This window comes from Sphingomonas sp. NPDC079357 (assembly GCF_044901155.1).
Lineage (GTDB): Bacteria > Pseudomonadota > Alphaproteobacteria > Sphingomonadales > Sphingomonadaceae > Sphingomonas.
Genome location: NZ_JBJDOM010000004.1, coordinates 115,344 through 228,769, shown reverse-complemented (window position 1 = coordinate 228,769; position 113,426 = coordinate 115,344). Strand labels below are relative to the sequence as shown.

107 protein-coding genes and 1 pseudogene (2 of these 108 cut by a window edge) are annotated in these 113,426 nt (G+C 63.7%); 73 read left to right on the top strand and 35 right to left on the bottom strand.

Going from position 1 to position 113,426, the window contains the following annotated elements; translation table 11 throughout:
• The 5 genes from ACI2JO_RS14155 to ACI2JO_RS14135 form a co-directional block, all read left to right on the top strand.
• Window positions 1-35, top strand: the final stretch of a protein-coding gene (locus tag ACI2JO_RS14155; RefSeq protein ID WP_404721291.1) for a periplasmic heavy metal sensor. It extends 403 nt beyond the left edge of the window; only the last 35 of its 438 coding nucleotides appear in the window; its start codon lies beyond the left edge, outside the window; the stop codon is at window positions 33-35.
• Entirely contained in the window at window positions 32-601 is a 570-nt protein-coding gene (locus ACI2JO_RS14150; RefSeq protein WP_404721290.1) for an RNA polymerase sigma factor, read from the top strand. Before ACI2JO_RS14155 ends, ACI2JO_RS14150 begins: the two co-directional genes overlap by 4 nt.
• Before the next feature lie 95 nt (window positions 602-696).
• Window positions 697-2,649, top strand: a complete 1,953-nt coding sequence (locus ACI2JO_RS14145) for a copper resistance system multicopper oxidase (RefSeq protein ID WP_404721289.1) — start codon at window positions 697-699, stop codon at window positions 2,647-2,649.
• On the top strand, window positions 2,646-3,869 hold the full coding sequence (locus tag ACI2JO_RS14140; RefSeq protein WP_404721288.1) for a copper resistance protein B: 1,224 nt from the start codon (window positions 2,646-2,648) through the stop codon (window positions 3,867-3,869). Before ACI2JO_RS14145 ends, ACI2JO_RS14140 begins: the two co-directional genes overlap by 4 nt.
• 366 nt (window positions 3,870-4,235) lie before the next feature.
• Window positions 4,236-4,679 carry a DUF411 domain-containing protein gene (locus ACI2JO_RS14135; RefSeq protein ID WP_404721287.1) on the top strand — a complete coding sequence of 148 codons (444 nt, stop codon included), beginning with the start codon at window positions 4,236-4,238 and terminating at the stop codon, window positions 4,677-4,679.
• A gap of 73 nt (window positions 4,680-4,752) precedes the next feature.
• Here the strand turns inward: ACI2JO_RS14135 and ACI2JO_RS14130 are convergent, their stop codons facing one another.
• A complete protein-coding gene (locus ACI2JO_RS14130; protein WP_024018175.1) occupies window positions 4,753-5,412 on the bottom strand; it encodes a class I SAM-dependent methyltransferase in 660 nt (219 codons plus the stop codon).
• Between the two features lie 93 nt (window positions 5,413-5,505).
• Here ACI2JO_RS14130 and ACI2JO_RS14125 point away from each other — a divergent pair, with 93 nt between their 5' ends.
• The 26 genes from ACI2JO_RS14125 (at window position 5,506) to ACI2JO_RS14000 (ending at window position 33,489) form a co-directional block, all read left to right on the top strand.
• Window positions 5,506-6,228, top strand: a complete 723-nt coding sequence (locus ACI2JO_RS14125) for a helix-turn-helix domain-containing protein (RefSeq protein WP_404721286.1) — start codon at window positions 5,506-5,508, stop codon at window positions 6,226-6,228.
• A 98-nt stretch (window positions 6,229-6,326) separates the two neighbouring features.
• Window positions 6,327-6,593, top strand: a complete 267-nt coding sequence (locus ACI2JO_RS14120) for a hypothetical protein (protein WP_024018177.1) — start codon at window positions 6,327-6,329, stop codon at window positions 6,591-6,593.
• Window positions 6,594-6,656: 63 nt separating this feature from the next.
• A complete protein-coding gene (locus ACI2JO_RS14115) occupies window positions 6,657-6,923 on the top strand; it encodes a DUF2933 domain-containing protein (protein WP_404721285.1) in 267 nt (88 codons plus the stop codon).
• Entirely contained in the window at window positions 6,920-7,594 is a 675-nt protein-coding gene (locus ACI2JO_RS14110; protein ID WP_404721284.1) for a methyltransferase family protein, read from the top strand. The genes ACI2JO_RS14115 and ACI2JO_RS14110 overlap by 4 nt, the downstream gene beginning before the upstream one ends.
• Before the next feature lie 162 nt (window positions 7,595-7,756).
• Complete coding sequence (locus ACI2JO_RS14105) at window positions 7,757-8,506, top strand: Bax inhibitor-1/YccA family protein (protein WP_404721283.1); 750 nt, start codon at window positions 7,757-7,759, stop codon at window positions 8,504-8,506.
• A gap of 102 nt (window positions 8,507-8,608) precedes the next feature.
• Complete coding sequence (locus ACI2JO_RS14100; protein WP_404721282.1) at window positions 8,609-11,017, top strand: heavy metal translocating P-type ATPase; 2,409 nt, start codon at window positions 8,609-8,611, stop codon at window positions 11,015-11,017.
• 81 nt (window positions 11,018-11,098) lie between these two features.
• Window positions 11,099-11,863 (top strand): polyphosphate kinase 2, encoded by a 765-nt coding sequence (ppk2, locus tag ACI2JO_RS14095; protein ID WP_404721281.1) that lies wholly within the window; start codon window positions 11,099-11,101, stop codon window positions 11,861-11,863.
• A 197-nt stretch (window positions 11,864-12,060) separates the two neighbouring features.
• Window positions 12,061-13,314 carry a hypothetical protein gene (locus ACI2JO_RS14090; protein ID WP_404721280.1) on the top strand — a complete coding sequence of 418 codons (1,254 nt, stop codon included), beginning with the start codon at window positions 12,061-12,063 and terminating at the stop codon, window positions 13,312-13,314.
• Between the two features lie 171 nt (window positions 13,315-13,485).
• Window positions 13,486-14,904, top strand: coding sequence for a F0F1 ATP synthase subunit beta (gene atpD, locus ACI2JO_RS14085; RefSeq protein WP_404721279.1), 1,419 nt, complete (start codon window positions 13,486-13,488; stop codon window positions 14,902-14,904).
• Entirely contained in the window at window positions 14,901-15,311 is a 411-nt protein-coding gene (locus ACI2JO_RS14080; protein ID WP_404721278.1) for a F0F1 ATP synthase subunit epsilon, read from the top strand. Before atpD ends, ACI2JO_RS14080 begins: the two co-directional genes overlap by 4 nt.
• A complete protein-coding gene (locus tag ACI2JO_RS14075) occupies window positions 15,308-15,589 on the top strand; it encodes an AtpZ/AtpI family protein (protein ID WP_404721277.1) in 282 nt (93 codons plus the stop codon). The genes ACI2JO_RS14080 and ACI2JO_RS14075 overlap by 4 nt, the downstream gene beginning before the upstream one ends.
• Complete coding sequence (locus ACI2JO_RS14070) at window positions 15,586-15,852, top strand: ATP synthase subunit I (RefSeq protein WP_404721276.1); 267 nt, start codon at window positions 15,586-15,588, stop codon at window positions 15,850-15,852. The genes ACI2JO_RS14075 and ACI2JO_RS14070 overlap by 4 nt, the downstream gene beginning before the upstream one ends.
• Window positions 15,849-16,553, top strand: coding sequence for a F0F1 ATP synthase subunit A (locus ACI2JO_RS14065; RefSeq protein WP_404721275.1), 705 nt, complete (start codon window positions 15,849-15,851; stop codon window positions 16,551-16,553). Before ACI2JO_RS14070 ends, ACI2JO_RS14065 begins: the two co-directional genes overlap by 4 nt.
• Entirely contained in the window at window positions 16,550-16,792 is a 243-nt protein-coding gene (locus tag ACI2JO_RS14060) for a F0F1 ATP synthase subunit C (protein ID WP_010405656.1), read from the top strand. The genes ACI2JO_RS14065 and ACI2JO_RS14060 overlap by 4 nt, the downstream gene beginning before the upstream one ends.
• A gap of 1 nt (window position 16,793) precedes the next feature.
• Window positions 16,794-17,546 carry a hypothetical protein gene (locus ACI2JO_RS14055; protein ID WP_404721274.1) on the top strand — a complete coding sequence of 251 codons (753 nt, stop codon included), beginning with the start codon at window positions 16,794-16,796 and terminating at the stop codon, window positions 17,544-17,546.
• A complete protein-coding gene (locus ACI2JO_RS14050; RefSeq protein ID WP_404721273.1) occupies window positions 17,527-19,047 on the top strand; it encodes a F0F1 ATP synthase subunit alpha in 1,521 nt (506 codons plus the stop codon). Before ACI2JO_RS14055 ends, ACI2JO_RS14050 begins: the two co-directional genes overlap by 20 nt.
• On the top strand, window positions 19,044-19,910 hold the full coding sequence (locus ACI2JO_RS14045; RefSeq protein ID WP_404721272.1) for a F0F1 ATP synthase subunit gamma: 867 nt from the start codon (window positions 19,044-19,046) through the stop codon (window positions 19,908-19,910). The genes ACI2JO_RS14050 and ACI2JO_RS14045 overlap by 4 nt, the downstream gene beginning before the upstream one ends.
• A gap of 213 nt (window positions 19,911-20,123) precedes the next feature.
• The gene (locus ACI2JO_RS14040) at window positions 20,124-22,505 is read left to right on the top strand and encodes a phosphoketolase (RefSeq protein WP_404721271.1); all 2,382 of its coding nucleotides are present in this window, start codon (window positions 20,124-20,126) and stop codon (window positions 22,503-22,505) included.
• 159 nt (window positions 22,506-22,664) lie between these two features.
• Window positions 22,665-24,425 carry a PHA/PHB synthase family protein gene (locus tag ACI2JO_RS14035; protein WP_404721270.1) on the top strand — a complete coding sequence of 587 codons (1,761 nt, stop codon included), beginning with the start codon at window positions 22,665-22,667 and terminating at the stop codon, window positions 24,423-24,425.
• A gap of 3 nt (window positions 24,426-24,428) precedes the next feature.
• Complete coding sequence (locus tag ACI2JO_RS14030; RefSeq protein WP_066608841.1) at window positions 24,429-25,850, top strand: bifunctional enoyl-CoA hydratase/phosphate acetyltransferase; 1,422 nt, start codon at window positions 24,429-24,431, stop codon at window positions 25,848-25,850.
• On the top strand, window positions 25,847-27,043 hold the full coding sequence (locus ACI2JO_RS14025) for an acetate/propionate family kinase (protein ID WP_031308703.1): 1,197 nt from the start codon (window positions 25,847-25,849) through the stop codon (window positions 27,041-27,043). Before ACI2JO_RS14030 ends, ACI2JO_RS14025 begins: the two co-directional genes overlap by 4 nt.
• 447 nt (window positions 27,044-27,490) lie before the next feature.
• A complete protein-coding gene (locus ACI2JO_RS14020; protein WP_031308704.1) occupies window positions 27,491-28,969 on the top strand; it encodes a multicopper oxidase family protein in 1,479 nt (492 codons plus the stop codon).
• Window positions 28,970-29,436: 467 nt separating this feature from the next.
• Window positions 29,437-30,969, top strand: a complete 1,533-nt coding sequence (locus ACI2JO_RS14015; RefSeq protein ID WP_066609063.1) for a PAS domain S-box protein — start codon at window positions 29,437-29,439, stop codon at window positions 30,967-30,969.
• Window positions 30,959-31,585 carry a response regulator transcription factor gene (locus ACI2JO_RS14010; protein WP_031308706.1) on the top strand — a complete coding sequence of 209 codons (627 nt, stop codon included), beginning with the start codon at window positions 30,959-30,961 and terminating at the stop codon, window positions 31,583-31,585. The genes ACI2JO_RS14015 and ACI2JO_RS14010 overlap by 11 nt, the downstream gene beginning before the upstream one ends.
• A gap of 94 nt (window positions 31,586-31,679) precedes the next feature.
• Window positions 31,680-32,099: a response regulator transcription factor gene (locus tag ACI2JO_RS14005; RefSeq protein ID WP_024018482.1), complete on the top strand. Its 420-nt coding sequence runs from the start codon at window positions 31,680-31,682 to the stop codon at window positions 32,097-32,099.
• A gap of 226 nt (window positions 32,100-32,325) precedes the next feature.
• On the top strand, window positions 32,326-33,489 hold the full coding sequence (locus ACI2JO_RS14000; RefSeq protein WP_161633892.1) for an MFS transporter: 1,164 nt from the start codon (window positions 32,326-32,328) through the stop codon (window positions 33,487-33,489).
• Between the two features lie 52 nt (window positions 33,490-33,541).
• Here the strand turns inward: ACI2JO_RS14000 and ACI2JO_RS13995 are convergent, their stop codons facing one another.
• The 7 genes from ACI2JO_RS13995 to ACI2JO_RS13965 all read right to left on the bottom strand — a co-directional run bounded on the left by ACI2JO_RS13995 (window position 33,542) and on the right by ACI2JO_RS13965 (window position 39,232).
• On the bottom strand, window positions 33,542-33,967 hold the full coding sequence (locus ACI2JO_RS13995) for a DUF6691 family protein (RefSeq protein WP_031308708.1): 426 nt from the start codon (window positions 33,965-33,967) through the stop codon (window positions 33,542-33,544).
• Window positions 33,964-34,401, bottom strand: a complete 438-nt coding sequence (locus ACI2JO_RS13990) for a YeeE/YedE family protein (RefSeq protein WP_024018485.1) — start codon at window positions 34,399-34,401, stop codon at window positions 33,964-33,966. Before ACI2JO_RS13990 ends, ACI2JO_RS13995 begins: the two co-directional genes overlap by 4 nt.
• Window positions 34,402-34,436: 35 nt before the next feature.
• Window positions 34,437-34,931 (bottom strand): hypothetical protein, encoded by a 495-nt coding sequence (locus tag ACI2JO_RS13985; protein ID WP_130752805.1) that lies wholly within the window; start codon window positions 34,929-34,931, stop codon window positions 34,437-34,439.
• Window positions 34,932-35,243: 312 nt separating this feature from the next.
• The gene (locus ACI2JO_RS13980; RefSeq protein ID WP_024018487.1) at window positions 35,244-35,693 is read right to left on the bottom strand and encodes a four-helix bundle copper-binding protein; all 450 of its coding nucleotides are present in this window, start codon (window positions 35,691-35,693) and stop codon (window positions 35,244-35,246) included.
• A gap of 48 nt (window positions 35,694-35,741) precedes the next feature.
• The gene (locus ACI2JO_RS13975) at window positions 35,742-36,632 is read right to left on the bottom strand and encodes a copper resistance protein B (protein WP_404721269.1); all 891 of its coding nucleotides are present in this window, start codon (window positions 36,630-36,632) and stop codon (window positions 35,742-35,744) included.
• A 44-nt stretch (window positions 36,633-36,676) separates the two neighbouring features.
• The gene (locus tag ACI2JO_RS13970; RefSeq protein WP_031308709.1) at window positions 36,677-38,395 is read right to left on the bottom strand and encodes a copper resistance system multicopper oxidase; all 1,719 of its coding nucleotides are present in this window, start codon (window positions 38,393-38,395) and stop codon (window positions 36,677-36,679) included.
• A 225-nt stretch (window positions 38,396-38,620) separates the two neighbouring features.
• On the bottom strand, window positions 38,621-39,232 hold the full coding sequence (locus ACI2JO_RS13965; RefSeq protein WP_404721268.1) for a hypothetical protein: 612 nt from the start codon (window positions 39,230-39,232) through the stop codon (window positions 38,621-38,623).
• A 135-nt stretch (window positions 39,233-39,367) separates the two neighbouring features.
• On the opposite strand from ACI2JO_RS13965, the gene ACI2JO_RS13960 reads away from it, so the two are divergent.
• The 4 genes from ACI2JO_RS13960 (at window position 39,368) to ACI2JO_RS13945 (ending at window position 44,733) form a co-directional block, all read left to right on the top strand.
• Entirely contained in the window at window positions 39,368-40,420 is a 1,053-nt protein-coding gene (locus ACI2JO_RS13960; RefSeq protein ID WP_082679250.1) for a retropepsin-like aspartic protease, read from the top strand.
• 226 nt (window positions 40,421-40,646) lie between these two features.
• Window positions 40,647-42,167, top strand: a complete 1,521-nt coding sequence (locus tag ACI2JO_RS13955) for an aldehyde dehydrogenase family protein (RefSeq protein ID WP_404721267.1) — start codon at window positions 40,647-40,649, stop codon at window positions 42,165-42,167.
• Window positions 42,168-42,224: 57 nt separating this feature from the next.
• Window positions 42,225-43,262: an alcohol dehydrogenase AdhP gene (adhP, locus tag ACI2JO_RS13950; protein ID WP_024018493.1), complete on the top strand. Its 1,038-nt coding sequence runs from the start codon at window positions 42,225-42,227 to the stop codon at window positions 43,260-43,262.
• A 181-nt stretch (window positions 43,263-43,443) separates the two neighbouring features.
• Window positions 43,444-44,733 (top strand): glycoside hydrolase family 130 protein, encoded by a 1,290-nt coding sequence (locus ACI2JO_RS13945; protein ID WP_024018494.1) that lies wholly within the window; start codon window positions 43,444-43,446, stop codon window positions 44,731-44,733.
• Between the two features lie 100 nt (window positions 44,734-44,833).
• Here ACI2JO_RS13945 and ACI2JO_RS13940 read toward each other — a convergent pair whose 3' ends face one another.
• The 18 genes from ACI2JO_RS13940 to ACI2JO_RS13855 all read right to left on the bottom strand — a co-directional run bounded on the left by ACI2JO_RS13940 (window position 44,834) and on the right by ACI2JO_RS13855 (window position 61,016).
• Window positions 44,834-45,601 carry an HAD-IIB family hydrolase gene (locus tag ACI2JO_RS13940; protein ID WP_024018495.1) on the bottom strand — a complete coding sequence of 256 codons (768 nt, stop codon included), beginning with the start codon at window positions 45,599-45,601 and terminating at the stop codon, window positions 44,834-44,836.
• A 202-nt stretch (window positions 45,602-45,803) separates the two neighbouring features.
• Complete coding sequence (locus ACI2JO_RS13935) at window positions 45,804-46,619, bottom strand: Cof-type HAD-IIB family hydrolase (RefSeq protein WP_024018496.1); 816 nt, start codon at window positions 46,617-46,619, stop codon at window positions 45,804-45,806.
• Entirely contained in the window at window positions 46,616-48,046 is a 1,431-nt protein-coding gene (zwf, locus tag ACI2JO_RS13930; protein WP_024018497.1) for a glucose-6-phosphate dehydrogenase, read from the bottom strand. The genes ACI2JO_RS13935 and zwf overlap by 4 nt, the downstream gene beginning before the upstream one ends.
• Window positions 48,043-49,056 (bottom strand): phosphogluconate dehydrogenase (NAD(+)-dependent, decarboxylating), encoded by a 1,014-nt coding sequence (gene gnd / locus ACI2JO_RS13925; RefSeq protein WP_119750000.1) that lies wholly within the window; start codon window positions 49,054-49,056, stop codon window positions 48,043-48,045. Before gnd ends, zwf begins: the two co-directional genes overlap by 4 nt.
• Window positions 49,057-49,137: 81 nt before the next feature.
• The gene (locus ACI2JO_RS13920; protein ID WP_024018499.1) at window positions 49,138-51,543 is read right to left on the bottom strand and encodes a glycosyltransferase family 4 protein; all 2,406 of its coding nucleotides are present in this window, start codon (window positions 51,541-51,543) and stop codon (window positions 49,138-49,140) included.
• 465 nt (window positions 51,544-52,008) lie between these two features.
• Window positions 52,009-53,334, bottom strand: coding sequence for an NRAMP family divalent metal transporter (locus ACI2JO_RS13915; RefSeq protein ID WP_226949255.1), 1,326 nt, complete (start codon window positions 53,332-53,334; stop codon window positions 52,009-52,011).
• Between the two features lie 238 nt (window positions 53,335-53,572).
• Entirely contained in the window at window positions 53,573-54,268 is a 696-nt protein-coding gene (locus ACI2JO_RS13910; protein ID WP_024018501.1) for a cytochrome c3 family protein, read from the bottom strand.
• The gene (locus ACI2JO_RS13905) at window positions 54,265-54,948 is read right to left on the bottom strand and encodes an iron reductase (RefSeq protein ID WP_024018502.1); all 684 of its coding nucleotides are present in this window, start codon (window positions 54,946-54,948) and stop codon (window positions 54,265-54,267) included. Before ACI2JO_RS13905 ends, ACI2JO_RS13910 begins: the two co-directional genes overlap by 4 nt.
• A 1-nt stretch (window position 54,949) precedes the next feature.
• Entirely contained in the window at window positions 54,950-56,929 is a 1,980-nt protein-coding gene (locus tag ACI2JO_RS13900) for an FAD-binding oxidoreductase (RefSeq protein ID WP_024018503.1), read from the bottom strand.
• Window positions 56,930-56,941: 12 nt separating this feature from the next.
• On the bottom strand, window positions 56,942-57,322 hold the full coding sequence (locus tag ACI2JO_RS13895; RefSeq protein WP_024018504.1) for a hypothetical protein: 381 nt from the start codon (window positions 57,320-57,322) through the stop codon (window positions 56,942-56,944).
• 140 nt (window positions 57,323-57,462) lie between these two features.
• Window positions 57,463-57,834 (bottom strand): DUF1622 domain-containing protein, encoded by a 372-nt coding sequence (locus tag ACI2JO_RS13890; protein WP_024018505.1) that lies wholly within the window; start codon window positions 57,832-57,834, stop codon window positions 57,463-57,465.
• Window positions 57,834-58,298 (bottom strand): hypothetical protein, encoded by a 465-nt coding sequence (locus ACI2JO_RS13885; RefSeq protein ID WP_031308715.1) that lies wholly within the window; start codon window positions 58,296-58,298, stop codon window positions 57,834-57,836. Before ACI2JO_RS13885 ends, ACI2JO_RS13890 begins: the two co-directional genes overlap by 1 nt.
• The gene (locus ACI2JO_RS13880; protein WP_024018507.1) at window positions 58,295-58,759 is read right to left on the bottom strand and encodes a heavy metal-responsive transcriptional regulator; all 465 of its coding nucleotides are present in this window, start codon (window positions 58,757-58,759) and stop codon (window positions 58,295-58,297) included. The genes ACI2JO_RS13885 and ACI2JO_RS13880 overlap by 4 nt, the downstream gene beginning before the upstream one ends.
• Window positions 58,760-58,861: 102 nt before the next feature.
• Window positions 58,862-59,200: a hypothetical protein gene (locus ACI2JO_RS13875; RefSeq protein WP_024018508.1), complete on the bottom strand. Its 339-nt coding sequence runs from the start codon at window positions 59,198-59,200 to the stop codon at window positions 58,862-58,864.
• 86 nt (window positions 59,201-59,286) lie between these two features.
• Window positions 59,287-59,502, bottom strand: coding sequence for a hypothetical protein (locus tag ACI2JO_RS13870; RefSeq protein WP_024018509.1), 216 nt, complete (start codon window positions 59,500-59,502; stop codon window positions 59,287-59,289).
• Window positions 59,503-59,504: 2 nt separating this feature from the next.
• Window positions 59,505-59,984, bottom strand: a complete 480-nt coding sequence (locus ACI2JO_RS13865) for a MerR family transcriptional regulator (RefSeq protein ID WP_082679233.1) — start codon at window positions 59,982-59,984, stop codon at window positions 59,505-59,507.
• Window positions 59,985-60,158: 174 nt separating this feature from the next.
• On the bottom strand, window positions 60,159-60,521 hold the full coding sequence (locus tag ACI2JO_RS13860) for a hypothetical protein (RefSeq protein ID WP_024018511.1): 363 nt from the start codon (window positions 60,519-60,521) through the stop codon (window positions 60,159-60,161).
• A gap of 135 nt (window positions 60,522-60,656) precedes the next feature.
• Window positions 60,657-61,016 carry a hypothetical protein gene (locus tag ACI2JO_RS13855; RefSeq protein WP_024018512.1) on the bottom strand — a complete coding sequence of 120 codons (360 nt, stop codon included), beginning with the start codon at window positions 61,014-61,016 and terminating at the stop codon, window positions 60,657-60,659.
• 612 nt (window positions 61,017-61,628) lie between these two features.
• Here ACI2JO_RS13855 and ACI2JO_RS13850 point away from each other — a divergent pair.
• The 10 genes from ACI2JO_RS13850 to ACI2JO_RS13805 all read left to right on the top strand — a co-directional run bounded on the left by ACI2JO_RS13850 (window position 61,629) and on the right by ACI2JO_RS13805 (window position 73,648).
• A complete protein-coding gene (locus ACI2JO_RS13850) occupies window positions 61,629-62,219 on the top strand; it encodes a DUF305 domain-containing protein (RefSeq protein WP_024018513.1) in 591 nt (196 codons plus the stop codon).
• 127 nt (window positions 62,220-62,346) lie between these two features.
• Window positions 62,347-65,031: a vitamin K epoxide reductase family protein gene (locus ACI2JO_RS13845; RefSeq protein ID WP_404721266.1), complete on the top strand. Its 2,685-nt coding sequence runs from the start codon at window positions 62,347-62,349 to the stop codon at window positions 65,029-65,031.
• A gap of 328 nt (window positions 65,032-65,359) precedes the next feature.
• Window positions 65,360-65,806 carry a DUF411 domain-containing protein gene (locus ACI2JO_RS13840; RefSeq protein WP_031308719.1) on the top strand — a complete coding sequence of 149 codons (447 nt, stop codon included), beginning with the start codon at window positions 65,360-65,362 and terminating at the stop codon, window positions 65,804-65,806.
• Between the two features lie 43 nt (window positions 65,807-65,849).
• The gene (locus ACI2JO_RS13835; protein ID WP_024018516.1) at window positions 65,850-66,209 is read left to right on the top strand and encodes a hypothetical protein; all 360 of its coding nucleotides are present in this window, start codon (window positions 65,850-65,852) and stop codon (window positions 66,207-66,209) included.
• A gap of 103 nt (window positions 66,210-66,312) precedes the next feature.
• Window positions 66,313-66,594 (top strand): hypothetical protein, encoded by a 282-nt coding sequence (locus ACI2JO_RS13830; protein WP_024018517.1) that lies wholly within the window; start codon window positions 66,313-66,315, stop codon window positions 66,592-66,594.
• 128 nt (window positions 66,595-66,722) lie between these two features.
• Window positions 66,723-67,952 (top strand): TolC family protein, encoded by a 1,230-nt coding sequence (locus tag ACI2JO_RS13825; protein WP_066608845.1) that lies wholly within the window; start codon window positions 66,723-66,725, stop codon window positions 67,950-67,952.
• Window positions 67,949-69,436 (top strand): efflux RND transporter periplasmic adaptor subunit, encoded by a 1,488-nt coding sequence (locus ACI2JO_RS13820; RefSeq protein WP_404721265.1) that lies wholly within the window; start codon window positions 67,949-67,951, stop codon window positions 69,434-69,436. The genes ACI2JO_RS13825 and ACI2JO_RS13820 overlap by 4 nt, the downstream gene beginning before the upstream one ends.
• On the top strand, window positions 69,433-72,576 hold the full coding sequence (locus tag ACI2JO_RS13815; RefSeq protein ID WP_066608849.1) for an efflux RND transporter permease subunit: 3,144 nt from the start codon (window positions 69,433-69,435) through the stop codon (window positions 72,574-72,576). Before ACI2JO_RS13820 ends, ACI2JO_RS13815 begins: the two co-directional genes overlap by 4 nt.
• 11 nt (window positions 72,577-72,587) lie before the next feature.
• On the top strand, window positions 72,588-72,980 hold the full coding sequence (locus ACI2JO_RS13810) for a copper-binding protein (RefSeq protein WP_182914071.1): 393 nt from the start codon (window positions 72,588-72,590) through the stop codon (window positions 72,978-72,980).
• Window positions 72,981-73,096: 116 nt separating this feature from the next.
• On the top strand, window positions 73,097-73,648 hold the full coding sequence (locus tag ACI2JO_RS13805) for a YgjV family protein (protein ID WP_232016452.1): 552 nt from the start codon (window positions 73,097-73,099) through the stop codon (window positions 73,646-73,648).
• A gap of 324 nt (window positions 73,649-73,972) precedes the next feature.
• Here the strand turns inward: ACI2JO_RS13805 and ACI2JO_RS13800 are convergent, their stop codons facing one another.
• On the bottom strand, window positions 73,973-74,242 hold the full coding sequence (locus ACI2JO_RS13800) for a metal-sensing transcriptional repressor (protein WP_082679252.1): 270 nt from the start codon (window positions 74,240-74,242) through the stop codon (window positions 73,973-73,975).
• A gap of 120 nt (window positions 74,243-74,362) precedes the next feature.
• Between ACI2JO_RS13800 and ACI2JO_RS13795 the strand changes: the two genes are divergently transcribed.
• From ACI2JO_RS13795 to ACI2JO_RS13775, 5 genes are read left to right on the top strand one after another with little or no spacing between them, the layout of a single operon-like run.
• The gene (locus ACI2JO_RS13795; RefSeq protein ID WP_066608855.1) at window positions 74,363-75,700 is read left to right on the top strand and encodes an MFS transporter; all 1,338 of its coding nucleotides are present in this window, start codon (window positions 74,363-74,365) and stop codon (window positions 75,698-75,700) included.
• On the top strand, window positions 75,654-76,154 hold the full coding sequence (locus ACI2JO_RS13790; protein ID WP_404721264.1) for a hypothetical protein: 501 nt from the start codon (window positions 75,654-75,656) through the stop codon (window positions 76,152-76,154). The genes ACI2JO_RS13795 and ACI2JO_RS13790 overlap by 47 nt, the downstream gene beginning before the upstream one ends.
• A gap of 52 nt (window positions 76,155-76,206) precedes the next feature.
• Window positions 76,207-77,475 carry a TolC family protein gene (locus tag ACI2JO_RS13785; RefSeq protein WP_066608858.1) on the top strand — a complete coding sequence of 423 codons (1,269 nt, stop codon included), beginning with the start codon at window positions 76,207-76,209 and terminating at the stop codon, window positions 77,473-77,475.
• Window positions 77,472-78,626, top strand: coding sequence for an efflux RND transporter periplasmic adaptor subunit (locus tag ACI2JO_RS13780; RefSeq protein WP_066608865.1), 1,155 nt, complete (start codon window positions 77,472-77,474; stop codon window positions 78,624-78,626). Before ACI2JO_RS13785 ends, ACI2JO_RS13780 begins: the two co-directional genes overlap by 4 nt.
• Complete coding sequence (locus tag ACI2JO_RS13775) at window positions 78,623-81,859, top strand: CusA/CzcA family heavy metal efflux RND transporter (RefSeq protein ID WP_275488663.1); 3,237 nt, start codon at window positions 78,623-78,625, stop codon at window positions 81,857-81,859. The genes ACI2JO_RS13780 and ACI2JO_RS13775 overlap by 4 nt, the downstream gene beginning before the upstream one ends.
• 497 nt (window positions 81,860-82,356) lie before the next feature.
• Here ACI2JO_RS13775 and ACI2JO_RS13770 read toward each other — a convergent pair whose 3' ends face one another.
• Window positions 82,357-82,689, bottom strand: a complete 333-nt coding sequence (locus ACI2JO_RS13770; RefSeq protein WP_404721263.1) for a YnfA family protein — start codon at window positions 82,687-82,689, stop codon at window positions 82,357-82,359.
• Window positions 82,690-82,749: 60 nt separating this feature from the next.
• A complete protein-coding gene (locus tag ACI2JO_RS13765; protein ID WP_404721262.1) occupies window positions 82,750-83,163 on the bottom strand; it encodes a helix-turn-helix domain-containing protein in 414 nt (137 codons plus the stop codon).
• 300 nt (window positions 83,164-83,463) lie between these two features.
• Here ACI2JO_RS13765 and ACI2JO_RS13760 point away from each other — a divergent pair, with 300 nt between their 5' ends.
• From ACI2JO_RS13760 to ACI2JO_RS13675, 18 genes are all read left to right on the top strand, one after another.
• The gene (locus tag ACI2JO_RS13760) at window positions 83,464-85,374 is read left to right on the top strand and encodes an FTR1 family protein (protein WP_404721354.1); all 1,911 of its coding nucleotides are present in this window, start codon (window positions 83,464-83,466) and stop codon (window positions 85,372-85,374) included.
• A 92-nt stretch (window positions 85,375-85,466) separates the two neighbouring features.
• Entirely contained in the window at window positions 85,467-86,126 is a 660-nt protein-coding gene (locus tag ACI2JO_RS13755; protein WP_404721353.1) for a cation transporter, read from the top strand.
• A 241-nt stretch (window positions 86,127-86,367) separates the two neighbouring features.
• On the top strand, window positions 86,368-86,718 hold the full coding sequence (locus ACI2JO_RS13750; RefSeq protein WP_404721261.1) for a hypothetical protein: 351 nt from the start codon (window positions 86,368-86,370) through the stop codon (window positions 86,716-86,718).
• A 65-nt stretch (window positions 86,719-86,783) separates the two neighbouring features.
• A complete protein-coding gene (locus ACI2JO_RS13745) occupies window positions 86,784-88,142 on the top strand; it encodes a TolC family protein (protein ID WP_404721260.1) in 1,359 nt (452 codons plus the stop codon).
• Entirely contained in the window at window positions 88,139-89,305 is a 1,167-nt protein-coding gene (locus ACI2JO_RS13740; protein ID WP_404721259.1) for an efflux RND transporter periplasmic adaptor subunit, read from the top strand. The genes ACI2JO_RS13745 and ACI2JO_RS13740 overlap by 4 nt, the downstream gene beginning before the upstream one ends.
• 3 nt (window positions 89,306-89,308) lie before the next feature.
• On the top strand, window positions 89,309-92,563 hold the full coding sequence (locus tag ACI2JO_RS13735; protein ID WP_404721258.1) for an efflux RND transporter permease subunit: 3,255 nt from the start codon (window positions 89,309-89,311) through the stop codon (window positions 92,561-92,563).
• Complete coding sequence (locus ACI2JO_RS13730) at window positions 92,563-92,910, top strand: DUF190 domain-containing protein (protein ID WP_404721257.1); 348 nt, start codon at window positions 92,563-92,565, stop codon at window positions 92,908-92,910. The genes ACI2JO_RS13735 and ACI2JO_RS13730 overlap by 1 nt, the downstream gene beginning before the upstream one ends.
• A gap of 147 nt (window positions 92,911-93,057) precedes the next feature.
• Complete coding sequence (locus ACI2JO_RS13725) at window positions 93,058-93,561, top strand: SRPBCC family protein (RefSeq protein ID WP_404721256.1); 504 nt, start codon at window positions 93,058-93,060, stop codon at window positions 93,559-93,561.
• 31 nt (window positions 93,562-93,592) lie between these two features.
• Window positions 93,593-93,895: a zf-TFIIB domain-containing protein gene (locus ACI2JO_RS13720; RefSeq protein ID WP_404721255.1), complete on the top strand. Its 303-nt coding sequence runs from the start codon at window positions 93,593-93,595 to the stop codon at window positions 93,893-93,895.
• A gap of 5 nt (window positions 93,896-93,900) precedes the next feature.
• A complete protein-coding gene (locus ACI2JO_RS13715) occupies window positions 93,901-94,452 on the top strand; it encodes a hypothetical protein (RefSeq protein WP_404721254.1) in 552 nt (183 codons plus the stop codon).
• Window positions 94,452-94,907, top strand: coding sequence for an MgtC/SapB family protein (locus tag ACI2JO_RS13710; protein WP_404721352.1), 456 nt, complete (start codon window positions 94,452-94,454; stop codon window positions 94,905-94,907). The genes ACI2JO_RS13715 and ACI2JO_RS13710 overlap by 1 nt, the downstream gene beginning before the upstream one ends.
• Window positions 94,908-95,011: 104 nt before the next feature.
• Window positions 95,012-95,389: a hypothetical protein gene (locus ACI2JO_RS13705; RefSeq protein WP_404721253.1), complete on the top strand. Its 378-nt coding sequence runs from the start codon at window positions 95,012-95,014 to the stop codon at window positions 95,387-95,389.
• A 23-nt stretch (window positions 95,390-95,412) separates the two neighbouring features.
• Window positions 95,413-95,784, top strand: a complete 372-nt coding sequence (locus tag ACI2JO_RS13700) for a hypothetical protein (RefSeq protein WP_404721252.1) — start codon at window positions 95,413-95,415, stop codon at window positions 95,782-95,784.
• Between the two features lie 31 nt (window positions 95,785-95,815).
• Window positions 95,816-96,499: a ZIP family metal transporter gene (locus tag ACI2JO_RS13695; RefSeq protein ID WP_404721251.1), complete on the top strand. Its 684-nt coding sequence runs from the start codon at window positions 95,816-95,818 to the stop codon at window positions 96,497-96,499.
• A complete protein-coding gene (locus ACI2JO_RS13690; protein WP_404721250.1) occupies window positions 96,496-97,101 on the top strand; it encodes a cation transporter in 606 nt (201 codons plus the stop codon). The genes ACI2JO_RS13695 and ACI2JO_RS13690 overlap by 4 nt, the downstream gene beginning before the upstream one ends.
• Window positions 97,101-99,611, top strand: a complete 2,511-nt coding sequence (locus ACI2JO_RS13685) for a heavy metal translocating P-type ATPase (RefSeq protein WP_404721249.1) — start codon at window positions 97,101-97,103, stop codon at window positions 99,609-99,611. The genes ACI2JO_RS13690 and ACI2JO_RS13685 overlap by 1 nt, the downstream gene beginning before the upstream one ends.
• Window positions 99,608-100,531 (top strand): NAD(P)/FAD-dependent oxidoreductase, encoded by a 924-nt coding sequence (locus ACI2JO_RS13680; protein WP_404721248.1) that lies wholly within the window; start codon window positions 99,608-99,610, stop codon window positions 100,529-100,531. Before ACI2JO_RS13685 ends, ACI2JO_RS13680 begins: the two co-directional genes overlap by 4 nt.
• Window positions 100,528-101,277 carry an HAD-IIB family hydrolase gene (locus ACI2JO_RS13675; protein WP_404721247.1) on the top strand — a complete coding sequence of 250 codons (750 nt, stop codon included), beginning with the start codon at window positions 100,528-100,530 and terminating at the stop codon, window positions 101,275-101,277. The genes ACI2JO_RS13680 and ACI2JO_RS13675 overlap by 4 nt, the downstream gene beginning before the upstream one ends.
• A 179-nt stretch (window positions 101,278-101,456) precedes the next feature.
• Here ACI2JO_RS13675 and ACI2JO_RS13670 read toward each other — a convergent pair whose 3' ends face one another.
• The gene (locus tag ACI2JO_RS13670) at window positions 101,457-102,461 is read right to left on the bottom strand and encodes an IS30 family transposase (protein WP_404721246.1); all 1,005 of its coding nucleotides are present in this window, start codon (window positions 102,459-102,461) and stop codon (window positions 101,457-101,459) included.
• 504 nt (window positions 102,462-102,965) lie between these two features.
• Between ACI2JO_RS13670 and ACI2JO_RS13665 the strand changes: the two genes are divergently transcribed.
• Complete coding sequence (locus ACI2JO_RS13665) at window positions 102,966-103,547, top strand: hypothetical protein (RefSeq protein WP_404721245.1); 582 nt, start codon at window positions 102,966-102,968, stop codon at window positions 103,545-103,547.
• Window positions 103,548-103,724: 177 nt separating this feature from the next.
• On the opposite strand, the gene ACI2JO_RS13660 is transcribed toward ACI2JO_RS13665, so the two are convergent.
• Entirely contained in the window at window positions 103,725-103,949 is a 225-nt protein-coding gene (locus ACI2JO_RS13660) for a hypothetical protein (RefSeq protein ID WP_404721244.1), read from the bottom strand.
• 489 nt (window positions 103,950-104,438) lie between these two features.
• Here ACI2JO_RS13660 and ACI2JO_RS13655 point away from each other — a divergent pair, with 489 nt between their 5' ends.
• The 3 genes and pseudogenes from ACI2JO_RS13655 to ACI2JO_RS13645 form a co-directional block, all read left to right on the top strand.
• Entirely contained in the window at window positions 104,439-104,771 is a 333-nt protein-coding gene (locus ACI2JO_RS13655) for a CopG family ribbon-helix-helix protein (protein WP_404721243.1), read from the top strand.
• Window positions 104,758-104,991 carry a hypothetical protein gene (locus ACI2JO_RS13650; protein ID WP_404721242.1) on the top strand — a complete coding sequence of 78 codons (234 nt, stop codon included), beginning with the start codon at window positions 104,758-104,760 and terminating at the stop codon, window positions 104,989-104,991. Before ACI2JO_RS13655 ends, ACI2JO_RS13650 begins: the two co-directional genes overlap by 14 nt.
• 58 nt (window positions 104,992-105,049) lie before the next feature.
• Window positions 105,050-105,593: pseudogene (locus ACI2JO_RS13645) on the top strand (IS5 family transposase); the annotation flags it as partial.
• 53 nt (window positions 105,594-105,646) lie between these two features.
• Here ACI2JO_RS13645 and ACI2JO_RS13640 read toward each other — a convergent pair.
• The 4 genes from ACI2JO_RS13640 to ACI2JO_RS13625 all read right to left on the bottom strand — a co-directional run bounded on the left by ACI2JO_RS13640 (window position 105,647) and on the right by ACI2JO_RS13625 (window position 111,943).
• Entirely contained in the window at window positions 105,647-106,003 is a 357-nt protein-coding gene (locus ACI2JO_RS13640) for a hypothetical protein (RefSeq protein WP_404721361.1), read from the bottom strand.
• A gap of 51 nt (window positions 106,004-106,054) precedes the next feature.
• On the bottom strand, window positions 106,055-107,530 hold the full coding sequence (locus ACI2JO_RS13635) for a glucoamylase family protein (protein WP_404721241.1): 1,476 nt from the start codon (window positions 107,528-107,530) through the stop codon (window positions 106,055-106,057).
• 232 nt (window positions 107,531-107,762) lie between these two features.
• Window positions 107,763-110,870 carry a TonB-dependent receptor domain-containing protein gene (locus ACI2JO_RS13630; RefSeq protein WP_404721240.1) on the bottom strand — a complete coding sequence of 1,036 codons (3,108 nt, stop codon included), beginning with the start codon at window positions 110,868-110,870 and terminating at the stop codon, window positions 107,763-107,765.
• Window positions 110,867-111,943 carry a LacI family DNA-binding transcriptional regulator gene (locus ACI2JO_RS13625; protein ID WP_404721239.1) on the bottom strand — a complete coding sequence of 359 codons (1,077 nt, stop codon included), beginning with the start codon at window positions 111,941-111,943 and terminating at the stop codon, window positions 110,867-110,869. Before ACI2JO_RS13625 ends, ACI2JO_RS13630 begins: the two co-directional genes overlap by 4 nt.
• 304 nt (window positions 111,944-112,247) lie before the next feature.
• Here ACI2JO_RS13625 and ACI2JO_RS13620 point away from each other — a divergent pair, with 304 nt between their 5' ends.
• A protein-coding gene (locus ACI2JO_RS13620; protein ID WP_404721238.1) for a glycoside hydrolase family 3 N-terminal domain-containing protein crosses the window boundary here: on the top strand, window positions 112,248-113,426 show its 5' portion. 1,077 nt of this gene lie beyond the right edge of the window; the window shows 1,179 of its 2,256 coding nt (coding positions 1-1,179); it begins with the start codon at window positions 112,248-112,250; its stop codon lies beyond the right edge, outside the window.

The following is a 113,426-nucleotide window of genomic DNA, read 5'->3' as shown; positions in this document are numbered from 1 at the left end:
CGGTGGTTCATGCGCTCACCGACGATGTGCGGTGAGTCTGGATCTCAAGGCGTGTTCGGACGGTGAACTCGCGGCGTTGACCTTGGGTGGTCGCCAGGCGGCGTTCGCCGAGATTATGCATCGCCATCAGACACCGATTTTCCGTCTGGTTCGCGGTCTTGTGGTCAACGCGGACGAGGCGCTTGATCTCACGCAGGATTGCTTTGTCTCCGCCTTCGGCCATTTGCAGAAATATGATGGTGATCGTCCGCTGCGCGCCTGGCTGTCGCGCATCGCGATCAACAAATGCCGAGATTGGCGTCGCCGGCAGAAAGTGCGGCGATTGTTCACTATCGGAGCGGGTCCAACAGAGCAGGAGCGCGAAGCGGTCCCGGACGATAGCCCCTCTGCCCATGAAACGGTCTCGGGAAGGATAGAGCTCGCACGCCTCAATGCGGCGATCGCACAGCTTTCGGCTCCGTTGCGCGAGGTACTCTTGCTGAGGACGGTAGAGGGAATGACCCAGGCGGAAACTGCGGCCGCGCTTGCGATCAGTGGCAAGGCTGTCGAGACGCGCCTGTACAGGGCTCGAAGCCGGCTCGCGGAAATATTGGCGGATTGATGAGGGGTCCGCCCAGGTCGTGCGTAAGCCTCAGAGAGTATGGTGCATAAGGCGTTCGCTGAGCCCTGCGCCTGATTTGGAACAAGGGAGACGACATGAGCCCGGTATTGACCCGCCGCGATTTAATCCGCGGAGCCTCGCTTGCTGGCGGTGGCTTGGCGTTGTCCGCGTGGATGCCGGCATGGGCGCAGCCCGTATCAACCGGCATCGCGACGCCGCTCCCGACGGTTTCCGGCAATGACATCGAGCTTAAAATTGCTCAGCAGATGATGACGATCGACGGTCGGAAAATGCGGGCCATTGGCGTCAACGGCACAGTTCCGGCGCCGTTGATCCGGCTGCGCGAGGGACAGACTGTTCGCCTACATGTGACCAACGATCTCGATGAGGATAGCTCGATACACTGGCACGGCGTGCTGGTGCCGCCGCAATTCGATGGCGTGCCAGGTATATCCTTCCCGGGCATTCGGCCCAAATCCACTTTTGTCTATGAATTCCCGATCATCCAGAACGGCACCTATTGGTATCATAGCCATTCGGGCCTTCAGGAGCAGCTCGGGCACTATGGTCCGATCGTGATCGACCCTGCCGGTGTTGACCCGGTGAAATATGACCGCGAGCATGTCATCGTGCTGGCCGATCACAGCGCCATTTCGCCAGAAGCGATCTTTCGGGCGATGAAAGTGGACCCCGGGCATTTCAACTTTCAGCGCCAGACGCTTGCCGGTCTGCTGTCCAAGCGCGACCAGGCTCCGAAGGATCGCCTCGATTGGGGCAAGATGCGGATGGATCCAACCGATATCTCCGACGCGACGGGTTCGGCTTATACCTACATCGTCAATGGCTACGGGCCTCGAGACAATTGGACCGCTCTGTTCACTCCGGGCGAACGCGTCCGGCTGCGCTTCATCAACGCCTCGGCGATGACGACCTTCAATGTGCGGATACCGGGCCTCCCGCTGACGGTGGTGCAGGCTGACGGCCAGAATGTGCGGCCCGTGATGGTCGAAGAATTCCAGATCGGAGTGGCTGAAACCTACGACGTGATCGTTACTCCGCCCGATGATCGTGCCTACACGCTGGTCGGTGAGGCCATCGACCGTTCAGGCATGGCGCGGGCCACGCTCGCGCCGCGTGCTGGGATGACGGCCGAAGTGCCGCCGCTGCGTGAACGGCCGCTCGCCACGATGAAAGACATGGGCATGGACATGTCATCGATGCCGGGCATGGAAGGGATGGACATGTCCGGAGGCGGCATGTCACCGATGCGGGGCGTCGACCCGACTGCAGAGAAAAATGCCTCGGCGAAGCTGACGGTGGCTGGTGCCGGGGCCATGGCCATGGGCGCGGCTCCTGGCGGGACCGCCATGGCGGGCATGGATCATTCCAATATGGCGGGCATGGCGGCAGGCGGGGGTGCGATGGCCGGCATGGATCACAGCGCCATGGCGGGGCAGCCGGGCATGGATATGGGCTCCATGGAAATGGGGCCGATGAACATGCGTGACTTTTCAAAAGCGCCGCAGGTCAAAAAGTCACCGGGCGTGCAGACGATCTCGCCTATGCCGATGGACCGCACCGGAGAGCCCGGTCAGGGTCTCGAGAATGTCGGCCACAAGGTTCTCGTCTACAAGGATCTCATGGCGCTGGAGCGCAATCCTGACGTGCGTGCTCCGGACCGCAGCCTGGATATCCATCTCACCGGCAACATGGAGCGGTTCATGTGGTCGTTCGACGGCGAGAAGATGTCGGATGTGCATGACCCGATCCCCTTCATCGAGGGTGAGAGGGTTCGGATCAATCTGATCAACGACAGCATGATGGGTCATCCGATCCATATCCATGGCCACTTTTTTGAACTGGTCACGGGTCATGGCGATCATGCGCCGCGCAAGCACACGGTCATCGTGCAGCCGGGCGGGAAGGTCACATGGGATTTTACCGCTGATGCGGTCGGCGACTGGGCGTTCCACTGCCATCTTCTCTACCACATGCACGCCGGGATGATGCGCGTCGTCAGTGTGCGGCCGAAGGGAGAGGCGGCATGAAGCGCGTTTTGACGACACTGCTCGGCGGGGCGGCGATGTTGCTCGCCATTCCGGTAACCGCGCAAGCCCAGTCGATGCCGGGCATGGATCATTCCAGCATGCCCGGTATGGCGATGCCCGCGAAAAAATCGGCTTCCCCCAAGCCTGCCAAAAAGCCTGCGGCAAAGAAGCCGGCTCCTAAAAGGGCCGCGCCGGTCAGAGTGGCCCCGGCAAAGCCCGCGGCTCGCCAGGATATGGAAGGCATGGATCATTCGACCATGCCTGGAATGGCGATGCCTCAGCCCGGACCAGCAGCCGCGGCAACGGCGCCGACTATGGACCATGGCGCGATGCCGGGCATGGATATGGGCAACAGCGGTTCTACACCGATGGCTGGCAGCATGCCCGGCATGAATATGTCCGGGGATCATAGTGGCCACGATATGGCTGCCATGCCGGGCATGGAAATGACCGGAACCGCACTCCCGGCCGGAAATGCCCCTGCGCCAAAGCCTCCCATGGACCACTACGCCGATCGGCAGTTCCCGCCCGCTGCGATGACACAGTCACGAATGGCTATGATGCACGAGCAGGGGGGGCAAGCCTTCTATCAAATCATGTTCAATATCGCGGAGTATCAGGTTCGCAATGGGCGTGACGGCTACCGCTGGGATGGAGAGGCTTGGTATGGCGGGGACGTCAATCGGTTGACGCTGAAGAGCGAGGGCGAGGGTGTCCTTGGCGGTCCTGGCGGATCGTTCATGGAGACCGCCGAGGTCCAGGCGCTCTACAGCCGGGCGATCGATCCGTATTGGAACCTCCAAGCTGGCGTTCGATACGATTTCAAGCCCAATCCGTCCCGAACATACGCTACTGTCGGGTTGGAGGGCCTCGCACCCTATTGGTTTGAAACCGAAGCGGCTCTATTCCTTTCCAACAAGGGTGAAGTTCTCGGTCGTGTTGAGGGTTATTATGACCAGCGCATCACGCAGCGAATCATTCTGCAGCCCCGAATTGAACTGAATCTCTCCGCGCAGGACGTGCCTGAGACACGGATTGGGTCTGGAATCTCCAACGCCGAGTTCGGATTGCGCCTGCGCTATGAGATCCGACGGCAGTTTGCGCCTTACATTGGCGTATCCTACGATCGAAAACTGGGCAAAACTGCCGACTATGCAAGGGCTGATGGTGAACGCATTAAGGCGACCAGCTTCGTCATTGGTGTGAGGACCTGGTTTTGAGCGTTGTCAGTGGAGTCAACGAAGGGGACGTAACATGATGAAAACGTGGATGCGAGCCTCGCGGTGCAGACGATAGTCGGCAGCACGGCCATGTATCTTGTCATGTTCTTCGTGGACGACAGGCTCGGCAGCTCTACAACAATCTGAACATGTTCTGCATGTCCCAGAGATGGTTGCGCTGAGAAAGGTCGCCAGGCGCCGTCTGTTGGCCCAGAGGGATAAAGCTGCGCTGTGCAATGAGTTTATTCGGTCCCAGAGACAGGAAATTGACCAGGTGAAGGCGCTTCTCGCCCGCAATATAGTGTCGCAAGAGTGGTGCTATCGGCTCGACCGGCAACGCGCCTGCATGAAATCGAAGGAGCTACCATGATCAGCATCCGTACCCTCGCCGCCGCTTTGGCGCTTGCCGTTCCGGTCGCAGCGATGGCGGCGAACCCGATTGTGGTTCACCGCGATCCTGGCTGCGGTTGCTGTGAGAAATGGGCGGCGCAGGTACGCGCGCAGTTCGGCCGGCAGGTGCAGATCATCGACGATGCCGGCCGCGCCGGCTTGAGCAGGCGAGCCGGCGTGCCCTCAGACCTGGCTTCTTGTCATACCGCCACCATCGACGGAATGACCTTTGAGGGCCATGTTCCGATCTCCGACATGAAGCGCGTGCTGGCCCAGCATCCCAAAGGCGTCACCGGGCTCGCCGTTGCGGGGATGCCGATGGGATCGCCGGGCATGGAGATGGCAGGCATGAAGGGCCAGCCTTACGATGTCATCGCCTTTGGCCCCGGAGGGCGTCGCGTCTTTGCGCACCACAGTTGATCGCAGGCATCGACGCTTCGCTGATTCCGAAGCCATCGCCGGGTGGGTGTTGGTCTCGTCTTGCCGCCCGGTGTCAGAACGGCTTGCGCCCGGTATAGAGCGAGATCGAGCCGGTCGGCGTCTGGACGACGCGAACTTCGGCGACATTTTCGAAGCCGGCGTCGGCGATGAGCTCCGGCAGGATGCCCTTTGCGTTGAGCCCGGTGCGCTCCCAGCCGTCGAGCGCCTGCACCTGACGAAACAGCGTTCGCATCAACAAGGTACGCTGAAGTCCGTAATCGGCAATCGCCACGAGGCCACCTGGGCAAAGCGTTCGTGCCATGGCCCGAAGGATGGCCGATTTCACCGGCAGGTCGCATTGATGCAGCACGAGGCTCGACACGATCTTGTTGGCGATCGTGCCGACCAGGACGTCGACCTGGTCGCCGAAACCTCGAACCCACTCGCTTTCTACGCCGGCCGTTTGTGCCTTTTGCCGCGCCAGCGCGAGAGCGGCAGGATCCGGATCGACCCCGATCACGCGTGCCGTGGGGACAGCCTGTTTGATCGCGATCAGCTGCGAGCCCGTGCCGGCGCCCACATCGACGATGACATCGCCCGCCTCGGGTGCAATCGACTCGAGCAATGCGCTGCGCCATCGACGCTCGCGGGTCATGACCGCAATCACCCGGTCATAGTCGCCCGTCAGGCCAGACAGCCCGAGTGCGGGGACGAAGGTTGGACTGTCATTCACCGTTATGCCTCCATGTGCTTCATGGCGATCGCAGCACCCCGAGTCTTGAACCTTTCGCTTGCATCTTCAGTTTCGCGACGGGAGTAAGCTCCGATGCCAAGCTATGGCGATTTGTGGACCGGCCATGTCCGCCTGGGCGACGGATGGGCGTGGTTCGAGGGTCGTTGCGGCGACACCCGACCCCATCGCCATCTCGCCGCGCAGATGATCGTCGGACTGTCCGAGCCGATCCATGTCGAGACGATCGCAGGTTCGTTGACGGGACCTGCCGTGCTGGTGCGCGCAGGCGCGCTTCACGCGGTTCGTCCCACCGCGACGCATGCGAGGGTGATCTATGCGCGATCCTTCAGCCCGCTGGGTATTGCCTGGTCCAGGCTTGGGGACGGTAAGGACGCGGCGTCGCCACCGGCAGCGCTATCCGAGCAGTTGCGCAGCTCCGATGACCTCGCTGGAACGCTTTACGAGCTTGCAGCGGCCTGCCCGACACCGCCGATCGACGCGCGCCTTTGCGAGGCATTGCGGCGCCTGAAGGACGCACGAGTGGACATAGCCGATCTAGGTGAAATCGCGTGCGCTGTCGGACTCTCTGAACCGCGGTTGCGTGCGCTTGCCGCGGAGCAGTTGGGCGCACCGCTCTCACACTGGCGGCTATGGTTCATGCTCGAGCAGGGCCTGCGATCACTTGGCGCGGGCGCGCCCCTTGTGGCAGCCGCAGCGGATGCGGGGTTCAGCGACCAGGCGCATCTCTCTCGTACGATGCGGCGGTTAATGGGCGTCACACCAAGGACCGCGGCATTGGCGATGGCCTCCCGCTGACGGCAGCATCGACCAGGGTCGAGCGACCGAGCCTTGGGTGGAATACGTATAGTGGCTGTCTTCGATCCGGCCCAAATTTGGGGGGAAAGGAAGCCGTCATGACCGATGCAAGCAAGCTCAGTGTGATACGATGTGCCGCGAGCAGCGCTGCCGCTCTTTCCACTGTCTTCGTGCTTTGCTGGCTCGCGGCGACTTTGTTCGGTCCGATCGGGTCACACATGTTCGTGACGATGTTCACGACAGCTCCGCCGGGATCGTTCGTCGCGCTTGGGGCGGGGTTGTGCTGGTCGATCGTCTTCGGCGCAGCCGTGGGAGGTCTCTTCGCCGCATTCCACAATTGGATCGGTCATTGGCAGCGTCCCTAGGACGGCGCAGCGCAATCGAGCGATCGGCGATCTTTTTGTGAGCTCTTTATTCAAGGAAACGCGATGATGGAACGGCAACGACCAGCACATACTGGGAAACAGAATTTCCTGACGTCGCGCGCGGGCATCGTCATGATGGGCTTTCTGGCGCTCGGTTTCGTGCTGCTGTTCACCGAGCATCGCGCGCATGTACTTGGCGCGCTGCCCTTTCTGCTGCTGCTGTCGTGTCCCCTGATGCACCTCTTCATGCATCACGGACATGGGCATGGTCACGATGGAACGCCGCAGCCGGGGGCCGATCGTTCGCCCCAGGAGGGTCAGGGCCAGTGACGGGCCATGCGCAAGCCTACGGCCTGTGGGGCCTCGTCGTCGTCAATGCAGCGGTCTTCATCCTGTTCGCCTACAGTTTCTTCAAGCCGCGAACGACGCGGGACTGGCGATCGTTCAGCGCGTTCAGCGCTTTCCTCGTGGCGCTGTTCGTCGAAATGTACGGCTTTCCCCTGACCCTCTATATCCTGTCCGGGTGGCTGCAGAGCCATTATCCCAATGTCGATTGGTTCTCCCATGATGCCGGGCATCTGTTCGAGATGCTCTTCGGCTGGCGGGCCAATCCGCATGCCGGGCCATTCCATATCATGAGTTTTTTCCTGATCGGCGGCGGTTTCATTCTGATCTCGACGGGTTGGAAGGCGCTGTACGACGCACAGAGGCTCCACCGGCTCGCGACGCAGGGGATCTATTCCTATGTACGGCACCCGCAATATGTCGGGTTCATCCTGGTGATGTTCGGGTTCCTGCTGCAATGGCCGACGATCCTGACGCTCGCGATGTTCCCGGTGCTCGTCGTGATGTATTTGCGGCTGGCGCGGACCGAGGAGCGTGAGGCGCTCGCCGAATTTGGCGATGCCTATCTTCGCTATAAAAAGACCGTACCACCGTTTGTGCCCCACCTCGCGCGCCTGTTCGGGGCGAAGCGTGACGCAGGAGCGGATCAGCGATGAATTCCCTGCCAGCCGGACCGGCGCAAATCCCAGGGGAACCGCCCAGCCGTCCGCCCGGCATCGGGACGCGGCGCACAGACCGGCGCGGCTGCATGTACTTGCCGGTCGCCTCGCCGAAGTGACTGAAACTTGAAACCGCGACACCGAGAAGGAGCACTGGCCATGGCAGATCCGCTGAAACCGACCACATCGCCGCTTACCGCTGGCAGGAATCCGGCAATCCCCGCGGTCGCCTTTGATGTGGGACTGCGAACATATATGCTCGCAGTCTACAACTACATGGCCAGCGGTCTGTTGTTGACCGGGATCGTCGCAATGTTGGTTGCGAACAGCGCCGCCATACGCGCCGTGTTTTTCGCCGCGAGCGGCACTCCGACGCTGCTCGGATGGATAGCGGTCTTCACACCGCTCGCCCTGGTCTTTACGCTAAGCTTCGGTATCAATCGGCTGTCCGAAAGCACCGTCAAGGCACTGTTCTGGACCTATGCGATCCTGATGGGTGTATCGCTGTCGACCATCCTCCTCGCCTATATCGGCGTGAGTGTCGCGCGCACATTCTTCGTTACGGCCGCAGCCTTCGGAGGCCTGAGCCTGTGGGGGTACACTACCAAGAGGAACCTGTCCGCGTTTGGGACCTTCCTGATCATGGGCGTCGTCGGCCTGCTCATCGCCATGGTCGTCAACATGTTCCTGCGGTCGTCCGCTTTGGATCTCATCGTCAGCGCGATCGGCGTGCTTCTGTTTGCGGGCCTGACTGCCTTCGACACGCAAAAGATCAAGAGCGTCTACTTCGATGTGGCCGGTACCGAGTTTCGCGGTAAGGCGGTCGTGATGGGAGCGCTCACGCTCTATCTCGACTTCCTCAACCTGTTCCTGTTCCTGCTGCGCTTCATGGGTGATCGGCGGCAATAGGTCAGCCGGGATGACTGGCCAAGACGCGCGGGCCTTCGCGGCGGGCGCATCTATGGCTGCCGACCCGTCGGCAGCGACTTGCCTCGATTTCGGAGACCTGCCTTGAAGACGTCGACCTTCGATCTGCGTGGATCATTCGGACCACTCGACCCTCTCGGGGTCGAAAAGCAGTTGCTGCGGGTTCCCGGCGTGACGGAAGTCTCCGCGAACGCTGCCTCCGACAGCGTCACCGTCAGCTTTGATGATGCGCTCACCAGCGCAGCCGCGCTCGAGGAGAAGATCGCGGATTGCGGCTTCCATTGCGGCGGCCGGCTCGTCCCGCGGCATGTGTGCGTGATCGGAAGCACAACCCTGTCCTCTGCTTCACGCGCCGCGACGCATCCTCAAGATCATCGTTCCGATGGAGTCGCCGCCAGATCGGTTGCCCCCGATCGCAAGCCGGTGACGGCCGAACACGACGCCATGGCGCACGAGATGGGCCATGGCGACGGCAAGGACATGGCGGCGATGGCGCGCGACATGCGCAACAGGTTTATAGTCAGCCTCGTTTTTGGCCTGCCGATCTTCGCGCTGTCGCCAATGGGCCTGGACCATCCCCTGCTGAAACCGATGTTCGGACTCAGTCTGGATCTGACCCTGTTCCTGCTTGCCAGCGCCGCGATCCTCTATCCGGTCTGGCCCTTCGTAGTCGCCGCGATCCGCGCGCTTCGGAACGGTGTGCTCAACATGGCGGTGCTCGTCCTGCTGAGCGTCGGTACCGGTTATCTGTTCAGCGTGGCGTCGACATTTCTGTTCAAGGGCCAGCAATTTTACGAGGCTTCTGCGGTCCTGCTCATCTTCATCCTGCTCGGCCATTGGCTGGAGATGCGCGCCCGCGCCGGCGCGTCCCAGGCAATCCGCGCGCTCATGGATCTGGCGCCGCCCATGGCGACCGTACAGCGCGACAGAAAGGACGTCGAAGTGCCGACCGCCGAGGTGCTGGCCGGCGATGTCGTGCTGATCCGGCCGGGCAACAAGATTCCCGTCGATGGCGAAATCCTCGAAGGCAAATCTGAGGTCGATGAGTCGATGCTCACTGGCGAATCGATGCCGGTGTCAAAGGCGCCCGGCGACACCGTGATCGGCGCGACGATCAACCGCAGCGGCAGCTTCCGCTATCGGGCGACCAAGGTTGGCGCCGACACCGCGCTAGCCCAGATCGTCAAGCTCGTCCAGGAAGCGCAGAACTCGAAGGCGCCGGCACAGCTGCTCGCCGACCGGGCGTCGCAATGGCTGGTGCTCGCGGCAATTCTGATCGGTCTCGCGACGTTCGCCATCTGGTACTGGATGCTGGGTGCGACACTGCTGTTTGCACTGACCATGACGATCACGGTCTTCGTGATCGCCTGCCCGGACGCCCTTGGCCTTGCCACGCCGATGGCGATAATGGTCGGCACCGGTCTTGGCGCGATGAACGGCATCCTGTTCAAGAACGCCAGCGCGCTCGAGGATGCGACCAAGCTTGACGTCATCGTGTTCGACAAGACGGGGACCCTCACCATGGGCCGGCCCAATGTTGTCGAAGTAGTGACAGCGGAAGGCATCACCCGGGACGAGGTGCTTCGCATCGCCGGCGCGATCGAGCGCAACTCCGACCACCCGCTTGCGATGGCGGTTCTGGAAGGTGCATCCGGTATCACCCTTCCTGAGACGCGCGACTTTGCCAATATCGAGGGGAAGGGCGCAAGCGCTCAAGTCGAGGGCGCAACGGTGCTGCTTGGCAACCGGCGTCTCATGGATGAAGGAAAAGTCGCGCTGGGTGCCCTCGAGGAACCTGGCGAACGCCTGAAAGGGGCGGGACGCACCGTCGTTCACGTTGCGCGCGGCGGCGAGATTCTCGGGTTGATCGCTATTGCGGATGCGGCGCGGCCAACCGCGAAGGCGACCGTCGCGGCGCTTCGGGAGCGCGGCGTCAAGGTCGCGATGATCACCGGCGACAATGCCGGCACGGCCAAGCGAATCGCCGATGAGCTTGGCATCGACATCGTCCTTGCCGATGTGCTTCCCGGTCAAAAGGCGGAGAAGGTCAAGGAGCTGCAGGCCCAAGGTCAACGCGTCGGCATGGTCGGTGACGGGGTCAACGATGCCCCCGCGCTTACCCAGGCCGACGTAGGCTTTGCGATCGGGGCGGGCACCGACGTCGCGATGGAAAGCGCCGATGTCGTCCTGATGAAGAGCGACCCCCATGATATTGTCGGTGCCATAGCGCTCTCACGCGCCACGCTTCGCAAGATGCACCAGAATCTGTGGTGGGCAGTCGGCTACAATGTGATCGCCTTTCCACTCGCGGCGGGTGTGCTCTATCCCGTGCTGCTGAGCCCCGAGGTCGCTGCGCTGGCTATGTCGGGCAGCTCCGCACTCGTCGCGGTCAACGCGCTGCTGCTGAAGCGCACCCGGCTGGCGGGTATCAGTCGGGGCGGCATGAGTCGGGCCTCAGCGGTGGAGCACAATGCCGTTGGTGCCGCTGTTTGAGACCGGCCCACGAGTGCGGCCCCGGCCCTCGCGGCCCGCTACCGTGGTGTGCATGATTGCCGACAGGAGAAAGAACCGGTGGTGAAGGCGAAGAACGAACCCCGTTACGCCGAGCAGTTGCGCGCGCTCCAGATCGGGCTCACCGCCCTGCAGCGGGGAATCATCGAGGATGGCCGCAAGGTGCTGGTCATCGTCGAAGGGCGCGACGCAGCCGGCAAAGACGGCACGATAAAGCGTGTCGTCGAGCATCTGAGCCCGCGCGAAACCCGGGTGGTGGCACTCGGGCCCCCATCGGATCACGATCGCGGGTCGTGGTATTTCCAGCGCTGGGTCCCTCATCTGCCCGCTGCCGGCGAGATCGTCCTGTTCAATCGTAGCTGGTACAATCGCGCCGGCGTGGAGCGCGTGATGGGCTTTTGCACCGACAAGGAATATGAGGAGTTTCTGACGACCGTCCCGATGTTCGAGCAGTTGCTCGAACATTGCGGGGTCACGCTGGTAAAATATTATCTCGATATCTCGAGGGCGGAACAGAAGAAACGCCTGACCGCCCGACGCGAGGATCCGCTCAAACAGTGGAAGATCAGCCCGATCGATGATCAGGCGAACAAGCGCTGGAAGGCCTATATCAAGGCGCGCGATGCAATGCTCGCCCGCACGCACAGCATCGCGGCACCCTGGACGGTGGTGCGAGGGGACGACAAGCACCAGGCCCGTCTCGCGCTGATCAGGGATATGCTGACCCGGCTGGGAGAAACGGATTCTGATCGCTATGGTCATCCTGATCCCAATACCGCCTTCCTTTATGACGATGCCGCCCGGGAACAGGGCCTGATCGCGCCGTGAGCGAGCCTCTTAGGTCATCGCGCGGAGGGCGAAGTCGTTGCCGCTCACGTGAAATGAAATTTGCATGAGCCAAAGAAGGATCAGGCTATGTTCTGGGTCCAGTTTCTATTCCAGGGAAGCTCGATAGCGTGCCGAGCCTAGAGGAAGCCCGAGTCTCAGACCTCCAGAACGGACGTTCGGAATGCGTTTGCGTCACCTTGGATCGCGCCGCCCTGAGCGACGCACTCGTCCGGGAGACGGGCGATCTGGCAATGGGAGCGTCATATCTGGAAACGCGTCCGCATCTATTCTCGGACGTCGCGGTGTTCATCAATGTGTCCCAACTCGCCGGGATGCAGCGCATCATCGCCGCGATCGAGACGGTCGCCCGCCACCCGGATTATCTAGCAGCCACCATGGCCTGGGCGCCAGTAAGTGCCCGACAGGACTTTGGTCCGCACGGCGTCTTCATGGGCTATGACTTCCATTTGAGCGAGCGCGGCCCGGCCCTGATCGAAATAAATACCAATGCTGGCGGAGCAATGTTGAATGCCGTGCTCGCGCGGGCACAACGAGTCTGCTGTCCTTCCGAGCCGACAGATTTTCTTCGCGCATATCCGTTTGAGTCCGTGGTCGCGGCCATGTTCTCGAAGGAATGGCGCTATCAACGCGGCAGCGGCGAACCGGTCTCCATCGCCATCGTCGATGACGATCCCGTATCGCAATATCTGTTTCCCGAGTTTCTGTTGACCCGCCATTTGCTGGAGCAGGCCGGCCATAGCGTCTGCATCGCCGATCCTTCTGAATTCGCCTATGCGTCCGGCACTCTTCGCTATGGGGACCGGAATGTGGATCTCATCTACAACCGGCTCGTCGATTTCTCGCTCGATCGACCCGAGCACTCGGCATTGCGAGCGGCATATCTCGACGGCTCGGTGGTCGTAACGCCCAATCCCCATGTCCACGCGAAATTCGCCGACAAGCGCAATCTCACCCTGCTGTCCGACACCGCGCTGCTGCGGGAATGGGGTTTCGACCGGGCAATTGTCGACACGCTTGTTGCCGGGATTCCGGCAACCGAACGGGTCGACAAGGCTTCCGCCGAGCGGCTTTGGGCCGGCCGCAGGCAATTCTTCTTCAAGCCGGCCGGAGGGTATGGGAGCAAAGCGGCCTATCGTGGCGACAAGCTGACGAAATCGGTGTGGGCCGAAATCCTGGAGAGCGACTATGTCGCCCAAGCCTATGTGCGGCCAAGCGAGCGGACCATCCGGCTGGATGGAGAGACGGTCAAGCGCAAGATCGACGTTCGTCTCTACACCTATGATGGGGAGCCGCTTGTTGCCGCAGCGCGACTATATCAGGGCCAAACCACCAATATGCGCACCGCCGGCGGCGGTTTCGCGCCTGTTCTGCTGATGGCCGCCGACGATTCACCGCAGGACTGCGACAGGTGCGCCACCGGCGAGGCGTGAGCCGGACAGAAGAGCGAAATTGGCGTCCTGGTATTCGGGACGCATCAGACTTCGCCCGACCGGATTGCATTAGCGATCCGGCGAAGCCGCGGCGCAGAGATGAGCATCCGTATTGTCCCGCATATCGATGGCGCCCGATCTCGCTTTAGCTCCCGTTATGAGAAACTTGAGATGAGCAGCGCGGCAACCGACGTCGATAAGGCGAGCGGACGCGTCTGTGCGATCCGCGGTCCCGTGCTCGACGTGGAATTTGCCGCCGGCTCGCTCCCGTCAGTCAACGATGCGCTGTGCATCGCAACCCCTACGGGAATGCACATCGCCGAGGTGCAGAGCCATGTCGATGCGCGCACGGTCCGAGCGGTCGCACTCCAGACCACCAGCGGACTCGCGCGCGGCGTCCACGTCGAGGCCATGGGTACATCGATCATGGTACCGGTCGGCGATGCGGTTCTGGGCCGCCTGCTCGATGCCACCGGCGTGATCGGTGACGGCGGGGCAGCGCTTCCCGTGGACGTTCCGCTTCGCCCAATCCATCGCCAACCGCCGCCACTTGATGTCCAGAGCACAGCGACGACGATGTTCGAGACCGGGATCAAGGTGATCGATCTGCTTGCGCCCCTCGCGCAGGGCGGCAAAGCGGCGATGTTCGGCGGCGCCGGGGTTGGCAAGACCGTGCTGGTGATGGAACTGATCAGCGCGATGGTCGCGCGCTACGAGGGCGTGTCGGTGTTTGCTGGTATCGGCGAGCGCTCGCGCGAAGGCCATGAACTGCTCACCGACATGCGCACTTCCGGCGTGATCGCGAAGACCGTGCTGGTCTTCGGACAGATGAACGAGCCGCCGGGCGCGCGCTGGCGGGTCGGTCTGACCGCGCTTACCATCGCCGAATATTTTCGCGACGAGCAGAAACGCAATGTACTGCTGTTGATGGATAATGTCTTTCGCTTCGTCCAGGCCGGCAGCGAAGTGTCGGGACTCTTGGGCCGGATGCCGTCGCGGGTGGGCTATCAGCCGACGCTCGCGAGCGAAGTCGCGGCGCTCCAGGAGCGGATCGCGTCGGTCGCGGGCGCATCGGTGACCGCGATCGAAGCGGTCTATGTGCCCGCTGATGATTTCACCGATCCGGCCGTGACAGCGATCTCGGCGCATCTCGACAGCAATGTGCTCCTGTCACGCTCGATGGCCGCGGAGGGCATGTACCCGGCGATCGATCCGCTTGCGTCCACCTCGATCCTGCTCGATCCGCTGGTCGTGGGCGAGGACCATTATGCGCTGGCCCAAAAGGTCCGCGAGACGATCGCTCATTATCGCGAGCTGCAGGACATCATCGCGCTGCTCGGCATGGAGGAGCTGGGACAGGAGGATCGGCTGATCGTTGGCCGTGCCCGCCGACTCCAGCGCTTCCTGACGCAGCCTTTTGTCGTAACGCAGGCGTTTACAGGCCAGCCCGGACGATCGGTGCCGCTCCACGCCACACTTGACGGCGTGCGCGCCATCCTCGCCGGCGAGACCGACGACTGGCCTGAAAGTGCCTTCTATATGGTCGGAGACCTGGAAGATGCGCGCGGCAAGGTGGGACCCAAGCCATGAGGCTGCTCATCACTGATCCCACCGCGATCATGGTCGACCGGGAGGTCGCCGCGATCCGCGCCGAGGATGCCACGGGGAGCTTTGGCATCCTGAACGGTCACGCCGATTTCCTGACTGCGCTCGACATCTCGGTCGTCTCCTGGCGCGACATGGACGGTCGCGCCGGCTACTGCGCGGTTCGCAATGGCATTCTGACGGTGAGTGGCGGCAAGGAGGTCGAGATCGCGACGCGCGAGGCGCATGTCGGCGACGATCTCGACGAACTCGAGACGGTAGTGCTTAGGGGTTACCGTGAGCGCGGCGATGCCGAACGCAGCGGCCGAACCGCTGCGACGCGGCTGCGCATGCGCGCGATCCGGCGCATGGTCGAGGCGCTGCAGGGCGGGTCGGCGGAGATCGGTCTATGACCGAGGATCTGCCACCCGAGCAGGAACGGCTCGTGGACGCCGTCAAACAGCGCGCCGAACGCCGACGCAGGGCGCGGGGATTGCCCTCCTTTGCGCGCAATTTCGGCCAGATTGGTGTGCTTGGCTGGCAGGTCGTCGTGCCGGCGCTGATCGCGCTCGCAATTGGCCGCTGGCTCGACCATGGGCTGTCCAGCGGTATCTTCTGGACCGCGCCGCTGCTGATCCTTGGCGTGAGCCTCGGCTGCTGGTCGGCCTGGAAGTGGATCGGGCGGCAATGACGCCTTGGGCCGTCCTCCTGTTTCTGCTGCTCGGAGCCGCTGCCGGAACAGCACATTACCTCGCTATCGCGAAGGATGCTGACCTGCTCGTCCATGGCGGATCGATCATGCTGTCGCTCGGCCTGCGGCTCGGTCGGATGCTTCTGACGCTCGGCGTGCTGCTCGTTGCCGCAAGGCAGGGCTGGCCGGACCTACTCGCGGCCGCGGCCGGGTTCATGGCGGCGCGACATTTCGTGCTCCGCCGACTGGGAGCGGTGTCGTGAAGATCGCCTCCCCGCTCGAAAGCCATATCCTCTTCACGATCGGACCGGTTCCGATCAGCCAGCCGGTCGTCACGACCTGGGGCATCATGGCGGTGCTGACGATCGGCTGTTGGTTTCTGACCCGGCGGCTCGGCCTTCGTCCCACCAGGACCCAGGCGGCGCTGGAACTGGTGGTCGATGTGATCGCGCGCCAGATTCGCGAGACGATGGAGGCGGAACCCCAGCCCTATCTGCCTTTGATCGGGACGCTCTTCATTTTCCTGCTGGTCGCAAACTGGTCATCGCTTTTGCCGGGCGTCGAACCGCCTACGGCGGCCCTCGAAACCGATGCGGCGCTGGCCTTGATCGTGTTCGGCGCGACGCTCTGGTTCGGCGTCCGGGCACTTGGCGCGCGCGGTTATCTGCGCAGTTTCGCGCAGCCGTCGATCCTGCTCGCGCCGCTCAATCTCGTTGAGCTGTTCACCCGCAGCTTCTCCCTGATGGTGCGCCTGTTCGGCAATGTCATGAGCGGCGTGTTCATGATCGGCGTCGTGCTGAGCCTTGCGGGGTTGCTCGTACCGATCCCGCTGATGGCGCTCGAGATGCTGACCGGAGCCGTCCAGGCCTACATCTTCGGCGCGCTCGCAATGGTCTTTATCGGCAGCGCCATCAGCGAAGCGAACCCATCCCCGAAAGCGCCGAACCACGAGGTCTCTTCATGAACTGGATCCACATCGTCAGCATCCTCGGCGCGGCGTTCGCCATCGCCATCGGCGCGATCGCGCCGGCACTCGCCCAAGGCAAGGCGGTCGCCGCAGCGATGGATGCGATCGCTCGCCAGCCTGAGGCGGCTAACACCGTCTCGCGCACCCTGTTCGTGGGCTTGGCCATGATCGAGACGATGGCGATCTATTGTCTCGTGATCGCGCTGCTGCTGCTCTTCGCCAATCCCTTCGCCTGACATGCGTATCGACTGGTGGACGCTGGCGCTGCAGGCGATCAACGTAGTCATCCTCGTCTGGCTGCTCGCACGCTTCCTGTTTCGTCCGGTGATGGGGGCTATCGCCGCGCGGCAGACGGCTATGGACCAGCTGCTCGCCGATGCGGAGTCTGCAAAGGCAGCTGCGCTCAACCTGGAAGCGGATCTCAAGGCGCAGACCGACGCCTTCGCCGCCGATGGAGAGGCGCGCCGGTCAGCTTTGCTTGCCAGCATAGAGGCCGAACGCAGCCGTCTCCTTGAGGCGGCCAGGACCGAGACCGATGCAAAAGCGAAGCTGGCGCTTGCTTCTGTCGAGGACGCGCAAAAGGGCATGGCGACACAGCTAGAGGAAAACGCGGCCGTGCTCGCGGGCCAGATGGCGTCTGCGTTGCTGCGCCGGCTACCGGCCGCGGGCACCACCGATATGATGTTCACTGCCCTGCTCGAACGGGTCGAACGCTTGCCGGTCGAGGAACGCCGAGCCCTGGCCGGTGACACTCCTCTCGCCATCGTGACGCCGGCCGCGCTCGATGGGGAGACCCAAGCGCGGTGCGTGCAAAAGCTCGAAGAGGCACTGCCGGGGCTTGCAGCACCGAACTTCACCGTCGATCCCGCGCTGATTGCCGGGTTCGAGCTCCATGGACCGCACATGCTCGTCCGTAACAGCTGGCGAGCCGATCTCGACACGCAGCTGGCGGCACTCAAGGAGGACGATCATGCCGGGCTCCGCGGATGAATGGCTTGCCCGGGCCGCGACGCGCGTGGCCGCGGCGGAAATCGGCGCACAGGTCCGCCAGATCGGCCGCGTCGAATCAATCGGCGATGGCGTAGCGCTGGTCTCGGGTTTGGCGGAGGCACGGCTCGACGAATTGCTGCAGTTTGCCGGAGGTCAGGCGGGCTTCGTACAAACGCTCGACCGCGATCGCATCGGCTGCGTGATGCTTGAGGATGCTGACAGCATCGAGGCGGGGGACATCGTCTCGGGCACCGGCGCAGTGGTGCGCACGCCGGTGGGGCGGGCCCTGCTCGGCCGTATCGTCGATCCACTCGGCCGACCACTCGATGGCGGGGCGGCGATCGTCGCCGAGCGGTTCGAGCCGGTGGAGCGCCCCGCGCCGTCGATCATCGAGCGCGACCTCGTCGTTCAGCCGGTGCAGACCGGGGTATTGGTCATCGATGCGATGTTCGCGCTCGGCCGCGGCCAGCGCGAGCTGATCCTGGGCGACCGCGCGACCGGCAAGACCGCGCTCGCCGTCGATGCGATCATCAATCAGCGGTCGAGCGACATGATATGCATCTATGTTGCGATCGGCCAAAAATCCTCCAGCGTCGCGCGCGTAATCGATCAGGTGCGCCGCCATGGCGCGCCGGAACGCTGCATCTTCGTGGTCGCGAGCCCGGCTTCCGCACCGGGGTTGCAATGGATCGCGCCGTTTGCCGCGTTCACCATGGCGGAATATTTCCGCGATCAGGGCGGTCATGCGCTCGTCGTCCTCGACGACCTCACCAGGCATGCCGCCACGCACCGCGAGATCGCGCTGCTGACCGGCCAGCCGCCGGGACGCGAAGCCTATCCGGGCGACGTTTTCTACCTCCATTCGCGGCTGCTGGAGCGCGCCGCCCGGATGTCGCCCGAAAAGGGCGGCGGTTCGCTCACGGCGCTGCCGATCGCGGAGACCGATGCCGGCAATGTCAGCGCCTATATCCCGACCAACCTGATCTCGATCACCGACGGGCAGATCGTGCTCGACACCCGGTTGTTCGCCGAAGGGCACAAACCCGCTGTCGATGCCGGCACCAGCGTCAGTCGCGTAGGCGGCAAGACGCAGGCCCGGGCGTTGCGGGACGCGAGCGGCACGATGCGGCTCGACTATGCCCAGTTCCTCGAGCTCGAAATGTTCACCCGCTTCGGCGAGCAGCCAGAGCCGCGCGTGAAGGCCCAGATCGAGCGTGGACGGCGGCTGCGCGCATTGCTCGCCCAGCCGCGCTTCCAGCCTCTGCGGGTCGTGGATCAGGTGGCGCTGGCAACCGCGCTCACCGAGGGCCTCTTGGATCCCGCGGCGATCACCGACATCGCTGCGATCCGCGCGACTCTGCCGTCATGGCTCGATGCCAATGCGTCCGATCTCGTGGGGCAGGTCGAGGCTAACGGGACAATGGATGCGACGTTGCGCGCCGGATTGTTGGCGGCCGTGCAACGGATGATCGCCAGCTACAGCGCTGGCGTCGCGACATGAGCGATCGTCTCGCCAATGTCGGGCGACGGATCGCCACGGTCCGGCAACTCGGTGCGGTGGTCAACGCGATGCGCGGTATCGCCGGCGCCCGTGCCCAGCAGGGCCGCGCGCTGCTGCCCGCGATCCGCGCCTATGCCGCGACGGCGGGTCATGCGATTGGGAAGGCGCGGCAGCTACAGACAGGATCTTCGGCACCGCCGCTGAACAGCGCAAAGGGCAAGACAGGTCTTATCGTCTTCGGCGCAGAGCAGGGGTTCGCGGGCGCCTTTCCAGAGCAGATCTTGAACGCCGCTGCGAGCGATTCCCCAGCGGCGCACATCTTCCTCGTCGGCGATCGTGCCGCCGCGCTTGCTGCCGAGCGGACACTGCCCGTTGCCTGGGCCACCAGTCTTCCCAGTCGCGCCGCTGCGCTTGCCGATATGGCAACCGAGCTGCTTGGCGCCCTCTACGATTATGTGGCCGTGGCCGGCGCGGTCCCGGTCGCAATGATCTATCCGGTCTGGACGGCAGGGCATGGTGCGTCGGTCGTCCGCCGCAGCCTTTTGCCGCTCGATCCCGATATGTTTCCGCCGGAGCCAGTTGGGTCGATACCCCTGATCAATCTGCCGGCAAGCGACCTCGTCGAGCGCTTGGCCCAGGAATATGTCTTCGCCCAGCTGTGCGGAGCGGCCACCGAGGCCTTCGCCGCTGAAAACGAGGCTCGCATGGCGACGATGGCGGCCGCGAAAACCAATATCGACGCCAGACTCCAGGCACTTGAACGCGAGGAACGGCTGACGCGTCAGGAGGAAATCACCGCCGAGGTGGTTGAGCTGGCGGCCGGGGCACGCGCACGCGGCCGAACCCGGACGGTATCGGAGTAGGGGGCCGAGCTGATGCCGGAAGCGACGTGATTGCCTGGCACAAGTGTGCGGCACTGCCATCCGTATCAATACGCATGTTGCGAGCGGTCTTCGCCATTCATGGGTGTGCAAGCAGTTCGAGCGCTGCGCGGTGGCGCATCAGCGTTCCGGCATACACCAGCTCCGGCTAGGCGGCCGGGAACCCATGCCTTTTCAGTTTCAGGAAGAATGACCATGGACCCGCAGCCCGAGGCGAATGGCCAGCCACTCTCCAGCGATGAGATCGGCCTGATCCACGCCTGGTGGCGCGCCGCCAATTACCTCTCGGTTGGACAGATTTATCTGCTCGATAATCCGCTGCTCCGCGAACCGCTCAAGATGGATCACGTCAAGCCGCGGCTGCTTGGACACTGGGGTACGACCCCCGGGCTTAACTTCCTCTATGTGCACCTCAATCGTGTCATCAAGGCGCGCGGCCTCAATGCGCTCTTCATCGCCGGGCCTGGTCATGGCGCACCAGGTGTCGTCGCCAACACATGGCTCGAGGGCACCTATAGCGAAGTCTATCCTGCCATCGGTCCCGACGAAGATGGCCTGCGCCAGCTTTTCCGGCAATTCTCCTTCCCTGGCGGCATTCCCAGTCATGCGTCACCCGATACGCCCGGTTCAATCCATGAAGGTGGTGAACTGGGTTATTCTCTTCTGCATGCGTTTGGCGCCGCCTTCGACAATCCCGATCTGATCGTTGCTTGCGTCGTCGGCGACGGCGAAGCGGAGACCGGACCGCTGGCGACCTCGTGGCACAGCAACAAGTTCCTTAATCCCGCGACCGACGGGGCCGTTCTGCCAATCCTGCATCTCAACGGTTACAAGATCGCAAGTCCGACTGTCCTTGCGCGCATTTCGCACACCGAGCTCGACGCGCTGTTTCGCGGTTATGGCTACCTGCCGATCTTCGTCGACGGCGAGGAGCCGGACGCGATGCACCGGGCGATAGCGGCCGCGCTAGACGACGCGGTCGATCGGATACACGCGATCCAGAAGGCCGCGCGCGACGGTGGGGTCACGACGCGTCCGCTCTGGCCGATGATCGTCCTGCGCAGCCTAAAGGGCTGGACCGGACCCAAGATCGTCGACGGGCAGAAGAGCGAAGGCTTCTGGCGGGCGCACCAGGTCCCGTTCACGATGGACAAGCCCGAGCATCTTGGGCTGCTCGAGGAATGGATGCGCAGCTACCACCCGGAAGAACTGTTCGATGATGGCGGGCGGCTCCGGCCCGAAATCGCGGCTCTGGCACCGGCTGGCGACAGGCGGATGAGTGCCAATCCGCATGCCAATGGCGGGGCTCTGATGCGCCCTCTGCGGTTACCCGACTTCGCATCCTACGCGGTCCCGGTCGTTCATCCCGGCCAGAGCGACGGCGAGGCGACGCAGGTGATGGGCACGTTCCTGCGCGACGTGATGCGGGAGAACGCTCAGGCCCGCAACTTCCGCGTTTTCGGCCCGGACGAGACGGCATCCAACCGGTTGCAGACGATCTTCGAAGCCACCGACCGGAGCTGGGACGCGGAGACGATCGCGGACGATGTCCATCTCGATCCCAGCGGACGCGTGATGGAGGTGCTGAGCGAACATTGCTGCCAGGGATGGCTGGAAGGCTATCTGCTGACGGGCCGCCACGGCCTGTTTTCCTGCTATGAGGCGTTCATCCACATCGTCGATTCGATGGTCAACCAGCACGCCAAATGGCTGAAGACGGCGAAGGAGGTGCCCTGGCGTCGCCCGATCGCTTCGCTCAATTATCTGCTGACCTCTCACGTCTGGCGCCAGGATCATAATGGCTTCAGCCATCAGGATCCCGGATTTGTCGATCATGTCGTCAACAAGAAGGCTGACATCGTGCGGGTCTATTTCCCGCCCGACGCCAATACCCTGCTTTTTGTCACCGACCATTGCCTGCGCAGCTGGGACCGAATCAATGTCATCGTCGCCGGCAAGCAACCTTCGCCGCAGTGGCTCGACATGAATGCGGCGATCAAGCACTGCACGCGCGGCATCGGTATCTGGGATTGGGCCAGCAACGATCGCCGCGGAGAGCCGGATGTCGTCATGGCGTGTGCTGGCGACGTTCCTACGCTGGAGACACTGGCCGCGGTCAGCCTGTTGCGCGTGCAACTCCCCGACCTTAAGGTTCGCGTCGTCAACGTCGTCGATCTGATGACGTTGCAGCCCAACAGCCAGCACCCTCATGGGCTCAGCGACAGCGCGTTCGACGCGCTCTTCACGACGGATAAGCCGGTCATCTTCGCCTATCATGGTTATCCGGCACTAATTCATCGGCTTACCTACAAGCGCACCAACCACCAGAATATCCACGTTCACGGTTTCGAAGAGGAGGGCTCGACGACGACGCCTTTCGACATGGTGGTCCGAAACCATCTCGACCGCTTCCATCTCATGGAGAAGGTTATCGACCATGTGGAGCTGCCCGATAGTGCGGCCGCCTACGCCAGGCAGACGATCGATGATGAACTGGTCGAGCACAAGCGGTACATTGCGGCACACGGGATCGATATGCCTGCCGTTCGCGATTGGCGGTGGCCCTCTGGAGCCTGAGGCGTCACCGGAACGAGCGGTTTGGGAGAACCGCGCCTCGGGAGACATGGCAGGCATTCTGCGCGTGCGCTCGTGAACGCACAAGCATCTGGGGACATTACGTAATGTTGTTTCGAGCCATGCCGGGCATGCCGCGACGTCCCCCCGGAGAAACGCTGCATGATCGATACGTCCGCAGACTGTGCCAAGTGCGACCCGCTCGACGGCGTCGCCCGGACGCTCGACCATGCCTCGGCCGCGGCAATCGCGCAGATGACCTCTGGCCTGTCGCCGGTGACAATGATGCAGGCGTGGCTGGACTGGTGTGCTCATCTCACCATATCGCCGGGCAAGCGGCTGCAGCTTGCCGGCAAGGCAGGGCGAAAGGTCCAGCGGATTACCGATTATGCCGTGCGACGTGTGGGGCAGGTCGATGCCGCGCCGGCGATCGAGCCGCTACCGCAGGACCGGCGCTTTATCGATCCGGCCTGGCGGCAGTTCCCTTTCGACCTGATCTCGCAATCCTTCCTTCTCACCCAGCAATGGTGGCATGCGGCGACCACCGGCATCAGCGGCGTGTCCAGGCATCATGAAGAGATGGTGGCGTTCGCGGCACGGCAGATGCTCGACGTCATCGCGCCCACCAACTTCCTCGCGACCAATCCCGTGCTCCAGCGCAAGATCATCGAGTCCGGTGGTGAGTGCCTGGTCGAGGGTGCGAAGCATTGGATGGAGGATGCGGAGCGGCGCGCCCGAGGCGAGCCGCCCGTAAGGACTGAGGCGTTCCGCGCCGGGGAGACGGTGGCGATCACGCCCGGCAAGGTGGTGTTCCGCAACGCGCTGGTCGAGCTCATCCAATATGCGCCGACGACCGGGATTGTCCGCCCCGAGCCGATCCTCATCGTTCCCGCCTGGATCATGAAATATTACATTCTCGACCTGTCGCCGGAGAATTCGCTGGTCCGCTGGCTGGTGGCCGAGGGCTATACCGTGTTCGTCCTGTCCTGGCATAATCCGCAGAGCGCGGACCGCGACCTCGATATCGACGCCTATCGCCGCCTCGGGCCGATGGCGGCGCTCGACGCGGTCACGGCGATCACGGGCTCGGCCAAGGTCCACGGTGTCGGCTATTGTCTCGGCGGGACGCTGCTGGCGATCACGGCGGCGGCCATGGCTCGCGACGGCGACGAACGCTTCGCATCGCTCAGCCTGTTCGCGGCGCAGACCGAGTTCAGCGAGCCGGGCGAGCTCGGCCTGTTCATCGACGAGGCACAGCTCAACCTGCTCGACAATATGATGTGGAGCCGTGGCTATCTCGACAGTAGCCAGATGGGCGGCGCCTTCCAGATATTGCGGTCCAACGACCTGATCTGGTCGCAGATCCTCGGCACCTATCTGATGGGCGAGCGCGAGCCCATGACCGACCTGATGGCATGGAATGCGGACGGAACGCGCATGCCCTACGCCATGCACAGCGAGTATCTGCGCACGCTCTTTCTCTATGACGATCTTGCCGAAGGCCGGTTCAAGGTCGAGGGGCACACCATCACGCTCTCGTCGCTGCGTCAGCCCATCTTCGTGGTGGGGACCGAGCGCGATCACGTCGCGCCGTGGCGGTCGGTCCACAAGCTGCACTGGCTGAGCAGCGCCGAGATCCGCTTCGTCCTGACCAGCGGCGGCCACAATGCCGGCATCGTGTCCGAGCCCGGGCATCGCCACCGCAGCTATCATGTCGCGACCCGCGTCCTCGACCGCCCCGCGCTCGATCCGGACGATTGGCTGGACCAGGCCGAGGCGCGCGACGGATCGTGGTGGACGGACTGGGCGGCCTGGCTCGGCGATCATTCCGGCGCGCTGCAGGCCCCGCCGCCGATGGGTAATCCGGACAGGGGCCTCGTAGCGCTCTGCGATGCACCCGGCCATTATGTGCTGGAGCGCTGAGCAATGGGCAGCCTCAAAATGATCGAGAACCGGACCTTCGACGAGATCGTCGTGGGTGAGACGGCGAGCGTCACGCGGACCTTGGGCGAGCAGGACATTCAGCTGTTCGCCCTGGTTTCGGGCGACGTCAATCCGGCCCATCTCGATGCCGAATATGCCGCCGGCGACATGTTCGGGCGGGTGATCGCGCACGGCCTATGGGGTGGTGGTCTGATCTCGGCCGTGCTCGGCACGCAGCTCCCTGGGCCGGGCGCGATCTATCTGAGCCAGAGCCTTCGGTTCAAGCGACCCGTAGGGTTGGGGGATACGATTGTCGCGTCGGTCACGGTACGCGAGAAGCGCGCCAAGCATCATATCGTCGTCTTCGACTGTTGCTGCATCAACCAGGCCGGCGAGGAGGTGATCAACGGCGAGGCTGAGGTCAAAGCGCCAACCGAGAAAGTAAGGCGCCCGCGCATGGCGCTGCCCGATATCCAGCTCTCGGATCATGACGGCTTCCGCCGGCTGATCGAGATGACGAGAAGCGTCGAGCCCGTTCCCACGGCGATCGCACATCCCTGCACCACCGCCGCGATCCTGGCTGCGGCAGCCGCTGCCGAAGCCGGCCTGATCGTGCCGATCCTGATCGGCCCCGAGGCTCGCATCCGTGTGGCTGCCAAGGACGCCGGCAAGGATATCGGTGCCCTCCGCCTGATCGACGTGCCCCACAGCCATGCCGCCGCGGCGCGTGCGGTCGAACTGGTCCGCTCGGGCGAAGCACTGCTGCTGATGAAGGGATCGCTGCACACCGACGAACTTATGGGTGCTGTCGTTCCGGCTGCGACGGGCCTGCGAACCGAGCGCCGCATCAGTCATGCCTATCTGCTGGACGTCCCCGGGCATCCGGCGCCGCTCATCATCACCGACGCGGCGATCAACATCGATCCGAGCCTGGAAGACAAGGCCGATATCATCCGCAATGCGATCGACCTCGCGCATGTCATCGGCATCGCCTGTCCGAAGGTCGCGATCTTGTCTGCCGTGGAGACGGTCAATCCGGCGATCCGCTCGACGCTCGATGCGGCCGCCTTGTGCAAGATGGCCGATCGCGGACAGATCGTCGGCGGCGTCCTTGACGGTCCGCTCGCCTTCGACAACGCGATCAGCGAGAAGGCGGCAAAGGACAAGGGCATCGTCTCCCCCGTTGCAGGGCGCGCCGAAGTCCTCGTCGTTCCCAATCTGGAAGCCGGCAATATGCTTGCCAAGCAGCTGACCTTTCTCGGCGGCGCGGACGCGGCCGGCGTGGTGCTGGGCGCGCGGGTACCCATCATTCTCACCAGCCGGGCGGATTCGCTCCGCACCAGCGTAGCGTCATGCGCAATCGCGCTGTTGCTGGCGCGGGCCGCCCCCAGAGCCACGCCCGGCCCGATAGCGAAGCCGGCATGAAGGCGATCGTCAGTCTCAATGCCGGCTCGTCGAGCATCAAGTTCGCGCTCTATCGCTTGTCGGGCGGACAGCTCGACTTCGATGCGGGCGGCAAGATCGAGGGTATCGGCACTAGCCCCCGGCTCGTCGCGCGCGACGCGGGCAGCGAGACCATCGTGGAAAAGACGTGGCCGGGCGGGGACGCACTCTCGCACGAGAATCTGCTCGAGGACCTCTTTGCCTGGGCGGCAACCCAATTGGGAGACCGCAAGGTCGCCGCGATCGGCCATCGTATCGTCCATGGCGGCGTGCGCTTCGCCGCGCCGCAGATCATCGATGATACTTTGCTGGATGCGCTCGATGCCTTGATCCCATTGGCGCCGCTCCATCAGCCGCATAACCTCGCCGCGGTCCGGGCCTTGCGCCTGCTGGCGCCTTTGCTGCCGCAGATCGCCTGCTTCGATACCGCGTTTCACCATGGCATGCCGCCGTTGGCGACGCGCCTGCCGATTCCGCGCGCTTTTCACGGCCAGGGCGTGCGCCGGTATGGCTTTCACGGTTTGTCCTATGAATACATTGCGGGCCGCCTTCGCGAGATCGACCCTGCTCTGGCCGCAGGCCGCGTCATCGCCGCGCACCTAGGCAACGGTGCGAGCATGTGCGCAATGCGTGCCGGGGCGAGCGTCGATACGACGATGGGCTTCACGGCGCTTGACGGATTGATGATGGGCACGCGCTCGGGCGCGATCGACCCCGGCGTGGTGCTTCATCTTCAGACTCAGGTCGGTATGGCCGCACAGGCGGTGGAGACGTTGCTCTATGAGCAGTCGGGCTTACTCGGTGTGTCCGGGATTTCAGGCGATATGCGTACGTTGCATGCAAGCGACGCGCCGGAAGCGAAGGAGGCGGTCGCCCTTTTCGTCCAGCAAGCTGGCCGTCAGGCCGCCGCTCTCATTCCCGCGCTCGGCGGTCTCGACGGTCTCGTCTTCACCGCCGGCATTGGCGAGAATGATTCAGAGATTAGGGCTGCGATTTGCGAGCGCTTAGCTTGGACTGGCGTCATTCTTGATCTCGACGCAAATGCATCGAATGCGCCTGTCATCAGCGCGCCAGATAGCAGAGTGATCGTGCGGATCGTTCCCACTGATGAGGAGCGCGTGATCGCCGATCATACGGTCGCTCTTATCAATCGCCATGGAAGGGGGCGGCGGTGAGGCCGCGTGTTGATCCTTCGGTCACGCACCGGCGGAGCAGTGTATCACCGCGGGTGATCCGGCACTATGAGAAGATCGCCCTGATGCGAACCAGGCTTCGCAGCGATAACGGGTTATCGCGACTGTTCGTTTCCCGCCCACCAGTTGCCATTTTATCGCGCGATCGCTCGCGATCTCGGTTTTCCTATCGTGGAGATCGCGGATCTCGTCTCCCTCTCCCTTTGGAGCGATTTCGAGCGCTCCAGGCCGAGGTCATGTCGCTTGCCCATCACGCGCGCCGAACAGCTGTCAGGCTCGCAAGCTCCAGACGACGCGCGTGCCGCTGCTCGATCTCGCGGATCGATGCGGTGGTGACGACCGGTCGGGATGCCCGATCCTCGATCAGCTGGTGGCTCGCTGAATTCGCATTTAGCAAAGCAGGCGCTCCGCGCCAACCAGGAGGCGGTCATGATGTTACTGAACCGGCGGACGTTGCTGGCGAGCGGGGGTCTGCTCCTGGCGGCGGCGTGTACGCGAAAATTCGGTTCGCCCGAGCGTGCCGGGACGCTTCCGATCCCGCGCCTGGTCGACGCGCGCCAACACGGCCAGCTGATCAACCTGAGAGCACAGGAAGGCGAGACCACGTTCTTCCCTGGCCGGCGAAGCGCCACGCTCGGGTACAATGGTAGCTATCTCGGCCCGACGCTGCGGGTTCACCGCGGCGACGATGTGACGATGACCGTCGGCAACAGCCTGTCGGCTGACACAACGGTTCACTGGCACGGGCTGCTCGTGCCGGGCGAACTGGACGGTAGCCCGCACCAGCTGATCGCTCCCGGTGCGACCTGGCGTCCTACGCTGCCGATCCGCCAGCCGGCGGCGACCCTCTTCTATCACTCGCATGCGCATGGGTTGACGGGTGAGCAAGTCTATTCGGGGCTCGCGGGCATGCTGGTTGTGACGGATGAGGAAGAGCAGGGCCTTGGACTGCCGTCGGACTATGGCGTTGATGATCTGCCCGTCCTGATTCAGGACCGGCAATTCGAGGATGGCCGGCTGGTCATGCCGACCGGCATGATGGTTGCTTCGCAGGGCCGCCGTGGCAACACGATTCTGGTCAATGGCGCACCCACGCCTCGGGCCGATGTTCCGGACCGCCTGGTGCGGTTGCGGCTCGTGAACGGTTCGAACGCCCGCATCTATGAGCTTTCGTTCAGCGATGACCGGACGTTTCATTGGATCGGCACCGAGGGCGGTCTCCTGGCGAGGTCCGTCGAACTGCAGGCCCTCACCCTGGCACCCGGCCAGCGTGCCGAGATATTGGTAAGCTTCGCCGATGGCAAGCCGGTCGCTCTGGTCACCGCTCAAGATGCGAGCGCGTCGATGATGGGGATGATGGGAGGTATGGGAATGATGGGCGACCATCACGACGATGAAGACGACGCTTCAACGACGGAGACGGTGCTGACCTTCTCACCGCGCCCGGGCTTGGGCGGGCGGGCCGCAGCCGCTGTACCACTGCTCCTGGCGGCACGCACCGTACCAGATCCTGAAGCGGCCGTAAGGCGCCGGCGCTTCGTGCTCAATATGTCGATGGGCGGTATGATGGACAGCGATGACGGCGCATACGCGATCAACGACAGGCCGTTCGACATTGATCGCATCGACGAGGAAGTCGGTCTCGGGGACGTCGAGATATGGAAAGTCTCCGGGAAGAAGATGGCGCATCCCTTCCATATCCACGGCGTGCATTTCGACGTGCTACGCCGCGATGGCGACGACCCGGACCTTCTCGATCAGGGGCCTCGCGATACGATCGTCGTGAAGGAGGCGGTAGAATTGTTGGTCCGGTTCGACCAGCCGGCCACCAAAGCACCTTTTATGTATCACTGCCATATCCTGGAACATGAGGATGAAGGCATGATGGGGCAATTCACGGTCGGTTGATTCAATCCGGGTGCGTCGCCCAAAGCCTGCCAGGAGCGGGTGCATCTCACGGACGCGGCCAACGCCGGTGGCCCCTGTCGCTCGGACGGCAACGCCTGGCCGTGCCACTCTCGTCCAGCGACATCTTCGTGACAGCATGAACTCTCCAGGCGCTGCCGTTTTAGGCTCGTCAATATCGCTTGACCCAGGACTATGGTCCAAGGTCCACAATGATGATCTTGGCGCAGCCCGATAGCTCGGACGCCGTGACCGGGGAAACGGAGCGTGAGGGGTAACCGCTGCTCCTGCGTATAGAGTTATGGGGAGCCACGCTTGATGTCTCGTTTCGAAAGCCAACGCCGATTTTCGCTCGCCGGGTGCATGGTGGGAACGATGGCAGAAACCCTGCCTCCGACGGCTGTCGGCGCCTGTCCGCAAATCCATTCTAACCTTGTTTGACTGTGGATGACGGGGAGATGGATGGGGGCATGATTGAGAGCCAAAAGGCGAATGGCCTCGATCCCGATTCGGGCACGATCATTCAGGTAGTGAAGAGCGCGCCAAATTACGCCGTCTATGCGCTTGACCCTAAGGGCCTCGTGACAGTTTGGACCGCCGGCTGTGAAGAAATTACGGGATGGGCCAGCTCCGATGCGATCGGGAAACACCATTCGTTCCTGTATTGCGCGGAAGATATCGCGGCGGGCGTTGCGGATAGGCACCTCGCGCAGGTGGAGCAGCTTGGCCGGGTCGAGCAAGAGTCTTGGCGCGTTCGGAAAAACGGGTCGGAGTTCCTCGCCCTTCTGACGACGACGGCGCTCCACGATGAGGCCGGCCAGCTGAGCGGCTATGGCAAGATCCTGCGCGACACGACCGATGAAGCCGCGACCAAGGAAGCGATCGTTGCCCGCGAGCAGCATCTCCAGTCGATCCTGGATACAGTTCCCGATGCCATGGTCATCATCGATGAGCGCGGGCTGATAACGTCCTTCAGCGCCGCGGCCGAGCGCTTGTTCGGATATTCGGAAGCAGAGGTGCTCGGCGCCAATGTGAGCAGCCTCATGCCGTCCCCGGACCGTGAACGGCATGATTCCTATATCGGCCGATATCTGTCGACGAGCGAACGGCGGATCATCGGTATTGGCAGGATCGTCGTTGGCCAACGGCGGGACGGTACCACCTTTCCGATGGAACTCTCGATCGGAGAGGCCGGTCACCGTGGCCACCGCGTCTTCACGGGCTTCATTCACGACCTGACAGAAAGCGACCGCAACGAACTGCAGCTCAAGGAGCTGCAAGCCGAATTGATTCACGTCTCGCGCCTCAGCGCGATGGGCACGATGGCGTCGACGCTGGCCCATGAGTTGAACCAGCCGCTTACCGCGATCGCCAATTATCTGGAAACGACGCGCGACCTGCTTGTCGATCCCGATGCCGAGACCGTCGCGATCGTGCGCGACGCGCTCGACGAGGCAGCTAAGGAGTCCCACCGCGCGGGGCATATCGTCCGAAGACTTCGTGATTTCGTGGCGCGAGGGGAGACCGAGAAGCGGATCGAGGATTTGCCGCGGCTGATTGAGGAAGCCGCTGCTCTCGGCCTTGTCGGCGCCCGTGAACGAGGCGTTCGCAGTTTTTTCGATTTTGATCCGGCGGCCTCGCCGGTGCTCGCCGATCGCATACAGGTTCAGCAGGTCCTCGTGAATCTGATCCGCAATGCGGTCGAGGCGATGGCGCAGGTCGCCATTCGCGACCTCACGATCACGACGCGGCGGCGGCCGAAGGCAATGGTTCAGGTGTCCGTGGCGGACACGGGCCCAGGCATATCCGAGCAGGTCGCGCCCCAACTTTTCGAAGCCTTTGTGAGCAGCAAGACCGACGGCATGGGCCTTGGCCTTTCGATCTGTCGAACGATCATCGAAGCCCATGGCGGCCGGATCTGGACCGACGGCGCGCCGAACGGAGGCGCTGCTTTTCATTTCACCTTGATGCAGGCCCGCCCGGAGGATGAGCATGACGCCTAAACGTATTGTCCATTTGGTCGATGACGAAGAATCCATCCGCAAGTCGGCCGGCTTCATGCTGAAGACATCGGGATTCGCCGTCCAGACCTATGCCTCCGGCATTGCGTTTCTGAAAGCCGTCAAGACCGCTGAGCCGGGATGCATTCTGCTTGACGTTCGCATGCCCGGCATGGACGGGCTCGAGGTCCAGGAGGTGCTTGCAGAGCGTGGTGTCACCATGCCGGTGATCGTTTTGACCGGGCATGGCGATGTCGGGATCGCGGTTCGCGTCATGAAGGCAGGGGCGGTCGATTTCCTGGAGAAGCCGTTCGAGAAGACCGCGCTCCTGGCCTCGATCGGCGTGGCTTTCTCGAGGCTCGATAAGTCCGACGCGCGGTCGCTTCGAGAGGCGGAGGCGAGGGTGCGGGTCGCCGTGCTCACGCCTCGCGAACGAGAGGTTCTCATCGGCCTCGCCAACGGCTTTCCCAACAAGACCATCGCCTATGATCTCGACATATCGACTCGAACGGTGGAAGTTCATCGGGCGAACCTCATGACCAAGCTCGAAGTGCATAGCCTGTCGGACGCGCTGAGGATCGCGTTTTCGGCCGGATTGGGCGATGCGCCGGAATCGTGAGCTTGGGATCACTACGTAGCGACGGCCTCCTGTTCATTTGCGATGCATGCCCAGGATCCGAGGGTGGATCAGCGAAGAGGCAGCATCGTCGGTCATGGGCGTTATCGATCACCAAACGAGCGAGAAAGCGGCCCTGATCCTGTTGTCTGACGACGATGTCTCGGTACGCAGGTCCCTTCATCTCTTGTTGCGGTCCCGCGGCTTTGGCGTCCTGTCCTATGCGAGTGGCACTGCCTTGCTGCTCGATCCGCAAACGCAATCGGGCGATTGCCTCGTGGTCGATTATCTTATGCCGGACATCGACGGCATTTCGATCCTGAGGAAGCTTCGGTCGGCGGGCTGGTGTGGGCCGGCGATCCTGATCACGGCGCATTACGCCGATAAGCTCGCCGAAAGCGCGCAGGAAGCGGGCTTTGCCGCTGTGCTCGAGAAACCTCTGCGCGATGGTGTGCTGGTACAGACCATCGGCGAAGTAATCTCCGCCGGGCGGAAAGTTGGCAGCGATCACTGCTAGGGAAATGGAATATCGCGCCGTGATCGGAACCTCTGCGACATCCTCGCACCTTCCCGGGACCGGCGCTCGTCCCACAAGGCATTTTCTCCGCCGCCTTCTGATGGTGGATATGCGCGCGATTCCGCGTGCGATCTTCTTCGCGGGCGCGCCCGGCCCTGGTGACTGCAAGGGCGGGGCCAGCGCGATCCGGGTATTCATGGCCGGGTCGTAGCATATGGAGGCGAGCTTGCCCGCCACGGTCATCGAAGCGGCGCGCGATCGGGGCGAACTTGGCTTCGTCGTTCTTCTCTTCGCGGCCACGGCGGTTGCCCTGGGTAATAGCGTCGTCCTGCCATTCCTGCCAGAAATGGTGGGTCAAATGTCTCCGGACGCGAGTGCCCTCGCGAGAGGGCGCCTTGTCGTCGCCCTGGTCACGGTTTCCCAGATCGCAGGGTGTCTCTCGGCGCCGTTATGGGGCTGGATTTCCGACCGGTGGAAACGGTGGCCGATCCTGGTCGTGGGGCTGTTGGGTTTCAGCCTGACAATGGCGTTGTATTCCGCGGTCGGATTCGAGCGACTCTATGTTTTGCGGTTGCTCAATGGCGTGTTTGCGGCGGCCGTCGTGCCGACGGCATTTGCGATGGTCGCCGATCGTTCACCAGATCTGGTTCGGCGAGCGCGTCAGTTCACCTGGCTGAACGCCCTGGTCTTCGCGGGCGACCTGACCGGCCCGCTCCTTGGAGAAATTTCGGTGGCGCTCGGAGCAACGTCGCCATTCCTGGCGCCAGCTGCATTGAGCGCGATCGCCATGCCCGGTCTTCTTCTGGTTTCACGGGAAAGTGCCACTGGTCCGGTCGGCAGCGTTCCACGCCCGAAAGCGCGTGAGGCGCTTGTCCCGCTGCTCCTGATCTCGGCCATTGCGTCCGGGTGCCTCACCGTTCTGCATCTGACGTTGTCGCTTGGATCGGGCGCGCGGGATCTGTTCCGCGAGAACGTCTCGATGCTGTTCGCTCTGTGCGGTGCAGCGATGCTGGTGGCGCAGCTCGTCCCGTTCACAGGGCGCAGAGTCACGGTCGGCGCGGCCTGGCTGTTGCGGCCAATGCTCGCCGGGCTGGCCGCCGCATTGATCATTGCCGTCTTCGCCCGGACCTTGTGGGTGCTCGTGCCTGTATTTCTGCTCGCCGGCTGGAGCACCGCGACGCTGAAGCTGCTCACCAATTATCTGACGTCGAAAGCGTCTCCGGGCACGCAGGGTTCGGGCCTTGCGCTCCAGTACGCGGCGGTGAGCGCCAGTCAGGCTGCGGCGTCGATCGTCACTGGATGGGCAAGCGCGTCGGAGCATTTGATGCTGTGGCTTGCCGCTGCCGCCGCGTTGGCGGTCACGGCGATGACGTTACGGTTGAAAGATTGAGGCGCCTCTCGTTCGCTCCGTCGTCAAAGTACATCAAAGGGCCGGCTCCGATTCAGATCTTCGGGCGATCGATGAAGCGGTGCACCGCGAACCCTGCCAGCATCGCGATCACGAAGGGCGCGGCAAGCGTCGGGCGGATGGCAAGGTCCGCAATCGCCGGACCGGGGCAGAGGCCGGCAATTCCCCAGCCGATCCCGAAGATTGCACTACCGCCGATCAGGCGCGCGGTGATCTCGCGGGCATCCGGCAGCGAGAAGCGGCTGTCGGCAAGTGGCGTCTCCATCCGCCGCCGGATCACCCAGGCCAAGGCCATCGGGGCGATGGCGCCTCCCATCACGAAAGCAAGCGTAGGGTCCCAGCGGCCTCCGAACAGATCGAGGAAGGCACGCACGCGGGTCGGATCTGACATGCCGGAACAGGCGAGTCCTGCGCCAAACAGGAGCCCGGCAATGAGTGCGATAGGGATGCGGACCCTCACCACGAAACGCCTAGCACGCGCATCACCGCGACGGTCGCGAAGCCAAAGCTCACGAAGCTCAAAGTTGCTACGATCGATCGCGCTGACAGGCGGGAGAGGCCACACACGCCGTGGCCGCTGGTACAGCCGCTGCCCATCCGGGTACCGAAGCCGACCAGCAGCCCGCCGATCAGGACCACCGCCGGCGAGGATGGAAAACGGGCAATTACCGGACCTGAGATCAGGTTCACGATCCCCGCTCCGAACGGCAGGCCGACAATGAAAGCCGCAGCGATGCTCCAGGGCGGGCCAGTCTGTGAGAGGGCGAAGGCACGCGCGGCGAGGCCGCTCACGCCCGCTATCCGGCCGAGGCCGAGCAACATGATCGCGCACGCCAATCCGATCAATATTCCGCCCGTCAAGGCAGCGAGCGGCGTGGCGTTGGTCCAGTCCATCAGAGCATATCCAGCGGCAACCTCAATGGCGCCATTCAGGCTGTGGCGTCCATCGCCATCGCTTGAGCCTGGCGGTCGGCAGGGTTGATGCGTTGGTGTGCCGCCGTCGCAGCACTGGCCGTCGCGACAGTTACGTTCGCGTTGAAAAGCTGAGGGGCTTCAGGAACGCTCTGTCGGCCAAGGGCGGTCAGGTCGTGATGGACCAGTACGCTGGCCGGCTTGTACCGAATGGCTGGGACCGCCTCATTTTCTCCACGTTCACCCGCTGCGGCGGCTGCGGATGTTGCGCGACGGCTCTGGGCCATTTCCGGGTCTTGCCCTTCGCAAAGGCAGGCGCGTTCAGCACAAGGCTGGCTTCCCCGGTCGCCTCGCTCACGAAGTTGGTCCCGCCGTATTCCCACCAGCAAATGCTGATAATTCTCGACGAAGCGTCGGTGGATCAAGCGCGCCTCGGGGCAATTCGCCGCCGCTGCCTGTGACCGGTGGGCGCGCACGCGCCGTAGCAAGTAAGGAATATCGCACTCGTTCATGACCGCCTCCATGCATTGAAAGTCGCAATTGGGTCGCGCCGGGTCTCTACGGAAATATACGAATGCTTCTCGTGCTTATGCCGGCTCGGATGCGGCGCCCTATGAGTGCGGGACGGATATGCCAGATGCTGTTGCGCCAGAACGCAAAGCGCCGGGAAGTTGTTGCTGGCTCAGACGGGTGGCCTGGGGCCGGCAAACATGCGGTCCGCAGCGGAAATCTGGCACGATCGTGCCCGCGGCTGATTGGCCGGTCGCGTGGCTTGCGGAATGAACGTCGGGTGCGGATCCGGAGGCAAGCGGTGACCGGCCAGATCACATTCCCATACTGGCCATTTCCTTGCAGCTCGCCGCGCAATCCCTGCAGGTCTGGGCGCAGGCCTGCATGCGGGCGTCGCCGGAGATCTTCGCGCAATCGCGCGCGCAGGCTTCGCACATCCGGGCACAGGCGTCGCACAACAGGGCATGCTGCGGCGATCGGCGCAGCATGGAATTGGCGGTTGTCTGGCAGAGCTCCGCGCAGTCCAGAAGCAAAGCGATGTGCGTCGCCTCGATATGAGCCGGTGCGCCTTGCTCGGTGCAGTATCGCGCGGTTTCCAGGCACATGCGGTGCGATGCGATACAGCTGTCGACGCACTCGTCGAGCGTCATCATGCCGTCACCACGCTTCCTTGGCGCCGCGATGGCCGGGCCTGCCGCGGCGACAGCCCCGGTAAGCGCCGCGAAGGTGAGTCCCGAACCGATGACGGCGCGACGATCAAGCATGATTTGGTCCTTTCCAAAAAGTTTAGCCGCTGCGGTTCAGCGCGCGTCTCACCACCAGATCCGTAAGCCAGCCACAAACCGGTGTTCGGTGGGATTTTCGCCAGCAAGGCGACGAAAATCCGCCGTCTCACCAAAGGAGCGCTCCCATACAAAGCCGACATAGGGAGCGACTTTTCGGTGAATCTCGTAGCGCATCCGCAAGCCGAGCTCGAGGTTGCTCAGGCCTCCGCCGAGCCCGCGCTCGGGAGCCGCCTTGCTGTAGGCGTTCGATTCCAGCTGCGGTACGAGGATGAGGCGGTTGGTGAGCAGCACGTCATAGGATGCCTTCAGACGTGCCGCGAGACGGCCATCGTCTCCAACGTAGCCGGTCAGCTGGACATCGAACCAATAGGGGGCCAGGCCCTCGATCCCCCCGGCGATCCAGCGATGGGCTCCCGGGCCGATGTCCTGACGCACGCCAAGGATCGTTCCCCAAAACGGGCGCTGTCCGTGCCACCAGAACGCCTCGACCGAGGATTCCGGATCAAGCCGCTCACCGGATTGTTTCAGGCCCTGGCTCCGCAGCAAGAGTTTGTCGTTGTCCGGGCCATTGGTAATCTGACCCGACCAGCTGATGCCTTGGCCTTGCTTGTTCGTGAGGAACTCGAGCTCATCCACGAGCACCTTGGCCACCGAAATTTTGTCGGCCATCTCATAGCCGGGCAGCGTCGAATTCCTGTAGCCGTCGGAATAAGCGTCCGGGTCGCGCGCATCGGCGTCGGGCTTTCCGCCACTCATGTCCATGCCGGGCATGTTCATCGGGGGCGCGCTGCTGCCATCTTTTTGCTGGTCGCCCATCTGCATATCCGGCGGCATGGCCTGATCATTGGAGCTGGCGGCCTCGGCGTTGCCCGCGGGTTTCACCTGCTGGCTGAGCGCGGGTTCGGTGATGGTGGTCATCGCGAGCCCGGTGAGAGCCAGCAACCAAGTTGAGCGCGAGCTTGTCATGCCACGACCACCTCGCGGAACATGCCCGCCGCCATGTGGTAGAGAAGGTGGCAGTGAAAGGCCCACCGGCCCATCGCGTCGGCCGTCACGCGAAAGGCCACGCGCTGGGCCGGTTGCACCGAAATGGTGTGCTTGCGGACCTGGAACTGTCCGTCGGGCGATTCAAGATCGCTCCACATCCCGTGCAGGTGCATCGGGTGGGTCATCATCGTATCGTTGACGAGGATGATCCTGAGCCGTTCGTTCGGGGTGAAATGCAGGGGCTTCGAATCGTTGAGCTTCACGCCGTCGAATGCCCACACGAAGCGTTCCATGTTGCCGGTCAGATGGAGTTCGATCTCGCGCTGCGGTTCGCGGGGGTCTGCCGCCGGCCCTGCTGTCTTCAGATCCGCATAGGTCAGGGTCCGGCGCCCATTGCGCCGCAGCCCGACGCCGGGATCATCGAGATTGGTACGCGGAAAGTCGACGCGCATGTCGGTATTGGCACCATATTCGGTACGCGCATGGCGGGCTTTGGGTGTCGTCTCGACCATGCCATGGTCGTGACCGGCCGGTCCCATCCCCGCCATCCCGGCCATCCCACCCATCATGTCGATCGGATCGAGCCAGGAGCGCGGATCGACCGGGGGAATGTCCGCGCTCATGCCGTCACGCGGCGCGAGCACGCCGTGGACAAAGCCGGTGCGATCCATGGACTGGGCGAAGATCGCATAGGCCTTGTCGTCCGCGATGGTCGCGATGACGTCGTAGGTTTCACCGGGTCCGATCCGGAATTCATCCACGTCGACCGGCTCGACGGGTTGTCCGTCGGCGGCGACGACCGTGAGCATCAGGCCGGGAATCCGAACGTCGAAATAGGTGGCGGTTCCGGCGCCGATAAAGCGCAGGCGAACCCTTTCGCCCTTGCTCGCGATGCCCGTCCAGTGCCTGGCGGAGGGCGCGCCGTTCAGGAGATAGGTGTAGGTGGCGGCGGACACGTCGCTCAGATCGGTCGGATTCATGCGCGCCTTGTTCCACATCGCGCGCTTCGACAAAGCACCGCCCAGCCCGAGCTTGCCGGCATCGCGCGCAAAATCGCCGGCGGTCGGCTGCGCGAAATTATAATAGCTGCTCATCTTCTTCAGGTTCAGATAGACCTGAAGCGGAGCCTCGTCCGTCCAGTCGCTGAGCATGACCGTATAGTCGCGGTCGGCGGCGAGGGGCGTCTCGCTCTTCGATTCGATGATCATCGGGCCATAAAGGCCCGTCTGCTCCGCCAATGTATGAGCATGGTACCAGAAGGTGCCGCTCTGCTTCACGACAAAGCGGTAGGTAAAGGTTTCGCCCGGCGCTATTCCGCCAAAGCTGATCCCTGGCACGCCATCCATGTCCGTCGGCAGGATCAGGCCATGCCAATGGATGCTGGTCATTTCATCCAGACTGTTCTTGACCCTGATCGTTACAGCGTCGCCTTCGCGCAGCCTGATCAGCGGGCCCGGCACGCTCCCGTTGACGGCCGTGGCGACGCTCGCTTTTCCGGAATAGTTGACCGTGACCCGGCTGATGTCGAGATCGATCTCGGTGCCGCTCAGCACGTCCGGCGTCTTCACCGCCGGTGCCGCGAGCGCGTGCGCGGGCCAACCCAGCGTGGCAAGGGCTGTCGCGAGCAAAAGACCTTGCACGAAGCCTCGGCGACCGGTGGTCGTATCGGCAAGCGGGGGAAGTAGAGTCCGCATCAATTTGAACTTTCGGAACCAGACCTGAAGAGACGCCGCGGAGCCGATTGCCCCGCGGGGGCATGGTCGCAGAGACGGCCGACCGGGCAGGCGGGGTCAGGGGCGCATGAAACCCGGCCGAGGAAGTGAAAGGCGCGCAGGATCAGCGTCCGGTGGAGACATCCGTATCTGCCGGACCCTCGCATCTGTCTCGCCAACGCTGTCGGCCCTTCACTTCCGCGCTTCCTACATGTCGTCGCTCATCGGCGTGGCGGGCATGCTGGCGGCGGGCGGCGCCTGGTCCGGCTTCGCTTTGGGCGCCATCGGCATCTTGTCCTTGCACCCGGCCGCCCCGCCACATCCCATCTGCATGCCGCCCGACGCGTTCACGCCCATCTGATGGTCGTGCATCATCTCGTCATGCATCTGTCTCGCGCCATGCTTCATCCCTGCCTGATGGGCCTGATGCGCCTCGTGGTTCTGGTGCTTGACGACTTTTGCCGGCACCGGCGGGGCCTCATCCGCCCAAGCCTGCGTCGCCGAGAGCGCGACAAGCGCAGCGATGGCGGGGACGATCAGGCCAGCTTTGCTACGGAAAATATTCTGCATGACTTGGCTCCTCGAAGAATTGGACGTGGGGACCGCAAGATTTCGATCCGTTTGAAGATGCCAGCAGAAGTGCCGTTCGAGCCGTTCGGGAAATATACGTTTTGTTACGGATGCCTGCCGCCGGCGCAGCATGCGAACGATCATGCCGGGCAATGAGACCGCCTGTGCGGCGTCGATCGAACGGGGCGGTTTTCCAGAAGCAGGCAGGGCAGATTGGAAAACGACGCGGACGCTTATCACAGGATGCATCGCCGGACGCTTCTCGCCCGCGGCCTGTCCGCCGCGTCGCTCCTGGGCGCCTCGTCGGCTGGCTTCCCTCTGACGTCTCTCGCCCGCGCAGGCGATGGGTGGGGTTCCTTTGCCTGGACGTCAGCGGAGATCGCGATGGGCGATACGCTGATGGTCTCGGCAGAGGTGGCCGGCAGTCCCGTCCGCGCCATTCTAGACAGCGGAAGCGCCGCTTCGATCATCAATACGCGCCTGGTGGAGAGTCTGGATATCGCCCCATCCGGGAAACGGATCATTCGCGGCACCGGTGGCCGCGTCGAGGTCACCGAGATCAGCGACGTTGCCCTCACCGTCGCCGACGATCGCAGGCGCTTGCCGTTCGCCATCGTGAGCGACCTTGCGGCGATATCGTCCGCATTCGGGCGCCCGATCGATCTGGTCCTGGGGGAGGACATCTTGGCGGGGCGCTGTGTCGCCCTCGACTTCACGCAGGACCGGATCGGCTTCGCCCCGACGGGGAGTTTTGCCGGCGGGAGCGGCTGGCGTCGCCTTCCTCTGACGCACGGGACTCGCAGCGAACTGCTGGTCACAGCGTCGATCGGGGGCGGGAGCCCCGTGCAACTCATTTTCGATCTCGGGAGCGCAAATGCGCTCATGCTCTCTACCCCCTTTGTCGCTGCGCAGGACCTCCTCGCCGGCAAGGCCCGGTCGACCGCGGCGCTGGGAAGCCTTGATGGGGTCCAGATTGTGACCGCCTTTGTTCTGGACGACATTGTTATCGGCGAAGTGCACATTGCCGGGGTGCCGGTGGCGGGGCTGGATCATTGGCAATCCGACAGCGCGGTGGGGAGCATCGGATTGCCGCTCATCGCGCAATTCGATGTGATCATGGATATCACTGCGGAAAGCCTGTGGCTGCGTCCGGCGCCGCCAAAACACAGGCTCCCGATGCTGAAAGACCGTTCAGGCTTCGGCCTGGCGGTTTCGCCTTCCGCCCTGACCGTCGCCCATGTCGCGGTCCATAGTCCGGCCGAGAAGAGCGGCTGGTCGGTCGGCGATCGGATCGTCCGTATCGACGGGCGGCCAATCAATGCAAGCTACACGCGTGGGCAGCTTTGGCGCTGGCGCTTCCTTCCTGCCGGCACCCACTTCAGGCTCGTCGACGGATCCGGTATCGTGCGGCTGCTGACGCTCGCAGATTATTACTGACGTTGACGCCCGTGTCGGCGTTCGGTCGCGACGCACGGCTTCTTGTTGCCGATCGACACCGCATCCAACCGGCCCCGGATTGCTCTATCAGCCGCTACGTAACAATCCCAATACTTCGCAAAGTCGTCATCTCGCACATCCGCAACGCAGCCCTCCTGCGAGGGAGAATATTGAGTCCGCGGTGCCGCACACCTGGGCGCCGGGCCATGTATAGCGGAGATGTTTCATGTTCCAGCAAGCGATCGACACCGTCCGGGCGAAGGGTCACGCACCGTCGCGTTATGGCAACTTCATCGGTGGACGATGGGTGGAGCCGATACGCGGCGAATATTTTACGGACCATAGTCCGATCAACGGCCGGCAGCTCGCCGAGATCGCGAAGTCTTCGCCAGAGGATGTGGAGACAGCGCTGGATGCTGCCCACCGGGCGAAGGAGGGCTGGGCGCGCATGTGCCCCGCCGAGCGCGCAAGGATCCTCAATCGCGTGGCTGACCGGCTCGAGGACAATCTCGAGCTGCTCGCGCTGGCCGAGACCATGGACAACGGGAAGCCGATCCGGGAGACCCGCGCCGCCGATGTGCCGCTGGCCATCGATCACTTCCGCTATTTCGCCGGCTGCGTCCGCGCGGAGGAAGGGTCGATCTCGACAATCGACGAGAAGACGATCGCCTATCATTTCCGCGAGCCGCTGGGCGTCGTCGGACAGATCATTCCGTGGAATTTCCCGCTGCTGATGGCGGCCTGGAAGATTGCCCCGGCGCTCGCGGCCGGCAACTGCACGGTCATCAAGCCCGCCTCGCAGACGCCGCTTTCGCTGCTGCTGTTCGCCGAGCTGACCGCCGATATCCTGCCGCCGGGGGTGGTCAATATCGTGACCGGACCGGGTGGGTCGGTCGGACGCGCGATCGCGGCCAATCCGCGGATTGCGAAAGTGTCCTTCACCGGCGAAACGACGACCGGCCGGCAGATCATGGGCTATGCCGCCGAGCACCTGATCCCGCAGACGATGGAGCTGGGCGGAAAGTCCCCGAACATCTTCCTGGCGGACGTCATGAACGAGGACGACAATTTCCTCGACAAGGCGCTGGAAGGCTTCGCCCTGTTCGCGTTCAACAAGGGTGAGGTCTGCACCTGCCCCTCGCGCGCGCTGGTCCACGAATCGATCTTCGACCGGTTTGTCGAAAGGGCGGTCGCGCGCGTCGCGGCGATCCGGGTCGGCGACCCGCTCGATCCGCTCACGCAGATGGGCGCGCAGGCGTCGGAGGACCAGCTCCACAAGATCCTGGGCTATATCGACATCGGCAAGCAGGAAGGCGCCGAGTGCCTGACGGGGGGGCAGCGCGCCCGTCCGGGAGGCGAGCTCGACGACGGCTTCTTCGTCGAGCCCACCGTGTTTGTCGGCAACAACAAGATGCGGATCTTCCAGGAGGAGATTTTCGGGCCGGTCCTGTCGGTGACCCCGTTCAAGACGATCGAGGACGCGATCTCGATCGCCAACGACACCATCTACGGATTGGGCGCCGGTGTGTGGACCCGTAACGGCAATCATGCCTATCGGCTGGGCCGCGCGATCGAGGCCGGTCGGGTGTGGACCAACTGCTATCATGCCTATCCCGCGCACGCGGCGTTCGGAGGATATAAGGCCTCCGGGTTCGGGCGTGAAAACCACAAGATGATGCTCGACCACTATCAGCAGACCAAGAATCTGCTGGTCAGCTACGACGAGACGGCCCTCGGCCTCTTTTGACCCGGCTCACCCAGGCCGCGGCCAATCCGCGCGGCCGCCTCTGCAAGGAACACCACGATGAACAAGACCATGAAAGCTGCGGTCGTACGCGAATTTGGCCAACCGCTGGTGATCGAGGAAGTGCCGGTCACGATGCCTGGCCCGGGCCAGATCCTGGTGAAGATCGCGGCGACCGGCGTTTGTCATACAGACCTTCACGCGGCCGAGGGGGACTGGCCGGTCAAGCCCAATCCACCGTTCATTCCCGGCCATGAGGGTGTCGGTCATGTGGTCGCGGTGGGTAGCGGCGTGACCTATGTGAAGGAGGGCGACCGTGTCGGCGTCCCCTGGCTCTACACCGCCTGCGGGCACTGTGTTCATTGCCTCGGCGGATGGGAAACGCTCTGCGAGGCCCAGCAGAATACCGGCTATTCGGTGAATGGCAGTTTTGCCGAATATGTTCTCGCCGATCCCAACTATGTCGGTCACCTGCCGGCCAATATCGGGTTCATCGACATCGCCCCGATCCTGTGCGCCGGCGTGACGGTCTACAAGGGGCTGAAGGTCACGGACACACGGCCCGGCAATTGGGTGGCGATCTCGGGCATCGGCGGTCTCGGGCATATGGCCGTGCAATATGCCAAGGCGATGGGGCTCAATGTCGTGGCCGTCGATATCGACGACGCCAAGCTCGCGCTCGCGGAGCGACTGGGCGCAGATCTCTCCGTCAACGCGCGCAACGTCGACCCCGCGGCATTCATCAAGAAGGAGATCGGGGGCGCCCATGGCGCACTTGTCACCGCCGTGTCGCCGATCGCATTCAAGCAGGCACTCGGCATGGTCAGGCGGGGCGGCACGGTGGCGTTGAACGGGCTTCCGCCAGGCGACTTTCCGCTGTCGATCTTCGACACGGTCCTCAACGGGATCACCGTTCGCGGCTCCATTGTCGGCACTCGCCTCGATCTGCAGGAAGCCCTTGATTTTGCCGCCGAGGGCAAGGTTCACGCGACCGTCACGACGGACACGCTGGAGAATATCAACGACATCTTCGCGCGCATGCATCATGGCGAAATCGAAGGCCGGATCGTGATCGACTTCGAGGGCGGCGCCCAGTGACGGCGCGCTCGCTCAAAGCCTGCGCGGAACAACCGCTCTCGCATCGAGTTAGCCTCGGCTCTCGACGTCGGCGGGTCACGTGCCGCGACCCCGGGGCGAGTTTTCTCGTACCGTGGGACCGGCACAAAGCGGTCATAGATCTCCTTGGTCGCGGCAGCGCCCTGGGTGGAGACCGGCCGGCATGACCGAACGCGCCAAGCTCACCTTTTACGACCGCGTGCTTCGACCCGATCCATCACGCACTGTCGTCCGGCCATTTGAGCCGAGTTACCCCAGAGGCTTCGACGACGGTCCATCCCGCACGCAGGAGACAGTCGACCTGATCATGGGTCTCGACGAGGCTGAGTTGGCCCGCCAGTTGAAAGGCGTGACGCTGTCGCTGGACGAGAACCATCGTGATGTTGATGCCATGCTGCTTCGCCAATTCGACGATATCGCCGGTCGGATTAAAGGCGCTGATCGGACGAACGCTGCGCAACGACGATTGATCGGTGCCTATTGCAGCGAGGAATTTGCATATGAGGCGGCCGCCTTGTTCAATCCAAGCGCGGTACTCCATCCCGACCAGTCGGGTCTTGCCGAAGGCACCATCCGTTTCGTGATCTCGTTGCGGGGAATTGGCGAGGGACATGTGTCGTCCGTGACGTTCCGCACTGGCACCTGGACGCCGGGAGGAGCGCTCGTCGTCGATGATGCCAGTCCGACATCGGTAGCGCCCCTTATCGATACCTGTCCGAGAGGTGAGGGCGTAGCGGCGCGCCTTTGCTGCGCTGGTGGCAGGTCGATTTCGGAGACCGTGCTGTTCCCGGTACTGCCAAGCCAAACGCAAGGCATCGAAGATACGCGCCTCGTCCGCTTCTGCGAAGATGACGGCAGCATGATCTATCATGGAACCTATACCGCGTTCGGCGGGGGCCAAGTGCGATCGGAATTGCTGACGACGTCCGATTTTCGGTCGTTCGACATGCGCGTTCTGAGCGGTCGCGCCTCGAGCGGAAAGGGTATGGCCCTCTTTCCGCGGCGCATCGCGGGCAAGTACGCAATGCTTGGGCGTCAGGACAGCAAGAACATCTGGCTACATTTTTCCGATGAGCTGCTGAACTGGGAAGGGGGCGAAAAGCTCATTACGCCAAAGTTCCCCTGGGAATTCGTGCAGGTGGGAAATTGCGGGTCGCCGATCGAGCTCGACGAAGGCTGGCTGGTGATGACCCACGGTGTCGGCACGGTGCGAAACTACTGCATCGGCGCGTGTCTGCTCGACAAAAACGACCCATCGAAGCTGCTGGCCCGCACGCCGCGCCCGGTGCTCTTCCCCAGTCCCCACGAGCGAGACGGTTACGTGCCCAACGTCGTCTACAGTTGCGGTGCGATTGTTCAGGGTCGGACGATGTTGCTCCCTTATGGCGTGGCGGACAGCTTTACTGCCTTCGCTACGGCATCGATCGACAATCTCCTCGATGTGATGGAGTAGGTCACTTTGGCTCACAGGGAATAGTCGGCCGCCGGGTGGAGAATTCTTGTTCCGGCCGGCGTGAGACGCGCCCGGGCGGCGGGTCATCTCGCACCTGTGGTTATTGCTCGGCCAGAGCGGGATCAGGCGCGAGGCAAGCGAGGATTGCCATGATCGCGGTTCGGGTCTCCGCCACGTCTCGCACGGGGATTACGTCGATTCCGGCTGCGCGAACGGGATCGTCATTGCCACCGGGATAGATCGCGTCCCCCATGAACAGCATGGCCGACTGCGGAATGCCGGATTCCTCGGAAAGACGGCGCATTCCGTAGGCCTTGTCGATACCTTGGCGAGTAATGTCGATGGAGGTTGATCCTCCCACGTTGACGGACAATTCCGGCAGTCGTGATCGAAGCGCCGCCTGCAGTGCCTTGCGCTTGGCGAAGTCGGGATCCCACGCTTTCTTTGCATCGAGCGGCGCCTCCTGTCCAAGTCCAGAGAAAGTAATCTGGCTTCCGCGGTCCTCGATCCGCTCGCCCCATATCTTCTCGTGCGCCAGGTCCATCTCGTCCAGAGCCTGTTCAAACGCGCGCAGAATGCGCTGGCGTTCGTCGGGGTCGAACACATCAGCATAGACTGGTTTCCAGCTGCTCTCGAAACGGTAGAGTTTGGTGCCCGTCGTCGGCATAATGAAGAGCTGCCGGAGGTTGGCACTGCTCGGCAGCAGCGACACGACTTGCGCTTCGAACTGCGGCCAGTCGCCACCGGAGATAACCGCGACGCCGACGAGATCGAGCAGCGCGGCAAGCAACTCGACCATATTCTGGTCGATCGGCTGCTTGCTTTCAGCCAGCGTGCCGTCGAGATCGAAGGCGAAAAGTCGCTTCATCGGTGGACTCCAATCAGGGTGCGGTCGCTCGGCAGGTAGGCGGCGCTAAGGCACGATCGCCGGCTCTGGTGGATCTCCGAACGCGATGCGCCTTTCCAAGATGCCGCAGCGGATCCGCCTTTGGCCCGGCTCGTGCGGCGCTGCACATTTTTTGCGCGCCACCTCGTCGCGCACATCGATGGCGCGACCGACAATGGCTGGATCATCTCGCAGCCTCCGTCTGGATGATATTGTCTATCGCCTGGGCAGCGCCGTCCTCCTCGTTCGACACAGTCACCTGGTCAGCGGCTGAGCGGACCGCGTCGGGACCCTGTCCCATCGCAATTGAGAGGCCAGCGCGCGCGAACATTGGAAGGTCATTGCGCTCGTCCCCCAAGACGGCAACGTTGGCGAGCGGCACTCCGATCGCGGCTGCCAGGGCGGCGACGCCATCACCTTTGTTGGCCTGGGCGGCGGTAATGTCGAGATAGTAAGGCTGTGAACGGCCGACAGTCGCAGAGCGTCCGAGCGCTGCCGCGATATCGCCGTCAAGTCGCGCGAGGAGTGCTTGGTCGTTGCTGACGCCGACGATCTTGTCAGTGTGTGCGAGCAATCCCGCGAAGTTGTCCCTGATTATCGGCTCGATGTTTGCCGCGCGGCGCTCGCGCGGAACGTACACATCGTCGGCCGCGCGTGCGTACCAGAGGCCGCCCGTGAACAGCCAGGGCGTGACGGCTGGGTGCTCGAGCAGGGCGAGCGTCCGCGCGGCGCACTCGGGATCGAGTTGGTCGGCCGAGATGACAGCCCCATCCGTCTCGACGATCGTGCCGCCATTGAAAGCGCCGATGACGCCCGGGAGTTCCAGCCGTCTCGCGATCCAAAGCATGCCGCTGGGCGGGCGAGCACTGATCAGGCTCACCGCAATACCAGCTGCTCTGGCGCGTCCAACTGCAGAGATGACGCCTTCGGAGAGGCTTTTGTCCTGGCGGACGAGCGTGCCATCTATATCGGAGACGATCAGGCGAATAGGGCTGCTCATCCCAGGTGATGCCAGCGTCGATGCGAGCGGTGCATCAGCGCATCCGCACTTTCTGGGCCGGCGCTGCCTGCGGCATAGTCCTCGGGAGTGCCCTGCGTCCACAGATCGAGGAGCGGCTGCACAGCGCGCCAGCCACCTTCGATTTGCGCGGCGCGCTGAAACAGCGTCTGGTCGCCGGATTGCACGTCATACAGCAAAGTTTCGTAGCCGGTCTGGTGGCCAACGTCGAAATGGTCACGGTAGCGGAAATCCATTGCCACTGGCGCAGTGTTCACGACGAGCCCAGGCCGCTTGACCACAAACTCGAGGCTGATGCCCTCGTCGGGCTGGATTTGCACCACAAGACGGTTGGGGGGCAGCCGGTCCACCACCGTCTCCTGGAAAAGCGCCAGCGGCACGTCGCGGAATTGGACGACGATCTCGGTATCACGGGTCGCCAGCGCCTTCCCGGTGCGTAGATAAAAGGGCACGCCCGACCACCGCCATGTCTCTACGTGCAACTTGAGTGCGGCGAAGGTCTCCGTGCGGCTGGCAGGGTCCACGTCGGGCTCGTCGAGATAGGCGGGAACGGCCTTGCCAGCGACTGAGCCCGAGCAATAGCGCCCGCGAATGGCCTCGGCCGGGTCGATCGGCAGGATGGCGGCAATCACCTTCTCCTTCTCCGTGCGGATCGCATCGGCATCGAAGCTGATCGGGGGCTCCATCGCTATCATCGCCAGTAGCTGGAAGAGATGATTGGGAACCATGTCCCGCAATGCGCCGGTGGCGTCGTAGAATCTGCCGCGGGTGCCGACGGTCACTGCCTCGGCCGCCGTTATCTGGACATGGTCAACGTAGCGGTTGTTCCAGACGGCCTCCATCATGGTGTTGCCGAAGCGTGTGACCATGATGTTCTGCACGGTCTCCTTCCCAAGGAAATGATCGATCCGGTAGATCTGGGACTCGCTGGCGCGGGAAAGGATTTGCCGGTTCAGCGCCTGCGCGGAGACAAGGTCGGTCCCGAACGGTTTTTCGATCACGACGCGGCGGAAACCATCGGTCTCGGTGAGCAGTCCTGCATCGCCGAGCTGATTGACGACGGTCCCGAAGAAAGTCGGCGCGGTGGCGAGGTAGAATATCGCGTTGCCGGCGAGTTGGCGGCCGAGACCCTGATACATTGCCGGGTCGGCGAAATCGCCTTTCAAATAGCGGATACGACTGCGGAGCCATTGCCAGTTGGCATCGTCCTCCACGCCTTCGTCAAGCGCCGCGCGCAGCTGTTCGTCGTCGATGTCATGATGGCTGACACCGACGAGCGCCAAATCCTCCTTCAGCAAGTCGGCCCGAGCGAGGTTGACGAGCGCGGGTATCAGCAAGCGGCGGGCGAGGTCTCCGAGTGCGCCGAAGATAACGAAGGTGGCAGAGGGCGCAGTCGGAGCATCGCTCATTGCGGCATCTCGACATGGCCACCGAAGCCGAACCGCATCGCCGAGAGCAGCTTGTCGCCGAACGTTGTGTCGACGCGGCTGCGGTAGCGCGCGAACAGTGCCGCTGAGAGCACGTAGGCAGGGACTGCCTCCTCCATTGCCGCCTCGATCGTCCAGTGACCCTCGCCGGAATCCGCGACCTGGCCGGAGAATTGTTCCAGCATTTGGTCCTTCGCGAGCGCCGTTGCGGTCAGATCGAGCAACCACGAGGAGATGACGCTTCCGCGACGCCAAACTTCGGCGATGTCCGTCAGGTTGAGGTCGAAGCGCTCGTCTTCCGGCAGCTTGGCCGATGACTTGCCCTTCAGGATGTCGAACCCCTCAGCATAGGCCTGCATCAAGCCATATTCGATGCCGTTGTGCACCATCTTGACGAAATGGCCCGAGCCGGCGGGACCGGTGTGGATATAGCCCTTCTCGGCACGGGCATCCTCGTTGGGATCGCCGCGATCCGGCGTGCGTGCGATCGTCCCGAAGCCTGGTGCCAGGGCCTCGAAGAGAGGATCGAGACTGACGAGCGTCGCAGCATCGCCTCCGATCATCATGCAATAGCCTCGGTCGAGGCCCCACACGCCGCCTGAGGTGCCCACATCGACATAGTGGAGCCCCTTCATGGCGCACAGCTTCGCCCGGCGGATGTCGTCCTTGTAGAAGCTGTTGCCGCCGTCGATGATTATGTCGCCTGGGGAGGCGAGGCCCATCAGCGTCTCGATCGTGCTCTCCGTCGGCGGTCCGGCTGGCAGCATCACCCAGAAGATGCGCGGCCCCTCCAGCGTGGCTGCGACCTCCTCAAGCGAAGCGGCGGGGGTCGCGCCTTCGCCGGCCAGCATGGCCACCAGCGGCGGGTTCCGATCATAGGCGACGATCTCGTGACCGCCGCGCATCAGACGGCGCGCGATATTGGCACCCATCCTGCCGAGGCCGATCATCGCTATACGCATCTGCTCATGCCTCAGCTTTCTGTACGGCATCCATCGCCAACGGACCGATGGAGTCGGTCGCGGACCTTTTGAGCGCTCGGGCCTTTTCAGCCGGCTGAGCCGATACCGTCGTCATGGATTTGGGCATCCACAGGAAAGCTGAGCTTCTGGGCGGTCTTCGGGAAGACCTGTTCGGACCCCGTTGGGTACCCGCCTGAGAGGCTTAGTACCGGCCGCGCAGAGTTCGACTACGCGTGCCGCTCTGCTCGACGAGCTATCCTGTTCGGCCGTGCTCAGGATCGCGGTCAGTGCGGAAAGATATGCGAGCGTCGATTCAGCGCCTTGGTTGGCATTGCGCCGGTCTGGATGGAGACCATCGAAGCAGGCGCCTCGTTCGACGTCCACGACGGGGATGCCAAGGTCGTTTGCCCCGAGAAACCAATTGAAGGCCCGGCGCGCTTCGCGCTTCCACCGGACGTCGCTGGTGACTCGGGCCGCGGTAAGGCATGCGCTCACCGCTGCACAAGCCTCGAGAGGCTGCTGGTCGAACGGCTGCGGGCGCCGCCTGTCGCTTCCAAATGTTTCGGTTCCGATCGGCCGAAAGTGCCCAGCTTCAGCCGTCTGCAGCGTCATCAGCCAGCGCAGCGTATCGAGGCCGGCATCAAGGTGAGACTCGTTGCCAGTGTCATGGCCGCTTTCGATGAGAGCTTCACACAATCGGGCATTGTCATAGCCGAGCCTGTCTTCGAACCAGATCCAGTCGGGCGCGGCGGCGTCAGACCAACGTTGGAACAAGCGATTGGACAGTTCTCCTCGCAGCTGTTCCAGATTGCGATGGCCCGGGAAGCGCCGGAGAAGCTTTGAGATGCCGAGCAGCCCGTAGGCCCAGGCACGCGGCGTGGTCAGCGCTACCAACGCCGGCGCCATCTCCAGCAAGCGCGCGGCGGCCCATCCGTCCAGGAATCGATCGTCTTTTCGCATTGCGACCGCCCCCAGCGCCCAGACCGTGCGGCCATGCGCGTCGTCGGCTCCCGCATCGTCGAGCCATGTGCGGTCGAACCCCATGAAATTGTGGACGCGGTTATCCTTTGGCGACCAGGCGTGCTCAACGAATGCGGCATATGTCAACGCAAGCTGCTCCTCGTGTGGAGTAAGAGAACGCAGCGTCGATAGTTCGGAGAGAAGCAACAGCGCGCGCGCGTTGTCATCGAGGCAATAGCCGTGTCTCCGGTCCGGAACCGCGAATTTTGTGTGCTGGGTTACGCCGACCATGTCGGTAAGAGCGGCGAGATGGTCCGTGTTTATCGGTGGAAGCGCCCTGTTCCAGGCTTCGTCATTTACAGGACGTATAGCCCGAGAAGCGCCGGAGCGTCTTTCAAATCGGACATCGGAGAAGACTTTCAGGTACTGCTTCGCCACGCTCGACCAGATCATCGCGCGACCGCGCTCGTACGCGCGGGTTCTAATCTCGCTACGCGACGCGCCATCGACGATCAATCGAGCGACGGCAGCTCCGAGTGCATCCGGTTCCGAAAAAGGCACCAGCACGCCACAATGGTCGGCGAGCAGTTCCTGCGCATACCAGAAGGGCGTGGAGACGACCGCTTTACCAAGGGCAACAGCGTAAGCGAGCGTTCCTGAAACGATCTGCGCTTCATTGGGGTAAGGCGATAGGTAGATATCGCATGCAGCCAAATGGTCGAGCAGCTCATCCAGTGAGAGATAACGGTCGACAAAGCAAATATTCTCGATGACGCCGAGTTCGGTTGCGAGTGCAACGAGGCTATCGCGATAGCGTTCGCCTTCATCCCTAACGAGGTTGGGGTGGGTCGCGCCGACAATCATATAGAGCAGATTGGGATGGTCGCGAACGAGTGCCGGCACTGCGCGAATTGCCGTTTCGATACCTTTGCCTGGACCAAGCAGGCCAAAGGTCATCAACAAGGTCCGGTCTGCAAGTCCCAGTTTGTGCTTCGCCATCGCCGGATCGATAAAGGCGCGGTCCGGAACGCCGTGGGGTATCACGGCGATGTGCTCGGTCGGGACATCATAGACGTCCTGCAGAATGCGCCGTCCTTTGTCCGCCATGACGACGAGGCGGGATGAGTGTTTGATGATGCCATCCATGACGCGACGTTGTGCAGGGTTGGGGTTGGCCAGTACGGTGTGCAGCGTCGTGACGATCGGAGCGTTGAGGCCGCTGAGAAGGCCAAGGATGAATTCACCGGCCTCACCTCCGAAGATCCCGAACTCGTGCTGAAGAGAAACGAGATCGACGTTCGACACGTTGAGGAAGTCGGCGGCGACTGCATAGGACGCGGGCGAGGCCTGCTGGATCTCCAGGGCGACATCGGGCGGATAGGCGTAAGTGTTGGCATCGTCCGTCAACGCGATCGTCATTGAAGAGAGATCGGAATCGCAGTTCTTCAACGCCTGCTGCAGATCGTTGGTGAAGGTGGCGATGCCACACTGCCTTGGAATGCAGGTTCCTACGACAGCGATACGCTTGAGCGGGGGAATGATCACAGAGTGGTTCATGCTCGACCTCAAATATGAAAATATCTCTCAGAGCGGCTCATGCCGCCTTGGGGGCCGCGTCCGCTGCTCCCTCGTGTTCGCGCCGCGGCAAGACGACGGTTGCCGAGCAATGGGGTTCATGATCCGACCATGTTGTCGGGCTTCGACCACCGTCCAGAGTCAAGGCCAATATTCTGTCTCCACGCCTGAGCAGCTTGGACACAGGATTGCGCGGCCGCGCCGGCCTGACGGCGTTAATGCTGGCGCGGTGACTTGGGCGATTGGCTTGCATTTCTTCGATTTATGGCAAGCACACACACGTCGCGTTACGTAATGTGCGCAGGACTTGCTGACCGGCGTCGCCTGAGCCAGGCCGCGCGTCGGCCGGATTCACGATGCTGAAATTGCTGAGGGCGGAACGCGTCAATCTCGTGCCAAGCTTGATCTGTGCGTGCGAGCGCTGGATCGCCAGGGGATCATCATCATTTATCGCGCGGTCGGGGCGATCCACGAAACTGTGGTCATTATGGCAACACCGACCATGACCAGACAGGCTGCGCCACCGAGCAGTTGCAGCCGCCGAGGAATGGGCTGGCCGTTCATCGCTTCGGAATCCGAGCCGAGCCATATCACCAGGGCAATAAGTGGGGCTGCAACAAAGCCGTTGACGACAGCACTCCATAGCAATGCCCTCATCGGATCGATCGAGGAGAAGTGCACAAGCACACCCAGCAACCCCGCGGCAGCAATTACGCCATAGAAGGCCTTGGCCCGCCCAGCGCTTTGCGCAAGGCCGGTCCGCCAACCAAATGCTTCAGAAACGGCATAGGCCGCAGAGCCGGCGAGCACCGGAATGGCGAGCATGCCGGTCCCGATGATTCCGACAGCGAAAAGCGCGAAGGCAAAATCGCCTGCAAGCGGTCGAAGCGCCTCGGCCGCTTGAGCAGCCGTATCAATCTGGGTGGTTCCAGCGACATTCAGAGTTGCGGCCGTCGTCACGATGATGAAGATGGCAATGACGTTCGAGAACAGCATTCCGAGCCAGCTGTCCAGTCGGATACGGCGCACTTGCCAGTCTGGCCCTGGCTCCGCATCACCAGCGCTGGCCAGGCCCGCTTCTTCGGCTTCCTGCGAGGCCTGCCAAAAGAAAAGATAGGGGCTGATCGTGGTGCCAAAGATCGCCGCCACCAGCATCCACGCTCCCGAGCCGGGCATGGCTGGTACTACAAGCCCGCGCAAGACCGAGCCCCAGGATACATGCACCACAAATGCCGTCGCCGCATAAGCCAGGAGCGCCAGGGTCATCCATCGCAAGAGCCGGGCATATCGCTGATAGTCCACAAACGTCTCGAGCAATGTTGAAGCAAGCGCAAAGACGATCACCCAGGGGTGCGGGGGACCGCCGCCTATGAGAGACATCGCCGAGCCCATTGCACCCAGGTCGGCCCCGAGATTGATGATATTTGCGATGAACAGGAGGAGGACAACGAGCCTTAGAACGGGTGATGGACAACGACGACGAATGGTTTCAGCCAGCCCGGCGCGGGTACTTCGCCCTATTCGACCACAGATCTCCTGCACGGCCGCGGCAAGCGGCCAGGTGAGAAGCATGGTCCAGCCAAGCATATATCCATAAGCCGCGCCGGCTTGCGCATAGGTTGCAATCCCGCTGGGATCGTCGTCGGCGGCTCCGGCAATAAATCCTGGGCCAAATATTTGGCGGATGCGTCGCAATCGGCGGGTGCGAGACGCCTTTGGGCGTGGAGCTTTCATCAAAGGGCCGTCCTGTTGGGAATCCGGCTCGCGCGCCAACGGGGTTCTCGTGCACGCTGGTCCCATTTTTCCAGTTCTTTGGTCGGCCGGTTACGGATCCTTGAGTTCGGTTTCGTGAATGTGGTCTGCGGGCAGCGGCATTTTCGCGCGAACGGACGTGGCGCGAGGAAAAGCTGTCGGGCAGCGCCCTTTCCAACTCCGGGAAATCCTCGAATTGCTCTTTCGGGCTGGAGTAAAGCGCGCGTAGCGACTGTTGCCGGTACACCCCTATGACGGGTCAATGGACCTTCACCATGCCGACACCCTTGATATTGTTGAATGAGTCGGTCTGGTGACACGCGAAGCACTGCTCCACGCGGGCGCTCTTCTCGCCGGTGATCGTCTTGTCCATCATTTCGAAGTGCATCATGTTATGGCTCGGCGGCGGCTTGTGGCACTGCGAACATTCGGTTGATTTGGGGCTGGGGTGGAGAAATCCGCTGATCTTCCAGCTGCTCGTGAGATGGCAGCTGGCGCAGTCCGTGCCGAAGAAGCCCTTATGCGTGTCCCGGGGGGCATGACAGGACTGGCAGTCGAGCCCCGCGGGATGGTTCATGCCACGCTGGGCGATCTTCTCGAGTACGGCATGATCCATGCGGACCGGCCGAATGTCTCTCCCCTGATGTTCGACATGGCAGCCGGCGCATTCCGTGACGTTAACGTGGAAGGCGGTCTCCGGCTTCATAAGCAATTCCGGCGCCGACGCATGGCAGGCAATACAGGTTTCGGCCTTGATCCCGCGATTGGGCGTGTGACAGCTCTCGCACTTGCCTTCGAGAAATGCATGGGCGTTCGATAGCGGCCCGGGTCGAACCGACGACGCCCATTGCGGCAGCGCGGTGCTGCCCGAGCGGTAGATGGTGAGGGGGACGGCGATCGCGGCGGCCACCGCGAGCGTCGCAAGGATCAGATAGACGATGGTCGTCCGGTTCATGGCCACCACCGCAGGCCGAAGTAGATGCTGCTCCAGATGTGCATCGTCAGCAATCCGTACATGATGATCGCCGCGACGATATGCACGACGATCCACCTGTCGAGCGTGGCCTTGATGACGTCGCGTGCGGTAATCGTGAATTCGAGATCGGCTATCGCGCCGAGCAGCGAGTCCAGCGGCAGTCCTGATGGATCAACGATGTTCTGACCGTGCAGATCGGCCGATACGGCCGCCAGGACGTCATAGCGGTCGCGCAGGACCTTGAGTTCCTTTTGCTGAAACCGCAATTCCTGGCCGACCTGCGCCAGATAATATCGGCCGATGAAGCCCGTGACGACGACTGTCAGCATCGCGATCACGAGGGCGATGCCGATCGGACTTTGAAACTTGTGCCCTGAATGGATAATCCCGAGCAGCGCGCCGATCGCGCCGGCATACACATGGAAACTGAGCAGTCCGCCAAGCGAGACGAGACGCTGCGTGCGCTGCTTGACCCACGCCTGCCGCTTCACGATGCTGTAGACGAGCAGGAGCACGAAAAGCAGGGCGGCGGCGATGCCGAACAGGCCTCCCGCCAGGCTCCCGGGGAACCGCGGCGCGGAATGCAGCAGGAAGGCCGGGACCAGCAGCGCAAGAGCGGTCAAGAGAGCGCCGACCGTTACTTTCTCGGTTTCGGTCATCTCAAGCGTCCACCACGAGATCGCCCACCGATTTTGCCTGGCAGGCGAGGATGATACCGTCGGCCTTCTCGTCGGCGGCGAGAGCGTCTTCCACTTCCATCGTCACTTGGCCCTGCCGCAGCGGGACCTTGCACCTTCCGCAGATGCCGACCCTGCATTCATAGTCGATGGCCACGCCAATGGCCTCCGCCGCCTCGAGCACGGACTGATCGGGTGCGAGTGCACCGCTTTTGCCGGACTTCGAAAAAGCGATCGTCGCCTGCGCGGAAGGAATGGCGGGCGGCGTCTGCGGGGCGGCCGATGCCGAGCTGTCGGTCGCGGTCTCCGCCGGTTCATCTTCAAGGACGGGTCCGCCCTTGGGGGGCGCGAATTCCTCCGTCTTTACCTGCTCCGCCGGCACCTTGAGCTGCGCAAGCGCCGCCTTCACCGCGTCCATCATCGGCGGCGGGCCGCACAGGTGAACGCGCCTGCTGGCGATTTCGGGAACGGAAGCGGCGATGAAATCGGCCGTCAAATAACCGGAAGGCCCGGCCCAGTCGGTCCCTTCGGGCTTTGCGACGATGGAGACGATGTGAAGCTTGTGGTGGCGCCGCGCCAGATAGTCGCATTCCTCGCGAAAGATCAGATCCGTCGGCGTGTTGACACCGTAGAGGAGGTAGATGTCGTGTTCATAGGAGCGGTCCGTCAGGCTGCGCAGCACACTCATCATCGGTGTGATGCCGACTCCGCCGGCGATCAGGACGATCCCCTCGGCTTCCTTGCCGGTGAAGAAGAACCGGCCCGCGGGCGCCGCAATCTCGAGAAGGTCGCCCGTAGCGGCATGATCATGGAGATGGCGCGATTCCAGCCCATATTGTTCGCGCTTGATCGTGAGCTCGATATAGTCGCGCTGTGTGGGCGACGACGAGATCGTGTAGGATCGTCGGACCTTCTGGCCTTCGATCTCCGAGGTGATCGAGGCATATTGGCCGGGCAGGAACGTGAACGGCATCGGCCCGCGGTTCGGTTCCATGAGCCGGAACGTCTTGACGCTCGGGGTCTCGTCGAAGATCGCGGTGATCCGCAGGACGCCTTTCCACAGGCGCGGCGCTGCCGGCGTGGCGCTGCCGGGCGTAGCTGCGCCTGCAGGAGCAGCGGGCGCCGGCACGATGGGGGCCGGGGCCGGAGAGGTGGCCGGACTGGCCGGTGGTGTAGCCCCGCCTGGTGCGAGCCGCTCCACCAAGCTTGCGATGCGGCGCAGCCGCGCCCATCGGAGTAGCAGCGCCGCAACCAGAGCCGCCGCCAGCAGCGCCATCGCGATCAGGTGCCACCAGGAAAGGCCCGCCAGCTCGTTTCCGTATGCCATCTGGTCGCTGACGGCAAAACCCGACTGGGTCTTGAACCAGCTCAGGGCAATCTGCCGGGGAGGGCGGCCCTCTTCGAGGCCCCTGAGCGCGCCTGCTCCGCTGTCCGCGAGTGCGAGGCCTTCGCGGGCGCCCCTGATCGCATCCTGGGCTCCTTTCGTGTCGTTCGACATGAGAGCGTGGTGAAGCCGGGCTTGCTCCGCGGTCAGGACCTCGGCGCCCGACCCCAGGCGGGCGAGAGCCGCGGCGCGTACCGTCCGTCGTGCCTCATCGGTCAGGACGGGCCAGTCCATCAGCGAGGGGTAGAAGGGTTTGGCGCCGCCGTTTCCACAGCATCCCGCCGGTCCCGCGCCCATTTTGGTACCCGGCGACGGCACCATCATCCCTTTCATCATCGCCGCCATGGGATCGGCAGCTTTCGCCGCGGCCGGAGCTGCTGCCCCCATCACGTTGCCCGCTGGCATCGCCGCTGGCGCGGCGGCTCCGCCCGCTGGATGATGCGACGCGTGCTCTGACTCGGCCATCTGCGCCGACGCTGGCGGTGATCCGGAGATCATCGCCAGCGCGAGTGCGATACCGCTCGTCCTCAAAGCCCGCGATAGCTTGAGGCCGGTGATGTTGTTGTGAGGGCGCGTCACCTGAGGACTTCCTTACATGTCATCCTTCATGGGCATCGGCTTGTCCGCGGGCATCGGCGCCGGCTTCGCGGTGGCGGGTTTCGCATGGCGGCGGTGCGGGGCTGCCTTGTGCTTGGCCATCGGCATCTTCTTCATGCCGCAGCATCCGGCCTTCTTTGCCATCGGAGGCATGGCCGCAGGCATCTTGTCGTCCTGCATCGGCATGCCGGCCATGCCTGGCATCGCGTCGTGCTTCTCCATGCCGCCTGCCGGCATCGACCCGTTGGCGGAGGGCGCAGACTGGGTCGACGGATGGCCGGTGGTTTGCCCCTGGGCCGAGGCGATGGCGGGCGACAGCACGATTGCACCCCCTAGGGCGAGCGCGCGCAAGCGGGAAGAACGCGTCATGATCATGATCAATACTCCATTGCTATGACCGGCCGAACATCCGGCTGGCAACGGCCCCGAGGGACCACAAATCGATTTTCGCCAATATACGTAGTTTCCTGTTTCCCCGGCGTTGTCGCCCGGGCGCCCGGAGCCGGCGCCGATGCTCAATCATCGCGCGGGGTTCCCGTCGCCCGCTGCCAGGGCCAACGACCCTTGATCTCGACCTCTAGCGAGAAACTCAGGAAGGTTCGTATCAGCACAATGCCGGCAAGGACCGCGAGACTGCTAAGCGTTGGCTGGATCGCGATAGTGTTGATGATGTCGGCCGCAACCAGGAATTCGAGTCCGAGAAGAATGGCTTCACCGAGGCTCGACCTGAAGTTGCCGACGACATGTTGGTCGATCGGACCTTTCAGGGATTGCTGCAGGAATCTGATCAGCGAAGAACCGGCGCCCACGACGATGATCGCCGTCCCGGTGACTTCGATGGCACGCGTGATCCAGTGGATGCCCTCCACAATGAGGCTCTCGGTCATCACGGACACCTGTGCATCACGTGGCGAACTCTGCGACCTCCCAATGCGACGAGGCGATCGGGTTCGCGTTCGATGATCACCATGCGTTTGTCAGGCCGCCCCGGGGCGACTGTCTCTGGCCGCGCCAGGGAATAAAAGATGATGTCACCGCGTTCGTACCACGTCCCGGTGGCCTGCGGTGCACGGTCGGGCAAACTGATCTCATTATAAGATCCATCCGCCCGGAACTCCCAGGCTGTACCGGTCTTGCACCCGGACCGGGCGTCGAATGACCAGATACCGATGAGATCCGTCTTCGAGCCCAAATGCTGACCGGGCAGATGCTCGGCAACAGAAGGCTGGGCCAGGCCGCCAACCGCAGCGATAACAGCCAAGGCTAAACTTGCTCGGCTGAGGAGCGCGCGCGCTTGGCGCCGACTTGCCCAAAGCAGCAGTAAACCCAAACGCTGCAAAACAGGTCTCATATGGACGCCTTCACTGCGCGGGCGGCATGAGGGTCGCCGTCGCCAGGTGGGCTTCCCCTGGGAATGCTCGCGAGATGCGCGAGGATCGGGCAATCCGCGATGGGAATGTCGATCGAGCATTGGGCGGACAGGGCGGACAGGGCGGTCTTGATGCGGGTCAGATCATCGATACGGGTGGTCGCTTCATTTATCTTGCTCTCGGTGATGGCCAGGACATCGGCGGTTGTCGCGGTGTCGGACGCGCGCAAATCGAGCAGGCTTCCGATTTCGCGAAGCGTGAAACCCAGCTGCTGCCCCTTGCGAATGAACCGCACGCGCTCGAGATCGGCGTCGCCATAGGTGCGGTAACCGGCAGAAGACCGGGCGGGCGGAGGAAGCAGACCGTTGCGCTCGTAATAGCGGATGGTATCGGGACGGATGCCGAGCGCACGCGACAGCTTTCCGATCGTGAAATATGTCATGGCGCGTCTCCGTTGCCGCGACCATTCGAAAGGTCGCGGCATTATTCCTTCGAATTGGTCTTGCTCAGGTCGGGCAGTGCCGGGGTTTTCAGCCTGCTCGGCTTACATATCCTTCATCGGGGCGGACTGACTGTTGTCGGGCGTGCTCGTAGGCGGGGCGCCATTGGGCATCATCGGCCCACCCCGGCGCATGTCGCTGTGGTCCATATCCTGACGGTGGCGCTCATCCATATCGGCCGCCGTGTTGTCGGTCCCGACAGAGTCCGTGGCGGCGGCGGTGTCGTTTTCAAGAGCGCCGGGCGCGCTTGCAGAGGCATTGGAGGCAGCCTGGTTTTGCGTGCCGTCCGTCTTCTTGCCGCACGCAGCAAGCGTTCCGAGAAGCGCAAGGGCTGTGAGCCCCGAGACGATCTTCCCGGACGTATTCGTGAGGTGAGTCTTCATGATGTGTCTCCGAATGAGAGTGAGCGGTCGAACGCAAATCCCGTCGGACGAGCTTGATAAGCGTGCTCGACCGACAGATCAGGGTGTCATTGCTGCTTGAGAATCTGCAGGCAGCGATCGTGCGAGAGATTCATCGGGTTGCGCCCCTGTCCCTTCATCTCGTTGTGATCATGGGGCGTCGCGAGACCCATATTGTCTTCCATGGCCTTGCAGCTCGCGATCTGCGCGCTAGTCGGCGGAAGGGTCGCGCAAGCGCCGAGCAGCGCCAGTGGTAGCAATCCCAGCGAGATAGAGTATTTCATGTTCAGTCCTTCCCTGTGCAGGTGGTGTGGTCCTCTCCCACGGACATTTGTTCTGGCTGATCTGCGGCCAATTGAGACAGCCGCCCGTCCCGAACCAGAAAGAGGATCGGGCAAGGGTCGCTTTCGGCTTCGTGCGAGGGCGCTTCACCCAGCTGCTCAAGGCCTGTTTCGATAAGCTTGAGCTGTTCCACCCTGACCAGTGCTTCGCGCAGTTTGACCCGCGTGACGGCGAGGATATCCGACCCGGCGAGGGCGTCTCCGGCCCGCACCAGCAGGAGCGCGTGCGTTTCGGTGAGGGTGTAACCGAGCCCCTGTGCAGCGCGAACGAACTTGATGCGTTCGACGTCTGCAGGATGATAGACGCGGTATCCTGCACTGGTCCGTTGCGGAGCGGGGAGCAGGCCGGTGCGCTCATAATAACGTATGGTGTCCTTTCGAACGCCGGCAGCCTCGGCCAGCTCACCGATTCTAAGCCGTGACATGGCAAGTCTCGGAGGCACAGTGCCGCTTGGACCTAGGTCCAGGGTCAAGAGAAATATTTGGACGTCGGTCGATCATCGCCGCTCTCCTGTCCGCTCAAAGGCCGCGCGACTTTTCGTCGCTTGCGGCCGCCATCAGGCATCATGGGGAGCGGCAAGCCCCTCCCCGGCACGCCCTTATTTCTTGCGGAGCTCGACGATGTCGTGAACTGCGGGAGCGCCGTCGGCGACGCTCACATGCGCAAAATGGTCGTCAAATATATGATCGACCCTGACGTGGCCGATGAGGTCTCGGCGATAAGCGGGGCCGCTTCCTTTGTAGCCGGAGCCGGGCAGCGTCTTCACGCGATAGACGTCAAGCACCTGTCCGACTGTCGCGCCATCTGCTTTGCCGACACACACGATCGTTCCGGTCGTGTCCTTGCCGATGATCGATCCACGCATAAAAAAGCTGTGGCCGATGCCGGTCGCCAGAGCGGGGACCGCGCCGGCGAGGGCGATACTCGCCATGGCCATCGATATTGACTTCTTGAAGCGCATCTCGATTCCTTTCAATTCATGTCTCGTGCACCCAGGCCGGTGTTCGTCGCTTGGTTGCGAGCGATCGTGCCGGTCTCGTTCTGCAGCGAGGTGGCGTTGATGGTGGGGACGGCGGTCGCCGTCCCCGCTGCCGACTTATTTCCTGCGGAGTTCGACGATGTCGTGGACCTTCGGCGTGCCGTCGGCGATGCTCACATGCGCGAAATGGTCATCGAAAATGTGATCGATCTTGACGTGCCCGACGGCCACGCGCCGGAAGCCCGCGCCGGGGGTCTTCGAAGGTCCAGGTGTGCTTTCCACACGGTAGACCTCGAGGACCTGGCCTACGGTCGCGCCGTCGGCCTTACCCACACAAACGACCGTTCCGGTCGTGTCCTTGCCGACGATCGATCCACGCATGAAAAAGCTGTGGCCGATGCCCTGGGCGTAGGTAGGCGCGGCGCCGAGCACGGCGAGGCCTGCAAGCGCGATGGTGATCTTCTTCTTGAGCAACATGGTGGAAGCCTCCTTGGCTGAGTTTACAAGACCCGCCGAGGAAAACTGGCGGTGAAGAACCTTTCTTCGCCACCAAGACTATGGACCCGGCTCCCGACTCAATATGCGTAATGTTACGAAGCCCCATCAAAGCTCCGGGCAAACCCCGTGCCAAAACGTCGTCGCACTAATCGCATCTTTTGATACGCTCCCGCTACTAGCGGGTTGTGCTCTGGCGATAAGGGGTACGCGTACTCGATGGCCTGTAAATTAGGGCGATTCTCGCGGTCCAGGGTGCCGTCGGGCGGTACAAGGATCAAATCACTCACGCCCGCAGTATGCAACAGGATCATCATAGCTGCTCGGGCCGCTCAAGGAATTGATAGCGACAAAGCCGGTCGACATCAGGGCGCCCTCAGAACTTGGCCGGTTAAGCGTCGCCGCCCAAGAGCCTGGCTGAACAATGCAGAGGTACGGCGCAGCGGAAACCCGGCTATGATCAAAGTTGAATGTCCATCCTCCCGGTCATACTCCAGGTGATCTTGGATCCCTTTGGGTATGAAGTGAGTTGCAGGCATGCCCCCTTGGCAGCCGAGGAGGGTGAGGAGCCTAGAGGTAGGACGGAGTCGGTCAATGGAAGACAAGAAGAATGGCATGGGCATAGGCATGGGCTATGGCCGGTTCGTGGCGATGATTGCGACGTCTACGGTCGTGATGTTCGGGCTGATGTATCTCAACACCTATGCGCTGAGCCATGTCCAGTTCAGCCAGACGCGCACCTGGATGGCGCTCGTCATGGGCGCGGTCATGGCGGTGATCATGCTCAGTTTCATGTGGGGCATGTACAAGAACACCCGCCTCAATATCGGCATCCTGCTCGGTAGCGCTGCCATTTTTGGTTTAGCGCTTTGGCTGGTGCGGAGCCAGGAAACGGTCGACGACGTCTCCTACATGAAGGCGATGATCCCGCACCACTCGATTGCGATCATGACCAGCGAGCGCGCGCACATCAAGGACCCCGAGGTTCGAAAGCTGGCCGATGGCATCATCGACGCGCAGGTACGCGAGATCGCCCAAATGAAACAGATGATCGCGCGCCTGCAAGCTAACCCGGCGCCGGATGGCGCTCCGGACCTGCCCTCCTATCGCGATCGCGGTGCGTCGCCCCCGCCACCGCAAACCGACGAAAGCACCGGAATAGATACACGAAAGCCGATTTCCTGAGGTGTGTTCTTCGAAGTAAACAGGATGGGCACATGATCGGGTACTGTCGGAAAGGCTTCGTCATGCGCATCTTGCTCAAATATCCAGCGATCGACGCTCTTCGCGAAAGAAGCAGGATGGTGGAAGTATGACCGACATCGAGCGCAGCGGTCCGAGTGGCGCCAAAGGCGCTTCTGAGATCGTCCTCGTCACCGGAGCGAGCGGTTTTATCGCCGCGGCCCTGATCGCCCGGCTCGGCGAGCGCTACATGGTCGTCGGTCTCGATCGCGCCGGTCCGCCCGAGCCACCACCGCCCGCCGCCGCTATCGACATTGATGTCGGCTCGGATGAAGCGGTTCACGCTGCGCTCGAGGAGGTTCGCGCGCGATACGGCAACCGCATTGCTTCCGTCATTCATCTCGCCGCGTATTATGACATTTCTGGCGATCCCAATCCGCTCTACGACAAGGTAACCGTCCAAGGGACACGGCGGCTGATCGACGGACTCCAGTCGTTCGATGTCGAGCAATTCGTCTTCGCCAGCACGATGCTGGTCCATAAACCGACCGCCACTCCGCAGGAGCGCATCAACGAGGAATCGCCGATCGGTGCCTCCTGGGCGTACCCGCAGTCCAAAGTCGACACAGAGGCGCTGCTGCACGAGCGTCACGGACGGATACCCGTCGTCTACCTGCGACCCGCAGGAGTCTATGCCGACGAGGGACGCTCAGCGTTCCTCGCACAGCAGATATCGCAGATCTACGAGCACCGCCTGATCTCGCATTTCTATCCTGGCATGCTGTGCGCGGCGCAATCATCGGTGCACCGCGATGACCTGGCGGAAGCCGTGGTGCGCCTGGTCGATCGGCGGCACGATCTTCCGTCTGAACTGCCCCTGCTCATCGGCGAACCCGATGCCCCCGGCTACGCCGAAATCCAGGACATCGTCGGCGAGGCGCTCCACGGCGAGGGCTGGAAGACGATCCGCATCCCGCAGCCGCTCGCGAAGGCTGGTATCGTTCTTCAGAACGAGGCACTCGGCGACGACGATTTCATCCAGCCCTGGATGATCGACAGCAGCAACGACCACTACATTCTCGATATCTCGCGCGCACGGTCGCTACTTGGATGGGAGCCGAAGCACAGTCTTCGCGAAACGCTTCCGACGATCGTTGCGGCGTTGAAGCGCCACCCGCGCGCCTGGTACCGGAACAACAAGCTCAACGAAAACCTCGTCGCCTGGAACGACAAGTCCGATCCGAAGCCGGCCGAGCTGGACCATAACCCGCCTGAAGCGGCAGCCGGCGCGATGCCCGGCATGGAGCACGGAGCTAAGGACCATGGCAACATGGATCATGCCGCTGTGGGGCACGGGGCTGGGGACATGGCGATGTCCAGCCACGGTGCACATGGCGATCACATGGCCATGATGGACCGCGACGAGCGCCGTGCGCGCTGGGCGCTCTACGCCAACATCGGCCTCGGTCTGTGGCTCGCCTCGAGCCCGCTCATCTACGACTCCATGACCGCGCAGCGCGTCGGTGAGGCGGCGCGGTTCGTAACGGTCGATCGCGGTCTGCCGTCGATCGAGTGGCGTGCAAGCGCGCTGGCCGTAAGCGATCTTGTCAGCGGGCTTGCCATCGCGCTGTTCGGTGCGCTGTCGCTTGTACCACGCACCAAGACGTGGGCTCAGTGGGCGGTCGCATTCGTTGGGATCTGGCTGCTGTTCGCGCCGTTGATCTTTTGGAGCCCGAGCGCGGCGCAGTACAACAACGATTTGCTCATCGGCTCGGCTGTGATCGCGCTGTCGGTGCTCGTGCCGATGATGCCGGGTATGAGCATGGCAGGGATGATGGACCCCAAGAACATCCCACCCGGCTGGACCTATTCCCCGTCTACCGATGCCCAGCGGCTGCCGATCGTCGTGATGGGTCTGATAGGTCTTCTTACCTCGCGCATCCTGACGGCATACCAACTGGGCCACATCGATAGCGTCTGGGAACCCTTCTTTGTCGGCTCGTTGAGCGATCCGCGCAATGGTACCGAGGAGATCATCACGTCTAACATGTCAAAGGCGTGGCCGATTCCCGACGGCGGTCTCGGCACCATCAGCTACGTGCTCGAGATCCTGATGGCGGTGATGGGCACCCGCGACCGCTGGCGCACGATGCCGTGGATGGTGACCTTCTTCGGCATCCTGGTCATTCCACTCGGCGTGGTCAGCATCTATTTCATCATCAGCCAGCCCATCGTCATTGGCACCTGGAGCACGCTGGCGCTGATCGCCGCCCTCGCCATGCTGATCATGATCCCTTTCGCGCTCGACGAGGTCATCGCCATGGGTCAGTTCCTTGTGTGGGCGAAATGCCGCGGCAAGCCGCTGATTCGCACCTTCTTCCAGGGCGACGCGAGCGAGGCCGGCAGTGAGGACGCCTCCGACCTGATGTCGTCGCCTGCCGCATTTTGGGCCGATGCAAAGCGGGGGCTGACCCTGCCGTGGACGCTGGCGGTCAGTATCGCGCTCGGCGCATTCCTCATGCTCACGCGGGTGACACTGGGCAATGAGGGCGCCATGGCGAACAGCGACCATGTCATTGGTGCCCTGGTCATCACCGTCGCGATCATCGCCACCGCCGAAGTTGCCCGCGCCGTGCGCTTCATCAATGGCGCGCTCGGCGCCTGGCTGGTTGCTGCCCCTTTCCTGCTGACGGGGGCCGGCCACCTGGGAACGATCGTTTCGGTGATCATAGGGCTCGCCCTCGTCGGTCTCAGCCTTCCGCGCGGCAAGCGCAGCGCTGAACATTATGCGAGCTGGGACAAATATGTGATCTGAGGGTCGCTCTGCTCGACGTGGAATTGAACAGGAAAAGATACGTCACGTCTGTTGGGAATGCGGGACTCCGAACGGTCAACTTACGGCCGTGCGACCGGGTCGCTGAGATGTGAAATGCGGCCTGCTCGGGTGCAATAATGCTTTTCGACTGCATAAATCGACGCGAGTGCGAGAGGTCTGCAACGACCCTGGATTGCCCATCGACGAATGTCGGTTCGTGATCGCTACGGTAATCTTGCGACCGTCTGCCACTTTTTGAGGGGTAGGCGGCGGTCGCGCGTATTATGAAGAGTGGTAGCCTTGATGAATGGGTGCGGTGAAGGACGATATGAAACTCAAAGTCGCATTGTCGTTGGTCCTTGCGTCGGTTTCGGTCGCCAGCGCGGCGGCGACGCCTATCGTGGTTCACCGCGATCCGGGCTGTGGCTGCTGCGCGCAGTGGGCGGCGCAGGTGCGTAAGCAGTTCGGGCGCCAAGTAACCATCATCGACGATCGCCAGCGCTCCAGCTTCCAGCGGACCCAAGGCGTTCCTTCGGGCCTGTCATCCTGCCATACAGCGATTGTAGACGGCATGGCATTCGAGGGTCATGTCCCGATTACCGACATGAAGCGCGTCCTTGCCCAGAAGCCGCGCGGCGTGCGTGGACTTGCGGTTGCCGGGATGCCGATGGGCTCGCCGGGGATGGAAGTCCCGGGGCAACACGTGGACCCCTATAATGTCGTCGCCTTCGGTCCAGGTGGACAGCATGTCTTTGCGCGTCATGGCGGACGATGATGTCGTTGTTCTACGATAAGGACGGGTGTAAGAAGTAACGGCTGTGAAACGGGTACTGCATCTCTTCCTCCTGCTGGGAGCCTTGGTTGGCCTCATGGGCCAAGCGGCGGCCTATGCCTCTAACCCGGCCCCGGTTTCCGCGCCGATGGCGATTTCGGGAATGAGCGCAGATTGCATGAATGCGATGGCTCAGAAACAACAGCCCTCGGGCAAGCCCTGCAAGGGGCTGACGCTCGACTGCGTCGCATCAATGGGCTGTGTCGTTCCGATGGTTCTGCGCGACGCGCCGCGCGTCCCGGCATCGCCGGTGGCTCACGGAGCTATGGCATTCTGGACCACGACGTCGACCCTGCATGGCAGTGATCTGACCCCCGAGCCTGAACCACCGACTATCCTTGGCTGATCGACCACAGCCGTCAGGCTGACAGGATCGGTGCGCCTATCGCGCACTCAAACATCCTGTCCGATCTGCGGCTACCACGATGATTTGCCAAAGGATTACAGTCATGAAAAACCGTGTTTTCTACGCCCTGCTGGGCGTAGCCCTTGCCGCGCCTGCCGCCGCATTCGCCGGCCAGCCCGACCACAGCCAACAATCCGGTCATTATGAGTGGAAGTCGGTTCCCCAATATGGCCCGCGCGCCACGGGACCGGCTCAGCGGCGCGTCTGGGTGCCTGATACCGCGAAGATGGCCAACTGCGACTGCGACATGATGAAGATGAGCTCCGCGGATTGTATGAAGGAGATGCATGGCATGATGTCTCCGTCCGGCGCCTCGGCTGGCTAGCAGCAGGTTCTGGCCGCTTCAGGTCGCATAGACGGCTAGGCCAGCAGTGGCGGCGGGATACCCCTTCCTGCCGCCACTGACATGCCTGGTGTGCCACGCTTGCCTGAACCTCCGATCAGGAGATCTCCATGCGATTATTTTTGTGTATGCCGCTGTTAGCGGCAATCCCCGGCATTGCCTTCGCCGAGCCGCTCACCTTCGACGCGGCCCTCCAGCGCGCCCGGCAGGAAGCGCCGTCGCTCAAGGCGAAGGCGCTCGGTGCCAACGCCGCCCGTTCCGTGCGCGGCGCGGCCGGCGCCCTGCCTGATCCGACGCTTGCAGTTGGGATCGACAGTTTCCCGGTATCGGGACCGCTCGCGTTCGAGCCGCAGCGCGACAATTTCAGCATGGCGCGGGTCGGCGTGTCCCAGGACATTCCCAATCTCGCCAAGCGCCATGCGCAACAGGCGCGCGCCGACAGCGACATAAAGGCGGCCGAGGCTGATACCGCAGTCCAGGCGCGCACGGTCGAGGTTGGCACCGCGCTAGCCTGGATCAACTTGGCCTATGCCGAGCGCAGGCTCGCCGTGCTCGACGATATTCTGTCCGGTCTCGAGCGTGTGGTGGGAACGACGCCAGGTGCGGTCGCATCGGGAGGCGCGCGCCCGGCGCAGACCCTTGCAGGGCGCCAAGCCGTCGCCGCGATGCAGGATCGCCGCAGTGAACTGGTCTCGAACGTGGCGCGGGCACGCGCGACGCTAACCCGGTGGACCGGAGACCCCGCGCCGGAGATCGCCGGACCGATCCCCGATTTTGCGGTCGACGCAGCGGGTCTGCGCGCAGGACTCGACCGCCACCCCACCATCCAGATGATCGATGCCCAGGCCGGGCAGGCGGATGCCGATGTGCGCGTAGCCAATGCCGGCCGGCGTTCCGATTTTGGTGTCAACCTGGCCTACCAGCGCCGCGATCCCCGGTTCGGCGACTATGTCTCGGCCGGTGTGACGGTCAGCCTGCCGTTCTTCACGCGCAGTCGCCAGAATGCCGGGATCGCGGCAGCCCAGGCAAATGCCGGACGAGTGATGGCTGAACGCGAGGCCTCGCGGCGCGCGCTCGCCGCCGACCTTGATGCGGATATCGCCGACCATGTCATGCACCATGAGCAATGGATGCGTGCGCAGAGCACACTGCAACCGCTCGCTGAGCAGCGCGTGAAATTGGAAACCGCCAGTTATGCGGCTGGTCGTGCCAGTCTCGTCGATATCGCCGACGCCTATGCCGCGCTGGCCGATGCCACCATCACGACTCTTGATCGTGAAGCCCTGGTCACCGCGGACGGTGCGCGGCTGACACTCACCTACCGGAGCGCAAATCGATGAGCCAGGTTATGATAGCCCGCGGGTGGCTCTTTGGCGCAGCTGCTGCTCTTGCGCTTGCTGCCGGCGGTCTCGGGTTCGCTCTAGCGGGCTTCCAGGGCACAAAAGATGGTGGGGCCGTAAAGCCGGCAGCGCGCAAGATTCTTTATTGGTACGATCCGATGATACCGGCCGAGCACCATGAGGGTCCGGGTCTCTCATCCATGGGTATGCAGACGATCCCTCGTTATGCGGACGAGGGCGGAGCAAGCGCGCAGGTGCCGGGCATTTCGGTCGACGCTTCCGCCTCGCAGGCGCTCGGTCTGCGGATCGCCACGGTGCAACGCGGCGAGCTGGCTAGCAGCCTCACCGCGACCGGTACAATCGACTTCAACCAGCGCGATGTCGCGATCGTCCAGGCACGTGCCGGGGGCTTCGTGCAGCGAGTCTATGGTCGCGCGCCGGGTGACGTGGTCGGCGCGGGGGCGCCGCTCGCCGATATCCTGGTGCCGGAGTGGGGCGGGGCGCAGGCCGAGTTTCTCGCGGTGCGCCGCACCGGCAACGCAGCACTGACCCAGGCGGCCCGCCAGCGACTCATGCTGCTTGGCATGCCGTCTGGCACCATCGCGTCGGTCGAGCGCGGCGGCCGTCCGCACAATGTCATCACGATCTCCACGCCGATCGGCGGCGTTGTCAAAACATTGGACGTGCGAGCCGGCATGACACTGACGGCAGGACAGACGCTCGCAGAGGTGAATGGTCTCGGCACTGTCTGGCTCAATGCCGCCGTGCCCGAGGCGATCGCCGGACCGCTCAAACCCGGGCAAACCGTGCGGGCGACGCTCGCGGCATTTCCCGGCGGGATCTTGTCGGGCCGCGTTTCAGCGATCCTGCCGCAGACGCAAGCCGACAGCCGGACGCTGACCGTGCGGATCGAGTTGCCCAACCGCAGCGGACGCCTGCGTCCCGGCATGTTCGCAACCGTGTCGTTTGGCGGAGCCACGCAACCGGCGCTGCTGGTGCCCTCCGAAGCGCTGATCCGTACCGGCAAGCGGACATTGGTGATGCTCGCGCTCGACAAGGGCCGCTATCGGCCGGCCGAGGTCCAGACCGGGCGGGAATCCGGGGGCCAGACTGAGATCCTGGCGGGCCTGGGCGAGGGTGAGAAGATCGTCGCGTCGGGCCAGTTCCTGATAGACTCCGAGGCGAGCCTGTCCGGAGTCCAGGCGCGGCCGATCGGGGGTGGCGCGCCTATAGCCGCCAAACCCGCTGCTACTGGCAGACTCTACGAGACCGTTGGAAAGATCGAGCAGATCACCGCCAATTCGGTGACGCTCAGCCATGAGCCGGTGCCTGCGATCGGTTGGCCGGCGATGACGATGACCTTCCAGCTACCCGATCCTAAGATCGCGCGCGGCCTCAAGACCGGCGATCGGGTCCGTTTTGGATTCGATCAACCTTCCGCCGGAGCCACTGTGCGGCGCATGGCGAAGGTCGCGGGCCAGTGATCGCCCATCTCATCCGCTGGTCGGTCCGTAACCGGTTCTTCGTCCTGATCGGCATGCTTGCGCTGGTCGGGGCGGGGCTGTGGGCGGTGCGTTCGACCCCGATCGATGCGCTGCCCGATCTCTCCGATACCCAAGTCATCATCCGCACCAGCTATCCGGGACAGGCGCCGCAGATCGTCGAGAACCAGGTCACCTATCCGCTGACCACCACCATGCTGTCGGTTCCCGGCGCGAAGACGGTGCGCGGCTATTCCTTCTTCGGCGATAGCCTCGTCTATGTGATCTTCGAAGACGGCACCGACCTTTATTGGGCGCGCAGCCGGGTGCTCGAATATCTCAATCAGGTGCAGGGACGGCTGCCGGCAAGCGCCCGCAGCGCGCTCGGACCGGACGCCACCGGGGTTGGCTGGGTCTATGAATATGCGCTGGTCGACCGCACCGGCCGCCACGACCTGTCGCAGCTCCGTGGGATTCAGGACTGGTTCCTGCGCTACGAGCTGAAGACCGTGACCGGCGTCGCTGAGGTGGCCAGCATGGGCGGCATGGTCAAGCAGTATCAGGTGCTGCTCGATCCGGTGAAGCTGGCCGCTTATGGGATCACCCATCAGCAAGCGGTCCAGGCGATCAGCCAAGCCAATCAGGAAGCGGGCGGCTCGGTGCTGGAGATGGCCGAAGCCGAATATATGGTTCGCGCCTCGGGCTATCTGAAGACGCTCGACGATTTCCGGGCGATTCCGCTCAGGACCGGCGCCGGTGGCGTGCCCGTGCGGTTGGGCGATGTCGCCACCATCCAGATCGGCCCGGAGATGCGACGCGGCATCGCCGAGCTGAACGGCGAAGGCGAGGTCGCCGGTGGCGTGGTGATCCTGCGTTCGGGCAAGAACGCGCGCGAAACGATCGCCGGAGTCAAGGACAAGCTCACCGAACTGAAAAAGAGCCTGCCACCCGGCGTCGAGGTGGTGACGGTCTACGATCGTTCGCAGCTCATTGATCGCGCAGTCGAGAATCTCACCCACAAGCTGGTCGAAGAGTTCATCGTCGTCGCCATCGTCTGCGGCCTGTTCCTCTGGCACGTCCGTTCAGCGCTGGTCGCGATCCTCACTCTTCCGCTGGGGGTGCTGGCGGCGTTCGTCGTGATGCGCTTCCAGGGGGTGAATGCCAACATCATGTCCTTGGGCGGCATCGCCATCGCGATCGGCGCGATGGTCGATGCGGCCGTCGTCATGATCGAGAATGCCCACAAGAAGATCGAGCACTGGGAACAGGATCATCCGGGCAAGCATCTCGAGGGCGAGATGCGCTGGATTGTCATCACCGAAGCCGCCGCAGAGGTTGGCCCCGCCCTGTTCTTCAGCCTGCTGATCATCACGCTCTCCTTCATTCCCGTGTTTACACTCGAAGGACAGGAAGGGCGGCTGTTCGCGCCGCTCGCTTTCACCAAGACCTACGCGATGGCGTCGGCGGCGATCCTATCGGTGACCTTGGTGCCGATCCTGATGGGTCTGCTGATCCGCGGGAAGATCCCGCCCGAGCAATCCAACCCGGTCAACCGCTGGCTCACCAACATCTACCGGCCCGCAATCGACTGGACGATGCGGCGGCCCAAGACGGTACTGCTTATCGCGGCTCTGGTGTTCGCGACCACGGCCTGGCCGCTCACCCACCTCGGCGGTGAGTTCATGCCCAATATGGACGAAGGCGACCTGCTTTACATGCCGTCAGCACTGCCCGGGTTGTCGGCGGCGAAAGCGTCGCAACTGCTCCAGCAGACCGACCGGTTGATCAAGACCGTGCCCGAAGTCGAGAGCGTATTCGGCAAAGCCGGACGCGCCGAGACCGCCACCGATCCGGCGCCGCTGGAGATGTTCGAGACGACCATTCAGTTCAAACCCCGCGACCAATGGCGGGCGGGGATGACACCCGACAAGCTTGTTGAAGAACTGGATCGTACGGTGAAACTCCCCGGCCTCGCCAATGTCTGGGTTCCGCCAATCCGCAACCGCATCGATATGCTGGCGACCGGCATCAAGAGCCCGATCGGGGTCAAGGTGTCGGGGTCCGATCTCGTCCAGCTCGACCGGATCGCCCATGATGTCGAGACGGTGGCGAAGACCGTGCCCGGCGTCAGTTCGGCGCTGGCCGAGCGGCTGACCGGTGGGCGCTATGTCGATGTCGACATCGATCGCGCTGCCGCCGCCAGGTTCGGGCTCAACATCACCGATGTGCAGGCGATCGTTTCGGGTGCGATCGGGGGCGAGACGATTGGCGAAACGGTCGAAGGCCTAGCCCGCTACCCGATCAGCGTGCGCTACCCGCGCGAGGTGCGCGACAGCCTGGAAGGCCTCCGCACGCTCCCGGTCCTGACGCCATCGGGGCAGCAGATCACGCTCGGCACGGTCGCGAACATATCGATCGCTGAAGGGCCGCCGATGCTCAAGACCGAAAATGCGCGCCCCTCCACCTGGGTCTATGTCGATGTTCGCGGGCGCGATCTCGCCTCCGTCGTCGGCGATCTCCAGCGCGCGGTGGCGAAGCAGGTCAAGCTCTCGCCGGGCGTCAGCATCGCCTATTCCGGCCAGTTCGAATATCTCGAGCGTGCGGTCGACAAGCTGAAGCTGGTTGTGCCTGCAACGCTGCTGATCATCTTTGTGCTGCTCTACATGATCTTCGGCCGGTTCGATGAAGCCGCGCTGATCATGGGCACGCTGCCGTTCGCGCTCACAGGGGGCATCTGGATTCTCTATTTGCTAGGTTTCAACCAATCGGTCGCGACCGGCGTCGGGTTTATCGCGCTCGCCGGCGTTTCGGCCGAGTTCGGCGTGGTGATGCTGATCTACCTCAAGAACGCACTGGAAGAACGCGGCGCCGGTCCCGATGCTACTCAGGTCGAGGCTGCGGTGCGCGAAGGTGCGCTGCTCCGCGTCCGGCCTAAGGCGATGACGGTCGCGGTTATCCTCGCCGGCCTGCTGCCGATCCTATTGGGATCTGGCGCGGGCTCGGAAGTGATGAGCCGGATCGCCGCGCCGATGATCGGCGGCATGCTCACCGCGCCGCTCCTGTCCATGTTCGTACTTCCTGCGGCCTATCTTCTGCTCCGGCGGCCGAAGAGCAAGCCCACACCTCAACCTCTTATTTCATGAAGGAGAAGACCATGAAGCATGCACGACTGACTATTGCCCTCGGCCTCGCCGCCTTGACCGCTGCGTGCGGTAAGAAAGCGGAAACGCCGGTTGCGGCCGAGACCAACCAGGCGGCGCCCGCCGCCGCCATGAGCGGTGACATGGGCAATATGGCGATGGCACCAGCTGCCACTGCGCCGATCATGGCCAAGGGTCATGGCACGGTCACCGCGATCGACAAGACCGCTGGCACGATCACGCTCGACCATGGCCCGATCCCGGAAGCCAACTGGCCGGCAATGACCATGGCGTTCAAGGCCGCGCCTGCGATATCCGACGCGGCGAAGGTGGGCGACAAGGTCGATTTTGATGTCACGCTTGTGGGCAGCGCCGGTGAGGTAACAGCGATCCAAAAGAAGCCTTAAGCAGGGGATTTTATAAGGCCCATTAAAGGCTAATTAACCTCGTTCCTTCACGCTTCAGTGATGAAAAAAGAACGAGCTGGGCGCGAAACGCAGATCAAGATTGGAAGAACCGAGCGGTGGCAGTCGTGATTGCCACCGCCTTCGGTTGCGTGGCGCTTCTGTGTGTCATTATCTGGCCGTTCTTCAGCGACTACAAGACGGTCGTAAAAATTCAGAGCGCGGGCGCTGCTGCGTTTGCGACATATTTTCTAATGTTGGGATCGCCCACTGCGGCGGTGGCATGCCTCATTTCTTGCGCGCAACTCCTCGTCTCAGCGTCAGTGCGTGACCGCTATGTCGTCGTGCGACTCTATGGGGCCAGCCTCATTGTGTTGTCCTTCCTATCGGTCATAACATGGCACGGAATACCATCCGCGCTGGCGTTGACCGGCAGTTCGCTGGGTAGTCTAGCCCGCTTGCAGACATCGACGACGCGTATGAAGGGTCTGTTCCTCGTGGGGGCTCCATTTTGGCTCGCCCATAATTTGATCGTTGGAGCCCTTTTCGCCTTGGGCACCGACGTTGTTTCTTTGCTCTCGAACTTTGGGAATTTGTTGAAGTTTGCGGTGAGACGTTGGCGCGAATCAGCCTTTCATGACGCTGCCACTAGAGCGGCCATAGGCTATTAAGCGCTCGGGTCTTTTTCCTATGTGGGATCATGACCTAACCACAACCATCTGAAAGGCCCTTCAGATCTGACTGTACACGGCGGGCTTCCGAATCAAAGTGGTTGACGGTTGCGCATGGGTAACGCGCTGAAGGCGCCGAATTCGGGCAAGACTCGGCGGTGTGCGGGCGGCGTGACATCCATACCTGAACGCTGATAAGTTTGGCGGACGCAGGTCAAAGGATCGTTCGTCGGACAAGCATTTTGGTGGGGAAGTGCCGCTCTATTAGCACACGCTAGCAGACTGCGTCTGGTCGAGTAGCCGATCAACGTCAGACGTAGCCGCTCATAGATATTTCGATATTATCCTGAACTCCTCTACCGCCGAGCCAACGGCCTCCGTGCCGTCGGCATGGACGAGGCAATGATCGATATGGTCGTTAATAAGCGCTCTCTTCGCGCTGGCGACTGCCTTTTCGACTGCATGAAGTTGCTGGACGATCTCGACGCAAGGTCGACCAGCCACGATCATATCGACAGTGCTGCGCAAGTGGCCACCAGCGCGATTTAATCGCTTGACGATCGCGGGATGACTTTCGTGCCTGTGTTCCGTCATCCGCAAGACCTCCTGCAACGCGCTACATGGCTTTACATATCCTCCAGGGGAGGATAACTCAAGCGCGTCCGATATCCCCCATGGGGGATAGGGTCGCAAATCAATCGGAACAAACGCGACGTGATCTCCGTCCTGGCAAACCGCACCTATCGCCATCTTTTCATGGCTCAGGTCATCGCGCTTATCGGCACGGGGCTCGCAACGGTCGCGCTCGGTCTGCTAGCCTATGACATCGCCGGCGGCAGCGCGGGCGCGGTGCTCGGCACGGCGCTCGCGATCAAGATGGTTGCCTATATCGGTGTCGCGCCGGTCGTTGGCGCCTTCGCCGACCGCCTGCCACGTCGCGCGTTTCTTGTCAGCATGGATCTCGTGCGGATGGCCGTGGCGATCTGCCTGCCATTCGTGAGCCAGGTCTGGCAGATCTATGTCCTGATCTTCGTGCTGCAATCGGCCTCCGCGGCGTTCACGCCGACCTTCCAGGCAACCATCCCCGATATCCTGCCAGAGGAGCGCGACTATACCCGCGCGCTGTCGCTGTCGCGGCTCGCCTATGACATGGAGAGCCTGACCAGCCCGATCCTCGCTGCCGCGCTGCTGACCGTCATCAACTTCCACTGGCTATTCTCGGGAACGGCGATCGGGTTTCTGTGCTCGGCACTGCTCGTCGTGACGACGGTCCTGCCGCGCGCGGTGAAATCAGAACCGAGAAGTGGCGGGATTTACGCCAAGACCACGCGGGGTACGCGCATCTATCTGAAGACGCCGCGCCTGCGGGGGCTGCTGGCGCTGACCCTCGCTTCAGCTGCGGCCAGTTCGATGGTCATCGTCAACACGGTGGTAATCGTGCGTGGTAATCTCGGCCTCACGCAGCGCGATGTTGCCTTCACCCTTGCGGCTTTTGGCGCAGGCTCGATCCTTGCCGCGCTGACCCTGCCACGTATCCTCGATCGGGTCGCCGATCGTACGATCATGATTGGGGCTGCGGCAGCAATGACGATCGGTCTCGCCCTTCTGGCGATGCTCACGGCAAGCTTTGGGGCAGCGCCCGGTTATTGGCGCATGGTCCTGATCGGCTGGTTCATACTCGGTATCGCCTATTCGATGAGCGTGACGCCATCGGGCCGATTGCTTCGACGGTCGGCCAATGCCGACGACCGCCCGGCCTTGTTCGCCGCGCAATTCGCGCTCAGCCACTGCGCCTGGCTGATCTGCTATCCCCTGGTGGGGCTGTTGGGCGCCAGTATCGGGCAGACGGCGGCGTTTGCGGCAATGGCGGCGATTGCGGCCGCCGGAACCCTGGCCGCCTTGTGGCTCTGGCCCAGCGCAGATCCCGATACGGTGAACCATGACCATGCGGATCTCGCGCCCGATCATCCCCATCTGCGCGGTGATCACGGCAAGGCGCGGGAGCATGCGTTCGTTATCGACGATCTCCATCAGCGCTGGCCACGCCGATGACTTTCATCTCGACTGTCATGATCCCTGTCTTGCGGCGCGCTTGTGGACCGACCGTGTTCGCGATACCCGTATCGACATGACGGCATCGTCGGTCAGATTGCGCTCTTCGGTGCGGGCCTGTGCCCGCTTGCGCCTTTTTGCGCTCTCGGCGATTCTGGCGCTGTTCGGGATGCTGGCGCTTGCCACCTGGCATGACGCTATGCCGCACGTCCATGATGCCGCGCATGGCATCAGCGTCGATCGGGATCATCATGATCACGCCCCGGCCGAGCAGCCGGACACACCCGACCTGATGCATCTGGCGGCTCATGCGGTGCTCCAGACAATCGACATGCCTGCACAGACTGTTGTTGTTGCGCTGTTGAAACCTGTCGCGGCGATCTGGGCGCGCGAACCTGCCGAAGCGGCGCGGTCTATCGCACCTTCGTCAATTCTGCGTCCCCCGCGAGGCTGAATTCACGCGCGTAGCGCGTGCCGTCATTGCAGCCTTTTTTGGGGATAAGAATATGAGAGCCTTTATAAGCCGGCTGCCGCGTCGCGTGGTGTCCGGCATGATGGGCGCGACCTGCGTCGCGGCGCTGTGCGCACCCGCACAGGCGCAAGTGGCGCCGCCGTTTGCTACACTGCTACGCCAGACCGCCGATGCGCCCCGGCGCATCGAAAGCGAAGCCGAGGTTCGCCGGTACGAGGGTCTAGCACGCCAGGCGCGCGCCCGACCCAATCCGACGATTGGCGTGCTCACCGAGAATGTTGCGGGATCGTCTCCCTATCGCGGGGTCGATCGCGCCGAGACGACGCTGCAATATAGCCAGCCGCTCGAAATCGGCGGCAAGCGTTCGGCGAGGATCGCAGCCGGAGAGGCCGGCGTCGCTGCGTCCCGCGCCCGCGATCATGATGCGAAGATCCGCTACGCTTATGATCTTGCACGCGCTTATGCAGCGGCGGACGTCGCAGACCAGCGGATAATGCTCGTCGAAGGCGAGGTCGAGCAAGCGCAGAATATCCTGCGCGCCGCTCGCGTGCTGGTCGATGCCGGCAAGGAAGCGCGGCTGCGCGCCCTGCAAGCAGAGGCCGCGCTGAACGCCGTGACCGCCGATCTTGAGGGGACGAAAGCGGATCGCATTGCGGCCTATGCCCGTCTCTCCGCACTCGCCGGCGTCGACGAGACCTTCACCGGCTTGTCGGAATCGCTCCTGACCGTGCCGGTCGCGGCACCGGCTTATGGCCCCGTCGATCCGATGACGAGTTCGTCCTTTCTTGCCGCGCAGGCAGAGCGGGAGGCTGCCGAGCGCCGCCTGACCGCCGAACAGAAGCGGGCAATCCCCGATGTGACGGCAATCGTCGGCGTGCGGCGTCTCGATTATGAGAATGCGACCGCTCTCACGGCGGGCGTCTCGATCCCGCTGAACATCTTCGATCGCAACCGCGGCAATATCGCCGCCTCGGAAGCAGAGGCACAGGCCGCCGCTGCAAGATTGGCCATGGCGCGTAACGATGCGATTGCCGAAGCCCGCGCGGCCGGGGCGCAGATTGCGGCCGCACAGTCGCGGGTTGCCGCAGCGGAGGCATCGCAACGCACCGCGGAAGAAACCTATCGTCTCGCTCGCATCGCCTATGAGGCTGGCAAATCCCCGCTCGTCGAATTGTTGAACGCCCGCCAAGGCCTTGGCGCGGCACGCGGGATCGTCCTCGACGCCAAAGTGGCCAGTTTCGAGGCGCGCGCGCAGCTCGCCCGCCTCCAGGGCCGCACCCTTTCCGGAGGTGAGATCCAATGAACCCCGAACGCAATAAGCTTTATGCCGGGGCCGCGATGGGTCTCCTCCTCGCCGCCCTTGCCGGTTTCGGTGTCGCCAGAATGACTGGCCCATCCGCACCGACAGCCGAGACGGAGGCGGCGGCCGATGCTGCTCAAACCGACACCGTCGTGATCACCCAGGACGGTATCAAGACCTCGAGGATCGGAGTCGCACCCGCAGCAGCCGGTGGCGTCGCCGGCATCATCCTCGCCAGTGCCACCGTTGAGGCAACGCCAGATGCCGAAGCGGTGCTCACTGCCCGGGCAGCGGGCACCGTTACCCGGATCTTCAAGCGGATCGGTGATCCGGTCAGCGCCGGCGAAACGATTGCCCTTGTCGAGAGCCGCGATGCGTCGGCGATCGCCGCCGATCGCAGTACGGCTGCCGCAAGGGTTACGCTTGCAAGCCGACAACTGGCGCGCGAGCGAATACTGCTCAATCAAGGGGTGTCGCCCCGGGCAGACTATGAGACCGCCGAAGCCAATCTGGCGGTCGCTCAGGCCGAAGCCCGGCAAGCCAGCGCTGCCGCCAGCGCGGCAATGGTCTCGCGCGACGGCAGGTCGGTTGCGGTGGTCAGTTCGATCTCCGGCCGTATAACATCCGCACCCGTCAATCTCGGCGCTTTCGTGCAGGCCGAGACCGAGCTGTTCCGTGTCGCCGATCCGCGCCGCCTTCAGATCGAGGCGAGCATGCCGGCAGCGGACGCATTGCGTGTGAAGGCGGGTGACAGGGTCGAGCTGACGACCAACAACGGCCAGAAAGTGGAAGGCCAGGTCCGCTCGGCGACCGGCGTGGTCGATCCGCAGACGCGGCAAGCGACGGTGGTCGTGACGCCAAGCGGAGGCGGCGGCCTGATCGCGCCCGGCCAACTCGTCCAGGCGCGTATCTTCGCCAGCGGCGGCGATGCGGCCTCCGGCGTGAATGTGCCGCAGGATGCGGTCCAGACGCTAGGGGATCGCTCGGTGGTGTTCGTGCGAACCCGCCAGGGGTTTAAGGCGCAGACCGTGCGGGTTGGAACGCGCAGCGGCGGCATGGTCGAGATTGCCTCGGGCCTCCCTGCAAACACGGTGATCGCCACCACCAATGCCTTCCTGCTCAAGGCCGAGCTTGGCAAGGGGTCGGCGGAATGATCGCGCGGATTTTAGGGCTCTCGGTCAGAGCGCGATGGGCCGTTGTGTTCATCACCTTCCTCGTCGTCCTGTTCGGTGCCTGGCAGATCACCCTGCTGCCGATCGACGCGGTCCCGGACGTCACCAACCGCCAGGTCCAGATCAACAGCTTCGTGCCGACCCTCGGACCGGTCGACATGGAGAAGCAGGTCACCTTTCCCGTCGAGACAGCGCTTGCCGGTATTCCCGGTCTGCAGACGACCCGCTCACTCACGCGTAACGGGTTCAGCCAGGTCACCGCGGTCTTCAGGGACAGCACCGACATCTATTTTGCTCGGCAGCAGGTTACCGAACGGGTCGCTCAGGCCAAGGACAGTCTGCCTGCCGGCGTTCAACCCCAACTCGCGCCGCTCACGACGGGTCTGGGCGAGATTTTCATGTTCAGCGTCGCGTTCGACCATCCCGACGGCAAGGGCGTTAAGGTGGTCGACGGTCAGCCCGGCTGGCAGTCCGATGGTTCCTATCTGACGCCCGAAGGCGAGAAACTGACCACGGTGGTTGCCAAGGCCGCTTATCTGCGAACGGTCCAGGATTGGATCATCAGGCCGCAGATGCGCACCGTGCAGGGTGTTGCCGGTGTCGATTCCAACGGCGGCTATGTGAAGCAATATGTCGTCGAGCCCAATCTGACCGCGCTTGCATCCTATGGCGTCTCGGTCACTGACCTCGCCGACGCGCTCGAACGATCGAACCTGTCGGCGGGCTCCAACTATGTCCGCCGTGCCGGCGAATCCTTTCTCGTTCGCGCCGACGCGCGGCTGCGCTCGGTCGCCGACATAGAAGAGGCGGTGATCGCCACGCGTGCCGGCGTCCCGGTGCGCGTGAAGGACGTCGGCCAGGTCGTCATCGGGGGCGCGGTGCGGACCGGATCTGGCAGCGTCGGCGGGTCAGAAGCAGTCATCTCGACTATCCTGATGCTCACTGGCGAGAACAGCCGCATCGTTGCCAATCGCGTCGCCGACAAGCTGGTCGAAATCAACAAGACGTTGCCGCCGGACGTTGTTGCAAGCCAAGCCTATAACCGCTCCAAGCTGGTCAATGCGACCATCGCCACGGTCGAGAAGAATCTGGTCGAAGGCGCACTGCTGGTCATCGTCGTGCTGTTCCTGCTGCTCGGCAACATCCGCGCCGCGCTCATCACGGCGGCGGTGATTCCGATCACCATGTTGATGACTGCGGCGGGCATGAATGAGCTCGGTGTCTCGGGCAATCTGATGAGTCTCGGCGCACTCGATTTCGGCCTGATTGTCGATGGCGCAGTCATCATCGTCGAAAACGCGCTCCGGCGCCTCGCCGAGCGGCAGCACAAGGAAGGAAGACTCCTAACCCGACTCGAACGCCTCACCGAAACCACTCACGCCGCGCAGGAGATGGTCCGGCCAACCGTCTATGGCCAGGCCATCATCTTCCTCGTGTTCATACCTTTGCTCACCTTCCAGGGCGTGGAGGGCAAGACGTTCGCACCGATGGCGATCACGCTGATGCTGGCTCTGGCCAGCGCGTTCATCCTGTCGATCACGTTCGTGCCGGCGATGGTCGCGTTGCTGGTGACCGACAAGGTCAGCGAGACCGAGGTCAGATCGATCCGCTGGTTCAAGGAGAAATATCAACCGGCGCTCACCCGCGCCGTGGCGCGGCCAATGCCGTTCATTCTCGGCGGCGCAGGCGTGTTTGCGGCAGCGGTGCTGCTGTTCGGTACGCTTGGACAGGAGTTCATGCCGCAGCTCGACGAGAAGGACATCACGGTCACCAACTTTCGTATTCCATCCGCCTCGATCGACCAGTCGACCGCGATGCAGCTCGACATCGAAAATGCACTCAAGACATTGCCCGAGGTGGCATTGGTCTTTTCCAAGAACGGCAATGCCGATCTGGGTACCGATCCGATGCCGCCTAATGCGTCCGATACCTATGTCATCCCAAAGCCTGAAAAGGAGTGGCCAGCCGAGGTCAAATCCAAGGAGGATATCCTTCGGCGGATCGAGGAACGGATGAAGCCGCTGATCGGCAACCGTACCGAGATCCAGCAGCCGATCCAGATGCGGTTCAACGAGCTGATCGCGGGCGTTCGCTCTGATGTGGCGGTCAAGCTCTATGGCGACGACCTGGACGCGATGAGCGAGGCGGGAGGCCGAATCGCGACCGCGCTGCGGACCATTCCCGGCGCGGCGGACGTGCAGGCGGAGCAGACATCCGGCGCGCCGACCTTCGACATCAAGGTCGACCGCCAGGCGGCGGGCCGTTACGGCCTGTCGGTCGAGGAGGTCGCCAGTACGGTCGCGGCCGCCCTGGGTGGACGCGAAGCGGGCTTGTTGTTCGAAGGCGATCGACGCTTCGCTGTGGTGGTGCGACTGCCCGACGCACAGCGCGACGATATCGACACCTTGGGATCGATCCCGGTCATGCTACCATCCAACGGTGCCGGGAACGCGCGTTCCATCCCGCTCAGCGAAGTGGCGCGCTTCACTTACACCGAGGGGCTCAACCAGATCAGCCGCGAGAACGGTAAGCGGATGGTCGTCATCCAGGCCAATGTGCGCGGCCGCGATCTTGGCGGATTCGTCGCGGAAGCCCAGACGAAGATCGCCGATGTGAAGCTGCCCGCCGGAACCTTCACCGAATGGGGCGGCCAGTTTGAGAGCCTTCAGTCCGCTTCCGAGCGGTTGGCGATCGTCGTGCCGCTTTGCTTCGTCCTGATCTTCGCGCTGCTCTACATGGCACTGGGCGGCGCTTGGCCGGCGCTGGTCGTGTTTACGGCCGTTCCCATGGCGCTGGCCGGAGGTGTGTTCGCTCTGGCCCTGCGCGGGATACCTTTCTCCATTACGGCGTCGGTCGGGTTTATCGCGCTTTCCGGCGTGGCGGTTCTCAACGGCCTTGTCATGATGAGCGCGATCCGCAAGCGGCTTGACGATGGCGAGGGGATCGACGGGGCGATCATTGGTGGCGCGATGGAACGAGTACGGCCTGTGTTGATGACCGCGCTCGTTGCGAGCCTGGGCTTCATCCCAATGGCGCTTGCCACCGGAACCGGAGCGGAGGTGCAACGACCGCTTGCGACTGTAGTGATCGGGGGGCTCATCACGTCGACGGCGCTGACGTTGCTCGTCCTACCGGCGATCTCGGCGCTAATGTTCCGGTTATTGGCGAAAAGGAAAGGTATCCAGGAGCCACCGATAAAGGTTGTGGCGGCGTGAGGGGGCGTCTCCAATAAATTTGGTGGATAGCTAGGCTGAAAGGCAGACTAACCGGCGACACTCTAATCGTGCCGGCCACGGTGTCCGGCCGAGCAATCGATGCGGTGCTCGACATCGGTTCGTCTGGTCCGCGATGTCGCGGTGACGTAGGGCGGTTATGCGCGCGTCCTGCCTTCGCGATAATCGCAGACTTGGGGGCGGCCTCGGCCGCCTTTGGCTGTCCGATATTATGCTCGGAGCAGATGTGCTGGCCGGGGCTGCGGCGTTCGCGTTTTCGACGCGACGGTTCGCATTGAGAAGCCACCCAGCTTTGTAGCGGGGTCGGAATGGACTGAATTTGCGCACGACAGGGTGCCAGACAGGAACTGTTTCCCCTCGCTTTCCGGCACCTCGGCACGCAGGGTCGGAAGCCGTGTCTCCCATCATCGCCGGCACGCTCAGCGCGCCCATTATGCCGACTTCACCACCGGCATGGGCACGCGCATTTAGCGATGGCTTCAGGCTGGAAGGCTGCGCGGCCCCAGCATGATGATGCCGGTACCTAAGAGGCAGACCGCAGCGCCGATGACATCCCAGCGATCTGGGCGGATTCCTTCGAAGGCCCAGAGCCAGAACAAGGATGTGGCGATATAAACCCCGCCATAGGCAGCATAAGCACGACCGGCCGCATTGCTATCGACCAGAGTCAGCAGCCAGGCGAACAGCGCTAGGGCGGCCATCCCCGGCACCGTCCACAGCAGCGTTTTGCCAAGCCGCAACCACGCCCAGAAGGAGAAGCATCCAGCGATCTCCGCGAAGGCGGCGGCAATATAGGCGAAAGCTGTAGGCATTAGACGTCACTCTGCTTGATTTTATGCGCCATGAGCTGGAGGGTCCGCTGCAGATTCTCATCAAACGTCCGCATGAGCGTCTCCCATAACAGGAGCGAGCGCCTCCAAAATGCGGCATTCAGCGACGGTTCCGCCTTCGCATGAAGCGATGAGCGTGCTCAATTCGCGCCGCAACGCGCTGAGATCGGCGATCTTGCGGTCAACCTCACGCAGATGCTCTGTTGCGATCCGGTCGATCGTGGCGCAATCGCGGCCGCGGTCGTCCGAAAGGTCCAACAACGCGCGGACGCGCTCGATCGGAAAGCCAAGATCGCGCGCGCGGCGAATGAACGACAGTCGGGCAAGATGGTTCTCGCCATAGTGGCGATAGTTCGCTTGCGTTCGCGCCGGCGGAGGCAGCAGGCCGGTTTGTTCATAATAGCGGATCGTTTCAACCTTCGTGGCAGTCGCCCGCCCCAATTCACCAATCTGCATCACAGAACCCTCTAGTTACTATAGAGCGCATATAGGACGACGAAACCTGCCGGTCGAGATCGCGATTTGCATTGCGAGTTGCACTTTCCGATCCGAACGATCTGGATATCGCGCCGGAGCGAGCGGCCGGAAAGAGACGCGATATCGATATAGGGCATTGTTGCAACTAAGTCGCAAAACGCTTGACCCTCTAGCTGCTAGAGGGTGTATTTGATGGGGATGTCATTCCCCGATCATCCCGAATCGCGCAGCACCATTTCTGCCGTCCGCCATAGCGCGGCGCCGTTGATCCGCCGCACTATGGCGGTCCTGGCAGTATTTCTCTGTCTGGTTGGTGTCAGCACCATCGCCCACGCCGAAACTGCTGACGTGCAGACAGCTTGGCGGCTGCTCGACTATATGGCGGTCGACTATGGCGGTGCCGTCAGCGGTGGCCGGATCAAGAGTGTCTCGGAATATGCCGAGATGACCGAATTCGCGGCTTCGGTATCCGCCCGCCTTATGGCCCTGCCACCCACGCCGGCGCGCGGACAGCTGATCACGGGAGCTACCCAACTCCGGGGTGTGATTGCCGCGAAGGGCGAACCGAAGGAGGTCGCGCGCATCGCCCATAGCCTCGCTGCCGACCTCCTCAAGGCCTATCCGGTGCCTCTCGCGCCGAGCAAGGCGCCTGACCTTGCTCGCGGCGCCTCGTTGTTCGCGCAGAACTGCGCGAGCTGCCACGGCATGACCGGGGATGGACATGGCCCCGATGCCGTAAAGCTCTCGACGCCGCCAATCGCCTTTAGTGAGATCGTGCGCGCGCGGCAGCGCAGTCCCTTCGCGCTCTATCAGGTCATCGATCAGGGCATCGATGGCACCGCGATGCAAAGCTTTGCGACCTTGCCGAGCGACGATCGCTGGGCGCTGGCTTTCTATGCCGGCCGCTTCGCTTTTCCCGAAGCTCTCGCGAACGAAGGCGAGCGGCTGTGGAAATCCGATCCCGGCCTGCGGCAAATGATCCCCGACCTGACGACACTCGCGGGGCTGACGCCTGAGGTGCTGGCAAAGTCGATTGGGGTTGCCAAGGCCGACGCTGTGATCGCCTATCTGCGCCGCCATCCGGACGTGGTGATCCAGCAAGCGCCCGGTTCGCTGACCATCGCGCGCGAAAAGCTGGCACAGAGCCTTTCCGCCTATCGTGGTGGCGACCGCCACGCCGCCCAGGAACTTGCGCTTTCGGCCTATCTCGATGGCTTCGAACCCCTCGAGCCGATGCTGACCGCGCGCGATGCTACGCTCATGGGGCACATCGAAAGCGCCATGGGCGAGTTCCGGGCATCGCTCCAGCAAGGTCGCCCCGCCGACGAGATCGCCACGCGCATCCAGGTGCTCGACGGTCTGTTCGACGACGCCGAGGCGGCCTTGTCCCCGGACGCGGCGAGCACTGCATCGACCTTCCTGGGCGCCTTCACCATCCTGCTGCGCGAGGGACTCGAAGCCCTGCTGATCGTCGTCGCGATGATCGCCTTCCTGCGCAAGGCCGAGCGGCCCGAGGTGCTGCGCTACGTCCATGGCGGATGGATCGGGGCGCTGGCGGCCGGAGCCTTGACCTGGGGAATCGCGACCTATGCGATCGGGATCAGCGGCGCGAGCCGGGAGCTTACCGAAGGGTTCGGATCGCTGTTCGCAGCCGTCGTCCTACTCTCCGTGGGAATCTGGATGCACGGCAAGGCGCAGGCGGACCAATGGCAACGCTACATCAGGGAGAAGATGTCGCGCGCACTGTCGCGGCAGTCGGCCTGGTTCCTGTTCGGCCTGGCCTTTATCGTCGTCTATCGTGAGGTGTTCGAGACGATCCTCTTCTACGCAGCGCTCTGGACCCAGGGCAATGGTGGCACGATGCTGGCAGGCGCCGGCTCGGCGGTGCTGCTACTGGGACTCATCGCCTGGGCCATGCTGCGCTACAGCCGCGACCTGCCGATCGCGAAATTCTTCGCCTACAGCGCGTGGCTGATGGCGATCCTTACTATCGTCCTCGCCGGCAAGGGCGTGTCGGCGCTACAGGAAGCCGGCATTATAGACATCGCGCCGCTTGGCGGCGGCATCCGCGTCTCCATGCTTGGTATCTTCCCGACCTTGCAGTCAATGGGCGCGCAGCTCCTGATGCTCATCGCAGTGCTTGGTGGCTTCCTCCTGAACCGGCGCCGTGCCGCTGTGGCGGTCGGCTGATGCAGCCGGCAACAACGACGACGATTTGCCTTGACCCTCTAGTTGCTAGAGGGTGCATAGAGATTCCATGATGCTTGTTCGAGAGTATGATCATGGTCTGTAATAGCTGTCAGTCCGACGCACCGCCGACGCCGGATCCGCGCTGGCGCCGCATGCTCTGGATCGCGCTCGCCATTAATCTGGCGATGTTTCTCGGCGAGATCGTCGCGGGCATCGCTTCGGGATCGCGATCGCTTCAGGCGGACGCGCTCGATTTCCTGGGCGATTCCGCCAATTACGCGATCAGTCTTGGGGTCGCCGGCATGGCACTGGGCTGGCGGTCCCGTGCCGCGTTGCTTAAGGGCGGCACGATCCTCGCCTTCGGCCTTTATGTCCTCGTCACGACGGTGCTTGCGGCGCTGGGCCGCGGCGTGCCGCAGGCGGAGACGATGGGGATCGTCGGGGTGATCGCGCTGATCGCGAACGGCAGCGTTGCACTCATGCTCTATCGCTACCGCAGTGGCGACGCCAACATGCGCTCGGTCTGGATATGCTCGCGCAACGACGCAATCGGCAATCTTGCGGTCCTTCTGGCTGCCGCCGGTGTCGTCGGCACGGGCACCGCCTGGCCCGATCTCGCTGTCGCCTTGATCATGGCGGCCTTGGGCATCTGGGGCGGCCTGCAGATCATCAATCAGGCCCGTGCAGAGCTACGCCCGAAACCGGCAAGTCAAGTCGAGGCACAACAGACGTTGGCCTCCACGAACTTGTAGTTGCCAAAAGGAGCATAGATGTCCGCCCGCAGTCACGGCGACGCCGGTAAACTGAGCCGATATCGTTTGCGGTGTCATCGCGATCATCTCGCTGCGCCCGGGGAGTGGGCGCTGGCCGAGGCGATCCCGGCATGGCACGACGCGCGTCCTGTTTTATTGCAGACTCTCCGATGACGGCTTTATTTCTTCATGCGACGAGCGGGACTAGCCCGTTACCTGCGTTCCTGTTAGAGCGTGATCCGTGCGACGCCTGCTGAACATCCTTGCGTATTTGGCGATCGCCCTCTCCTTGGGGACGACGGCGACCGCGCATGTGATGGAGCGGCCGGATATCGTCGTTGCATCAACCGAAACGGGCGTCACCGAAATTGCGCTGGGTCATGCGCCCGGCGACGCCGATCAGGTGCCCTCCGATGGTGACAAGGGATATCCCCATCATCATGGCGGTTGCCACGGCGATCATGTCGCAGCGCCCGTCAAGGCGACCAGCGCCGCATGTTTAGGCGATCTTCGGCTCGCTCCCATTTTCGCGAGCCATTCGATGCGCCCGCTCTCTACCGCCGATCCGGCGCTGAGGCCCCCCCAAGCCTGACGATCCGCTGACCCCGCCGGCTGTTGCCGTGCGGGGCGAACCCGGTTCGTCAGGAGACATCATCCATGCATCGTACAATCGCGGCCGTTTTGGTCGCGGCGTCCCTGGCCAGTCCGGCCGGGGCGCAGACAGCACCGTCGCCCGGTATCCCGGCGGCGACCACATCATCACAAGCGGCAGGCTCGTTTTCGCTCGAGAACGCGCTTGCTGCCGGAGGCATGCCATCATCCCCATCGGCCGCCACGGGTAACAGCACGGCTTCGGGGTCGGGGAGTAGTGGTTCAGCGCCGCTCCCATCGGTGGCGGCCGCCTCGGCCGGCGTCGACGCCGCGACAGCGGCACGGCGTGTGGCCGGCTTGCGTCCCAATCCGGAAGTGCAGGCGCAGGTCGAGAATGTCGCCGGCACCGGCGTCTATAAGGGGCTACGAAGCTCGGAAACGACCGTTGGCGTGGCGCTGCCGCTGGAGCTGGGCGGCAAACGGCCGGCACGTGTCGCGCTCGCGACCGCCCGCCTCACTCGGGCGCAGGTCCAGGCGGAAATCGCGCGAGCGGATCTCCGGCTGCGGATCACGCAGCTCTATATCGAAGCCGCCGCTGCCGAGCGCCGTGCCGAAGTGCTGAGCGAGCAGGCCGGGATCGCCAATAATGCGTTCCGGGTCTCAAGCGAGCGCGTCAAGGCCGGCGACGTCGGCCCGATCGAACAACAGCGTGCCGACGTGCTGCGCATCAACGCGCAGGTCGCGGCCGGCAGCGCCGCCCGCCAGGCACAGGCGGCGCGGGCTAATCTTGAGACATTGTTGTCGGCGCCGGTGACGGGGCCGCTCGATCGCGCGTGGTTCGAGCGGATCGATGGCTACGGACCGCCACGGCCGATCGAGGTCGAAGGGACGCTGGCCTTGGCGGCAGCGGAAGCGGACGTGCGGACCGCCGACGCGCAAGTGCGCGTCGCCCGATCGTTGCGCGTGCCCGACCTGACCGTCAGCACCTTCGCCCGCCGATTGGAGGCGACCAACGATACCGCCGCGGTCGTCGGCATCTCGATCCCGATCCCGTTCTTCAACAACGGCAGCGCGTTCGTGGCGCAGTCGCGGTCGGAGCAGACGCAGGCGATCGCGCTGCGCAACCTCGCAGTGATCGATACCCGCCAGCAGATCGCCAGCGCGCAAACCGAAGTGGCGAACGCCGCTGCGACCGCGCGGGCGGCGGGCGGACCGGCTTTGACGGCGGCACAGGAAGCCGCCCGCATCGCGCGGATCGGTTGGACGCAGGGCAAGTTCGACCAGATCGCGCTCCTCGATGCCGAGCGCACGCTGTCACAGACCCGCCAGACCTACGTCGATGCGCTCGCCGCCTATCACGACGCACAGGCCCGGCTCGACCGGCTCACGACGCCGGCCCCCATGATTTCCGGAGATGATCGATGATTCAAGATAAGCGCCTTCTTGGCGGTGCGGCGGCTGTCGCGATCGTCGCCGCACTTGGCGGCTTCGGGATCGCCCGCTGGACAGCGAGCGAACCTGCCGCGACCGAAGCGGCAAGCGGCAACGCCGCTGCCCCGGCAGAAGAGGAAAAGGCCCCCAACACGGTGACGATGACCGCGCAGGCGGTCCAGCAGGCCGGCATCGCTACAGAGACGATCAATCCCGGCGGGCTCGGCGCGGAGATCGTTGCGCAGGCGACGGTGAGCGCATCGCCGCAAGGCGAGGCGATCGTGACCGCCCGCGCAGCCGGCGCGGTCACGCGGCTGATGAAGCGCCTCGGTGATCCGGTGCGCGCCGGTGAGACGCTGGCGATCGTGGAGAGCCGGGACGCGGCGCAGTTTGCCGCCGATCGCACCGCTGCGGCGGCCAAGTCGACGCTCGCGCAAAAGGCGCTCGCCCGTGAGCAATATCTGTTCCGCCAGAAGGTCTCGGCGCGCGTCGAGCTGGAACAGGCGGAGGCGGAAGCCGCCTCGGCCGCGGCCGAAGCGCGCCGCGCGAGTGTTGCGGCGGGCGCCGCGCGCGTGACATCGGATGGTCGCGGTGTGGCCGTGTCGAGCCCGATTTCGGGTCGCGTCACCTCGGAGAATGTCAGCCTGGGCGCCTTCGTCCAGCCCGAGACCGAGCTGATGCGCGTCGCCGATGCGTCGAAGATTCAAATAGAGGCGGCGGTCGGGCCGACCGACGCGCAGCGGCTCGCGCCTGACGATCGAGCCATCGTCGAACTGCCCGATGGTCGGACGGTGGAGGGGCGCGTACGCGCAGTCACACCCGGACTTGCCAACGACACGCGCTCGGCGACGGTGGTCCTCGACGTTCCCGGCAGTCTTCAGCCCGGCCTCGCGGTGCGGGTGCGGCTGATGCCGAGCCGTGGCAGCACGTCCAACGCGATTGTGGTGCCGGAAGATGCGGTTCAGACACTCGAAGGGCGCGACATCGTCTTCGTGCGGACCGCGCAGGGCTTCAAGGCTCAGGCCGTCACGATCGGCCAGCGCAGCAACGGCCGGGTCGAGATCCTGAAGGGTCTCGCGGCAGCCAACCAAGTCGCAACCAAAAACGCATTTTTGCTCAAAGCCGAACTCGGCAAGGGCGCGGGCGAGGAGGAATAGACCATGATAGCCAATCTCATGGCGCTCTCCATCCGCATGCGTTGGACGGTACTCGCCCTTTTCCTAGTCATCGGCGGCCTCGGCCTCTGGCAGCTCACCAAGCTGCCGATCGACGCGGTGCCCGACATCACCACCAAACAGGTACAGATCAACACGGTCGATCCCCGGCTGTCGCCGGTGGAAATCGAAAAACTCGTTACCTATCCGGTAGAGATCTCGCTCGCCGGCATCCCCGGCCTCGAAACCACACGGTCGATTTCGCGCAATGGTTTCAGCCAGGTCAGCGCAATCTTCACCGACAGCACCGATCTCTATTTCGCACGCCAGCAGGTCGGCGAACGCCTGCGACAAGCGACGGAGAACCTGCCTGACGGCGTTCAGCCCCAGATCGGACCTGTGACGACCGGCCTTGGCGAGATCGTCATGTACACGGTCGGTTACGCCAATCCGGATGGGAAGGGCGCGAAGAAGGTGGCGGGCCAGCCCGGTTGGCAGCCCGATGGCAGCTACCTGACGCCGGAGGGCGAGCGTTTGACCGACGCCATCGAGAAGGCGGGCTATCTGCGCACCGTCCAGGACTGGATTATCGGCCCGCAGCTTCGCTCGGTGAAAGGCGTGGCCGGCGTCGACTCCATCGGCGGTTTCGCCAAGACCTTCGTCGTCGAGCCCGACCCGACCAAGCTCGCCAGCTTCGGCATCTCGTATAGCGAGCTGGGCCAGGCGCTCGAAAACGCCAATCTCGCGGTAGGCGCCAACTACTTCAATAAGGGCGGCGAAGCCTATTTAGTGCGCGTCGACTCTCGCGTGCGAACAGTTGACGAAATCCGCAACGCCGTCGCCGCGACGCGCGGCGGCACGCCGATTACGGTTGGGCAGATCGCCGATGTCCGTGTTGGTGGCGACCTGCGCACGGGTGCGGGCAGCATGAACGGCCAGGAGGCAGTCATCGGCACGGTGCTAATGCTGATTGGCCAGAACAGCCGGGTCGTCGCGGAAGAGGCGTCCACCAAGCTCGATCAGATCACCAAGACGTTACCTCCCGGCATTCAGGTCCAGGTCGTGCTCAATCGCGCCAAACTGGTGGGCGCGACCGTTGCGACCGTTCAACGCAACCTTACCGAAGGCGCAATCCTCGTCGCAGCAGCTCTGTTTCTGCTGCTGGGTAACTGGCGCGCTGCGGTGATCGCTGTGTTGGTTATCCCGTTCTCGTTCCTGATGATGGCGATGGGCATGAACGCCTTCAACGTCCCGGGCAATCTGATGAGCCTGGGAGCGCTTGATTTCGGCCTTATCGTCGATGGCGCAGTCATCATCATCGAAAACTGCCTCGCCAGGTTGGCGCATCGACAAGAGCATGAAGGACGGCTGCTCTCAATTCGCGAGCGGCTCGAGGAAACAATGCGGGCGGCGCAGGAAATGATCAAGCCGACCGTCTTTGGTCAGGCCATCATCCTGCTCGCCTTTGCGCCACTGCTCACGTTTACAGGCACCGAGGGTAAGACGTTCTCGCCAATGGCGATCACGATCATGCTCGCGCTGGTGGCGGCGTTCGTGCTCGCGATAACACTGGTGCCAGCACTGGTCGCGATCATGATCCGGGGCAAGGTCGCGGAAAAGGATGTGTGGCTGATCCGCAAGTCCAAGGAACGCTATCTGCCGCTGCTCGACAAGGCGATTGCGCGCCCGTGGCCATTCATCCTCGGCGGATTGGCCTTCTTCGTGGCGGCCATACCCGCGTTTGGCCTGCTAGGCTCGGAATTCATTCCCCAGCTAGACGAGAAGAATCTCGCCTTTGCATCGACACGAGTGCCCTCGGTCAGCCTCGAACAATCGCTGGCGATGGAACGGAAGGTCGAAGAGGCGGTGACAAAGATTCCGGAAGTCGCCCTGATGTTTTCCAAAACAGGCACCGCGGAAGTTGCAACCGATCCGATGCCACCGAACGTCTCGGACGGCTTCGTTATCCTGAAACCGCAGGAGGAATGGGCCGAAGGCACGACCAAAGCTGATGTCGTGGCCAAGATCGAAAAGGCGACCGGAGGACTCTTAGGCAATCTTTACGAAGTCAGTCAGCCCATCCAGCTCCGCTTCAACGAACTGATCGCCGGCGTCCGTGGCGACGTTGCGATCAAGCTCTACGGTGACGACCTCGACAAGATGTCGCAGACCGCGAATGAAATGGTGCGCGTACTCAAGACGATCCCGGGAGCAGCGAGCGTAAAGGCCGAGCAGGTCGGTGGCGCGCCAGCGCTTGACGTGAAGCTCGATCGCGCAGCGATCGCCCGGCTCGGTCTCACCGTCCGCGAGGTTGCGGATACGGTAGCGGCAGGCCTGGGCGGCCGCGAGTCAGGTCTTGTGTATGAGGGCGACCGGCGTTTCGACGTCACGGTGCGCGTGCCTGAAGCCACACGGGCCAATCTCGATGACATTCGGGCACTTCCAATCCTGTTGCCTGAAGTCGAGGGGCGACAGCGTTCTCAGGTGCCGCTTGCGCAAGTTGCACAAATCCGACTGACAGAAGGGTTGAACCAAATCAGCCGGGAGAACGGCAAGCGCCGCGTCGTCGTTCAGGTAAACCTCGGTGGACGCGACGCCGGTTCGTTCGTGCAGGAGGCGCAAGCAAAGATTGCGCAGGTCAAGCTGCCCGCGGGCTATTACCTCGAATGGGGCGGTCAATTTGAGAATCTGGCGGCGGCATCAAAACGCCTGTCGATCGTCGTTCCACTTTGCTTCCTCGCCATCTTCGGGTTGCTTTACATGGCGCTAGGCGGGTTCGGTAGGGCCGCGTCGGTGTTCCTGGCCGTGCCGCTGGGACTGGCTGGCGGCGTGTTCACCCTGTTGCTGACCGGCATCAACTTCTCGGTGTCGGCAGCGGTCGGGTTCATCTGCCTTGCCGGCGTGGCGGTGCTGAACGGCCTCGTGGTGATGTCCGCGATCCGGGAGAGCAGCGAAGCCGGGATGCCGGTGGTGGAAGCGATCCGTCACGGCATGGCCGAGAAGATGCGAGCGGTCATCATGACCGGGTTCGTGCCCGCGATCGGCTTCGTGCCGATGGCGCTCGCACACGGAACCGGCGCGGAGGTGCAGAAGCCGCTCGCCGTCACCGTGATCGGCGGTCTCGTCGCCGCCACCATCCTGACCCTGCTGGTGCTGCCGGCGATCGCGAAGGTGATCCTCGGGCGGACCGAACGTCAAAACGAGCAAGAGGCGGACACGCCGCATGGCGATGAACCCGCCCCGCTGAAAGGAGAAGCATGATGGGAGAACCGGTCCGAAAACTGCTGCGGATCTACACGGATGAAGCGGCTTACATCGGCGACCGCAAGGTCTTCGAATATGTCGCCTCGCTGGCGCGTGATCGCAAGATGGCGGGCCTGACAGTGCTTGAGGCACTGATCGGGTTCGGGGCATCCGCGCACGTCCATCGACGCCACGTGCTTGAAAGCGATCGGGCGGTGGTGATCGAGATCGTCGATTTCGAGGACGCCTTGCGCGCGTTCGTCTCGGCCTTGAGCGATGTGCCCGACATTGGGCTGATGACGCTCGAAGCCGTCGAGGTCATCGGCGGGAAGGCAAGCAAAACGCTGGAAAGCCTGAGCCGATGAATTGCGGCCCGGCAAGCGAGAGGGCTTGCGCCATGCAAGCCCTCTCCAGCGCCCCAGCTCCCATCAATCCCCCGTCCAATCGGGGAGGGGGCCGCCTTCGCGCGGCCTCCGGTTTCGCCGCGCCTTGGCCGGACAGGACAGGCAGCCATGAAGGAAGAGACCACTTTCGATTTCAATATGTCGGCGCTGCGGGTCTGGTCGCTGATTTCCGATCTGAGGGGCTACGCACGATGGCACCCGATCTATCGCATCGCGGGCGATGCCGAACGCGATGCCGAAATGGACGTCACCTGGCTGCTGTTCAAAGGCGACCGGAAGATGACGACGCAAATGGTCATCAACCGCCTGACCAAGCCCCAGCTCATCGGGTGGCAGATGGGCGTGAAGGGATTTCTCACCTTCGACGAACGCTACGAGATCGAGCCGATCGCGAACGGCGTCTCGATTCACCATTCGGTCGAATGTCGGGGCATCTTCGGCGGCCTGGTCGGCCGCATGATGCGCAGGGGTCTGAGGCGGACAATGCGGCTGCAGGATGCGGCTTTTCTCGCCCTCCTGCGCCGGCAATCGCGGCTGCCAGGGCGGTCCATGCGGCATCATCGGCGCCCCATCAAACCGCCGCCTCCTCCTCGCGGCGCCGCGAACGACTGACGGGGCGATATTCCGAAGAAAGGAACCCATCATGGTAGATAGCCCTCGCCCGCAAGGGCTGCTGTGCCCGACGTGCCGCGTCGATCTCGTCATGAGCGAGCGGCAGGGCATCGAGATCGACTATTGCCCGCAATGCCGTGGGGTCTGGCTCGATCGCGGCGAACTCGACAAGATCATCGAGCGCAGCGCCGGCGATGACAGCGCGCGGCCGCTGAGCGGCGTCCGTCTCGGAATATCCGACGATCGCGGCCATGGCGATCATGGCGGAAAGCACGGCTATGAGCGGGGCCATAAGGGGCGCCGCAAGAGCTTTTTCAGCGAATTGTTCGACTGACTGCTATGGATCGGCCGCCACACAACGAGTCCTTCGGGTGTCCGTGTGAGAACGGCCCGCGCCATGGGCGTGCCCCCTGTAGCGCCCATGGCGATAGATCGTGGAAAGACGGGGAAATAGCGGCTCGGCGTCTCCGGAGCGGCCCGGTTCGGGGGATCATCCTCGCGACCGGGCTTGCTCTGGCGCCGGGCCTGCTCGGCTGCTCGCCAGCCACCAACAAGAACGAGGCCGAAGCGTCGCGTGATCGCGAGCTGCCCAACTTCATCGGCGAGCATTTCTACGCATGTCCTGATGGGTCGCGCCTCGATGTCGACTTCCTCGGCGATGGCCTGACCCTCGACATAAAGACCAGACCGAACGGCGCTCCGGAACGGGTGACATCGCCGGCGAGCGGGCGGACCTATGTCGGCCGCAACCTCAACGTGTCGATCTCAGGCGGCGACCGGATCACGCTCAAGCGCCCCGGCGTGCCGGCCTTGGCCTGTAACAGGGTGCTGGCCTATCGGGATTCAGCGGACGGGATAGCGAGCGGCCAGGCCGGAGGATCGGCCGCATGATGACGATCTCGTCATGGGAGGAGTCGCTTTCCCATATCGTCAGTCTCGCGCTGGCCTATGCGCTGGCGCTTCCGGTTGGCTGGAACCGGGAGAAGGATGAACGCAGCGCCGGCATCCGGACCTTTCCACTGGTCGCCATCGCCAGTTGCGGTTTCGTGCTGGTCGGTATCGCCATTCTCGGACGCACATCGCCTGCCCAAGCGCGCCTGCTCGAAGGATTGATTACCGGCGTCGGCTTCATCGGCGGCGGCGCCATATTGAAGCACGCCGGAAAAGCATCCGGGACCGCGACCGCTGCGAGCCTTTGGGCGACCGGAGCGCTGGGCGCCGCGGTCGGCTATGGTCTTTACGACATCGCGGTGATCCTCAGCCTGACCACCTTCCTGACGTTGCACCTCTCTCATCCGCTAAAGCGCGCCTCCCAGGATCGCGCCGAGCCGGCTGATCGACAATGAGGCACAATCGTCCCTCCGAAACGCGCGCGACGCGGCGAATGCCCAAGAGTGGCGGGCAATTCGAGCCGGTGTCGCCGCCTCCAAGCGACGACCGTCGTTCGCGCTTGGAGCGGTGGGCTTCTCTGCTCGAACGCGATCCGCACCAGCTTGTCGCGCTGCTGCGTCCGTCATGGGCAGCCGGGGAAGACATCGCGCCGATGGCGGCGAGTCCAAGTGCCGTCGATCTCGCCTGGGCCGATCCGGTGTTTCGCGTGACGGGTCTTGCGGGACGCTCGCGGGGCGACGTGAGAGCGTTTTTCCAGCTTTCGGATGCCGAGCTGGACCGGATCGCGGCGGGGTCCTGGCGCGTCCCGCTGCGGCCTGCCTGGCAGGTCGCGGCGCGCATACGCAACGTGGCAGATCCGCGCCCTGAAAAACTGATCCTGGTCGGCGTCATGGTCATGATCGCCAGTGTCGTGGGAGCTGCCCAATGGCTTGGATGAACAGGCTCTTCCCGGGAGGTAATATGACGCCGGTTCGGTTTGGGTTCGCCGGCATAGCCCTTGTGCTGGCGTCGGGCTGTTCGGAACAGCCTCGCAAGGCGAAACCCACGGAACAGGAAATCCACGCTGGAGACAGCGGCGATGCCAGCGGCATCCCCGGTCGCCACCCCTATCGTTGCGACGACGATCGCCCGCTCCTGGTCGACTTCAAAAATGAGGGCCTGACGCTTGAACTGCGCCGCGACGGGAACGCTGCGCCGGTTGTCCTGACCGCGCCTGCGGCCGGGCTTCAATATGTCGGCGACACGATGAGCGCGATGTTCTCGGGCAACGAACTCAAGATCGAGGAAGGGGACAAGCCCCCCGTCTTGTGCAGGAAGGATACGAGCTTGTGACGAACCCACCCGGCACAGAGGGGCGCTGACGATGGCGGCGCTCAAATTCTCCCTGATCCCGATGATCGCGATCGTGATCGGCGCGCTGATCGCCGGATGGCGCACCCCCGGCGAGAAGCTGGTAGCGGCCATGCAGCATCTAGCGGCCGGCGTGGTATTCGCCGCTGCTGCGACGGAGATTCTGCCGCTGGTGATGCATGGCGGTTCCCCGACCGCGACGCTGATCGGCGGGGCGCTAGGCGTCGCGGTGATGCTCGGCCTCAAGGCGGCGGAAAGCCGTTTTGAAGGGCCGGTGGCGCTGCTTGCCGCGATCGGGCTCGATCTGGCGATAGACGGCCTGGTCCTCGGCCTCGCCTTCATCGCCGGCGAGAAAGCGGGCACGCTGCTGGCCGTCGCACTGACCCTCGAAGTGCTGTTCCTGGCCCTGACCCTCACCAACGATCTGGCGGGGCGGTATCGCAAGGCGAAGGCGATCGGCCTGACCTGCGCGCTGGGGGTGCTGGTGCCGATCGGCGCGCTGGTCGCGCAGCCGGTGGCGTTGCTGTCGCCGATATGGATCACCGCATTCCTGAGCTTCGGCTTGATGGCGCTGCTTTATCTCGTCACCGAAGAGCTGCTGGTCGAGGCCCACGAGAAACCGGATTCGCCGCTGATCAGCGCGATGTTCTTCGTCGGCTTCCTCATCCTCCTGCTGATCGAGGAAATCATGGCATGACGGCTTCACCCGACGCAAAGGTCGCGGCCGAGCGCCGCACGCTCTGGATCGTGCTGCTGCTCAACGCGGCGATCGCCGTTGGTTTCTTCGTGACGGGCCTGATCGGCGATTCCAGCGCGCTCATCGCCAACGGCGTCGACAACCTGTCGGACACCGCGGTCTATGCGCTGAGCCTTATTGCGCTCAGCCACGGGCGGATGTGGAAGACGCGGGCGGCAACCGCGTCGGGCGTCATGCTGCTGATCTTCGCGGTTGGCATCCTGATCGACGTCGGCCGCCGCTATGTCCAAGGCAGCGATCCGATCGGTCCAACGATGATGGTGATGTCGGCCATCGCAGGCGTCGTGAACTATGTCTGCCTGCGCCTGCTCCAGAAGCTCAAGCAGCCCGATGTGAACCTGCGTGCCGCAACCACGTTCAGTTTCAACGACTTCATCTCCAACGGCGGCATCCTGATCGCGGGCGCGCTGGTGCTTTGGCTGGGGACGAATTGGCCCGATCTGCTGGTGGGCCTGGCTACCGCTCTTATCGCGATCAAGGGCGGCATCGAAATCCTGCGCGATGCTCGGGCAGAAACCAAGACCAAGGCGGAGACGGCGTGATGACCGAAAAGCTCGAACTCGATATTCCCGTCCTGCTGCCGGAGGTTCCCGACGCGGCCGATGCCTGTGTCGGGCGCCTCGTCTCGACGCTCAGCGCCAAGCCCGGCGTCGAGCGCGCGCACGTCCTGCCTGCCGATGGCGACACGCCGGCGAAGCTCTGCATCCATTTCGACGGGGCGGCGCTGCCGCTGCCGCGTTTGCGCGAGATGGTGCGGGCGGCGGGCGCCGATATCAGCGGGCGATACGGCCATGCGACATGGCAGGTCGAAGGAATCGGGCACGAGCGCCGCGCCCGAACCGTCGGCGAAACCTTATGCCAGATGCCCGGCGTGCTGCAGGCCGACGCCAGCGCCTCGGGCAGCGTCCGGGTCGAATATGACAAGGAGCGCGTCGACGAAGCCGCGATCGTCGCGGCGCTGGGCAGGCTCAAGGTCAAGCCCGGGAAGCGGACGGGCTCCGATCATGCCGGCGATCATGCCGGGCACGATCACGGGCCGGGCGGCCATGCCGAAGGCGCGGATAAGCATGGACCGGGGGACGGTCACGATCACGCGCACGCCAATTTCCTCGGCCCTAATACCGAGCTGATCTTCGCGCTAGCGTGCGGCGCGCTGCTGGCGATCGGCTTCGCGATCGAGAAGCTAGTAGCGGGCGCGCCCGACTGGCTGCCGACCGCCTTCTATGTCGGCGCCTATGTGTTCGGCGGCTTCTTCACGCTGCGCGAGGCGATCGACAATCTAAAGCTCAAGAAATTCGAGATCGATACGCTGATGCTCGTCGCGGCCGCCGGCGCCGCGGCGCTCGGTGCCTGGGCGGAAGGCGCGCTGCTGCTGTTCCTGTTCAGCCTCGGCCATGCGCTCGAGCATTATGCGATGGGTCGCGCCAAGCGCGCGATTGAGGCGCTGGCCGAACTCGCGCCCGACAAGGCGACGGTGCGCCGTGACGGGCAGACGACGGAGATTCCGGTCGAGGAGCTGGTGGTCGGCGACATCGTGGTCGTGCGCCCGAATGAACGCCTGCCCGCCGACGGCTTCGTCATCAAGGGGTCGAGCGCGATCAACCAGGCCCCCGTCACCGGCGAGAGCATTCCGGTCGACAAGGAACCTGTCGCCGATGTCGAGGCGGCGCGCGCGAAGCCCGATGCGGTCGAGGCGACGTCGCGGGTGTTCGCCGGCACGATCAACGGCGGCGCGGCGATCGAGATCGAAGTGACGCGACGTTCCAACGAAAGCGCGCTCGCCAAGGTCGTGAAGATGGTGAGCGAAGCGGAGACACAGAAATCGCCCACGCAGCGGTTCACAGATCGGTTCGAGCGCGTCTTCGTGCCGGCGGTCCTGGCGCTGTCATTCATCCTGCTGTTCGCGTGGGTCGTGGTCGACGAGCCGTTCCGCGACAGCTTCTATCGCGCGATGGCGGTGCTGGTCGCCGCCAGCCCGTGCGCTCTGGCGATCGCCACCCCGAGCGCGGTCCTGTCCGGCGTCGCGCGGGCGGCACGCGGCGGTGTGTTGGTGAAAGGCGGCGCGCCGCTTGAGAACCTTGGTTCCCTCAAGGCGATCGCGTTCGACAAGACGGGTACGCTGACGGAAGGTCGGCCTCGCATCACCGATGTCGTGCCGGTCGATGGCGCGAGCGAAGAGGATCTGTTGGCGCTTGCCGTCGCGGTCGAGGGCTTGAGCGATCACCCGCTGGCACAGGCGATCGTCAAGGACGGCCGCGAGCGCCTGGGTGGGCGCGAGCTGCCGGCCGCAACCGATCTCAAGAGCCTGACCGGACGCGGTGTTACCGCGACTGTCGATGGCGACACGGTATGGATCGGCAAGGCCGAGATGTTCGGTGTGGAGGGAATCCCCACGTTGAATGCCGCTGCGACCGACGCCATCGCCACCCTGCGCGAAAACGGGCGGACGACTATGGTGGTCCGCAAGGGCGATAAGGACATCGGCGCGATCGGGCTGATGGATACGCCCCGTGAAGCGGCCAAGGTTGCGCTCAAGCGGCTGCGCGAGATGGGCATCACCCGGATGATCATGATTTCGGGCGACCACCAGAAGGTGGCCGACGCCATCGCCAAAGACGTCGGGCTCGACGAGGCTTGGGGCGACCTGATGCCGGAGGACAAGGTCGCCGCGATCAAGAAGCTCGCCGGCGAGGACAAGGTTGCGATGGTCGGCGATGGCGTCAACGATGCGCCGGCGATGGCGTCGGCGACGGTCGGCATCGCGATGGGCGCTGCTGGCTCGGACGTGGCGCTGGAAACGGCCGATGTCGCGCTGATGGCTGACGATCTTGCGCATCTGCCGTTCGCCGTGGGGCTGAGCCGCCACACCCGCGGCATCATCCGGCAGAATGTGTTCGTCAGCCTCGGCGTCGTCGCGTTCCTCGTGCCCGCGACGATCCTCGGCCTGGGCATCGGCCCGGCGGTCGCGATGCATGAAGGCTCGACGCTGCTCGTCGTGTTCAACGCGCTGCGGCTGCTCGCCTACCGCGATCCGGCGAAGCAAGCGGCATGACCGCGGATCGCTACGACGCGCTGATTGTCGGCGGCGGCCCCGGGGGCCTCACGGCGGCGATCTACCTTGCGCGTTATCACCGCCGCGTCGTCGTGGTCGACGAAGGGCACAGCCGCGCAAAATGGATACCGCTCTCCCATAACCATGCTGGCTTCCCCTATGGGATTGCGGGCGAAGAGCTGCTGCGGCGGATGCGCGAACAGGCCAAACGCTACGGCGCCACGATCCTGACGGATCGCATCGAGACGATCGCCGGCAAGGCCGATCATTTCGAGGTGCGAGGATCGGCCGTAACGATCGCCGCGCGCGCCGTCCTGATCGCAACCGGGGTCGAGAATCGTCGCCCTGCGCTCGATGCCGATACGCACCGCGACGCCTTGCAGCGGGGAGTGCTGCGCTATTGCCCGGTCTGCGACGGTTACGAAGCGACCGGGCTGGCGATCGGGGTGATCGGCGCGAACACGCACGGCGTCGCGGAGGCGCTGTTCCTGCGCACCTTCTCGGACCGGATCACGCTGGTCGCGCATGAGACAATCGACCTCAGTGCCGACGATCGCGCAGCGCTCGCGGCGGCGGGGATAAAGGTCGCGGCGAGACCGCTGGCCCGGATGGACTTTTCAGGCGATCGGGTCGCGCTCCACCTGACCGACGGCAGCGAGCTGCACGTCGACACGGTGTATCCGGCGCTCGGGTCGGACAGCAACAACGCGCTTGCGCGCCAGCTCGGTGTCGAGCTGAGCGACGATCGCTGCATCGTCGTCGATACCAAGCAGCGCGCGAGCGTCGCCGGCGTCTATGCGGCGGGCGATATCGTCATGTCGCTCGATCAGATCAGCGTCGCGATGGGCCATGCGGCAATCGCCGCGACCGCCCTCCACAACGATCTGCGCAACCGCGACGGGGAGGGCACCGCGTCGTGAAATGGCTGATCGTATTTGACCTCGACGGGACGCTTGCGGAGAGCAAGCGCCCCTTGTCGGCCGAGATGGCGGCGACGCTCGCGCGTCTGCTGGCCGTGGTCGATGTCGCGGTGATCTCGGGCGGCGACTGGCCGCAATTCGACCGGCAAGTCGCCTCGCGCTTGCCGATCGACGCCGCGCGCGAGCGGCTATGGCTGATGCCGACCACCGGCACGAAGCTCTACCGCTTTGTCGACGGTGCATGGCGCGCGATCTATGCCGAGCTGTTCGATGACGCGGAAAAGGCGAGCATCCGCACGGCCTTTGATCGCGCGCTGTCGGAAGCGGGGCTTGCTGACGAACGCATTTGGGGTGAGCGGATCGAGGATCGGGGAAGCCAGATCACCTTTTCCGGCCTCGGCCAGGATGCACCGCTGGAAGCGAAGGCGGGCTGGGACCGCGATCGCGCCAAGCGGACCGCAATCCAGAAGACGCTACGGGCGGTGCTGCCGGGCCTTTCGATCAACCTGGGCGGCACCACGTCGATCGATGTCACCCGCGCCGGCGTCGACAAGGGTTATGGACTGAAGCGGCTGAGCAAGGAAAGCGGCGTGCCGCTGGCCGGGATGCTCTTCCTCGGCGATGCGATCTACCCCGGCGGCAACGACTATCCGGCGGCGGAAATCGGCGTGGATACGGTGAAGGTCCGCGACGTCGCCGAAACCGCCGCCGTCGTGTCGGCGATCATCGCCTGTTTGAAGCATTGAAGGCCAGTTGCTCAGCTGATCTTTGAACGCGACGAGGATTGAGCACGAAACGCATCATAATCACGCACGTACCCCTAAAAAATTCTGTTCCCTGGCGGTTTCGATTTGAAGCGCGACATCCATGGGATGCGTAGCATTTCATCCAGGGTGGGGCGAGCCCCACCCTGGATGGCAAAAATCTATCGGGCCTTGAGGAGGGTGATTTGCTCTGCAAGAACATCATGCGGGGTGCGATAGTTCAGGCACTTGCGAGGTGTACTGTTAATGCGATCAGCAACGGCCTGGATTTCCTTATCCGATAGCAACGCCAGGTCCGTGTCAGACGGCAGGAAGCGCCGTATGCGACCGTTGCTGTTTTCCACGCTGCCCTTTTGCCAAGGTGCTGATGGCAGACAGAAATAGCTCGTCATCGCGAGTTTCTTCTGGAGTGTCGCAAAGGCAGCAAATTCCGTTCCCCGGTCAAAGGTGATGCTCTGACGCAGGGAAGGGGGCAGGATATGCAAGTGGTGCTGGATTCCCGACATGACGCCGGCGGAATGCCGACTGGGGTTGCGGGCAAGGATAGTAAACCGGCTGCGGCGCTCGACCAGCGAGGTGAGGTTGGCTTTGCCATATTCCAATCTGAAGATCAGAAGGTCGCCTTCCCAATGACCAAAGCTGCTACGATTACCGATTTCGGGAGGGCGTTTGCCAATTGTGTTGGCCAAGGGGATATGTAGACCACGGGGCTTGCGAGCATAGCGTCGCCGTCGAGATCGACGGCCAACAGGCAGAAGGCGCCACAGGCCCTGGCTTCGTCCGTCCGGACCATAGACGAACTGGTAGATGGTCTCATGACAGACGGCTCCACGAATACCGCGATAGCGTCGAAGATATCCCGCAATCTGTTCCGGCGACCAGGCTGCCGACAAGCGGTCAGCGATATAAGCAGCGAGCTCGGGCCTTCTGGAGATCTTGCCGCCACGTACCCTACGTCTGTCCGCCATCGTTTGTGCGGCGGTCGGGAAATAGCCACGAAACATTGGCTCGTCATCGAGATGCCGGTTACGGTTGAGCTCACGATAGATGGTCGAACGATGTCGCTGCAGCGACGCTGCTATCTCATGCACGGACCGCCCGGTTGCAGCCAGTTGATAAATCTGTCGCCGCTCATCCAAATCCAGATGCTGATAGCCGTTCATCATGTGCCTTCCTAGAAAGGAGATCAAACCCCTATAAATCCTAGGATTTCGCACTTCGATCTAGAATCCACCCGGGTGGGATCCGAAACGCGATAAGCAACCTTATGTAAATATTTGGGTCTTGGTGCGTTCCTGCGCGACTTTCAGAGCCCCGGTTTCCTCATCGCTGAGCAGCAGACGTAGGTGGCCGTCTCCGATGTCCGGCGCTCGTCGGGCTCCCCACCAGCAGGCGACGGCGAGGACGCCAAGCCTCCGCTTCGATCGCGGGCAGGCGGTGCATCATGTCATCCAGCAAGCCGCTGTTGGCCTTCTCGCCCTTAGGGGGAGCACCAGCCAGGTCGAGCCATAGGAAAGTTCGACGATGGTAGGCGGCAACGCGGAGCTGGGCTGCCGTTCGGCCTGCACCATGCGGTGAGATAGGTGTCGTCGTTCCAGATGCGCTCGTCGATATTGCGACTATGCAGATGGCAGAGGACATCACCGTTCATCCCGCGCTGGTCGTGGTAAATGACTATCACGTTCCGGGTCGACGACGGCCACCATGTCCTGTCGCCATCACCTGCCGTCATCACGCCCGATCAGCTTGGCGCGTTCCGCGATCTGCTTGGCGATCATACCGCCCGAACAGGCGATGCGATGGTCATCCCGATCCACGGCGAACCGGCCTCCGGGGTGTTCGAGATCGAGGTCCGCGTGTGCCCGCTCGCGCTCGCCTCGATCGCGCGCTTCTTCGACCACGACCCGGCCGTGATCGCCGTCATCGACGAGGCCCAGTCTTGGGCACGCCGCGTCCGCATCTGGCAACAGGAACCGGCCGGCGATCTGCGGCTTGGGCTTGGCCTCAATCCCGATGGCGCACCCGAGCTTGAGGTCGCAAACGGGAACGCCTTCGCCCTCCTCCCCAGCCTCGGTCTGGACGAGGAATCGTGCGGCGCAATCCCGCTGTCGCAGCTCCGACAGCGGCTCATGGATCCCCGCATCCGGCGACGGCTCGACGAGGATCCCCATATGTCTCGTTACGTCGAGGCGCTGACCACCATGGCGGCGCTGAAACCGGTCGAGGGAGAATACCACCTCGCATGGGCCTGACGGCCCAGCGAGCCACGCTCAGCGACCCGTAGGGACGCCCAGCCTATCGGCTGGCGCGTCCCTTTTTTTGTCGGCCAATCTCAAGCCGGCTGTGCCGCGTCCTGACCAGAAAGAAAATGGCCGCATGAGGTAGCAGCCCCATGCGGCCATCGCCGTGACCATCGGCCTCGAACCGGCTCAGGCTTCCGCCATGAGCCGCTTCTCGACCTCGTCGACGCCCAGCGTCTTCACCGCCTTCATCAGCCCCTCCAATCGATCAAGCGGGACCTTGAACAGCCCTGCCTTCTCGACTGCTACGACAGCCGCCTCCCGCACCTTCGCCTGATGCGCCTGACGGCGCTCGGCGAGCTTGCGTTCCTCGGCCACGATCGCGGCCAGTTCAGCGTCCAGTGACTTCGCCATAGTGTGTCCTTTTCGGTACGGCTTATCGGCTCTGAACGGGATCGATATAGCCGTCTACGGATCGCACCGGAAGCCACTCGAACGACCATGGAGCGACACCCTTGGCTCTCCCCCAGCCAGAGGACCCTGACCCCGGCGCGCAGCGCCCTTCAGGCAGCTGCTTCCCGCCTAGCGGCGGATTGGGTCCCGGCGGAAACCTGAGGCGATTCCGAACCGTCTATGAGGAGCGAAACATCCAAAACAACACGGAGGAAACAGGACTACAGTAGTGCACACCGAACGCAAGCTGCGCTTCCCTTTTTCCGGGGAAATACAGATCACTAGCAGCCGCCAATTGAGGGTCACAATGTGGTACGTCTTGTGGCACAACGTAACACGCTCCGAAAACCGCAGAAAACCGCGCCTTTTTCGTGTTACGACGTGCCACGGAATCGGACCACGAATAAACGAGTTGCTTGAACGCGGGTCACAGGTCCGCTAAAAGCCGACGTGACGAAGAGCCCACCAGCCCCCCTGCTAGGGAGCTGGTTTTTGAGTACCAAAACACACTGCACGGTCCGGATCCCGCGGGATCTGCGCGACCAGGTCGACGCGGTAGCGGCACTACAAAATCGCAGCACGTCAGACGTGATCCGACTGGCGATCGAGCAATTTGTCACCGGTGCGAAGCGTGCCGACGATAGCCACCTCCGCCACATGCGCGTGACCGAGTATGCGCAGATCGCCTTGGACGCGATCATCCGCCAAGATTACCCCGATCTCCGTGACCATTTGATCGCCCAGACCGACCTTCGGATGGAGCAATATCATGGCGCGCGTTGAGCCCAAGGGCATACGGCGTGACATCCGCAATGACGGCCGCCCCATCCCTCAGGAACACTATTCGTCACGGGGTGAGCTCCCCCGCAATTCTGGCAACTTCACGCGTGGTTCGCAGCTCCTGAACACTCAGGTGCTGATGTGGCTGCAGGGGGCCAAATTGCCGATCCTGATGTGGCTCGGCGTGTTCGTCCTCGCCAAGGGTCAGGGCCAATTGATGTGATCGTCGCGATCTGATCCAAGCTCCGCGAGGAGACCGGGATAAATGACTTTTTTGGCTGATGGACGAGCAGGTCGGATGGCTGCAGCCCTTCTTTCCGACCAGCCATGGTAAGCCTCGGATGGATGAGCGGCGGGTGTCGAGCGGCATCGTTTTCATCAACCACAACGGGCTGCGCTGGCGAGATGCGACCCGCATCTACGGTCCTCACAGGACGCTGTACAACCGGTGGAAGCGTCGGGGGGAGCGAGGCGTATTCACGCGCATGATGGAGGCTGGCTGCGAGCGATGCCGAGCCGATGACCGTCATGATCGACGCGCCCCACCTCAAGGCGCACCGCACGGCATCGAGCCTGCGGTTTGAAAAGGGAATATCGGCCGCCTGATCGGACGCACGCAAAGCGGCATGAACACGTAGCTTCAGGCCGTCGTCGACGCGAACGGCCACCCCCTCGGCTTTTTCATGATCGTCGGGCGGATCAGTGACGATACTGGCGCGGCAGCGCTGCTGGACGACCTACCAAAAAGCGCAGCGGCTGCTCGGCAACGGCGGCTACGACGCTGATTGGTTCAAGGACGCTTTCCAGGCCAAAAGCATTAAGCCCTACGGCGCGTTGATTGCCAATTCACTTGATCAAGGCTCCTGTGAAACCCGGCGCTACCGCCCCGTCACCCACGCCTCGGCTTCCTCGACCGTCGTGAAATACGCCGCCTCGCGTTCCGACGCCGCGCGCTTGATCTGCAGGCGCGCCAGCGAGCGCGCGACGACGAAGGACAGCCGGCGTGACGTATATCGCGGATCGGCCAGCACCTGCTGAAAGGCGGCGACGGTTTCCTGCGACTGGATCTGCATCGCGCGCATGTCGACCAGCGTGGCATGCGCGTTCGGCGCGCAGCGCAATTGCTGATGCGCGGCGTCGCGCGCGGCGACGAAGCGCGCGACGTCGTCGGGAGAAAAGAAGCCCGCCAGGGTGATGCGGACCAGATCACGCTGGGGGTCGACGTCAAAGGACATGCGAGGCGTCATCCGCGATCCTCTAACGGTTAAACATTCGAAATCATTCACTTATGTCGGTGAAAGCCACCCGCCGGCAAAGCCCGCGCGCTCCAGCCCGGCGCGAATATACGGGTTCTTCTGCATCGTCTTCCAGATCAGCCCGCTACGCCAGTTCTCGATCATGCACGCGATCGGCCCCTGGTCGATGCCGAGGAAATCGTCCGCGACCCAGCCGATATAGGGCACGACCTTGCCATGCTGCAGCTTGACGTCGGGCAGCGTCAGCGTCGGGTTGAAGCTGTCGCGAAAGCCGTAGCGGTCGTAAATCGCTGTGCCGTAAGTCGAATACATCGCGCGCGCCGCGGGCAGCACGATCTCCGGCGCGAACGCCACCGAACCGAGCGCGGCGGTCGGCGCGATCGTCCCGTCGTCGCGGTCGCCAGGGCCACGCGCCGAATAGGAGAAGAACTCGCGGTTGCGCCCGTCGATCTCGCGCACGAAATCGCCCGGCCCGTCGCACGCGGTCAGCCCCCAGACGTTCTCGTCATAGCCGCGCCAGCCGGCGGGGTTGTTGATCGCATAGCGGCGCTGGGCATAGGTCGCGCGGCGGCTGTTCTCGAAATAATCGAACCCGCGCCGCTTGGAATAGGTGTCCATCAGGCCGCGGAAGTCGATCCATACCTGACTGTATTGATGACCGAAAAGCGGCGGGAAGGCGGTGAAGGGATTGGCGTAATTCTCGTCCCACGACGGGTCGAAATTGGCGGTCCACTGATCCCAGGTGGTCGGCGGCAGCGCGTGCGTCGGCGAGCCGAGCGCCAGCACGTAAAGGATCAGGCTTTCGTTATAGATGTTCCAGTCGGAGCCGATGAACCCGCTCTCGGGATGCCATCCCATTGAAACGAAAGGCTTGCGCGGGGTGATCCAGTCCCATTCGACCGCGCGGTAGAGCTGGTCGGCGAGCGCGCGTATCTCGCGTTCGGCGGGGTCGGCCTCGTCGTCGAACCACGTTTGCGCGAACAGCACCCCGCCGAGCAGCAGCGCGGTGTCGATCGTCGACAGCTCGGTTTTGGCGAAACGGTGCCCTTTGGTGACGCCGAGGAAGTGATAATAGAAGCCTTTATAGCCGCTGGTGCCCTCTTTTGCTGGTCCCTGCGGGGCATTGGCGAAGAAGCGTAGCGTCGCGAGCGTGCGTTGCGCGGCCGCGGCCCGCGTGATCCAGCCGCGCGTCGCCGCGATCGGATAGGTGGTGAGCGCGAAGCCGACCGCGGCGATCGACGCGAAGCTGGGCGTCGGCCAACGATCGGGGGCGAGCCCGGTCGCCTGATCGGTGGTGTTCCAGAAATAGCTGACGGTGCGGCGCTGGATGTCGTCCATCAGCGGGTCGCTGGCGCTGGCCGGCGTGGTGCCGATCTCGGGCAGCACGCCGGGGAAGGCCAGCCGCGGTGCCTGCTTGGGCGCGAGCGGGCCGGCGGTGCACCCCGCCAGCCACCCCGCCCCACCGAGCGCACCAGCGCGCAGGAGGTCGCGTCGGTCGAACGTCATGCGGTCCTTTCCGTCATCCCCATCCTCTTCTCGTCATCCCTGCGGTCTCACCGCCACCCCGGCGGAAGCCGGGGTCCAGCGCCAGGCAAAGTCAGCGCCCGTGGCTCCGGACCCCGGCCAGCGCCGGGGTGACGGGAAGAAGGAACACGCCGGCGCCTCGCGACGCGCAGCCCGGCGGGGCCGGGAAAGAGCGAAACGACTGATCGTCACGCCGCCTTTCCCAGCCCGGTCATCAGAAGTTGAACCCCGCCGACAGCTTCACGGTGCGCGGCGGATTGCCGCCGATGCTGTAGGTCGACACCTCGCGGTACACGCTTGGCGAGCCGGCGGTACGCGTCGTGTCGCCGGGGTCGTTGTTGTAGTCGACGTAGTTGCGGTCGTTCATCGCATTGATGATGTCGACGCGGAGGCGGATCCGCGTGTCGTCGCTGATGAAGCCGAGCGGCACGTACTTCGTGAACGCCAGGTCGAGCTGACGCCGGCCCCAGCGATCGCCCAGCCCGAACACTTCCGAGCCGACCAGCGTGCGCTGATACGGGGTCGAGGTGTTGAGCAACGCGCGCTGGAAGGTCGGGCTCTCGATCTGGAACTTCGCCGACAGCGTCACGCCCAGCGGCGTGTCGGTGCTGCCGGCCACGACGAAGCGGTGCCGCGGCACCACGCCCGAGCGCAGCATCGGGTAATCCGAGGCTTTCGGGAAATCGAGCAGGAAGTAGGACGACTGGTCGTTGTTCGGCCGGTTATCCACCGCCGCGGTGAAGGTATAGGTGGCGTCGATGCTCCACGGCGAGGCCGCCGAATAGGCCTTGGTCAGCTTGGCATAGGCCGAGTCCGCCTTGGTCTCGAGCCCGTTGTCGCCAAGGATGATCGCGCCGTAGCCGCTGGGCGCGAAGCTGGTGTTCGGGCCCTGCGGGGTGCCGTCGGTCGGCGACGGCGCGAAGAACGACCCGTCGGCGCGGCGGGTGCCGAGCAGATAGACGAACCCGTCCTTGCTGACGATCCGCGTATAGCCGACCTCGACCTCGACCGGATTGAACCGCCCGCGCACGCCGAGGCTGAACTGATCCGAATACGGGACCTTCAGGTCGTTGTTGATGAAGCGGAACTCGCGCCCGCCCGGGCTGCCGTTGCCGATCAGCTGCTGGCGACCGGCCTCGGTCAGATAGACCGGATCCCAGGGAATGCAGTTCGGCCCCGGGGTGCAGGGATTCACCGTATCGGCGTTCTGGAACAGGAACTCGCGGCGCTGGAAGCGGCCGTTCGACAGCTCCTGCTGCAGGAAGTCGAACTGGTTGCGGTCATAGGAGCGGCCATAGCCGCCGAACACCGCGAACCGGCCCTGCTCGTCGAGCCGATAGGTGAAGCCGACGCGCGGCTGCCACGCGCCCTTGAACGCCTTCCGCTGGCTGCCGTTGGTGATGTAATCGTTGATGTTATAGTCGGCGTTGACGAGGTTCGGGTAATTGGCCGGCGACACCGCGTTCACGTTCTCGGCGGGCGTCACGTAATTGAGGAACGCGGGGGTCCGCTCGTAATCCCAGCGCAGCCCGAGGTTGAGCGTCAGCCGGTCGGTGACGTCCCAATCGTCCTGCGCGTACAGCCCGAGCTGGAAGTTTTTCGAACGGATGCGCGGATCGCCGAGCCCGTTCGCGCCGAATTGCAGGCTGTACGGAATCTGGTCGTTGAACCCGCTCGCGGTCGGCAGCGTCGTGTCGTACAGGTACAAGGGGTTGATGAGGTTCTGCTCGAGCGAGTTGAGCGTCACCCACTTCGCTTTCGCGCCGACCTTGAACGTGTGGTTCTCGACCCCGGTCCAGGTGAAATCGTCCTGGACGGTCCAGCCCTTCTGCCCCTTGTCCTGGAAGCCGAGCCCGGCACCGGTGCGGAACAGGTCGAAGGTCGAGGTGCTGGTGCCGTTGCGCGTCGTGGTGCGGAACTGCTGGCCGATGCCGTTCTCGGCCGGCTGCGGCGACCAGGCGACATCCTCATAGGAGACGCGCAGGTCGTTGATCCACTTCTCCTCGGTATGCTGCCAGCGCAGCATCCCGCGCTTCTCGTTGACCTTGCTCAGCGTGCGGGTCGAGAAGGCGGCGTTGCCGTTGCCGATCTGCACGCCGGTTTCGTTGCGGTACTTGCCGGTCAGCTCGAACAGGTCCTTGTCGGTCGGCTCGAGGTCGATCTTGCCGAAATACAGGTCCTGGCTGAACGTCGAGTTCGCCGAGCCGAAGATGCCCTGATATTGCGCGGGCAGGCTCGACACCGCCACGCCGTTGGTGGGCAGGATGTCGATCGGCACCTGCCGGCGCTTGCCTTCGTAGCTGACGAAGAAATGCGCGACGTCCTTGACGATCGGGCCGCCCAGCGCGGCGCCGAACTGCTTGTCCTCCGAGGCGATCTTGGCGATCTTGTTCGGGAAGATTTCGGTCGGGCGGCGTTCGCGCAGGCTCTGGTTGGTGAAGTCGAAGAAGCCTTCGCCGTGGAATTCGTTGGTGCCCGATTTGGTGCCGGCGATGATCGCGACCGAGCTGACCTGATCCAGCTCCGCCTTGTAGTTCGACGACAGCACCTGATACTCGCCGATCGCGAGCTGCGGGAACGGGTTGCCCGGCGAGCTGTCCTGCCCGGTCAGGCCGCCGCGCAGCACGTAGTCCTTCTGGCTGACGCCGTCGATGAACACGTTGACCGAGTTCGACCCCTGCGCACCGCCCTGGATGCGCGAGCTGCCGTCGGAGCTTTCGAGGAAGCGCACGCCCGGCGCCAGATCGGCGAAGGCGAGGAAGTTGCGGCTGTTCTGCGGCAGCTGCTCGATCAGCCGCGGGGTGATGTTGATCCCGACCTGTCCGCCGGACAGCGAGCGGATGCGTGTGCCGGTGACGATGATGTCGCCTTCCTGCCCACCGGCCGCCACCTCATCACCCGCGGGCGGTGCGGTCTCGCCGGCATTGGTGTCGGCGGGCGCCGGCTGCCCGGGGGCGGGCGCGGCCGCGGGCGGCGTCGTCAGGTCGAGGTCGAGCCCGGCATTCTGCCCGACACGCAGCGTGAACTGGTCGGAATTGCGCGTACCCTTCTGGAGCCGGATCTCCAGCCGGTACGTGCCCGCGCGCAGCGACGGAAAATTGTAGCTGCCGTCCGCGCCGGGCACGACGGTGCGGCGGAAGCCCGATCCGACGTCGACCAACGTCACGTCCTGCACCGGATTGTCGGGCGCGGTGCGGATCACGCCGCGCAGTGCCGCCTGCCCGGCCTGCGCCGCGGCGGGCGCGCTCCACGTCATCGCGGTGCCCAGCCCCGCCAGCATCGTCGCGCCGGCAAGCGCCAGCCGGAAAGCGTTGCTCTTCATATCCCTAGTCCCTGCCTGCTTGTTTCTATCGTTGTTTCGCGCACCACCAGATGCGGGACGATCGCCTCGTCCGCTCCGCTGGATGCACCTTCCAAAAACCCGTCACGCGCCGCGCTGATCCGCGCCGCGAGCTGTGCGACCGCGCGCGCGCCCATCGCGGCGATGTCGATCGCGACGCTGGTCAGCGCCGGCGACACCAGCCGGGCGAGCGGAATATCGTCGAACCCGGCGACCGCCACCTGATCGGGCACCGCGACGCCGTGGCGCTTGAGCGCCATCAACGCGCCGATCGCCATCATGTCGTTCGCCGCGAAGATCGCGTCGGCCTCGATCGTCCCCGCTGCGACGCATTCGCCGACCACCGCGCCGCTGCCCTCGCGAAAGTCGCCCTCGACTACGCTCAGCGTCACGCCCGCCGCCTCGGCTGCCGCCTCGGCGCCTGCGCGGCGCTCCTGCGCGTCGAGATTGGTCGCCGGGCCGGAGAGATGGACGATCCGCCGCGCCCCGCCCGCCGCGAGATGCGCGACCGCCGCGGCGGCCCCGGCGCGATTGTCGATCCGCAGGCTGGGGCTGCCGTCCTGCGGCGCGCAGGCGAGGAACACCGTCGCCACCCCGCGCGGCATATGCTGCGCCACGACCGCGGGATCGAGCTGCGGCGCCATCACCACCAGCCCGTCGACCTGCCCGCGCAATGCCGCCAGCGTGTCGAGCCCGCGCCCGTCGTGGAGCACGGTCAGCAACAGCCCCAGCCCACGCGTGCTCGCCTCACGGTCCATCCCGCGCAGCAATTCGGAGAAGAACTCGCCGTGCAGGTCGGGCAGCAGCACCCCGATCGCGCCGGTCCGCGCCATGCTCAGGCTGCGCGCGCCGGCGTGCGGCACGTAGCCGAGCTGCGCGGCGGCTTCCTCGACGCGCGTCCGCATCGCCGCGCGGACGTGGTCGCGCCCGTTGAACACCCGCGACACCGACGCGACCGACACCCCCGCCACGCGCGCGACATCATGGATCGTCGCATGCGCACCACGCACCGAGGGGGCGGCGGCGGGAACGGGGTCGGGTCGGGCAGGCAACATGGCCGGCGAAGCATCCTCTCGGTAACACGGGCTTGTAACCGCTTACAGAAACCGCTTACATGAGCGTCAGGTGATAATCAATCGGGTAGCCATTGATCGTCATTGCGCGCGCAGCGAAGCAATCCAGCGCCGGACCGGGACGCCCTGGATTGCTTCCCCCGGCCTTCGCCGGGGTCGCAATGACGAAGGGGGGCAGACGTTGTGTGACGCGACACCCCCACCCGTCGCCCCGGCTCAAGTCCGGGGCGACGGCGTAGATGCGCGAAACGACGATGGCGCGTGGACGAAACGGAAAGGGAGCAGGATGAGCGGACACGACCGGCAGATATCGCGGCGCGCATGGCTGGCCGGCGCGGGCGCGGCGCTGGCATGGTCGGCGAGCCCGGCGCGCGCGCTGCTCGCGACCATCGCGGCGCGTCCCCTCCCCGCGCACGTCGAGGCGCTGATCGCGCGGATGACGCTTGTCGAAAAGGCCGGGCAGCTCAACCTGCTCGCCGCCGCCTGGGCGGGTGGCGCGGCGATCTCGCTCAACCCGGCGGGCGCGGCGTCCAGCTTCGATGCGCAGTTGAAGATGGTCCGGCGCGGCGAGCTGACCGGCGTGTTCAACGGCAATGGCGCGGAGATGGCGCGGCAGATGCAGACCGAGGCGGTGCGCCGCTCGCGGCTCAAGATCCCGCTGCTGTTCGCCGCCGACGTCATCCATGGCCTGCGCACCGTCTTCCCGGTCCCGCTCGCCGAGGCGGCCAGCTTCGATCCCGATCTCGTGCGCCGCACCGCGCGCGCCGCGGCGGTCGAGGCGTCGGCGTCGGGGATCGACTGGACCTTCGCGCCGATGGTCGACATCGCGCGCGATGCGCGCTGGGGGCGCGGGGTCGAGGGCGCGGGCGAGGATGTGCTGCTCGGCCGGCTGATCGCGGCGGCGCGTGTCGCGGGCTTCCAGGGCAGCGGCATTGCGTCGCCGGACGCCGTCGCGGCCTGCGCCAAGCATTTCGTCGCCTATGGCGCGGGCGAGGCCGGGCTCGACTATAACAGTGTCGACATGTCGGAACGTACACTCCGCGACGTCTATTTCCCGCCGTTCCAGGCGGCGTTCGCAGCCGGCGCGCCGACCGTGATGGCGTCGTTCAACGACCTGTCCGGCGTCCCTGCGACCGCCAATCCGTGGCTCCTCGACACGATCCTGCGCAAGGAATGGGGCTTCGGCGGGCTGGTCGTTTCCGATTACACCGGCGACGAGGAGCTGATCGCGCACGGGCTGGCGGAGGACGGTCGCGACGCCGCGCGGCTCGCCTTCCTCGCCGGGGTGGACATGTCGATGCAGAGCGGCTTGTACCTGAAATACCTCCCCGATCTGGTCGAGAAGGGCGAGGTGCCGCTCGCCCGCCTAGACGAGGCGGTTCGCCGCGTGCTCGCGCTCAAGGTCGCGCTCGGGCTGTTCGACGACCCGTTCCGCCGCATCGACCCGGCGCGCGAAAAGGCGCGG

Excerpts from the sequence above, each read along its gene's own strand:
- ACI2JO_RS14145 (WP_404721289.1), top strand. The coding sequence starts at position 697 with ATGAGCCCGGTATTGACCCGCCGCGATTTAATCCGCGGAGCCTCGCTT.
- ACI2JO_RS14140 (WP_404721288.1), top strand. The coding sequence starts at position 2,646 with ATGAAGCGCGTTTTGACGACACTGCTCGGCGGGGCGGCGATGTTGCTC.
- ACI2JO_RS14135 (WP_404721287.1), top strand. The coding sequence starts at position 4,236 with ATGATCAGCATCCGTACCCTCGCCGCCGCTTTGGCGCTTGCCGTTCCG.
- ACI2JO_RS14125 (WP_404721286.1), top strand. The coding sequence starts at position 5,506 with ATGCCAAGCTATGGCGATTTGTGGACCGGCCATGTCCGCCTGGGCGAC.
- ACI2JO_RS14120 (WP_024018177.1), top strand. The coding sequence starts at position 6,327 with ATGACCGATGCAAGCAAGCTCAGTGTGATACGATGTGCCGCGAGCAGC.
- ACI2JO_RS14115 (WP_404721285.1), top strand. The coding sequence starts at position 6,657 with ATGATGGAACGGCAACGACCAGCACATACTGGGAAACAGAATTTCCTG.
- ACI2JO_RS14105 (WP_404721283.1), top strand. The coding sequence starts at position 7,757 with ATGGCAGATCCGCTGAAACCGACCACATCGCCGCTTACCGCTGGCAGG.
- atpD (WP_404721279.1), top strand. The coding sequence starts at position 13,486 with ATGAGCAGCGCGGCAACCGACGTCGATAAGGCGAGCGGACGCGTCTGT.
- ACI2JO_RS14080 (WP_404721278.1), top strand. The coding sequence starts at position 14,901 with ATGAGGCTGCTCATCACTGATCCCACCGCGATCATGGTCGACCGGGAG.
- ACI2JO_RS14075 (WP_404721277.1), top strand. The coding sequence starts at position 15,308 with ATGACCGAGGATCTGCCACCCGAGCAGGAACGGCTCGTGGACGCCGTC.
- ACI2JO_RS14070 (WP_404721276.1), top strand. The coding sequence starts at position 15,586 with ATGACGCCTTGGGCCGTCCTCCTGTTTCTGCTGCTCGGAGCCGCTGCC.
- ACI2JO_RS14060 (WP_010405656.1), top strand. The coding sequence starts at position 16,550 with ATGAACTGGATCCACATCGTCAGCATCCTCGGCGCGGCGTTCGCCATC.
- ACI2JO_RS14055 (WP_404721274.1), top strand. The coding sequence starts at position 16,794 with ATGCGTATCGACTGGTGGACGCTGGCGCTGCAGGCGATCAACGTAGTC.
- ACI2JO_RS14050 (WP_404721273.1), top strand. The coding sequence starts at position 17,527 with ATGCCGGGCTCCGCGGATGAATGGCTTGCCCGGGCCGCGACGCGCGTG.
- ACI2JO_RS14045 (WP_404721272.1), top strand. The coding sequence starts at position 19,044 with ATGAGCGATCGTCTCGCCAATGTCGGGCGACGGATCGCCACGGTCCGG.
- ACI2JO_RS14040 (WP_404721271.1), top strand. The coding sequence starts at position 20,124 with ATGGACCCGCAGCCCGAGGCGAATGGCCAGCCACTCTCCAGCGATGAG.
- ACI2JO_RS14035 (WP_404721270.1), top strand. The coding sequence starts at position 22,665 with ATGATCGATACGTCCGCAGACTGTGCCAAGTGCGACCCGCTCGACGGC.
- ACI2JO_RS14030 (WP_066608841.1), top strand. The coding sequence starts at position 24,429 with ATGGGCAGCCTCAAAATGATCGAGAACCGGACCTTCGACGAGATCGTC.
- ACI2JO_RS14025 (WP_031308703.1), top strand. The coding sequence starts at position 25,847 with ATGAAGGCGATCGTCAGTCTCAATGCCGGCTCGTCGAGCATCAAGTTC.
- ACI2JO_RS14020 (WP_031308704.1), top strand. The coding sequence starts at position 27,491 with ATGATGTTACTGAACCGGCGGACGTTGCTGGCGAGCGGGGGTCTGCTC.
- ACI2JO_RS14015 (WP_066609063.1), top strand. The coding sequence starts at position 29,437 with ATGATTGAGAGCCAAAAGGCGAATGGCCTCGATCCCGATTCGGGCACG.
- ACI2JO_RS14010 (WP_031308706.1), top strand. The coding sequence starts at position 30,959 with ATGACGCCTAAACGTATTGTCCATTTGGTCGATGACGAAGAATCCATC.
- ACI2JO_RS14005 (WP_024018482.1), top strand. The coding sequence starts at position 31,680 with ATGGGCGTTATCGATCACCAAACGAGCGAGAAAGCGGCCCTGATCCTG.
- ACI2JO_RS13990 (WP_024018485.1), bottom strand. The coding sequence starts at position 34,401 with ATGGACTGGACCAACGCCACGCCGCTCGCTGCCTTGACGGGCGGAATA.
- ACI2JO_RS13985 (WP_130752805.1), bottom strand. The coding sequence starts at position 34,931 with ATGAACGAGTGCGATATTCCTTACTTGCTACGGCGCGTGCGCGCCCAC.
- ACI2JO_RS13980 (WP_024018487.1), bottom strand. The coding sequence starts at position 35,693 with ATGCTTGATCGTCGCGCCGTCATCGGTTCGGGACTCACCTTCGCGGCG.
- ACI2JO_RS13975 (WP_404721269.1), bottom strand. The coding sequence starts at position 36,632 with ATGACCACCATCACCGAACCCGCGCTCAGCCAGCAGGTGAAACCCGCG.
- ACI2JO_RS13970 (WP_031308709.1), bottom strand. The coding sequence starts at position 38,395 with ATGCGGACTCTACTTCCCCCGCTTGCCGATACGACCACCGGTCGCCGA.
- ACI2JO_RS13965 (WP_404721268.1), bottom strand. The coding sequence starts at position 39,232 with ATGCATCCTGTGATAAGCGTCCGCGTCGTTTTCCAATCTGCCCTGCCT.
- ACI2JO_RS13960 (WP_082679250.1), top strand. The coding sequence starts at position 39,368 with ATGGGCGATACGCTGATGGTCTCGGCAGAGGTGGCCGGCAGTCCCGTC.
- ACI2JO_RS13955 (WP_404721267.1), top strand. The coding sequence starts at position 40,647 with ATGTTCCAGCAAGCGATCGACACCGTCCGGGCGAAGGGTCACGCACCG.
- adhP (WP_024018493.1), top strand. The coding sequence starts at position 42,225 with ATGAACAAGACCATGAAAGCTGCGGTCGTACGCGAATTTGGCCAACCG.
- ACI2JO_RS13945 (WP_024018494.1), top strand. The coding sequence starts at position 43,444 with ATGACCGAACGCGCCAAGCTCACCTTTTACGACCGCGTGCTTCGACCC.
- ACI2JO_RS13940 (WP_024018495.1), bottom strand. The coding sequence starts at position 45,601 with ATGAAGCGACTTTTCGCCTTCGATCTCGACGGCACGCTGGCTGAAAGC.
- ACI2JO_RS13935 (WP_024018496.1), bottom strand. The coding sequence starts at position 46,619 with ATGAGCAGCCCTATTCGCCTGATCGTCTCCGATATAGATGGCACGCTC.
- zwf (WP_024018497.1), bottom strand. The coding sequence starts at position 48,046 with ATGAGCGATGCTCCGACTGCGCCCTCTGCCACCTTCGTTATCTTCGGC.
- gnd (WP_119750000.1), bottom strand. The coding sequence starts at position 49,056 with ATGCCGTACAGAAAGCTGAGGCATGAGCAGATGCGTATAGCGATGATC.
- ACI2JO_RS13920 (WP_024018499.1), bottom strand. The coding sequence starts at position 51,543 with ATGAACCACTCTGTGATCATTCCCCCGCTCAAGCGTATCGCTGTCGTA.
- ACI2JO_RS13910 (WP_024018501.1), bottom strand. The coding sequence starts at position 54,268 with ATGAACCGGACGACCATCGTCTATCTGATCCTTGCGACGCTCGCGGTG.
- ACI2JO_RS13905 (WP_024018502.1), bottom strand. The coding sequence starts at position 54,948 with ATGACCGAAACCGAGAAAGTAACGGTCGGCGCTCTCTTGACCGCTCTT.
- ACI2JO_RS13895 (WP_024018504.1), bottom strand. The coding sequence starts at position 57,322 with ATGATCATGACGCGTTCTTCCCGCTTGCGCGCGCTCGCCCTAGGGGGT.
- ACI2JO_RS13890 (WP_024018505.1), bottom strand. The coding sequence starts at position 57,834 with ATGACCGAGAGCCTCATTGTGGAGGGCATCCACTGGATCACGCGTGCC.
- ACI2JO_RS13885 (WP_031308715.1), bottom strand. The coding sequence starts at position 58,298 with ATGAGACCTGTTTTGCAGCGTTTGGGTTTACTGCTGCTTTGGGCAAGT.
- ACI2JO_RS13880 (WP_024018507.1), bottom strand. The coding sequence starts at position 58,759 with ATGACATATTTCACGATCGGAAAGCTGTCGCGTGCGCTCGGCATCCGT.
- ACI2JO_RS13875 (WP_024018508.1), bottom strand. The coding sequence starts at position 59,200 with ATGAAGACTCACCTCACGAATACGTCCGGGAAGATCGTCTCGGGGCTC.
- ACI2JO_RS13870 (WP_024018509.1), bottom strand. The coding sequence starts at position 59,502 with ATGAAATACTCTATCTCGCTGGGATTGCTACCACTGGCGCTGCTCGGC.
- ACI2JO_RS13865 (WP_082679233.1), bottom strand. The coding sequence starts at position 59,984 with ATGTCACGGCTTAGAATCGGTGAGCTGGCCGAGGCTGCCGGCGTTCGA.
- ACI2JO_RS13860 (WP_024018511.1), bottom strand. The coding sequence starts at position 60,521 with ATGCGCTTCAAGAAGTCAATATCGATGGCCATGGCGAGTATCGCCCTC.
- ACI2JO_RS13855 (WP_024018512.1), bottom strand. The coding sequence starts at position 61,016 with ATGTTGCTCAAGAAGAAGATCACCATCGCGCTTGCAGGCCTCGCCGTG.
- ACI2JO_RS13850 (WP_024018513.1), top strand. The coding sequence starts at position 61,629 with ATGGAAGACAAGAAGAATGGCATGGGCATAGGCATGGGCTATGGCCGG.
- ACI2JO_RS13845 (WP_404721266.1), top strand. The coding sequence starts at position 62,347 with ATGACCGACATCGAGCGCAGCGGTCCGAGTGGCGCCAAAGGCGCTTCT.
- ACI2JO_RS13840 (WP_031308719.1), top strand. The coding sequence starts at position 65,360 with ATGAAACTCAAAGTCGCATTGTCGTTGGTCCTTGCGTCGGTTTCGGTC.
- ACI2JO_RS13830 (WP_024018517.1), top strand. The coding sequence starts at position 66,313 with ATGAAAAACCGTGTTTTCTACGCCCTGCTGGGCGTAGCCCTTGCCGCG.
- ACI2JO_RS13825 (WP_066608845.1), top strand. The coding sequence starts at position 66,723 with ATGCGATTATTTTTGTGTATGCCGCTGTTAGCGGCAATCCCCGGCATT.
- ACI2JO_RS13820 (WP_404721265.1), top strand. The coding sequence starts at position 67,949 with ATGAGCCAGGTTATGATAGCCCGCGGGTGGCTCTTTGGCGCAGCTGCT.
- ACI2JO_RS13810 (WP_182914071.1), top strand. The coding sequence starts at position 72,588 with ATGAAGCATGCACGACTGACTATTGCCCTCGGCCTCGCCGCCTTGACC.
- ACI2JO_RS13800 (WP_082679252.1), bottom strand. The coding sequence starts at position 74,242 with ATGACGGAACACAGGCACGAAAGTCATCCCGCGATCGTCAAGCGATTA.
- ACI2JO_RS13790 (WP_404721264.1), top strand. The coding sequence starts at position 75,654 with ATGCGTTCGTTATCGACGATCTCCATCAGCGCTGGCCACGCCGATGAC.
- ACI2JO_RS13785 (WP_066608858.1), top strand. The coding sequence starts at position 76,207 with ATGAGAGCCTTTATAAGCCGGCTGCCGCGTCGCGTGGTGTCCGGCATG.
- ACI2JO_RS13780 (WP_066608865.1), top strand. The coding sequence starts at position 77,472 with ATGAACCCCGAACGCAATAAGCTTTATGCCGGGGCCGCGATGGGTCTC.
- ACI2JO_RS13775 (WP_275488663.1), top strand. The coding sequence starts at position 78,623 with ATGATCGCGCGGATTTTAGGGCTCTCGGTCAGAGCGCGATGGGCCGTT.
- ACI2JO_RS13770 (WP_404721263.1), bottom strand. The coding sequence starts at position 82,689 with ATGCCTACAGCTTTCGCCTATATTGCCGCCGCCTTCGCGGAGATCGCT.
- ACI2JO_RS13765 (WP_404721262.1), bottom strand. The coding sequence starts at position 83,163 with ATGCAGATTGGTGAATTGGGGCGGGCGACTGCCACGAAGGTTGAAACG.
- ACI2JO_RS13760 (WP_404721354.1), top strand. The coding sequence starts at position 83,464 with ATGGCGGTCCTGGCAGTATTTCTCTGTCTGGTTGGTGTCAGCACCATC.
- ACI2JO_RS13755 (WP_404721353.1), top strand. The coding sequence starts at position 85,467 with ATGGTCTGTAATAGCTGTCAGTCCGACGCACCGCCGACGCCGGATCCG.
- ACI2JO_RS13745 (WP_404721260.1), top strand. The coding sequence starts at position 86,784 with ATGCATCGTACAATCGCGGCCGTTTTGGTCGCGGCGTCCCTGGCCAGT.
- ACI2JO_RS13740 (WP_404721259.1), top strand. The coding sequence starts at position 88,139 with ATGATTCAAGATAAGCGCCTTCTTGGCGGTGCGGCGGCTGTCGCGATC.
- ACI2JO_RS13735 (WP_404721258.1), top strand. The coding sequence starts at position 89,309 with ATGATAGCCAATCTCATGGCGCTCTCCATCCGCATGCGTTGGACGGTA.
- ACI2JO_RS13730 (WP_404721257.1), top strand. The coding sequence starts at position 92,563 with ATGGGAGAACCGGTCCGAAAACTGCTGCGGATCTACACGGATGAAGCG.
- ACI2JO_RS13725 (WP_404721256.1), top strand. The coding sequence starts at position 93,058 with ATGAAGGAAGAGACCACTTTCGATTTCAATATGTCGGCGCTGCGGGTC.
- ACI2JO_RS13720 (WP_404721255.1), top strand. The coding sequence starts at position 93,593 with ATGGTAGATAGCCCTCGCCCGCAAGGGCTGCTGTGCCCGACGTGCCGC.
- ACI2JO_RS13715 (WP_404721254.1), top strand. The coding sequence starts at position 93,901 with ATGGATCGGCCGCCACACAACGAGTCCTTCGGGTGTCCGTGTGAGAAC.
- ACI2JO_RS13710 (WP_404721352.1), top strand. The coding sequence starts at position 94,452 with ATGACGATCTCGTCATGGGAGGAGTCGCTTTCCCATATCGTCAGTCTC.
- ACI2JO_RS13700 (WP_404721252.1), top strand. The coding sequence starts at position 95,413 with ATGACGCCGGTTCGGTTTGGGTTCGCCGGCATAGCCCTTGTGCTGGCG.
- ACI2JO_RS13695 (WP_404721251.1), top strand. The coding sequence starts at position 95,816 with ATGGCGGCGCTCAAATTCTCCCTGATCCCGATGATCGCGATCGTGATC.
- ACI2JO_RS13690 (WP_404721250.1), top strand. The coding sequence starts at position 96,496 with ATGACGGCTTCACCCGACGCAAAGGTCGCGGCCGAGCGCCGCACGCTC.
- ACI2JO_RS13685 (WP_404721249.1), top strand. The coding sequence starts at position 97,101 with ATGACCGAAAAGCTCGAACTCGATATTCCCGTCCTGCTGCCGGAGGTT.
- ACI2JO_RS13680 (WP_404721248.1), top strand. The coding sequence starts at position 99,608 with ATGACCGCGGATCGCTACGACGCGCTGATTGTCGGCGGCGGCCCCGGG.
- ACI2JO_RS13670 (WP_404721246.1), bottom strand. The coding sequence starts at position 102,461 with ATGATGAACGGCTATCAGCATCTGGATTTGGATGAGCGGCGACAGATT.
- ACI2JO_RS13665 (WP_404721245.1), top strand. The coding sequence starts at position 102,966 with ATGACTATCACGTTCCGGGTCGACGACGGCCACCATGTCCTGTCGCCA.
- ACI2JO_RS13660 (WP_404721244.1), bottom strand. The coding sequence starts at position 103,949 with ATGGCGAAGTCACTGGACGCTGAACTGGCCGCGATCGTGGCCGAGGAA.
- ACI2JO_RS13650 (WP_404721242.1), top strand. The coding sequence starts at position 104,758 with ATGGCGCGCGTTGAGCCCAAGGGCATACGGCGTGACATCCGCAATGAC.
- ACI2JO_RS13640 (WP_404721361.1), bottom strand. The coding sequence starts at position 106,003 with ATGTCCTTTGACGTCGACCCCCAGCGTGATCTGGTCCGCATCACCCTG.
- ACI2JO_RS13635 (WP_404721241.1), bottom strand. The coding sequence starts at position 107,530 with ATGACGTTCGACCGACGCGACCTCCTGCGCGCTGGTGCGCTCGGTGGG.
- ACI2JO_RS13630 (WP_404721240.1), bottom strand. The coding sequence starts at position 110,870 with ATGAAGAGCAACGCTTTCCGGCTGGCGCTTGCCGGCGCGACGATGCTG.
- ACI2JO_RS13625 (WP_404721239.1), bottom strand. The coding sequence starts at position 111,943 with ATGTTGCCTGCCCGACCCGACCCCGTTCCCGCCGCCGCCCCCTCGGTG.